This window comes from Cupriavidus sp. PET2-C1 (assembly GCF_054515855.1).
Map to the genome: position 1 here is coordinate 2,377,920 of NZ_CM137259.1, position 113,576 is coordinate 2,491,495.

The following is a 113,576-nucleotide window of genomic DNA, read 5'->3' on the forward strand; positions in this document are numbered from 1 at the left end:
TCGCCCTTAACCTTCTGCTGCGCTAGCCAGACCGGCCGGCCCCGCGCTTCTCCGCTCATCGTCTCCCTCATCGCCATGACTGTCCTGCTCTACGGCATTCCCAACTGCGATACCGTCAAGAAAGCCCGCACCTGGCTTGAATCCAACGGCGTGGAATACACCTTCCACGACTTCAAGAAGCAAGGCGTGGACGAAGCCATGCTGCGCGGCTGGCTCGCGCATGTGCCGCTCGCCACGCTGCTCAACCGCAAAGGCACCACCTGGCGCGCGCTGTCCGACGCGGACAAGGCGCTTGCAGAACAGGAAGCCGGCGCGATTGCGCTGATGCAGCAAAGCCCGTCGCTGATCAAGCGGCCGGTGCTGGCCCACAAGGGCAGCGTCAGCGTGGGGTTTTCACCGGATAATTACGCCAGCTTTTTCTAATAAGCCCGATGGCAGCGCCAGGACATGCGCGCTGCCAGGACGCAAGACTCGAACCATGCACCCGCCGGATTCCGGCGCCACATGCCTCCTCGCTGCCACCATGAACCCCACCCTCGCCCTCACCGAAGACCTGATCCGCCGCCGCTCCGTCACGCCCGCCGATGAAGGCTGCCAGGCCGTGCTGGAAACCCGCCTGAAGGCGCTGGGCTTCGCCTGCGAAGCCATCGTCAGCGGCCCGGACGACTTCCGCGTGACCAATCTGTGGGCCGTCAAGCGCGGCACGCGCGGCCAGGACGGCAAGCTGCTGGCCTTTGCCGGCCACACCGACGTGGTGCCCACCGGCCCGCTGGAGCAATGGGGCTCCGACCCCTTCCTGCCCAGCCACCGCGACGGCAAGCTGTACGGCCGCGGCGCCGCCGACATGAAGACCTCGATCGCCGGCTTCGTGGTGGCGGTCGAAGAATTCGTGCAGGCCCACCCGGACCACGCGGGCTCGATCGCCTTCCTGATCACCAGCGACGAAGAAGGCCCGGCGCATGACGGGACCGTGAAAGTGGTCGAAGCGCTCAAGGCGCGCGGCGAACGGCTCGACTACTGCGTGGTGGGCGAGCCCACCTCCGTCGACACGCTCGGCGACATGGTCAAGAACGGCCGTCGCGGCTCGCTCTCCGGCAAGCTCACCGTCAAGGGCGTGCAAGGCCATATCGCCTACCCGCATCTGGCCAGGAACCCCATCCACCTGGCCGCGCCCGCACTGACCGACCTGGTGAACGAGCGCTGGGACGAAGGCAACGAGTACTTCCCCGCCACCAGCTGGCAGATGTCGAATATCCACGGCGGCGCCGGCGCCACCAACGTGATCCCCGGCCATGTCACCGTCGATTTCAATTTCCGCTTCTCCACCGCCAGCACGCCCGACGGCCTGAAGGCACGCGTGCATGCCATCCTGGATCGCCACCAGCTCGACTACGACCTGGACTGGACCCTGGGCGGCGAGCCCTTCCTGACCGCGCGCGGCGATCTCTCCGAAGCGCTGGCCGGCGCCATCGCGGCGGAAACGGGCGTCAAAACCGAGCTGTCCACCACCGGCGGCACCTCGGATGGCCGCTTTATCGCCAGGATCTGCCCGCAGGTGATCGAGTTCGGGCCGCCCAATGCAAGCATCCACAAGATCGACGAGCACGTAGAAGTGCGATTTATCGAACCCCTCAAGAACATTTACCGTGGCGTGCTGGAACGCCTGATCGCCTGATCGCCGCGGACCAGAAAAAGACGTTATGGCAACCTCCTCCCCCCTGCTCACCGTGCGCGACCTGCTGCGCTTCGCGGTATCGCGCTTCACCCAGGCCAAGCTGTCCTTTGGCCACGGCAGCGCCAATGCCTACGACGAAGCCGCGTACCTGACGCTGCACACGCTGCACCTGCCGCTGGACACGCTCGACCCGTTCCTCGACGCGCGCCTGCTGCCCGAAGAAGTCGACGCCGTGCTGCAGGTCATCGAGCGCCGCGTGACCGAGCGCGTGCCCGCGGCCTATATCACCAACGAGGCCTTCATGCATGGCCTGCGCTTTTACGTGGACTCGCGCGTGATCGTGCCGCGCAGCTTCGTTGGCGAACTGCTGCATGAAGGGCTGGAACCGTGGGTAGGCGACAGCGCCGAAATCGGCCCGGTGCTGGAGCTGTGCACCGGCTCGGGCTGCCTGCCCATCATCGCCGCGCATGTCTGGCCGAAGGCCCGCATCGATGCGGTCGACATCTCGCCGGATGCGCTGGCCGTAGCCCGCCGCAATGTGGCGGACTACAAGATGGAAGACCGCATCAGCCTGTACGAGGGCGACCTCTACGCACCGCTGCCCGCGGGCGCCAAGTACGATGTGATCCTCACCAACCCGCCCTACGTCAACGAAACCTCCATGCAAGCGCTGCCGGCCGAATACCAGGCCGAGCCGCGCATCGCACTGGCTGGCGGCGACGACGGCATGGACGTGGTCCGCCGCATCATCGCCGGCGCCAAAGCGCACCTGAACCCGGGCGGCGCGCTGGTGGTGGAGATCGGCAACGAGCACGCCAATGTGGAAGCGGCGTTCCCCGAACTGGAGATCGTCTGGCTGCCGGTCAGCGCTGGCGAGGAACAGGTGTTCCTGCTGACTTATGAGGCGCTGCCGGATTGAGGGATTGAAGGATTGAAGGTATCCGGCGCTTCAGCGCCAAAGCGTGACGGTGTTACGCCTTGCATTGGGAAAAGCCCTTCTTCGCTAAGCCGAAGAAGGGTTTTTTCAACGGGCCGCCAAGCCCGGACTAAGCTACCACCCCACCACCCCCTTGACCACCGCCTCCCTCACCTGCTCCACCACCCCCTCCCGCCAGTCATCGGCATCGCCATAGAACGCATGCCACATCGCCTGCCGGATCAAATTGCGCTGGCCTTCATCCGCCTCGGGATGCAAATGCAGCCAGTGATCTCCCCGCAGCGCCTCAAGCACCTCGGTCACCGGCAACGTCCCGAACTCCAGCGCAATCCCGTTGTAATCCAGCGTGGGCAGCGTCTCCGGCACAGCTAGCCATGCCATGCCGTTCAGATTGGCCGAAGCCGATGAGCCGTCATAGATTGAGGTCACGGTATTGCCCCAGATGGCACGCACCTTGTCGATCTGCTCCGCGCTGTCCGGCCCCATGTAAATCGGCTCGCCATAACCCCACGGCCCCAGGCCGGTGTGCACGTCGATCCAGCGCACGGCCTCGCGCCCGGCGCCGAAGCGCGCCAGGATGCGGCGCAGCGTGTAATTGCTCCAGGTCGCCTTGTTGCCGCCGAAGAACAGCCCGTCCGGCGCCTGGTACTGGCCGCTGCTCACCGCCGCCTGGTACCAGGGCAGGCCTTTCTCGGCCACCGCCCTCATCAGCGCGGCCTGGTCGGCCTCGGAGGGCGGCCAGTGCTCGGGCAGCAGCATGGGCGCCACCTCGGCGTACGGCGCGTTGTCGGGCAGCGGCCGGGTGAAATCCATGAAATTGCGGTTGAGGTCGATGTTGTCCTCGTTGACCCGCCGCATATGCGAGAAGCCGTAGGGATTGACCGCGTGCACCAGCAGCAGCGCCACGCCGGCGCCGGCGCACGCCTGCAGCAGTTCCACGTCGGCCAGCATGGCGACCTGCGCCCCGGAGCCGCAGAAGCCTTCCACCCCGTGCATGCCTGAGGTCACCATGAGCATGCGCCTGGCCTCGGCGGCGCCCACCCAGGCGACATCCATGGCGAGTTCCTCGTCGGCGCAGCCGCGCTTGGTGGGATGGGGAAAATCGGTCAGGGTGCCGCCGGCAGCCTGGGCCGCGTCACGGAATTTCTGCCGGGCTTCGGCATAACTGCGGGAAAAGCTGGTGTGCAAGGACATGACAGCAGATTTCGCGCTTGGCGAGGAGTGGGGGGTGCCGCTATTAAACGCCAACTTGGCCGGCATTGCCATCCGAAGCCACCCGAAGCCAGGCAGCTAGCCTTTGCCGCCCTTGGCAGCGTTCTCGCCCTTGGCCGCCATATCGGCCTTACCGCCCTTACCGTCCTTACCGTCCTTCTTGCCCTTGGTGGCATCCGCCGGCACCGCCTCACGCAGCAACAGGGAGCGGAACGCATGCGGATGCATCTGGATGCCTGCCGCGGCAATCTGGGCGGCGGACAGCACCAGGTGGCGCGCCAGCCAGTCATGGATGCTGCGCAGGAACCGGCGCTGTTCGACGCGGTTGGATTCCTGGATCACGCGCTCCAGCTTGACGTGCGCGGTGTAGACATCGAGCAGGTTGATGGTCTTGAGCTTGGGCGGTGTGGTTGCGCTGCGCTCGATGGCCAGAATGCGCTTGACCTGGGCATCTGGCAGCTCGCCGGTTTCAAGGTAGGACTGATACACCCCTTCGAGGGCCGGAAAACGCACGGTGGGTTGCACGCGCGGCACGCTAGCCACCTTTTCCATGCGCAGCACGAGGTAACGGATGGCGGCCGTGCGCCGCAGCGCGGCGTCGCTGGCCTTGCTTTGGCGGCCGCCGCCCGCCGCGCCGCGGGCACGCGGGGTGGCCGGGCCGGTGGCCTCGAACTCGTCGTTGTCCGGCGCAGTCGCTTCGGGCACGGGCTGGCCGGCGTCCCGCTCGGTGTAGTCGGGCACCAGGTACAACAGGTCCGGCTCAGCAAGCACGGCCCGCGCGCAGGCCTCGCCAAAGGGGTACTCGTGGCCTTGCCCGTCGCGCAGGATGAAGGCCTGGCCGTTGCCGAAGCCGTGGTGCCGCCCACGGCCGGCCTGCTGCCGGCAGCGCGTGCCGGGTTCGACAAAATCCTTGCGTACGGGAGTCCAGCTCCCGTCGTTGACTGCGATCATGAATCTGCTTGTACCTGCCGTGATGAGTGCTGCAAAGTGGCTGATGGCTTGCGGAGCGCCACCGGCGCCCGCCACCCGCCATTGTCCACCATGCGGCCAGCAGCGGCACAAGCGGGCACGAACGCCTCAACCACCAGAACCACCACAACCGCCACAAGAGGCCAGGCCGCGCCCTACTTCAGCATGAACGACATCGCCGACAGGCAGTTCAGCATGCGCACGGCCGCCTGCACCGAAGCGGCGTCGAATACCAGCGTCACGCCGTCCACGCGCTCCAGCGCGGGCCACTGGCAGAACAGGTCGGCATAGGCCGGGCCCTGGGTTTGCAATCGGCAGCGGATCGGGCCGCTGATCTTCAGGGGCTGCCCGCCCCGCTCGCGTACGGCTTGCTCCGCTTGCGCGGCAATGGCATCGCGCGCTGCGGCAAGCGACAGCGTGGTACCGCTGCCTTGCCCGCCGGCTTGCTTGGTCTGCACATAGCGCACCCAGGGCATTAGCGGCCGGGTTTCATCCACGAAGACATCGTCGCCGCTGGCCATCAACACCGGCACGCCGAGTTCGCCCGCCAGGGCGCCGTAGATCCCGGCCTCGCCCAACTCCTGGCCGTTGAGCCAGATGCGGGCGAACGCGCTGCTGTTGATGGTGTGGGCGAGGATACCGCGGCTTTGCGCGCGGCCGTGGTAGCCGATCATGAAGACGCCGTCGCAGCCGAGCACCCCGGCCATCATGCCGAGGTAGCGCGGCTTGCCTAGCACCAGGCTCGCGCGCGGGTCGAGCTGGTCGGGCAGCAGGTTGCGAAAGCCGCCGTGGGAATCGTTGACCAGCACTTCGGCCGCGCCGCCCGCGAAGGCGCCCTGCACGGCGGCATTGGCTTCGGCCGTCATCCAGGCGCGGGCGCGTTCGTACTCGCCGTTGCCGGCGCGGGTCTGCTCGGGATGGAAAACCCCGGCAACGCCTTCGATGTCGGTGGAAATCAGGATCTTCATGGTTTGTGGAGATTCAGTTCGTCGGCGCCGCGCGCAGCAGCCATTGCGGCAGCTCGGGCATCAGTTCGCGCAGCGCGACACGCTGGTGCCCATCGCGGCCATGCACGGTTTCGGCCTGCCACAGCGCATGCAGGATGGCCTGCTCAACGCCGTCGGCGGCGGCATGAAACAGCGCATCGAGCCGGGTTTCATGCAGCATGGCCAGCGCCGGCATGGGCGCGCCAGCTTGCTGCGGCACGGTGTAGGCGGTGGAAAAAGCGAGCGCGATGTCGCCCGAGCCGTGGCCGAATACCGAGCCGGTACGCGCCAGGCCCGCCCCCGCGCGTCGCGATAGGCGGCGCAGCTGGCGGGCGTCGAGCGGCGCGTCGGTGGCGAGGATCATGATGATCGAGCCCTTCTCCGGCCCTGACTCCGCCGGCGCTTGCGTATGCGCCTGGAGCCGTTCAGCCAGCACGCCGCCAAGGCGCGCGCCGGCCACGGTGAAGCTGGGCAAGGTGCCGAAATTCGCCTGCACCAGCACGCCCACGTGGTATCCGCCCACTTGGCGGGAGGCCGAGCCGATGCCGCCTTTCAGCCCGAACGACGACATGCCGCGCCCTGCCCCGACCGCGCCCTGCGCGAAATCCACGCTGGCCGCGGCGCAGGCTCGCGCATAATGCGCCTCCTGCACGGCCATCGCCTGTATGTCGTTCAGGTAGCCGTCATTGCACTCGAACACCAGCGGGTTGACCGTTGGCCAGGCGCGGCCAATTTCCGGATTGGCCGCAATGGCCTGCCGGATCTGCGCCTGCGACAGCGCGCCCACGGCAAAGGTGTTGCTCAGCGCGATGGGCGTCTCCAGCACGCCGAGCTCTTCCACCTGCACCAGTCCCACGCTCTTGCCGAAGCCATTGAGCACGGTCGCGGCGGCCGGCACCTTGTCGGTGAACAGGTTGCCGCCGTGCGGCAGCACCACCGTCACACCGGTCTGGCAGGCGCCATCGGCCAGCGTGCATTGGCCAACCGCCACTCCCGGCACGTCGGTGATGCTGTTGCGCGCGCCAGCTGGCAACGCGCCGATATGCGGCATGGATCCGGACATCCGCGTGCGCTCCTTAGCGCCGGTCGATCTTCGGGTCCAGCGCGTCGCGCAGGCCGTCGCCCAGCAGGTTGAACGCCAGCACGGTCAGGAAGATGGCCAGGCTGGGGAAAATCGCCACGTGCGGCGCGGTCACCATGTCGGCGCGGGCTTCGTTGAGCATGGCGCCCCACTCCGGCGTGGGCGGCTGCGCGCCCAGGCCCAGGAAGGACAGGCTGGCGGCGGTGATGATCGAGGTGCCGATGCGCATCGAGAAATACACCACGATGGACGAGATGGTGCCCGGCAGGATGTGGCGCATCAGGATGGTGAAGTCCGACGCACCAATGCTGCGCGCGGCTTCCACATACGTCAGGCGCTTGAGCATCAGCGTATTGCCGCGCACCAGGCGGGCGAACGCCGGGATGCTGAACACAGCCACCGCGAAGATCACGTTGGTCATGCCATTGCCGAGGATGGCCACGATGCCGATCGCCAGCAGGATGCCGGGGAAGGCGAACAGCACATCCGAGATGCGCATCACGATGCGGTCCCACCAGCCTTCGTAGTAGCCGGCCAGCAGGCCGAGCACGGTGCCCACGATAGCGCCGATGATCACCGAGAAGAAGCCCGCCGCCAGCGAGATGCGGGCACCGGCCAGGATCCGGCTGAAAATGTCGCGCCCGAGCGAATCGACGCCGAACCAGTGCGCGGCGGAGGGCCCGGCATTGAGCGCGTCGTAGTCAAAGAAATTCTCCGGATCGTAAGGCACCAGGTGCGGGGCGAGGACCGCCACCGCCACCAGCAGCAGCACGAACACGCCGGCGCCCAGCGCCAGGTGCTGCTTGCGGAATTTGCGCCAGAACTCGGTCCAGGGCGTGCGCACGGCTTCTTGCGCGGCGGCGGCGGCCGGGACGGCGGGTTCGCCGTTGGCGGGCGTGGATAGCTGGGTCATGCCGGCCTCACTTACTTGTAACGAATGGCGGGGTTGATGACGGTGTACAGCACGTCGACCACCAGGTTGATCAGGATGAACTCGAGCGAGAACAGCAGCACTTCGGCCTGGATGACCGGGTAGTCGCGCATCTCGACCGCGTCCACCAGCAGGCGTCCGAGGCCAGGCCAGTTGAACACCTTTTCCACCACGATCGAGCCGCCCAGCAGGAAGCCGAACTGCAGGCCCATCATGGTCACCACAGGAATCATGGCGTTGCGCAGGCAGTGCTTGGCCACCACCAGGAACTCGCCCACGCCCTTGGCGCGCGCGGTGCGCACGAAATCTTCATTCAGCACCTCGACAAAGGAGGCGCGGGTAAAACGTGCCATCACGGCGGCCACCGCGGCGCCCAGCGTGATCGACGGCAGGATGTAATGCTTCCAGGTATCGGCGCCGATCGACGGCAGCCAGCCCAGCTGCACCGAGAACACCTCCATCAGCAGCATGCCCAGCGCGAAGGCGGGAAACGAGATGCCGGACACGGCGAGCGTCATGCCGAAGCGGTCGGGCCAGCGGTTGCGCCAGACGGCCGAGCTGATCCCGATCACCATGCCGAAGATCACCGCCCACACCATCGAGGCCAGCGTCAGGTACAGGGTCGGCATGAAGCGGTCGCCGATTTCCTCGCTGACCGGACGCTTGGTGCGCAGCGAATGGCCAAACTCCCAGCGCACGGCGTTCGAGAAGAATTGCACGAACTGCTCGGGCAGCGGCTTGTCCAGGCCGAGATCGCGGCGCACCAGTTCCACCGTGGCCTGGTCGGCCTCGGGGCCGGCCGCGAGCCGGGCGGGATCGCCGGGCAACAGGTGGACGAACAGGAACACCAGCACTGCCACGATCAGCAATGTGGGGATCACGCCCAGGAATCGTTTGAGAAAGTAATTCAGCATGATGCACCGGATGATTAAAGACCGCGGGCCGCCCGCCCTGCCCCCGCGACTGTGGGCAGGCGGCCGTGCGCGGCTTGCTGCGCTGTACCGCTAAGCGATGGCTTGACGCGTGGCATCGTGCGGATGGGACGCGCCACGCGTCAAGCCAAAGCGCTTACTCTTACTGCTTGATGTCGATCTCGTCGAAGCTGAACGAGCCGTCCGGCGTCACGTAGGCGCCCGTCAAACGCTTGCTGCGCGCATACAGCACCTTTTCGGTCACCAGGAACGCCCAGGGCGCATCCTTCCAGATGTGTTCCTGCGCGTCCTTGTACAGACGGGCCTTCTCGCCGCGTTCGGTGGTACGCAGGGCGCCGGCGATGTCGGCGTCGACCTGGTCGTTCTTGTAGTACGCGGTGTTCAGCAGCTTGGGCGGCATCGATTCGGAGGCCAGCAGCGGACGCAGCGCCCAGTCGGACTCGCCGGTCGACGACGACCAGCCCACGTAGTACATGCGCACGCCGGCGTCTTCCGGCTTCTGCACGCTCTCGACCTTCTCGACACGCTGGCCGGCCTCGAGCGCTTGCACACTCGCCTTGATGCCGACTTGCTGCAGTTGCTGCTGCACGAACTGGATCACCTTCTGCGCGGTGGTGTGGTTGTACGCGGACCACAGCGTGGTCTCGAAGCCGTTCGGGTAGCCGGCTTCCTTGAGCAGCGCGCGTGCCTTGGCCGGGTCATACGGCCACGGGCCCAGCTTCTCGGCGTAGTCCACGCCCGCGGGCACCACGCCGTCCATCGGCGTGGCGTAACCGGCAAAGGCTACCTTGGCCAGCGCGTCCTTGTTGATGGCGTAGTTGATGGCCTGGCGCACCTTGGGGTCGTTGAACGGCTTGACCATGGTGTTCATGCTCAGGTAGCGCTGGATGATCGAGGGCGAGGCGATCAGGTCCACCTTGGCACTGCCCTTGAGCACCGCCGCCTGTTCGAACGGAATGCTGAAGGCAAAGTCCGCTTCGCCGGTCTGCATGATGGCGGCGCGGGTATTGTTGTCCACCACCGGCTTCCAGGTGATGGTGTCGATCTTGGGATAGCCGGTCTTCCAGAAGCCGGCAAATTTCTTGCCCTTCAGGTGATCGGGCTGCTTCCACTCGACGAATTCGAACGGGCCGGTGCCGACCGGATGGAAGGCGATGTCCTTGCCGTACTTCTGCAGCGCGGCGGGCGAGATCATCACGGCGGACGGGTGGGCCAGCACGTTGATGAACGGCGAGAACGGCTCCTTGAGCGTGACCTTGACGGTGTTGGCGTCGACCACTTCGGTCTTGGCCACGCGGTTGAACAGCGTGTAGCGCTTGAGCTTGTTGGCCGGGTTGGTAACGCGGTCGAAGTTGGCCTTGACGGCGGCGGCATCGAAGGCGGTGCCGTCGTGGAACTTCACGTTCTTCTTCAGCTTGATGGTGTACGTCAGGCCATCCTTGCTGGCTTCATAGCTCTCGGCCAGCACGTTGATCAGCTTCATGTCCTTGTCGAAGCCGAACAGGCCCTGGTAGAAGGACTTGGCGGCGGCTTGCGACAGCGTGTCGTTGGCGTCGTACGGGTCGAGCGTGGTGAAGGTGGAGTACACCGCCATCACGGCATCCTTGGCGGCAAAGGCGGGACCTGCGCCGAACGCGGCCAGGGCCAGGCCACCGGCGATCAACTTGGAAGGGGCCAAACGGGTCATCATCGATTCTCCTTGGTTTCGTCAGTTCAGTAGGCGCCGCCGATGGCGTGCCGGGCTACAAAATGATGGGATGCGGCGTTGCCGCCGACGGCGACGAGCGGCTGCACCACCGGCTCGTCGCCGAGCGCGCGGATCGGGCTGGGCATTTCGTCCGAGAGCGGCTCGCGCTTGAGGTGGCGGCGCGCCGGATCGGCGATCGGCACCGCCGACATCAGCTTCCTGGTGTACGGGTGCTGCGGGTTTTCAAAGATGGCGCGGCGCGGGCCGATCTCGACGATCTGGCCCAGGTACATCACCGCCACGCGGTGGCTCACACGCTCCACCACGGCCATGTCGTGCGAAATGAAGAGGAACGCAATGCCCATCTCGCGCTGCAGGTCCAGCATCAGGTTGACGATCTGCGCCTGGATGGAAACGTCGAGCGCGGAGACCGATTCGTCAGCGACCACCACCTTCGGGTTCAAGGCGAGCGCACGCGCAATGCAGATGCGCTGGCGCTGGCCGCCCGAGAACTCGTGCGGGTAGCGCGAGGCGTGGGCGGCCGACAGGCCCACTTTTTCCAGCAGCCACGCCACGCGCTGCTCAGCCTCCTTGCCGCTGGCCACCTTGTGCACCAGCAGCGGCTCCATGATGGAGTAGCCCACCGGCACGCGCGGGTCGAGCGAAGCAAACGGGTCCTGGAAGATGAACTGGATATTGCGGCGCAGGGTCTGCAAGGCGCCGCCTCGCATCTGGCTGATGTCCTGCCCGTTGAATTCGATGGTGCCGCTCTGGCTGTCGACCAGGCGCAGCAGCGAGCGGCCGGTGGTGGACTTGCCGCAGCCGGACTCGCCCACCAGCGCCAGGGTCTCGCCGGGGTAAAGATCAAAGCTCACGCGCTCCACCGCATGCACGCGGCGCGCCACACGCCCCAGCAGGCCGCCCGGCACGTCGAAGCGGGTCACCAGGTCGCGCACGCGCAGGATCGGCGAGGCGTCCGCCGCCACCGTATCCTGCGGCACCGGCGCCACCGGCTCGCCCTGGTCCAGTTGCACCAGCGGGAACTTGGCCGGCCAGTCGGTGCCGCGCATGGCGCCCAGCTTGGGCACCGCGGACAGCAGCGCGCGGGTGTAGGGATGCGCGGGCTTGCCGAAGACTTGCTCGGAAGTGCCCTCCTCGACCTTCTCGCCGCGGTACATCACCAGCACGCGGTCGGCCACCTCGGCCACCACGCCCATGTCGTGGGTGATGAAGACCACGGCCATGTCCATCTCGGACTGCAGGTTGCGGATCAGTTGCAGGATCTCGGCCTGGATGGTGACGTCGAGCGCCGTGGTGGGCTCGTCGGCGATCAGCAGCGCCGGCTTGCACGACAGCGCCATGGCGATCATCACGCGCTGGCGCATGCCGCCGGAGAGCTGGTGCGGGAAGCGGTCCAGCACGCGGCGCGCCTCGGGTATGCGCACGATCTCCAGCATGCGCAGGGCTTCGGCGCGCGCCTCGGCGCGGCTCTTGCCCTGGTGCAGGCGGATCGACTCCGCAATCTGCTCGCCCACCGGAAATACGGGGTTGAGCGAGGTCATCGGCTCCTGGAAAATCATCGCCACGTCGCTGCCGCGCACGCGGCGCATGGCCGCGCCATCGGCGGTGGCGAGATCGAGCACCTGGCCATTGCGCCGCCGCAGCGCCATGCTGCCGGTGGCGATCTTGCCGCCGCCGTGTTCCACCAGGCGCATCAGCGCGAGCGAGGTCACCGACTTGCCCGAGCCCGACTCGCCCACCACGGCCAGCGTTTCGCCACGATCGACGTGGAAAGACAGGTTGCGCACGGCTTCCACCGTGCGCTCCGAGGTGGAGAAACGCACGGTGAGATCGTTGACGGCTACCACGCGTTGCGCTGGCAGGACGATGGTCGACTGGGAAGAGGATGCAGCCACTGGGCCCCCTTTAGTGCCTAGGTTGATGCTTTGCTTGATGCGTTGCTTGATACGTTGCTTGATACGTTGCTTGATGCTTTGCTTGCCATGCGGATGCCTCCGCCGTACTCGCGCACGCTCAGCCGTAGATCCACACATTGACCGGCTCGCCCACCCGGGCGAAACCGCGGTACATGCCTTCGGTATTGAACGGCAGCGTGACGTTGCCTGCACGGTCCACGGCGATGAGGCCGCCACGCCCTTCGATGGCAGGCAGCTTTTCCATCACCACGCGGCGTGCGGCGTCTTCCAGCGGCACGCCTGCGTAACGCATTTGCGCCGCCACGTCGTACGCGGCCACGGTGCGGATGAACATTTCGCCGGTGCCGGTGGCGGACACCGCCGCCACATCGTCGGCAAAGCAGCCGGCGCCGACGATGGGCGTATCGCCCACCCGCCCCACCTGCTTGTTGGTCACGCCGCCGGTGGAAGTCGCGGCGGCCAGGCGCCCCTGCGCATCGAACGCCACCGCGCCGACGGTGCCGAACTTGGTGTCCGGGTCAATGGGCTCCGCGGCCAGCGTGGCGGCGTCGTGGTCCAGCAGGGTCGTGCCGCTGGCGGCGCGGGCGCGTTCCCACTGATCGGTGCGCGCCTGCGTGAAGTAATAGTCCGGTGTCACCAGTTCCAGGCCCTGCGCTTGCGCGAAGGCCTCGGCGCCGTCACCGGCGAACAGCACGTGCTGGCTCTTCTCCATCACCGCGCGCGCGGCCAGCACCGGGTTGCGCAGGTGCTTGACGCAGGCCACCGCGCCGGCGCCCAGCGTGGCGCCGTCCATGATCGCGGCGTCCAGCTCATAGGTGCCGGCGTGGGTCAGCACCGAACCGCGGCCGGCATTGAACAAAGGGCAATCCTCCAGCAGGCGCACGGCCTCGGTGACGGCATCGAGCGCGCTGCCGCCATCGGCCAGCACGCGCTGGCCGGCTTCAAGCACGGCGCTCAGCGCGGCGGTGTATTCGGCTTCCTTGGCGGGGCTCATGGCGGCACGGGTGATGGTGCCGGCGCCGCCGTGGATAGCAATGACTGGGGTGTTCATGAGGTTCACGATGCGTTCTGGGAAGTCTTTTTGCTGCGTGCCGTGGCCGCCTTGGCGCGGCCTTCGGCCGCTTCGCCGTGGCGCTGTTCGCGTTGGTCACGTTGGTCACGTTGGTCACGTTGGTCACGTTGTTCGCGCCCATCCCGTCCTTGTCCCGGGGGCGCGCCGTGCAGCCACGGCAGCAGGAAGTCGGTCATCTCGGCGGCGGCCTTGACCGCATGCGCGGCGCGATACGCCACCGCGCCGCACAGCGCCTCGATAAAGGCCAGCACGGCTGCATCCGAATTGGCGGAAAGCTGGCGCCCGGTGTGGGCGTACAGCGCGATATCGGCCAGCGGCGCCAGCGGCGAAGTGGGCCCGTCGGTCAGCGCCAGGATGTGGGCGCCATGCGAGCGGGCACGCTTGGCGATGGTCACGGTGTCATACACATAGCGCGGGAAGCCGATCACGATCAGCAGGTCGCGCGGCTGCAGCTTGAACAACTGGCGCGCCGCGGTGGACGCACCGCCAGCACCCGAGACCGAGATCACGGTGCGGCAGGACATATCCAGCCCATGCTGCAGCAGGCCCGCCAGGAACCCGCTGGCGCCGAAGCCCACCACGAAGATGCGCTCCGCCGCCAGGATGGCCTCCACCGCGCGCTCGCAGGTCTCGGCATCGAGCGCGCGCCGCGAGGCTTCGAGGTTGCGCACATCCTCGTCCAGCGACGCGGCAAACACTTCGGCCACCGTGGCGGGACGCGCCAGTTCGGTGCGCAATTTCTCAACCGGTGCAAGCGTTGCCTCGAAACCGCGCACCAGTTCGGCGCGGAACTGCGGGAAGCCTTCGAAGCCCAGCGCACGCGCGAAACGGTTCGCGGTGGCCACCGACACCGCCACGGCATCGGCGAATTCGTCGATGCGCATGGTGGCGGCGCGGAACGGATTGCCCAGCACGTACTCCGCCATGCGCTGGTGCGCTGGCGTGAGCGTGGGCAAGGCGCGGGCGATGCGCTCCGCGATCGAAGCGGTGCCGCTGCTACCGTTACTGCCGTTACTGCCGTTTTTTCCGGCGGTGCCGTGGGTACCGTTACCGTTGGTCATGGCGCGTGCATTGGGTTGGTCGGAGATGCGCGCGGCGGGAAACATCGTTTTCATCCGGCGCGGATCCATGTAAATAAATTTACACGCAAACCCCATGCCATGAAAATAGAGTTTTACCAGTCCAAGGGTTTTCACCTAGGCATATCGAAAACGGAGACGGCCATACGCCATGCGCCGAGCGTTCCGGGGGCGCCGCCATGCGAAGCGGCTACAATGCCGGGTTGCCCCGTGCCATGCCGGGGCCGGTTAGATTTCGAGCTAAAAGGGCAACCGCCCCAGACCCGACCCGCAGCCTTCTTCAGCCTTTCCCCTCCCGTGATCCGAATCGACCAGCTAGTCCTCCAGCGCGGCACCAAGGTGCTGTTCGACCACACCAGCGTGACGCTGAACCCCGGCGAGCGCGTCGGCCTTGTCGGTGCCAACGGCAGCGGCAAGTCGACCCTGTTCGCCATGCTGCGCGGCGAATTGCAGGCGGATGGCGGCGACGTGGCCATCCCGCCGCAGTGGCGTACTGCCCACGTGGCGCAGGAAACCCCCGCGGTAATGCGCAGTGCGGTGGAGTACACGATCGACGGCGATACCCGGCTGCGCGACATCGAAGCGCGCATCGCCGCGGCCCAGGCCAGCGGCGATGGCAGCGCCGAGGGCGAAGCCCACGGCGCCTTTGCCGATGCCGACGGCTACACCGCGCCGGCACGCGCGGAGGCCCTGCTGCTGGGGCTGGGCTTTACGCTGGCGCAGGTATCGCAGCCGGTGGCCTCGTTCTCCGGCGGCTGGCGCATGCGGCTGAACCTGGCGCAGGCGCTGATGTGCCCGTCCGACCTGCTGCTGCTCGACGAGCCCACCAACCACCTGGACCTGGACGCCATCGTCTGGCTGGAAGACTGGCTGGCACGCTATCCGGGCACGCTGGTGATGATTTCCCACGATCGCGAATTCCTCGATGCGATCTGCAACGTCACCGTGCACATCGAGAACCAGCAGTTGCGCCGCTACGGCGGCAACTACAGCCAGTTCGAGACGCTGCGCCTGCAGCAGATGGCCTTGCAGCAGTCCGCCTACTCGCGCCAGCAAAAGGAAATCGCCCACCTCGAATCCTTCATCACCCGCTTCAAGGCCAAGGCCAGCAAGGCACGCCAGGCGCAGAGCCGGGTCAAGGCACTGGAGAAGATGGAGCGGCTGGCGCCGGTGCATATCGCCGCGGGCTTTGCGTTCGAGTTCCGCGAGCCGGATTCGGCGCCCAACCCGATGATGGTGCTCGAAGGCGTGGACTGCGGCTATCCCGCTCCCGCGCCGGACGCACCGCCCGTGACCATCCTGCACAACCTCACGCTGTCGATCCAGACCGGCCAGCGCATCGGCCTGCTGGGCGCCAACGGCCAGGGCAAGTCAACCCTGGTCAAGACGCTGGCCGCCTCGCAGGAAGCGCTGGCCGGCACGCTGCGCCAGGGCAAGGGCCTGCAGATCGGCTACTTTGCCCAGCACCAGCTGGAAACGCTGCGCGATCACGAGTCGCCGCTGCAGCACTTGGCCCGGCTCGCGCCGGACACCCGCGAGCAGGAACTGCGCGACTTCCTCGGCAGCTTCAACTTCCGCGGCGAAATGGCCACCGCGTCGATCGAGCCCTTCTCCGGCGGCGAGAAGGCGCGCCTGGCGCTGTCGCTGATCGTCTGGCAAAAGCCCAACCTGCTGCTGCTGGATGAGCCGACCAACCACCTGGACCTCGACACCCGCGAGGCCCTCACCATGGCGCTGGCGCAGTTCGAAGGCACGCTGATCGTGGTCTCCCACGACCGGCACCTGCTGCGCGCCACCACCGACCAGTTCCTGCTGGTGGCCGACGGCACCATCCAGCCCTTTGACGGCGACCTGGACGATTACCGGGACTGGCTGCTCAAGCAAGCCGCGGCCAAGCGCAACGCCGCCACCGCGGCGCACTCACAGGAAGACGGAGAAACGCCAGCCACCTCCATCGCCAACCGCCGCGACCAGCGCCGCGCCGAGGCCGACGAGCGCCAGCGCCTGACGCAATTGCGCAAACCGCTGGCCAAGGAGCTGGAAAAGGTGGAGAAGCGCATGGCCGTGTTGCAGCAGGCCAAAAGCGAGATCGACACGTTCATGGCCGACGAAGCCAGCTATGCGGAGGCCAACAAGGCAAAGCTGATGGAGATGCTCAAGCGCCAGGGCGAAGTCGGCGGCGAGCTGGACACGCTGGAAGAGCGCTGGCTGGAGCTGCAGGAGCAGATCGAGCTGATCGTTTGATGGTCTGATCGTTTGATCGTTTGATCGTGCGAGGGGTGCCGGGGGCGCCAGCCCCCGGGATGCGCGCGCCGGCCGGCGCCAGTGCGCGCCAGGCAGGTCAGCGGTAGTTCTTCTCGCGCCGGATCATGCCGACCGCCAGCGTGGCGGACAGGATGAACAGCCAGATCAGCGACCAGGCCGGGATCGACAGGCCGAAGATCGGGGGCAGCGGCGTGGTGCACATGCCATCCGAGTAGAACACCTGCGGCAGGATCTTGGCCGTGGGCAACTGGTTGACCCAGTTCTCCAGCGGGTCGATGCCGCAGCTGGCCTTGGGGTTGAGCAGCAGCGACACGTGATAGCCCGCCACCGCGATGCCGGCCACGCCGGACAACATGCCCAGGCCCTGCCACAGGCTGCGCGTGTTCTGCGCAATGGCGGCCAGCAGCGAGAACAGGCCGATGCCGACGAAGGCAAAGCGCTGCATTACGCAGAGCGGGCAAGGCTGGTAGCCCTCCACATGCTGCAGGTAGAGGGCATAGCCGACCAGGCCAAACGAAATCGCGGCGATCAGCAAAAAGAAACTACGGGAATTGGCTTGCATGGCTCACTAGCAGAAAAGGGCCGGGCGACATGCGCCGGCGCGCAATACGAGGCACATTATTACCGATTTTGCGGATCGCGCCCGCCCAATCCGTTGCGATGGGCAAGGCGCTGCTTGCGGCGGATTGACGCATGCCAGCGTGCCAGCGGCAAGCGGTAGAGCCAGTGCTTGCGCAGCGGGCTGTCCGGCGCGACCGCCGGGTGCTCGAAGGTGCCATCCGCCACCATGCCCAGGCGCTCCATCACGGCCCGCGAACGGGCATTTGGCAGCGCGGTGAACGAGACGATTTCCGCCAGCGCAAGCTGCTCGAAGCCGAAGCGCAGCGCAGCCTGTGCCGCCTCCGAGGCATAGCCCTGCCCCCAGTACGCGTGCGCCAGGCGCCAGCCGATTTCCACGCAGGGCGAAAACGGCAACGCGGCGGCAGGCTCGTGCAGGCCGACAAAGCCGATGAAAGCGCCATCGGCCTTGCGCTCCACCGCCCAAAAGCCCCAGCCCCGCTGCGCGATCAGCGCCTGGCAGCGCAGCGCCATCGCGTCGCTGGCCGCGCGCCCCAGCGGCGCGGGGAAACACGCCATCACCACAGGATCGGCATTGAGCGCGGCAAAAGGTGCGAAATCCGCCTCACGCCACTGGCGCAGGCGTAGCCGCGCGGTTTCCAGCACGGCCGGCGCATGGCCAGCCGTGCCTGGCGCCGAAGTGCGTTGATCGGGCATGGGGCGGTTTCTCCTGGGCCAGGGTCAGCGCGCGGCGGCGCCCTGCTCCGCCCGGCTGCGCTCGTAGGCTTTGAGCGCCCGCGCATCCGCGTGGGTGACGAGCTCGCAGACCAGCAGCGTCTTGCCCGGCAGCGCTGCGCTTTCGCGCGCCACGATGGAAACGGTGCCGAGATCGGGCAGGGGCTGCTGAGCGGCCGGCAGCGCGCGGGCAAAGCCCTTGGTGGCGGTGCCCAGCAACGTCGAAGGCTCCTGCTTGAGCTGGTAGCGCGCGGCCAGCGCTTCGGCCTGCAGGCCTTGCACCAGCACACCCGCCGACGTACCGGCGAATACCACTTCATCGCTTTGGAAACCGTCCCGCCCGATGGGCTGCGCAAGCTTGTAGATGGCCGCGCCCAGCCTGGACAGATCCGGCTTGGCGAGCTTCTCGGCGGCCTCGTAAAGCGCGGTGGCGGATTTCGTGGTGTAGGGCGGCTTGCACAGCGCTGCGTCAAAGAACGCCTTGCTGGCATCGGCCGCGGCGGCGGCGCCCGACACCAAGAGCAACGTGGCGCCGCAGCCGATCGCGGCTAGCATGCCGGCGTGACGGCGGATATTGAAAGTGCGCATGGATGAACTCCGATTAAAAAAAGTGCCTCGGAATATACCCAAAATTGCAGAAAAAAGGGCCAGGCATGGACCAGGATTAGACCAGGAACGGGCTGAACGCCTCACTCCATATGCCGAACCCGGTCGATGGCCTGCTCCAGCCGCTCCACCGCGATCACTTCCAGGCCCTCGATCTTCTGCTTGGGCGCATTGGCCTTGGGAATCACCGCGATCGAGAAGCCCAGCTTGGCCGCCTCGCGCAAGCGGTCCTGGCCGCGCGGGCTGGGCCGGATCTCGCCGGCCAGGCCGATTTCGCCAAACACCACCAGGCCGCGTGGCAGCGGCTTGTTGCGCATGGAGGAGTGAATGGCCAGCAGCACCGCCAGGTCGGCCGCCGGCTCGGTGATCTTGACCCCGCCCACGGCGTTGAGGAAGACGTCCTGGTCGAAGCAGGCAATGCCGGCATGCCGGTGCAGCACCGCCAGCAGCATGGCCAGCCGGTTCTGCTCCAGACCCACCGCCAAGCGCCGCGGGTTCGGCACGTTCGCGGTATCGACCAGCGCCTGCACCTCCACCAGCAGCGGCCGCGTGCCCTCCTGCGTCACCAGCACGCAGGAGCCGGGCACCACCTGCTCATGCTGCGACAGGAACAACGCGGACGGGTTGCTGACCCCGCGCAGGCCGCGCTCGGTCATGGCGAATACGCCCAGCTCGTTGACCGCGCCAAAACGGTTCTTGAAGGCGCGGATCAGGCGGTGCGAGGAATGCGTGTCGCCCTCGAAATACAGCACGGTATCGACGATGTGCTCCAGCACGCGCGGGCCGGCCAAGCTGCCGTCCTTGGTCACGTGGCCGACCAGGATGATGGTGGTGCCGGTGCTCTTGGCGATCCGGGTCAGCTGGGCCGCGCACTCGCGCACCTGGGCCACCGAGCCTGGCGCCGAGGTCAGCGCATCCGAGAACAAGGTCTGGATCGAGTCGATCACCGCGACCTCGGGCTTTTCCACCTCCAGCGTGGCCTGGATCTTCTCGAGCTGGATCTCGGCCAGCAGCGCCAGGTGCGGGCTGTCCACGCCCAGGCGCTGCGCCCGCAGTGCGATCTGCGCGCCGGACTCCTCGCCGCTGACGTACAGCACGCGGCGCTGCGCGGACAAGTTGGCCAGGGCTTGCAGCAGCAAGGTGGACTTGCCGATGCCGGGATCGCCGCCGATCAGCACCACCCCGCCCGACACCAGGCCGCCGCCGAGCACGCGGTCGAACTCCTCGATGCCGCTGGAAAAGCGTGGCACGTCGGCGGCGTCGATCTCGGACAGGCGCTGCACCATGGCCGAGGCCGCCAGCGGCTGGAAGCGCTTGGTCGACGGGGTTTCCGCCACGGTCTCCACCAGCGTGTTCCATTGCTGGCACTGGGGGCACTGGCCTTGCCAGCGCGGCGAGGTGCCGCCGCACTCGGTGCAGGTATAGACGTTCTTGGGCTTGGCCAACTGAGGTCCTAGGGGAGGCTGAAAACGATGCTGAAAGGGATGCTGAAGAGGATGCGCAAGGGAATGGCGGGAATGACGGGAATGACGGGGGATCGGGATCGATCGCCTGGGCCGAGACGAACGCCCCGGCCCCCTGCCCTGCATGGCCGCTCAGGTCACAGCGCGGGCTGCTCCGGCGCAGTGAGGGTCGCCACGGTGACGGGCACCCGGGGCGCCAGCGCGCACATCAGTTCGTAGCCCACGGTGCCGCTGGCCATGGCGACGTCGTCGATCGGCAAGCCCTGACCCCACAGGGTCACGGCGCTGCCCACCTTGGCCTTCGGGCAAGGCGTCAGGTCGACACAGATCATGTCCATGGAGACCCGTCCCACCAGACGGGTGCGCACGCCGTCGACCAGCACCGGCGCCGGCTTGTCGCCCCAGCCTGCCGCGTGGCGCGGATAGCCGTCGGCATAGCCGCAGGCCACCACGCCGATGCGCATCGGCCGCTCGGCCGTGAACAGCGAGCCATAGCCGACGGTATCGCCCGGCTGCAGGTCCTGCACCGAAATCAGCTCGCTGTGCAGCGACATGGCCGGCTGCAGCCCAAAGCTGGCGACATCGGCCGCGACGCCCGTGGGCGAGGCACCGTACAGCACCACCCCGGGACGGACCCAGGCGCGATGGGCCTGGGGATGCCACAGCGTGGCGGCCGAGTTGGACAAGCTGGCCTCGCCCGGCAGGTTGGCGGTTGTGGCGTCGAAGACTTCCACCTGATGCGCGACACCGCGCGCGCTGTCGGCGTCCGAGAAATGGGTCATATGCACAATGCTGCCCACACATGGCAGGGTTCGCGCACGCTCCCAGGCCGTGCGGTACTGGTCCGGGCGGAAGCCCAGCCGGTTCATGCCGGTGTTGAGCTTGAGCTGGATGCCCAGCGGCCCCTTGGGACGCGCCACTTCCAGCATGCGCAGTTGCTCCTCGCAATGCACCGCGGTGGTGAGGCGGTACTGCTCCAGCAAGGGCACGTCCTGCGGCTGGAAGAAACCCTCTAGCAGCAGGATCGGGCCTTGCCAGCCCAGATCGCGCAGCAGCACGGCTTCGTTCAGGTCGAGCAGGCCGAAGCCGTCGGCGGCGCGCAGGCCGGCGAATGCCCGGCGGATGCCGTGGCCGTAGGCGTTGGCCTTGATCACGGCCCAGACGCGCGACTGGGGTGCGCAACGGCGCACTACGTCCAGGTTGTTGGCCAGGGCCGGTTGATGAATGACGGCGTGAATGGGTCTTGGCATGGGATCGCTTCTAGTGCTTTCTAGTGCTTTCTACTGCTTCTAGTGGCTTGCGGCGCTGCGGATCGGCGGGGGTCCTGGCTGTCTGGCCGGACCACTCCCGCCGCCTGGATGCACCATATCCGGGAAGACCCGGTACGCGCAGCGCGTCGCACGGACGTTATTTGAACACATTAGGGCAAACATTTAGGGAATCGCTGCGCGCTTGCGCTGTCCAACCGGCGGCCCGTGGAAGCTCGGAATCGCCTTATTTTCGTGTTATAAAGCCGGACGTTCCGGCCATGTTTTAAAAGTGATGCAATATGTCGAACACGGTCAGGCAAGCTGCGCAGCAATCCCAAGACTGGCCCGGGCATCACTTTGACAACGACATGGGCCCAGGTTCCCCACAGGCAATCACAGCGCCCAGCGGCGCGCTGTTGCCTGACATGTACGGAGATAGCGATGGAGACAGAGTCCAAAGTATGAAGAAGGGTTTTTATACCATCATGGCCGCGCAGTTCTTCTCCTCGCTGGCCGACAATGCGTTACTCATCGCCGCTATCGCCCTTCTGACCGAGCTGCACTCCCCTCAGTGGATGACGCCGCTGCTCAAATTGTTCTTCGTGCTGTCCTATGTCGTGCTGGCTGCCTTCGTGGGCGCCTTCGCCGACTCGATGCCCAAGGGCAAGGTGATGTTCATCACCAACACCATCAAGATAGCGGGCTGCGCCATCATGATGTTCGGGTTGCACCCGCTGCTGGCCTACGGCATCGTCGGGTTCGGCGCAGCGGCATACTCGCCCGCCAAGTACGGCATCCTCACCGAACTGCTGCCGCCCGAGAAACTGGTCGCCGCCAATGGCTGGATTGAAGGCCTGACGGTGTGCTCGATCATCCTGGGCACGGTGGTGGGCGGAGCGCTGATCTCGGTGCACATCTCGCAACTTCTGCTCGGCATCGACGTTCCCTACGTCAACACCGGCATCAACACCCCGGCCGAGGCCGCCATGGTGGTGATCATGCTGTTCTATGTGATCGCAGCCGTGTTCAACCTGTTCATCCCCGAGACGGGCGCCCGCTACCCCCAGCAGGAAAAGAACCCGATCAAGCTGATCGCCGAGTTCGCGGATTGCTTTACCGCCCTGTGGCGCGACAAGCTCGGCCAGATTTCGCTGGCCGTGACCACGCTGTTCTGGGGCGCCGGCGCCACCTTGCAGTTCATCGTGCTGAAATGGGCGGAAAAATCGCTCGGCCTGAACCTGTCGCAAGGCGCCCTGCTGCAAGCGGTGGTGGCGGTGGGCGTGGCGGTAGGCGCGATCATGGCGGCCATGCGCATCCCCTTGCGCAAGTCGCTGTCGGTGCTGCCGTTTGGCGTGGCGATGGGTGTGGTGGTGATGCTGATGGCCTTCTACACCAAGAACAGCCTGCCCGAGATTTCGCTGAATGTGCTCGGCATGCACATGCCGCTGTACATGGCGATCGCCTACGTCTTCCTGATGCTGGTGGGAGGCATGTCTGGCTACTTCGTGGTGCCGATGAACGCGCTGCTGCAACACCGCGGGCACGTCCTGCTGTCGGCCGGCCATTCGATCGCCGTGCAGAACTTCAACGAGAACGTCTCGGTGCTGCTGATGCTGTGCCTGTACGCGCTGCTGATCAAGCTCAATGTGCCGATCGGCATTGTCATCGTGGCCTTCGGCATCTTCGTGTGCGCCACCATGCTGCTGGTGATGCGCCAGCACCGCTACAACGTGCGCAACTTCAATTCGCTCGCCATGATCGGCGAGGACAAGCACCACTAAAGAGGCTGTTTCAAAATGAAGCGAAGCGGTTCTGGCTAGGCGCGCGGCCGCAGACAGTACAAGTGGTACGGCAAGGTCGCGCAACGACGCCAGAATCTTTTTGAAACGGCCTCTAAGCGGCGCTTTCGCCACGGGCCGGTTCAACCCACCGGCCTGGCGATGCGCTCGCGCGCCCGCTCCTCCCAGCCCGGCGGCACCACAAACCCGCGGGTGCGCTCGCGCCACACGCCGGGCTGCCCCGCCGGCTCTACCTCGCACAGCATCACCGGCGCTTCCCGGCGCCAGTTCTTCTCGTGATGCGTCTCCGCAAAACGCAGTGCCAGTGCCTCATGAATCGCCTCGGCGGTTTCCGTGTGCGCTTGCGCCACCCTGGCCGGCGCCATCCACGCCGAGCGCGGCAGCCGGTACCAGCGCGAGCCTTCGCGCTTGCCAGCCCAAGCCAGCCAGTCCGGCAAGGTGGACCACCATCCGTGCAGGTGATCCGGCGCTATGCCCAGGCTGTCGATGGCGAGCGGCACCACGCCGTCCCGGTAGAACAGCCAGCCGAGCAGATAGACCTCGCTGCGGTCGACGGGACGGCCCAGCAGCGCCAGAGCCTCGGGGGTGCGCGACAGCGGCAGTTGCCTGCGCACGATATGTTCGAGCTTGTCGCCCAGGCGGTCCACCAGGTTGGGGCCGACGAAGCAATGGCGGTCCAGCACGGCAGCGCCGGGCCCGCCGCCGCCCGGCGCGCCGTCCGCCGCAGGCTCGACCAGCAGGTAGAACTTGGCCGCCATCTCCCAGTGCACGGTGGCGCCGCTGGCCACGTCGCGCCAGACAAAATCGAGCTCGCCCAGCGTCTGCACGCCATGCGCGCCGGCACGGCGCACCGGCAGGTTCGCCGCAAGCAGCTCCAGCCCCTCGGCGTGTTCTAGCGTGAATTGCAGCAGGCGCTCCGCATGCCGGCCCAGCCTCAGGCTGGGCGCGGGCGACGGGCCACGCACGCGTTGCTGCTCCAGGCCCGCGGCAAGTTCGGCAATGGTGGGGGGCAGCGCGGCGGGGTCGGCGGCGGGCAGCCAACGCTGCCAGGCGGCCAGCGCGCCTTCCGGCCAGCGCGCCAGCGCCGCTTGCGAATGCCCGGGGGCGTTGCCGTTGATGATGGCGTTGCCTGCGTCGTCCGTCGGCAGGAAGGCCAGCAGCGGAGGCGACAGCGAGCACCAGGCGAGCTCGCGCAGGCGCTGCGAGACGGCATGGCGCCAGAGCGGCGCCATCTCGATGGCGCCGCCGGGGCTCAGCGTGAACTCAGGCCTTGGCTCCCGCACGGGCATGTACCTCGCGGGCCAGGCACAGGTCTTCCCAGGCACGCGCCTTGTCGGACAAGGTGCGCAACAGGTAGGCCGGGTGGTAGGTCACCACCACCGGAATGCCTTCGTAGCTGTGGACGGTGCCACGCAACTTGCCGATCGGCGTGGTGGTGCGCAGCAGGGACTGGGCGGCAAAGCGCCCCAGCACCACGATCAGCTTGGGCTGGATCAGCGCGATCTGCCGGCGCAGGTAAGGCTCGCACTGGGCGACCTCCTCCGGCTCGGGATTGCGGTTGCCGGGCGGGCGGCACTTCAGCACGTTGGCGATAAACACGTTGCGCCCGCGTGCCAGGCCGACGGCCGCCAGCATGTTGTCGAGCAGCTTGCCGGCCTGGCCCACGAAGGGCTCGCCTTGCAAGTCCTCGTTTTCGCCCGGGGCTTCGCCGACCAGCATCCATTCGGCCTGGCGGTCGCCCACGCCGAACACGGTCTGGGTGCGGCCATCGCACAACTGGCAATCGGTGCAGCCGGAGACCCGCTGCGCGAGCGCGGCCCAGTCCAGGCGCGCAATCACGGCTTCGCGCGTGGCGGTATCCGCCACCGCCACCGCCACAGCAGACTCTGGCGGCATGCGCGCGACAGCAGCTTCAGCCGGGGCTTCGTCCACGTCGGCTTCGTCCACGCCGGCGTCGGCCACGGCGGCAAGCGTCACGGCGGCCTGGGCCGCTTCGCGCGCGGCCGTGTCGTCGTTGACGGCGGGATCTTCGGCGCTCGGGGCGGCGAGCCCCGTCATGGCGGCTGGCTCGCCCGCCTCCGGCAAGACCGGCGCGCGGCGCAGCACCCATTCATCGGCAATGCCGAGCACTTCGAGGAACCTGGCGCGGCGGCTCATGGCATGGCCTCCGTGGGTGCCCACGCGCGGCGCAGCACAAGCGCATCCTCGCGCGTCTGGCCGGCTGCGGGGTAATAGCCCTTGCGCCGGCCGATCTCGGCAAAACCTGCCTGACGGTACAGCTCGATGGCGCCCACATTGGAGGGCCGCACTTCGAGCAGCATGGTGTGCAGATGATGCACGTGCGCGGTCGCCATGGCAGCGGCCAGCAGCAGCCGGCCAAGGCCGCTGCGCTGGCGCGCCGGGTCCACGGTGATATTGAGCAGGTGCATCTCGTCGACAACCGGCATCAGCACCGTGTAGGCGGCCAGTACGCCCCCGTTATCCCGCAAGGTCAGGCCGATGTGCCCGGCCTTGACGGAATTCTCGAAATTGGCACGGGTCCACGGGTGGGTGTAGGCCCGGGCTTCGATCTGTGCCACGGCTTCCACATCCAGCGCCGTCATGCGGCCAATGCTCCAGCCAGCCGGCACGGTTGGCATCACCGGCACCTCGGGCCATGCGTACCCGCTGCCGCACGCTGCATGCGCGCCCTGGCCGGGATTGGCCGAGCCGGTTTCCGGTGGCGGGTTCCGCTCCACGCTCACGGCTGGTCTCCCGCCGCCAGCGCTGCGCGCTGCGCCGCCACGGCCTGGCGCTCGGCGATGGTCTGGGCCACCTTGTCGCGCAGATAGATCGGCATGGCATCAGACGGCGCCACGGTTTCATGGCGGGCCAGCGCGCGCAAGGCAATCGATACCAGGGCCGGCGCGGCGGGCAACGCCTCGGGCACGCTGTGCAGCGCCAGCGCCGTGGCCTTGAGGCGTTCGCCAAACACGGCCGCGGCACTGCCCGCGAGCCAGAACGGCCCGGTGGGCAGGTTGACGGCCTCCGGCGGGCACACCTGCATGCCGGTCGCCGCTTGCCACTCCTGCGCGGCGCCGTCCCAGCGGAACGCGCCTGCGTAGGCTTCGTCCATGCGGGCGTCCAGCGCTACCAGCACGGATACGTCGGGCGGCAACGCCGGCATCCCTTCCCCGCCCAGGCGCACGCGTTCGGCGCAAGCCATCAGCGAATTGACGGGAATCACAGGCAGATCGGCGCCAAAGGCCAGGCCCTGGGCCACGCCGCAGGCGGTGCGCAGGCCCGTGAAGGAGCCCGGCCCGGCGCCAAAGGCGATGGCGGCACAGTCCGACAGGGCAATGCCGGCTTCGGCCAGCAACTCGCCAGCGGCCGGCAGCACGCGGGAAGACGAGCGCGGACCGGTGTGTTCATGACGAACCAGGCACTCCAGGGCGCCGCCATCGGCAATGCGCCCGAGCGCGACGGAACACCACTCGGTGGAGGTTTCAACTGCAAGAATCCAGGACATGGCGAGATTGTATCCGGAGCGACCTCAAAAGCCGAACTAGCGCGGTGCCAATGCCTCGCCCCCGGCGCGCCGGACCGAAGCGTTCTTCGGTTTCTTTCAGCTCAAACGCGCGATGGCGGGCGCTATCATCGCGGCTACCGGGTTTTTCCCGAACACCAAACCCAGAACGCATCCCCACATCCAGCCAGGAGAGCCCCATGAGTGACCTGCAGGCACGCTTCGCCCAAGCCCAGATCGACGTCAAGCAACTGACCGAGCGCCCCAGCAACATGACCCTGCTGCGCCTCTACGCGCTGTTCAAGCAAGGCAGCGAGGGCGACGCCCATGGCGACAAGCCGGGCATCACCGATTTCGTCGGCCGCTACAAGTTCGAAGCCTGGGAAACGCTCAAGGGCACCGCCCAGGAAGACGCGCAGGAGAAATACATCGCGCTGGTGGAAGAACTGCGCAGTGGCGCCACCGCCTGAAGCCATTTGGATTGGCCGGCGTTCAGCCGGCCAATCCTTCAAGCCTGGGCAAGCGGTCTTGGCCGTATCCGCCAGGCTGCCAGGATGGCAGTGGCAATGACGAGGCCAACCGCCAGGAAGGTCTCGTCGAAGGCGCGAATGCGCGCGGCCGGGTCGCCGTCGGTACCGAGCACCGCACCTTGGGCCGCCAGCCGCCATTGCAGGCCGACGCCGGCCAGGCTTACCCCGATCGCACCGCCCAGTTGCCGGATGAAGTTGATGCAGCTGGAACCCTGCGCAATCAGCGAATAATCCACGCCCCGCATCGAGCCCAGCGTCAGCGACGGCAGGATGCAGCCAAGCCCGACCCGCCCCAGCACCGCAAACCCCACCAGCAGCAGGTAAGGCGTGGCCTGGGACCCCATCGCCATCAGCAGGAACGAGGCCGACAGCAGCGCGAGCCCGAACGACACCTGCAAGTGTGGCGAGACGCGATTGGTCAGCCGCCCCGCCGCGGCAATGGTCAGGGCCAGCGCGATGCCGGCCGGCAGCAGCACCAGCCCGGCGCGCGACGGCGTATAAGCCAGCGCCATCTGCATGTAGACGGGCAGCAGGTAGGTCGATCCGAACAGCCCCGCGCCGTAGATGAAGGCCACCACCGCCCCGGCCGAAAACTGCCGGTAGCTGTACAGGCGCATGTTCATCAGCGGGTTCGCCGCACGCAATTGCCACAGCACGAACACCACCAGCATCAGCACGCCAAAGCCAGCCAGCGCCATGCCGGCAAGCACGCTCTCGCGCATCTGCACCAGCCCGTTGAGCAGGCTCACGGTGGCAATGCCGGCCAGGCCCAGGCCCTGCCAGTCGAGCGGCTTGCGCTCGCCCATCATGGCCGAGTCCACCGCCATGAAGCGGCGCGCCATCCACAGCCCGATCAGCGTCAGCGGCACCACCACGAAGAAGATCGAGCGCCAGCCGAAAGCCTCCACCAGGAAGCCACCCACGCTGGGGCCGAGCGCCGGCGCCAGCACCACCCCAAAGCCGAACATGCTGATCGCCTTGCCCTGCTCGCGCTCCTCGAACACCCGCAGGATCAGGATATTGGGCAAGGGCTGCAGGATCCCTGCCGCAATGCCCTCGGCCACCCGCATGGCGATCATCACGCCATAGGTGGGCGAGAATCCGCCGACCAGCCCGCCCATGCCCAGCAGCAGCAAGCTGCCAATGAACGTGCGGCGCAAGCCGTAGCGGTTAAGCAGCCACGGCGTGAGCAGCATTGACAGCGTCATGGCAATCATGAAGCTGGCCGCCACCCATTGCGCGCTGTCCTGCCCCAGCACGAAATGCCGGCTCAGGTCGGGAATGGCCACGTTGACGATGGTCGACGACACGATCGAGGAGACCGTGCCCAGCATCAGCGTCAGCAGCACCAGCCAGCGCAGCTGGCTGCCATAGCGTGCCCGCAGCGATTCCCGGGTCGGGCCGCCCGGCTGCCTGCCGGAGGCAGGCGACGAGGGCTGCCCGCTCACCCCAGCCGTCCGAGGGCGGCCAGTTCGCGGATCTTGCGCACGGTGTCGAGGTCGGCCTCGTGATAGGCCGACTTGACGATTTCGGCGAAACGGTCATCGCCGCTATCGTCCACCGCGGGCATGGTGGTTTCGTAGACAAAGCGCAGCAGCAAGGCGCCCGGGCCCGGCGTCTCGATCGCCATGGTCAGGGTGCCGCCGGCGTGCTCGTCGGTGGGGGCGGTTTCATAGCGCACGACGCGGCGCGGCTCGAAGACGACGCGGTCGCGAATCGTGGCCTTGCCGAAATGCAGCTTGCGCTCGACCCAGTTGTCGCCACGCTCCACGATCTCCGCGCGGTCCAGCCCCATGACAAACAGCTCGGGCTCGGCACTGCGCAGCACCAGCCCTTGCCAGAGCTGCTCCGGCGTGAGCGTGTCCAACTGGATATTTTGTGGATCGTTGATCTCCACCAGGTGCTCGAAACGCAACTTAATTCTCCCGATCTATGTTTAGCCGATATTATGAAGGTCTGTGCCAAGGTCCGCAGCAAAACTTCCCGGAGCCCACCCATGAGCGCCCTGCCGTCTCCCGACACCCGAAGCGATAGCCTTTGCGCCGTCGATCCGCTGCAGGTACTGGTCTACGCCGACTCGCTATCCTGGGGCATCGTGCCGGGCACGCGGCAGCGCCTGCCCTGGCCGGTGCGCTGGCCCGGCCGGCTGGAACTCGCCCTGAACGGCGGGATTGGCGGCGGGATTGGCGGCGGGAGCGGCAGCGGGCAGCGCCCCGTGCGGATACTGGAAGACTGCCTCAACGGCCGCCGCACGGTCTGGGACGATCCCTTCAAGCCGGGCCGCAATGGCATCCAGGGCCTGGCGCAGCGCATGGAGATGCACGCGCCGCTGGCGCTGGTGATCCTGATGCTCGGCAGCAACGATTTCCAGTCCATGCACCCGCATAACGCCTGGCACGCCGCGCAAGGCATCGGCGCCCTGCTCGACACCATCCGCGGCGCGCCCATCGAGCCCGGCATGCCCGTGCCGCCGGTGCTGGTGCTGGTGCCCCCGCCCATCACCACGCCGCGCGGGCCGCTGGCGCCGAAGTTTGCCGGCGGCGAGCACAAATGCGTGGGGCTGGCGCAAGCCTTCCAGGAAGTCTGCCGCGCGCGCGGCTGCGACTGCTTCGATACCGGCACGGTTATCCATAGCAGCGAAGTCGACGGCGTGCACCTGGACGCCGCCGACCACATCGCGCTGGGCGATGCGCTGGCACCCGTGGTCAATGCGCTGCTGGCGCCAATGCGCGCCTGAGGCCCTTCGAGGACGCTCCCGGGGCCGCTTTCAGCCTTGCGCATCACAGGCGCCGAGTAGAACACTCCTGACAGTACGTGTCAGGAGTGCCGGCGCACAATCCTGGTCTTCGGGCGGAGTGCTTCCATGCGGGCCCCGCCCCCCATTCCATGCAGGAGATTGCGATGCAATTGCTGATCAATATCGACGTCGACGACCTCGCGCACGGCATCGGCTTCTACCAGCACGGCCTTGGCCTGCGCCTGGCGCGCAAGCTGTTCGACGGCTCCGTGGCGGAAATGCTGGGCGGCGGCGCGCCAATCTACCTGCTGGCCAAGGCCCCGGGCACCAAGCCAAGCACGCGCGCCGACGGCCGGCGCGACTATCGCCGGCACTGGACGCCGGTGCATCTCGATTTTGTGGTGGCGAACCTGGAAAGCGCGGTGGAGCGTGCGCTGGAAGCCGGCGCCGAGCTGGAGGACTGGCCGCAGGATTTCGCCTGGGGGCGGCAGGCGATGCTGTCCGACCCTTTTGGCCACGGGCTCTGCTTGATCGAGTGGAAGGGTGACGGTTATAGCGCCACCGAAGCGGGAAAGGAAACCAGGGAGCCGGCGTTGCAGGATCGATAGCGCCAGAGCATCCACAAAAGTGGATATGCAAGCGCGGTTTGCTTCGTTGGTGGCGCGCAAACCTTGCTCTATCGTGTCTCGGGTGCAACTTCGAGAAGACAACGCGGCATGTCCAACTTCGGCCCGGATCTGAACGATCCCTTCGTCGCCCGCGCGGTGGTGCTGCGCGAGACCTTCCATACCGACGCCGTCGCCCGCGACAAGGCTGGCGGCCGGCCTACCGAACAAATCCGCCTGCTCAAGGAAAGCGGCCTGCTTTCAGCGGGCATTCCCACCGCGTACGGCGGGGGCGGTGCTTCGTGGCTTTCGCTGCTGCGCGTGGTGCGGGAATTCGCGCGTACCGATGGCTCGCTGGCCCACCTCTTCGGCTACCACCATCTGCCCGTGCACGCCGTGCAGGCACGCGGCACGCCGGCACAGCAGGAGCGCTGGCTGCGCGCCGCCGCCAAGGCGCAATGGCTGTGGAGCAACTCGGGCAATGCGCTGTCGAAGACGTCCAGTGCACAGCGCGCCCCCGGCAACGATGGCTGGGTGGTCACCGGATTCCGGCCCTTCTCCAGCGGCAGCCATGTGGCGGACGTGATCCAGCTGGCATGGGAGAACGCGCTGGGCCAACGCCTGATGGGCGTGGTGCCCGCCGATCGCGCGGGCATCGTGATCGAAGATGACTGGGATGGCATCGGCCAGCGCCAGACCGGCAGCGGCACCGTGACGTTCAACGGCGTGCTGGTGCGCGACGATGAACTGCTTGGCAAGCCCGACGATCCGCTCACCCCTTTCGCATCGCTGACCACGCTGCTGCAGCAAAGCGTGCTGCTCAACGTGTTTGTCGGCACGGCACAGGGCGCGCTCGACGAAGGCCGCGCCTATACCGCCACGCAATCGCGCCCATGGATCCACTCGGGCGTGGAGCGCCATGTCGATGATCCCTGGGTCCAGCGCAAATACGGCGATCTCGCCATCCGCACCTTGGCGGCAACCGAGCTGGCCGACCAGGCGGCGCGCAGCCTGGATGCCATTTATGGCCATGGACAGGCGCTGACGCTGGAGCAGCGCGGGCCGGTAGCCATTGCGCTGGCTACCGCCAACCTGTACGCCGGGGAAACCGGCCTGGCCGTATCGAACGAGATCTTCGAGGTGATGGGCGCGCGTTCTGCCACCAACGCCAATGGCTTCGACCGCTTCTGGCGCAACGTGCGCACCCACACGCTGCACAACCCGGCCGAGTACAAGAAACGCACAGTGGGCACGTGGTTGCTCACGGGCGAGTTCCCCTCGCCTGCCCTCTATCGCTGACCCCGCTGAACTCGCTGACCCCGCCAAACATCATGAGCCGCGACCGACTGTTCCATGGCTTTGCCAAGGTGCATTGAGCCTTCGCTGACGGCTACCGACCGAGACCCCATCATGACCGCCAACGTCGCCTATCTCCATGCGCAGGCCGAACCAGCGCCCGCGCTGTTCGAGCCGGACACCAGCAACCCCTTCATCGCCCGTGCCGTCTCGCTGCGCGAGCGCTTCGCCGAAGACGCCATCGCCCGCGACCAGGCCGGCGGGAAACCCGCGGAGCAGATTCGCTTGCTCAAGGCGCACGGCCTGCTTACGCTGCTGCTGCCGCGCGAAGTCGGCGGCCAGGGCGAAACCTGGTCGACCGTGCTGCGCATCACGCGCCTGTTCGCGCAGGTGGACGGCTCGCTCGGCCATCTGTTCGGCTATCACTACAGCAGCCTGCTTAGCCCGCGCTTGCGCAACGCGCCGGAGAAGGCCGCCAGCCTGTGGCGCCGCTCGGCCGAAGGCAACTGGTTCTGGGGCAACACGGCGAACAGCTTTTCCAGGAGCCTGTTTGGACGGCGCGATGGCGAGTGGTTCGTGCTGGACGGCTATCGCCCCTTTACCTCCGGCTCGCACGTGGCCGACTTCCTGGCGATTGCCTGGGAAGACGCCGACAGCGGCGAACGCCGCTTTGCCGCGATTCCCGCGGACCGCGCAGGCATCGTGATCGAGGACGACTGGGACGGCATCGGCCAGCGCCAGACCGGCAGCGGCCGCGTTACCTACCGGGGCGTGCGCGTGCACGAGAGCGAAGTGCTCGGGCAGCCGGTGCCCTTGAACCCCACCGGCGCGCCGGCCGAGCCCTACCGCACGGTCACGCCGCTGCAGCAGCAAAGCGTGCTGCTCAATGTGTTTATCGGCACGGCGCAAGGCGCGCTGCGCGCCGGCCGTGAATACACGGTGCATCAGTCGCGCCCGTGGATTCACTCTGGCGTGGAGCGCCATGTCGATGACCCGTGGGTGCGCCGGCAATACGGCGAGCTCTGGGTCAAGACCCAGGCCGCCACCGCGCTGGCCGACCGCGCGCTGCTCGCGCTCGACGGCGTGATCGCACGCGGCGAAGCGCTCAGCGCCGAGGAGCGCGGTGAAGCCGCCGTGGCCATTGCGGCGGCCAACGTGCTGGCCGGCGAGGTCGCGCTGCAGGTGTCCAGCGAGATCTTCGAGGTCACGGGCGCGCGCTCGGCGGTGCGCAAGACCGGCCTGGACCGTTTCTGGCGCAACGTGCGCATCCATACCCTGCACAACCCGTCCGAGTACAAGACCCGCAATGTCGGCCGCTGGGTGCTGGGCGAAGGCCATCCGGAACCGGGGACCTACCAATGAGTGCATCGAACGGGGCGCGCCAGCGCCAGCTCCACCTCAATATCAACATCCTGCACTCGGGCTTCGTGCCCTCGGCCTGGCGGCTGCCCGACAGCGATCCTGCCGCCTTTACCGACGTGCGGCACTACATCCGCGTGGCGCAGATCGCCGAAGCCGGCAAGCTCGACGCGGTGTTCCTGGCGGACAACGCCGCTATCGTCGACCAGATTCATTTCCGCCCGATCCCGGCGCTGGAACCCACGGTGCTGCTGGCCAGCATCGCGGCGGCGACCACGCATATCGGGCTGATCGGCACGGCATCCACCAGCTACAACGAGCCCTACAACATCGCGCGGCGCTTCGCCACGCTAGACCATGTGAGCGCGGGGCGCGCCGGCTGGAACGTGGTCACCACGGCCGATGTGCCGTCGGCGCGCAATTTCGGGCGCGATGCGACGCCGGACCATGCCCAGCGCTATGCGCGGGCGGCCGAATTCACGTCCGTGGTCAAGGCCCTGTGGGACAGCTGGGAGGACGACGCCTTTATCGGCGACAAGGCATCGGGCCGCTTCGTCGACACCGCCAAAGTGCAGCCGATTGCGCACCAAGGCGAGCATTTCAGCGTGCAGGGGCCGCTCAACCTGCCGCGCTCGCCGCAAGGCCATCCGGTGGTGGTGCAGGCCGGCGGCTCCGCCGACGGGCGCGAGCTCGCCGCACGCCATGCCGAGGCCGTGTTCTCGGCGTCGCAATCGTTCGAGGAATCGCTGGCCTACGGGCGCGAGCTCAAAGCGCGCGCACAGGCGCTCGGGCGCGGGCCCGATGCCGTGCAGGTGCTGGCCGGCCTGACCACCATCATCGGCGCCACCGAAGCCCAGGCCCGCCGGCGGCGCGACGATCTGATCGACCTGATCCCCTGGGACTACAGCCTGGCGCGGCTGGCCGGCACGCTCGGCATCACGCCGGACCGCCTGAAGCTGGACGAGCGGCTGCCGGACAACCTCGCCCTGCCCGCCAACGGCAACGGCAACCACACCTTCTTCAACGCCACGCTCGCGCTGGCGCGGCGCCATGGCTACACCGTGCGCGAACTGATCCGCGAGCTGGCGGGCGGCGGCGGCCATCGCGTGCTTGTGGGTACGCCCGAGCAGATTGCCGACGACATCGAGCACTGGTTCCGCCACGGCGCGGCCGATGGCTTCAACCTGATGCCGGACGCGCTGCCCGACGGGCTGCAGGACTTTGTCGACGGCGTGGTGCCGATCCTGCAGCGGCGCGGCATTTTCCGCACGCAATACGAAGGCAGCACGCTGCGCGAGCACCTGGGGCTGGCACGGCCGCCAGGCCGGCAAAGCACACGCAAGGCCGCCTGACATCCCTCAACAACCAACAAGCAATCATGGCTCAACGTAGCGGTTTCCTCAGCCTGGGCGCCTTCCTTTACCCCAGCGGCCACCATATCGCCGCCTGGCGCCATCCCGATGCCAAGGCCGACGCGGGCATCGACTTCAAGCACTACATAGCGCTCGCCCAGGCCGCCGAGGCGGCAAAGTTCGACCTGGTCTTCCTGGCCGACGGCGTAGGCACGCGCGGCGACGATGTCGAGTTTCTCAGCCGTACCGCGCACAGCTACCAGGCGCAGTTCGAGCCCATCACGCTGCTGTCTGCGCTGGCCGCGGTGACGCAGCGCATCGGCCTGGTCGGCACCGCCTCGACGAGCTTCAACGAGCCGTATCACGTGGCGCGCAAGTTCGCCTCGCTGGACCATATCTCGGGCGGGCGCGCCGGCTGGAACCTGGTCACCTCGTCCAACGAGCACGAAGCGCGCAACTTCAACCGCGACCACCATTTCGCCCACGCCGAGCGCTACGAGCGCGCGGCGGAATTCGCCGATGTGGTCACCGGGCTGTGGAACAGCTGGGAGGACGATGCCTTCCTGCGAGACAAGGCCAGCGGCCGCTACTACGAGCCCGCCAGGCGCCATGTGCTGGGCCATAAGGGGAAGCATTTCTCGGTGCAGGGGCCGCTCAACGTGTCGCGCACGCCGCAGGGCCATCCGGTCGTGGTGCAGGCCGGCTCCTCCGAAGCCGGCAAGGAACTGGCCGCACGCACGGGCGAAGCCGTGTTCACTGCGCAGCAGACGGTGGAGGATGCCGTGGCGTTCTACGCCGACGTCAAAGGCCGGCTCGCCCGCTATGGGCGCGAGCCCGATGACCTGAAGATCCTGCCCGGCGTATTCCCGGTGGTGGGCCAGAGCGAAAGCGAAGCCAAAGAGAAATTCGAGCAATTGCAAGCGCTGATCGACCCGGTGGTCGGCCTGGCGCTGGTATCTGGCCTGACGGGCGGCTTCGACCTGTCGGGCTATCCGCTCGACGGCCCGATTCCCGAGTTGCCCGAGACCAATGCCAGCAAGAGCCGGCAGCGCCTGGTGATCGACCTTGCGCGGCGCGAGAACCTGACCATCCGCCAGCTTTACCAGCGCGTTGCGGGTGCGCGCGGCCACTGGCAGGTGATCGGCACGCCAGCGCAGATCGTCGACCAGCTCGAAGAGCGCTTCCGCAAATATGGCGCCGACGGCTACAACGTCATGTCGCCGGTGCTGCCGGGCGGGCTCACCGATTTCATCGCGCTGGTGCTGCCTGAGCTGCGCCGCCGCGGCCTGTTCCGCGCGGAATACGACGGCAGCACGCTGCGCGAGCACCTTGGGCTCAAGCGCCCCGCGCATCCCGCCACGTCCTCCAGGCCCGCCGCCTCAACCCTTGCCGCTGCAGCATGACGACAACCTCTTCCCTCCCCGGCTCCGATCCCGATTTCCTCGCGCGCGAAACCCTGCGCCTGCTCGGCCCCGCGCCCGACAACTGGGTGCCGGACCACGCCGGCATCGACCACAACGTGGCCATCGTCGGTGGCGGCCAGAGCGGCAGCGCCTATGCCTTCGCGCTGCGCCGCGCGGGCATCGGCCGCGTGACGGTGCTCGACGCCGCGCCAGACGGTGCGCTGGCCGGCGTCTGGCGCACGCGCGCCCGCATGCAGAAGCTGCGCACGCCCAAGAACCTGGTCGGCCCAGAGCTTGGCGTGCCGACGCTGGGCTTCCAGGCCTGGTATGAAGCGCGGCACGGCGCCGAGGCCTATGCCGCCATCGACCGCATTGCGCGCCTGGACTGGGCCGACTACCTGGACTGGTACCGCAGCTTCCTCGGCGTGCGGGTGCGCTACGCCACGCGTGTGGTACGCATTGAGCCGGTAGCCGGCGCCGCGCTGCCGCACTTCCGGCTGCATCTTGAGGTGAACGGGCAGCCGCGCATCGAGACGGCGCGCAAGGTCATCCTGGCCAATGGCGTGGCCGGCAATGGCGCTCCGTTCGTGCCCGCTGTGTTGTCGCAGGCCATGGCCGCCGGGCTGGCCGCGCATACGGCCGATGCCATCGACTTCGACGCGCTGCGCGGCAAGACGGTAGCCGTGCTGGGCGCAGCGGCCTCCGCCTTCGACGCCGCCGCCGTGGCGCTGGAATCCGGCGCGGCCGCCGTGCACCTGTTCGCGCGCCGCGACCATATCGCCGCCACGCCGGTATCGCGCGTGCGCGCCTACCCCGGCCTTTACGACAATTACCACGCCCTGCCCGATGCCACGCGCTGGGAGCAAGCCATCCGCTATCGGCGCTCCGGATCCACGCCGCCGGCCGACTCGGTGGAGCGGGTGCTCAAGTTCCCGCAGTTCCATTTGCACCTGAGCACCTCGCTGTCCGCCGCCGAGGTGGAGTCCGGCCGCATCGTCACCGAGGTGCAAGGGCAGACCCTGCGTTTCGACTTCGCGATTGCCGGCACGGGCTACCTGGTGGATCCGTCGGCGCGCCCGGAACTGGCCGACATTGCGCCGCATATCCTGCGCTGGCGCGACCGCTACCAGCCCCCGGCCGACGCGCGTGACGACGAGCTTGCCGCGTCGCCCTATCTGGGCAGCGGCCTTGAGTATCTTGAGAAAACACCAGGCGCCGCGCCGTGGCTGCGCGATCTGCACGTGCATAACCCTGCCGGCTTCGCCAGCGTTGGCGTGCCGCTGGGCGATGTGCCCAGCATGCGGCGCGATATTCCGGGCTCGGTCGCCCGCATCAGCCGGGATCTGCTGCTGGCCGACCTGGCGCTGCATGAGCAGCGGATTCGCGGGGACGTGCCGGCGGATTTTGGGGCGGCGTTTTATGCTGGCGCGGTCTGGAAGCCCACGGGCGCAGCGCTCGCGGCGGCCTGAAGTGGCTTGAGGCGGCGGCAGGGCCTCTTGCGCTGCCTGACCCTCAATCCCCCGACGCCTCATGCTCCAGCCATCGCGCGACGGCAATGGTGGTGCGGTCGCCCAGCAGCGGCCCGATGATCTGCACACCGAGCGGCAACCCGGATGCGGTCGTCGCCACGGGCGCCACGGTTGCCGGCAGCCCCGCGACGGTGGCCAGGCCCGACCAGGCGAGTTGCTCGCGATACAGGGAAGGCTCGCCATCGATGCTCAGCGTCGTGTGCTCCCAATCGAGGGCGGGGATATGCTCGAACGCCGCCGTGCCAAACGGCGGCGCGATCACCACATCGAACGAGGCGAAGAGGCGGCTCCAATCGCTGCGCAGATGCATGCGCCGGTCCAGCAGGAATAGCCACTCGTGGGCAGACATGCACGGCGGCGCATCCGGCGCGCCGCGTGTCACGATCGTCATCAGGAGCTTCGCATACTCTTCCTGAAGGACCGCAAGATCGGGCAACAGCGCGCTGGCATATTCCACATGCGCACCGGCACGCGCAAGCCGGTTAGCCACGTCACCGAGCGCGCGCCGAACGTCAGCGCCCGTGCGGGCCGAAGGATGCTCGCTGAGTGCCAGCACGCGCAAGTCCCGGATATCCGAGAAGCGCGCGGGCGGCAACGCCAGGCGGTAGGCCTGGGCCTCATCCGTATCGGGGCCGGCGAGCACGTCGAGCGCTAGCTCGAGGTCGGCCGCGCTGCGTGCCAGCGGCCCGATGGCCGACAGCACATCGGGGGCGGCCTGGTAGCCAGGGAACTGATGTCCCCGCACCGGCAGCAGGCCATGGGTCGGCTTGTGTCCATGGACGCCGCAGAAGTGCGCAGGCACGCGAATCGAGCCGCCAATATCCGAACCCAGCTCCAGCGGCACCATCCCTGCCGCCAGCGCCGCCGCCGCGCCGCCGGACGACCCGCCAGGGGTGCGTGCCGCGTCAAGCGGATGCCGCGTGCGCCCATATACCGGGTTGTTGCTTTCGTAGTCTCCAAGCGCGAAGGCAACATTGGTCTTGCCCAGGATCACGGCGCCCGCTGCCTTTAGCCGGGCGACAGCGACCGCGTCTTCGGTGACCGGCAACGCACTGGCAAACGCAAAGCCCCATGTGGTTGGCAGGCCTGCGACATTGAACGATTCCTTCACCGTCATCGGCACCCCGAGCAACGGGCGGCGCTCTCCCCGTTGCAAAGCGGCATCGGCAGCGCGCGCCTGGTCCCGTGCCCGCTCGAAATCGCGCACGACGACCGCATTGATGTTGCCGTCACGCTGCTCGATGCGAGCGATGGCAGCATTGCAAAGCTCCAGCGCGCCCACCTGGCGCGCTGCCAGTGCCTGGACAAGCTGGGTAGCGCTGGCGGTATCAAGATCGGGGATGGAAGCGGTCATATCGGGTGTGTGCAAGTTGCAATATTCGAGGTGGCGGCCAGATCCTTGAACCGCCGCCCGCGACAAGGCCTTTTAACTTGAAGAGATCAAGCCAGAAATATCATCAAGATCCAATGTACTTGTAGTACAGATCCAGTTTTTCGTTATTTTCTGAAACTTCAATATGAAGAATGGCCTCACCGGGCCTGCCATTTTCAAAGAGCACACACTCCATTCCCAATGCTTTTCCGTTGGTTTCATAGACATCTATGCACGGCCTTTTCCGCGTACGCGAATCAAAGGCCGCCTCCGGTGGCGCAATGGATAGGATTACCCCCTCATCGAAGTATTCATCAATGCACGCGAATATCTCTTCGGCCACAGCGCTGGAAATGCCAAATTTGTGCTGTAGCGCCAGTGCGTCCCGCAGGGCAATGGTTTCGATAAATCGCTTCGCCTCGTCATAGGCTTGCTGCCTTGTCGGCGTTCGCATGGGTCGACTCCGTGATGGCAAGACATCGAGGCGCCAATCTAGCACGACAAGGACTTGGCGTAAATTCTGTAGGGCGTCCCGTGGTGTACAGCACAAGTTCCGGTTCGAGACGGACGGCTCTGCCGTTGGCTGGCATCGTCCGGGCCCTTCCGAAATGCCGGGATATGCTCCGCGGCTATTGAGCAATTGTCGGATCTGGTGTACACATCGAGTTGCCCCACTTTCAGTGACACGTCCAGTGACACTTATGTATTGCTCGGGGCAGAGCAGGCCATTCTCCGTCCTTTGGCGTGTGCGCAATGCCGGCCACACCGGGCCGCAGCGTGGCACCGCCGTAGAGGTTTCCAATGTTCCCCGGGGCCCCATCGTAGACACGATGCCTTTCACTACCTGCCGCGCTAATGGAAAGCAGTCCGATCCGCCGCCTTGCCCGCACGCAGAGGCAACTGAGTCTCGTGCTGTTCGCCGTCGTTCCGCTGGCGCTGATGTTGGCCGGCACGCTTGGCTGGGGCATGTTCCGCATTGTGGAGGATCAGGAAGAACGGATCGCCACCCATTTTTCCGAACTCACTGGCCATATCCGAGAGCAGGAGGCCTTCCTGATACGCCTGCGCACGCGAGTCCAGAGCTTGCATCCCGATGATTACACGGGCGATATCAACCTGCGGCGCATCGATTCGAGCATCCATGGCGGCGTGATGCTGTTCGAGGCGCGGGTTCCGCGCACGTCGGTCATGTTCAGCATTGCCTGCAGGGGCACGGCAGACTGTCCTCCGCAAGACAGATCCGTGCTCCGGTTTGGCTTCTTTTTTTTCGATTACTACAGCGCGTACTGGGCAGCATCCCAGCATCCTCCGGCAGATGTCTTCCTGATCGCGGCGCACGCCGATGCCAGTGTCGCCATGCAGGCATTCCGCTCCGATTCGGACAGCAGGTCCGAGGAGTACGGCATGGTGTTCTCGACGGTCTCGCAGCCTGCCGGCACGCACCTAGGCGAGCGCGACGTTGCATCGGGGGCTGTCAGCTGGCTCCGCGCAGATCCGGCGGCCGGGGGGGCAGGCAAGATGCTCGCGGTCCTGTCTCTCGATGCCGCGGCGGCCATACCGCGAGAGACGCATTCCGGGAACGATACGCTCTACGCTGCCGCGCTACTGAGTCTGGACAGCATTGGCAGTGTTCGGGGTTCTCTGGAAACACCCAGCTACGACGATTTCTGGCTGGAAGACAAGGCCCGCACCCCCTTGGCGGGCAAGTCGCCGATGCCCGCATCGAAGGCGGATGGCGTCACCTATGCCGCCGACGGACTGTACTTTCGGCTAAAGGACCCGAGCGGGTCGTGGCACGGGCTATACCGCATCGGTTACCCGACCCTCTTGCGCCATAACAAGGGCCTGCCAGTCAGCCTCGCACTGCTGGCGCTATTCGGGCTGGGTGGTAGTTTGTGCTTCGTCCGCTGGTACCACCGGCGCGTGGTATTGCCAGCGCGCCAGGCGCACGAGCGGCTGGCGGAAACCAACGCATTTTGCCGCGCGCTGATCGAGACCGCGCCTGTGGCGCTGTGCATTTACAGCCGGGCGGACGGAACGGCGCTGTTCGGCAACCATCTGGCAAAGCAATGGCTGAACCTGGACCCGGGGCTGGACACGCACCAGGACCTGCAGTGCGTTCTCGACAATGCCTCTCAGGCCACGCAAGTGCTTGCCGCTACCCTGCCCGGCGTTATCGAGGAAATCCGGGGCGACGGCAACCGGCCGCTCTCCCTGGCTTTCTCGCCGACCCGCTACGGTGGCCAAGCCGTGCTGCTGTGCGCGTTCGCCGATATCAGCGCACGCAAGGAAATCGAACGCGCCCTGGCCAAGGGAAAGCAGGACGCCGACAACGCGAGCGAGGCCAAGACCACCTTCCTGGCCTCGATGAGCCACGAAATCCGCACGCCGCTGTATGGCGTCATGGGCGCGCTGGAACTCCTGGATTTCACCGGCCTTGGCAACGCGCAAAGGCAGTATGTCCAGACTATCCGTAACTCGTCGGAACTACTGATGCAAATCATCAGCGACGTCCTGGATATCGCCAAGATCGAGGCGCGGCAGCTGTCCGTCGAGGCCGACGACTTCAGCCTGCTATCGCTGGTGGAGACGACCGTCAGCCGCTATGCCGCCAGCGCCGGGAAAAAGGGCCTGCTCATGTACGCCTGCGTAGCGCCCGACCTGCCTGAACACCTGCGTGGCGACACCATGCGAATTCAGCAAATACTGAATCATCTCCTGAGCAACGCCGTTAAATTCACCGAATCCGGTCACGTGATTCTCCGCGTACGGCAAGTTTCGAAAGATCGCGTTGGCGTGACGCTGCAGTTCCAGGTGGTGGACACAGGGGTCGGGATACCGCGGGAACGTCAAGCGGAACTCTTCACCCCGTTCTACCGGACCGACAGCAATATGCATACGGTCGGCGGCGCCGGACTAGGCTTGTCCATCTGCATGCGCCTGGCAAAGCTGATGCATGGGGACATCCGGGTGGTCAGCGACCCGGGCCTGGGAAGCAGCTTTTCGCTGATGCTCCCCTTGTCGCATGCTGCGGTGCAGGTACCCTCGCAAGCGCCGGTGCTGACGGGGGAATCCGTCTACGTGCGATCCCCGAGCAAGGAGTTGACCGACAATGTGTGCGCATGGCTGAAGCGCTGGGGGGCCACCACCCACGCGGCAGACGATATCCCTGTCGATGCCGCGCGGCACGCGCATCTGCTGGACCTTCTCGTCTCCTCCCCCGTTCCCGAGGGCTGGACCGGGCATTATCTGTTTGCCGGCAGCCAGCCTGCCGCGGCGGACGCTGCGTTGTCAGCGAGGCGTGGCTACCTGAGCGCGCACAGCGTGCAAGCGCTCGCCAGCGCCATCGCCCTGGCGGGGCCGGGCATATCCGAGTCACTTGCCGCGCCGGCGGAACCGCACTCCGCCGGCGCACAGCTTCGGGTTCTCGTGGCCGAGGATAACGCCATAAATGGAATGATCCTGAAGGAGCAACTCGAACAGATCGGCTGCCTGGTTGCCCTGGCCTGCGATGGGGTGGATGCGCTGGCCCGATGGCATCCCGATCTGTTCGATGTCGTGATCACGGACATCAACATGCCAAGGGCAAACGGCTACGAGTTGACCGAAGCGCTGAGGCAACAAGGCTACGAGGGCCCGATTATCGGAATCACCGCCAATGCGATGCGCGAAGAGGCGCAGCGCTGCATGGACGCGGGCATGACGTCCTGGCTGGTCAAGCCATTTGACCTGGGGGTGCTACGGTCTCATCTTCAGTCCATCCGCTCGCCTGCTGTCATGCGGCACGTGGCGCAAGCCGTGCCGGAGTCCCCGGCCAGTCACGATGAAGTCGGGTTCGTGCCACTCAGGTTCCGCAACATATTCGCCGAGACCATGCGAAGCGATATCGCGGCGCTCAATCGAGCCATCGCGAATTCGTCCGCCAGCAGCGCCCTGGATACGTTGCATCGTATCCGCGGAGCGCTGGCTACCGTAGAATTGTTCAGACTCGTGAAATCCTGCGAAGCCCTGGAGGAAGACATTCGCAGCGAAGGCCTCCAGCAAAAGCAGAAGGCCGGCATAGCGCTGGTTGCCTCGCAGATCGAGGCCATTCTTGCTGAGTTTTGACAATCTTTTGACAATCAAACAGGCGGTGGCTTCTCTTTATCCGATTTTTGAACTCCATGAAAAAAACCAAAATCATCTTAGCGGACGATCATCCCCTGGTGCTCATGGGAATACGCGAAGTCATTGAGCAGGACCTGCGTTTCGTGGTAGTTGATTCCGCCTCGGGTCCCTCGGACCTGATCGCCAAGATTCCCCTTGCCCGTCCGGATATTATCGTCACCGACTATGCCATGCCCGGTGATTCGGTCTTCGGGGATGGCCTGAAGCTCATCGCATACCTGACCAGGACGTTTCCCGGCGTCAAGCTGCTGGTGCTGACAATGCTCACCAACCCGATCATCATATCGGCCCTGTACGATGCCGGCGTGCACGGTGTGGTGTTCAAGGGCGACTCGCTCAACGACATCCTCGCCGCCCTGTTCGCGATCCGGAGCGGCCGCAGGTACATTCCAGCCTCCCTCCAGGCATCTCTTCGCGCGAGTCCGGGGGCGGAGTCCATTGGCGAGCGAATCAAGACGCTGTCGCCGCGGGAATATGAAGTGCTTCGCCATTTCGTTGGCGGGGAGTCGGTTCAGGATATCGCCAAGCACTTCAACCGCAGTATCAAGACAGTGAGTGGCCACAAGGTGTCAGCAATGCAAAAGCTCGGTGTGACAACCGATCAGCAGCTCATTACCTTCTGCATTGCTACCGAGCTGTTTCAGTAGCGGGACGCGCCCTGCCGGGCGCAAAAAAAACCCAAGCTGCCCGCGAGGGTCGCTTGGGTGGGTAGAAATCCGGGCCGAGGGAGGGAATCCTCGCCGGAATCGGGATTCGGCATCACCAGGGAATGTTGATGCCGACGACGTCCAGAATACTGAAGTCATCGCGCTTCTTCTACCAGAATAATCTGGTTCTGCAGCAGCATGTCGGCGCTGTCCGATGGCGCGTGAACCTGGAGAGCCGAACTCCGGCGCATTTCCATCGGATGATGAGGCTCGGCGCAATAAGCGCCAGTTCGGCATTGACAGCCGCTGGGCGGCTGGCTAGCGGGGATCGTTGCTCATCATCAGCTAGAACGCAGCAAGCATCCGCGCCACTGAGCAGTAGCGAGCAGGCGTGCGCCGGAGAACTGCCCTGGCTTCATCCGCGCCGTAGAGTCCTATTTCCTTTAATCACCCAACCAACAATACGACGCCTGTTAATTAATCATTATTTCATTTTTTTGTATACTTTATTACAGTCATATTCACGAAAACGAATTGTAATTCCACGATAGACGAAGCATCGATATCTCCTGGCGCGCCCAAAGAACAGCGCACGTTCCAGATCAGGTTATGGTTTTTGTGCACGCCAGAGGCTAAACTCGGGATGGGCTGGGCAAACTGCTCCGGACCTGACCTTGATGAGAGGCTGACCTTCCCCGACGGGGCGCCCTTAGCACACACTCGTTGTTAAGTTTGGCGATAATCTCAATTTATTTATTTTTAACGAAAACAAGAACTGTCCTATGTCGCCACAGGGGAATTCTGGCGAATATCTGCTGATGCACGCGAGCCAAACCGGGGCTTTGGCGGCCAATATAACTTTCATGGAACCAAGCCATCGGAAGGTATTTCCCGCCCCCCAATTGATCTGGGCCATTCTTTGCCACTACCCGCAGGAGGATCGGCTTGCTGCCAGGCCCTGTCGCCTTGAAGCAGGGGCGAGATATTGCTACGCCATTCCGGTCATCGCTGCCGCACCGGGCACCGTCCGCCGGGCGCCGGATCGGCTTTACACAGATTCGTTGATCGGAGGGCCTAGTTGTGCCAATCAGAGTGCTTCTTGCGGATGACCACTCCACATCGCAGAAAAAGTTGCGCCAGGTGTTAGCGCTGATGGATGAGGTCGAGATCGTTGGAGAACCCGTGGATTCCGCCGAACTGATGCGATGGCTGGGCAGAGCCAGGGCCGATGTCCTGCTCTGCGCCTTTCATCGTCCGGGCGGGCGACATGACGACAATATCGCATTGCTGGATCTTCTGCATGGCACCTGTCCTCGCTTGAAGGTCGTGATCATCACCAAGGTATCCAGCCCGTTGGTCCTGCGAGCCATGATCGTCTCGGGTGCCCATGGTCTGCTGCTGAGGAGCGATCCGGCCAGGGAGATCGCGAGTGCCATCCGGGCCGTCGCGCGAGGGCGAATGTACATCGCGCAATCGGTGCGCAGGCTGATCGCCCATTCGCGGATGGCGGAGGAGCCGATCGACGTCTTTGCCAACGACTGCATTTCAGCACGGGAGACCGAAGTGCTGCGCCGCTATACGCGAGGCATGAGCGTCGGTGAGATCGCCACGGCGCTGGGCCGCAGCGTCAAGACCGTGAGCACGCAGCGCATCACGGGCATGAAAAAGCTGGGACTTGCAAACGACCGCGAGCTGTACGAGTACGCATTCGCCTTTCGGTTTGCCCCTGCCAACGAGGAGACCGCCGCATTGGAGACGGTCAATTCCCTGCGCGGATAACGACACTTCGGGGTCTTGTCAGCGGAATGGCGCGGGGTCTATGGAAAATCGCTGCTGAAATCGAAGATTGAGAATTGTCCGATAGGAAAGCATTCCGATCGGCGGCACTATTCGATCATGCATTTCCATCGACTTCGTGCTGGGCGCCGTCGCGTCAAGATATCTCCGCCGCGCGTAGCCGTTGTGATGCTATATCTTCTAGCCGCGGCGTTGCTGCTGTGCGCGGGCTTGGCTGCGGTGTTGTACCTGGAGTCTCAATTCGAGAGAAGTATTTCCGCATATCGGCGCCAGATGAATGCCGCGGCGTATAACGCGCAGGTTTTCCTGGGGCGACGTAGTTCGCTGCTGAGATCCTTGATCGACTCCATCTCCGAAGGCAGCGGCGAGGCCGTCGCGTTGCCGACAAGCGAGGCACATCACATCGAAGGGATTTCGCTCGCCATCGATCGGCAGGCCGGGAAGAGCTGGACCTTGTATGTGACTGAACGGGACAGGGCTGCCATTGCGCGCTCAGGCGCCCATCTGGTCTACTGGACCGCCGACCGGTCCACGCAGATAGGGCTGGAGAGCGATCGCCGTGGAATTCGGGAGGCTCTCTCGCCAGAGGTGACGAACATCCTGGCTGCGCGGCACGCGCAACCGGCTGACGCCAGGTCGATCATCTGGGCCAGCGATCGTATTCATCATCGTCTTTATATGTTTGGCCGGGTCGATCCTGGCGAGAAGACAGCCGGCTGGCTTGGATTGGCGTTGGACAATGTCGAGCCGGGTCTCCTGCTGTCCAAGCCTGGCCTGAGCTATATGCTGCTGGACCGCCATGACAACGTTGTTCTCGAACGCGCGGAAGATGCCGAATTTAGGCATGATCTGGCAAGAATGACGCGCGAGGATGCGTTCATTCGATACGGAAAAGGCCCGATACCCAAGTACCTCACGCTCAGCAAGGCGGTAGGCGACGACGGCTGGCGTGTGGTTTATTTCATTCGTGCGAGCGCGCTGCTGAAGGTGTGCATGCCGGCCATCCGGCTGGCACTGGGGGGCTTCCTTCTGCTGATCATCGGCATGGGCATCGGCATCGTGTATATCCATCGGCACCAGATGCGGCCGGCGCTGCGGCAATTCGACAGCCTGATTGAAAGCGAAGCGTTTAGCCGATCCATCATCGAGGCGGCACCGGTGGCCCTGTGCGTGCTTCGCCGCCGCGACGGCAACGTGCCACTTGCCAACGGATTGGCGCGAAGCTGGTTTGATCCCGACGTCTCGTGGCGCGAAGCCGCGCTGTCCAGGGACCGCCATCCGAGCACCGGGAGGGAGCTGGTGCTGCATGACGGCCGCAGCGTCTATGTGTCTTTCGCGTCGGCACGCTACCAGGGCGAAGACGTGGTGATCTGCGCGTTCAACGACATCACGGCCCGCAAGGAAATGGAAGCAGCAACGCAGTTGGCTATGCAACGGGCGGAAGCCGCCAATGAGGCCAAGACCGTTTTCCTGACCACCATGAGTCATGAGATTCGCACGCCGCTTTATGGCATTCTGGGAACCCTTGAGCTCCTGGCCTTGAGCGGCATGTCGGGGCAGCAGCGAGAGTACATCAAGGCCATCGAACGGTCCTCGGATGCGCTATTGCAGGTAGTGGATAACACGCTGGACATCTCGCGGATCGAAGCCGGGAGCCTGATGCTCGAACCAGCAGCCTTCTCGCCGCTCGACCTGACGGAGGACGTGCTGTCCTCGTACGCTGCACGCGCGCAGCGCAAGGGCCTGCTCATCTACGCCTGTATCGATGCGGACATGCCCGGGAACTTGCTTGGCGATGCAGCTCGCGTGCGCCAGATCCTGAACAACCTTCTGAGCAACGCCATCAAGTTCACGCAGATGGGCCGGGTGGTGCTGCGCGCGCGGATGGTGGCAACCCGGCCGGAAGGCGTCGAACTGATGTGGCAGGTGGCGGACACCGGCGTCGGCATTGCCGCGCAAAGCCAGGAGCGCATCTTCGAGTCGTATTATCAGGCAAGCGGTAGCCCGCAGGCGACCGCCAGCTCCGGACTCGGACTTTCGATCTGCCATCGGCTTGCCCAGTTGATGGGCGGCGCTATCCAGGTGGTCAGCGAGCCCGGGCTCGGAAGCCTCTTCTCGGCTACGCTGCCCTTCTCGTTGCCCATCGATGCACCGGATATCGTGATGCCTCAACTACGGCCCGGCGTGGTGTACGTGCGCTCGGACGTAAAGGAGGTCGCCACGCACCTGTGTGCCTGGCTACGCCGTTGGGGTGCCGTCGGACAGCCTTACTCCGAAACGCAGGGTGGCTTGCATCGGGACGACATATTGATCGACGTGCGGCCATCGGCGCGCAGTGAAATCCCCTGGGCGGGGCTTAGGGTGCAGGCGATACCGTTTGGCCCCGATCATCCGCAGAGGACCGGGGGTGGCTGGCAGGTGAACGGATATAGCCTACGGGCGATCGGCCTTGCAGTCCAGTTTGCGCAGAACGATGCTGGAGAAAGCGGCTGATCACGCCCAGGCACATTTGAGCGCCTCGATCGGCTCCGGGTTCCGGACTTCACCTGCGTCTCCGCTTGGCAGGCTACCCATTATCCATCGCCACCCTCCCCCTCATCGTCCTGCGCGGCCAACTCGCTCAACACCAGCGTTTCATGAGCGAGCACGGCCGCCAGCGAAAGCAGATGGCTCTGCGTCTCTTCGGTGATGTTGCACAAGGAGCCGCCGGCAGCATTCTCGACAGCCACCGATAGCAGCGCGTTGAGTTGCGCGGTTTTTTCGGCGGCGAGGCTCAGCGGGCTTTCGGAAGGCGCGTGGGCCGTGAGGAAGGTGTCACGCCCGGCGCGCTGGGCGGTGATGTTGTAGTGCGGATACCTATGCATCGGGCGCCCTCCGTTGGAAGGCGCGCAGGCGCTGGCAGGGAATGGCTGGCTTGGAAGATACGATTTGCCCGGGATGGGCGAGCGAAGACTGGGGCATGGGTGTGCCTCCTTCTTAAGGGATTTCGACATGTCCGCGTTCTTAGCAGGCTGTCAAACCCGGTCGCTGTGGTTGCAACGACCTGCGCAGTATAAAGGCACAAAGTACGCTCCAAACCTCCCGCTACAAAAAGTCACACTGCTACGCCAATGGTGGGCAAAAAAAACCGCCCACCAGCCGGTTGAAGCTGTCCCGGATGAAGCGCGCGCCCGTGCCGTTGGTCACGCGAGGTCACGCGATTGGTCAGGTTGCCGCGCTCGTCCCAGCTGTAGTGGGTGCCGGCATATGCCTTGAGCAGGTTGTCCAGCGACTGCAGAATCTACGCTATGCGGGGCGTCCTGGCATCGTCAGGAATGATGCAAAGCTGTCGGAATCTTGAACCGTCTCACCGGTCTCGTGTGACCATCGAACGACGACGGGCTCCCCAGCACCGCCTAGCTTCGCATAGTCGAAGCAATAGTAATCCCCTGTTCCGAACTCCGCGAAAGGCAGCAATTGAGAGAAGTCAATTGATGTATCTCCAAAATTGTCCAGCCATTCCTTCCATCCCTCGTTGAAATGACGGACTATGGATTCCCATGTCTTTCTCGGATCGCGGGAATCGAAGACGGGAAACACGGTCAATGCACCCAAGGATCTCCCATTGTTTACTAAAAGCCAATCCGAGAAAGACTTAGGTAGCGTACGTCCCAATTCTGTCTCAGCAGCACGAATAGCATCTATAGATGTTCCAATTACACGAGCCTTAGACATCGTTCCTCACTTTACGGAAGTACGCCCGGTTTCGGCAGACTAGGCTTGCCCCTCCCAGGAGAACCGGCCGGGTCGTTTATTTCCTCGCCCAAAGGGACGTAGTACCTGACGTTATCTCGGCCAGTTGACCTTCACTGTCGTAGCGATAGAACCATTCATCTTCGCCGGGCCACCCTTTGGCAATGGCTCGGCCGGACAGGACCTTCCCGATGGAAGCGTACTTGTAAAGAAATACGGAAAAAGTGTCGCCGACACCGACCCCAACGTAGACTATGTCGCCGTCATCAAGTTGAAGTAGCCTTCCCAAGCCGATCAACCTGGACTCGCGTTTACCTGGACGATCCATCCCTTTAAAACCAACTGTACGAATCTCCGAGAAGCCGTCACCGTGGTCGTATAGCGTCGCCTGGATCGCCTGGATCCCTCTTTGCCCAGGAAAAACGGTAATAATATGGCTGCCGCCATAAAAACCAGAGCAATATTTCCCCAGCACACGTGCCTCTTCTACGCTTGCGTATTTTTTCTTCATCAATCGAGGCGATGAAAACCCCATACGCTCCGTTTCATGTGGCAGGTGCTCAAAATAATCGCCGTCGGAGAATTTCCATTCGCCCACCATATCGCAACGCGCCAAAAAGGAATTGTACAATCCGGTTACATCGAACCCCTGAAATTCTTTTCTTAGATCATCAAGAGTCGAACGCACGTTGGAAATATCAAGCAACATCATCATCCCCATCATCAACAGCAACACTTATACGTTGCTTTCCATTGGCCACCTTCCATCCTATACCCACCACCACGTTTCTCGACACCCTTAATCGGAACACAGACCCGCGACACTGGCGAAATCGTCCACGTTCATGCCGAATTTGGCATCGAAACCGGGTGAGGCAGCTCCTCGATTTCATCTGATGGCTCGCATATGGTCAGATCGGCGTTGCCACCCCGCTTCTGGACACCATCCTCAGGGGAAAGTGAAGGTGAACTCGGCTGAGCCTCCCGCATAGCCGGCCTTCACCTCGGCGTCGCCACCGGTGCGGATGTACTGCGCCGACAGCGGAAGCTTCGCGGTCCTGCCCGGTTTGTCGAGCGTCATCTCGTACTTCTTGGCAACGCCCGGATCGCCATAGGCGATGCGCTCCCGGCTGCCATCCTCGCGCGTCATGATGATGCCAAACCCCTGGGCCAGGCTTTGCCCGCCCGGCGCGCTGAGCCGCAATACCGTCTTGTCCGCATTGGGAGGCGTGGCCTTGTCCCTGAAGCTGATCGTGGGCTTGGCGTTGGCCGCGCAATTGCTCAGGGCAATCTCGAAGTACTTCGGCGGGGAGGTGTCGTTGAGCCTCTTGAACCGATCAATGGGAATACTCCCCAGATTGACTGGAATGATCTGATTGGCCACCACATCGCATTTGTTCGGAATCGGGGGCGGAGGGCCGCCGCCGATGCTGACGAGACCCGTACTGTCATAGGTAATGGACTGATGGCATCCCGGGCCCAAGGTGGGCACCTGGAACGTGCTGCCCAGGCTCACCCCCACCGACTTCAGAAAATCCGCTGCGTAGATCTTCACCTGGAGACCACCCGCCACATTGGTCACCTTGATCTCGCCCGAGGGGAGCGCATTCGGGTCCTTGGTCAGCACCAGGTACTGTTTGTAGCTGGCGATGGTGGACCCGGTCCTTATCCCCAGATTGGGCTGAAACAAGACGTTGATCTTCTCGACGGCAAGCGGGTCGGCCTCTTTGCGCAGGATTCTCGCGACGCCGTCCGACGATAGGGCTTCCCACTTGAAGCCGATGCCGTCAATATTCGTTGGCACAATGCCATCCGCACCGATGGGCGGCCCGAACCCCGTTGCCCAGTGCGCGCCCGTGACCAGCTCGTGAGCATCCACTGCCGGCGTCGAACCAAAGGTGAAGGACGTCGACAATGCGAACCGCCGCTCCATCAGGATCGTGCCGACGGCCGTGCTGCTGGTCAGGGGATTGGTGACCGTCCACGGCTGGATCTCCTGCGGATTGGGGTTCGTGCAGTTGGTGGCCAAGCGGTTTTCAAATTGTGCCTGGGCGCTGCCGCTCGCCAGCCCCAGCATCAGCACGGCAAAGAACAGGCGTGCCGATCGGCGCGCCCCGTGCAATTTCCGGCTACCCGGCCGCCCGGCGATAGGCAGTACATTCGTATTCATGCAGCTCTCCATCTCCCCGCCCCTGCTCCCCAGCCTTTCGAGGCGGCGTCAAAATCCATGGTGCTCGCGGCCAGCAGGACCCGCCACCTGTGCCGCCAGCAACGCATATCCGTCCTTGTGTTCCATGGCGCGGTATTGAAATGCCCTTGCATGCCATGCCGAAACACGGCATGCAAGGTGCAAGGGGCCTGCTAGGCAGGCAGGCCCGTGGACGGCTTCAGCACCTTATTGAATGATGGTGCCGTAGTTGATGCCGGCCTGCGGCAGCAGGGCGGCATTGCCGGAAACCCGGTTGCCCTGCATACGACCGAAGTTCACACCGACCAGGCCACCATAGTTCTGGGTGTAGTTCGGCGTGAAGCTGACCTTGCCGCTCGCGGTCGAGTAATTGACTTCGCCCTGATTCAGGCCGATCAGGCCGCCCATCGTCACATAGCCGCCACCGCTCACCGTGCCGGTAGCCGACGAAGCACTGACCGCGCCGTAGTTCTGGCCAACCAGCCCACCCACCACGCTGCGAGTGTCACCCTTGACGTTGCCGCTGGCCACGCCCGACACGATCGCGGTTCCATTGGTGGCGACGTTGGTGCCGACCAGGCCGCCGACAAAGCTGTTGTCGCGGGCATAGACTTCGCCGCTCGCTTCCACCGCCAGCAGGTCGCCGCCGTTGTAGCCGACCAGGCCGCCGGTGTGGCTGTTGCTGCCGCCCGTGGTCTTGCCTCGCGCCACCGAACTCTGGATGCTACCGCTGTAGTTGCTGCCGACCAGGCCGCCCACGCGGTTGTTGGCGCCGCCGATCACGGCGCCGGTGGCTTCTGCGCCGAAGATGGTGCCGCCCTCGTTGCTGCCGGCCAGGCCACCCACATCGATGCCCGAATTATCCGCGACGACACCGCTGGTCTTGACATTGGTCAGGCTACCGTTCCGGTTCTGCCCCACCAGGCCGCCGATGGCCGCGGCACCGCGGCCGTCGACGTTGCCGATGGTGTAGGAATCGGAAATCCGGCCGCCGCTGTCGTTGAGGCCGACCAGGCCACCGATCACGGCGTTGCCGGAAGCGCCTGTCTTACCGGCGGAGAAGACGCGCTCGATGACGCCACCGCTGTTGTAGCCCACCAGGCCGCCCACGTTCACGCCGCCATTGGATGCGCCGACGGTGCCCCGGCTGGACGAATCGGCAACATAGGCGTTAGGCCCGACGTTCAGCCCGACCAGGCCGCCCACGCCGCCCATGGCCGTGCGCTGCATGCCCCCCGAGATGGTGGCATCCGACGTGCTGCGTGTCACCCTGCCCGCGTTTTCGCCGACCAGGCCGCCGATCGACTGGGTCAGGCCGCTGCCAGCCAGACAGGAAGCGCTCACCGAAGCGCGGTCGATGGAGCCGTCGATGAGGTTCTTCCCTACCAGGCCACCCATGGAATGGGCCCGCCCGGTGTTGCTACTGAGGCGTACGCCGGTGGCGCTGACGTTGGAGATGGTGCCGGAGTTCTGACCGACCAGCGCGCCCAGCGCAGCGGCGCCGGCATTGGCAGACGTCGCGTTGACCGACAACGTTGTCAGGCCGAGGTTGCTGATGCTGCCGGACGATGCCGAAAACAGGCCGGACAAAGGCCCGGTGCTGGTCACCGAGAGATTGTTCAAGGTATTGCCCAGGCCGTCGAAGGCGCCGTAGAACGTGCCGTAGTCGCCGCCAATCGACTTCAGGCTGCCGCCGTTGATCCTGTTGCCCAGCACGTAGTAGCCGCCCAGATTGTCGTTGATGCCCTGCAGCTGCGCGAGATTCTGGATCACGTTATAGGAAAAGCCGTTCGACCTGAACGACGCCCCCGTCCCCGACAACGTGACCACCGCGCCGTTGTTCAGGTTCTGCGAACGGCCATAGTTCAACTCCAGGCCGTTGCCGGCCCCGCTGAGCGTGACCTTGTTGTTCAGGTTGATATCCTTGCCGCCGCCCGCGGTCATGGCCAAGCCGGCGTTGACGCCGGTGGCGCTCAGCGCTCCGTTCACATTGACATCGCCCGCCGAGGCCAGCGTCAGCTTGTTGCCGCTGTTCCAGCTGATCGGCGCGTTGACCGAGATATTGCCAACGGTGCTGGCCAGCTCGATATTGGTGGTGCCGAGGTTGCGCGAAAGCGTGTCGCTAAACGCGGTAATCTCGCCATTGCCGGCGGTCTGGCCGACGTTGACATCCATCGCGCTGAGCTTCCAGGTGCCCGTCTGCCCGTTATTGGCCTGGGTGTTGACCTGGGTGGCCAACTGCACCTGCACATCGGCGCCGCGGGTCTCGATGGTGCCGCCGTTGCCCGGGCCGGCCATCGCGCTGGCGTTCAGGCTGCCGGCCACGCGCACGACGCCGGCGCTGCCGCCGTCCAGCGTGATCTTGCCGGTATTGCCCCGCAAGGTCTTGGCCTCGATCATGCCCGTATTGTTCACCACCGCCTGCTGCAGGCTGCCGGCGGCGCGGGCCGTCATCAACACCTGGCCGCCGTCGGCCTTGAGCAGGCCGCCGTTTTCCACCAGCGAGCCCACCAGGCCGTCATTCACCTTCAGGTTGAGCAGGTTGCCGGCGTCGAAGCTCACGGTGAAGTCATTGCCGGCGCCTAGCGCCACCCGGCCCATCTGCGCCTGGATCATGCCAGTGTTGCGCACGGTGCTGCCCAGCAGCGCCACGCTGCCGCCCGGGGCGGCGGTGATCCGGCCGGCATTGATGATCGATGCACCCGCGCTTCCGGTAAAGCGGTAGTTCCCGCTAGTGAAATCCGCGTTGCTGATGTCCTGCGTCGAGGCCACCAGGCCGCCCACGTTGACCTGAGCGGTCTGCCCGAACACCATCCCGTTGGGGTTGACCAGGAAGACGCGGCCATTGGCATCGATCTGGCCCTGGATATTGCTGGCGTTCGCGGTGATCACGCGGTTGAGCGCGATCGAGTTGCTGTCGGGCTGGTTGAAGGAGACCTTCTCCCCCGCACCAATGCTGAACCCGTTCCAGTTGATGATCAGCTTGTCGCTCGACTGGTTGATCGACATGTCCCGGCCATTGTTGTAGGACGCGACATTGCCGGTGCCCGACACGATCGCATTGCCGGTCGGCAAGGCATGCGCCGGCGCAAGCGCGCCCAGCCCCAACAGAGCAACAGCCGCGGCAATCACGCGCCTGGCACCGCCAGACTTGCCGCGGCGGCGAGCTCCTTCGCTGGCAACGTTCCAGCATCCCTGGGCCTGATTCCAGACCAGTGCATAGCTTTTGTTCATATTGACCTCATTCCTTGTTATTGAAAAAGCTGCAAACATCCCGGCAGCACGGGTACTGCACCGACACGGTCCACGGCGCGCTCAGAAGTACTGCGCGCCCTGAACCCAAAACCTGGGGCTGCGCACCGGCCCCCCGCTTGCATCGCGCTGGCCCACCGGCCAGGCCAGCGCCAGGCTGACCTGATGTCCCTGCCCGGCCCAGGCGCCACCGATGCCCGCCCCCGTCAAGCGGCGCGTATTGCGCTCCTTGGTCCAGGGCTGCTTGTTGACGTCCACCACGCTCTTGTCCACGAAGGCGCTCAGCTGCCAGCCAGGGGCCACCGCGTAGCGCAACTCCAGGCTGGCCTGCCAGCCCTGGTCGCCGCTGCCGGCGCCGAGCGCGTAGGCGCGCACGCCATAGGGCCCGCCCATGCCGAACTTCTCCGAGCCGTCCAGGTTGCCGGACGCCCATTGCGCATTGGCCTGGGCATAGAGCTGGAAGCGATTGCCCAGCCGCTGCAGGCGCGCCGCGCTCAGGTTCATCTTGCTGAAGCTGCCGCCGGCTCTCGCGCTGATCTGGTCGATGAACTCGGTGAGTGGATCGTCGATGCGAAGCCGTCCCGTGCTGTAGCTCGCCGAGAACATGGTCTGGCCGCCGCCGAATACGTTGTCCTGGCCGTTGCCGCTCACGCCAGCGGTCCACAGCCCCACGCGCTTGCCGACATTGGTTTCGAACAGATCCATCTCGTCGCGCAGCCGCTTGTCGTCGTACTGCAGCTGGGCGCTCAGGTTGAAGGCGCGGCCGCGCAGCAGCGGCTGCGAGACGAAGACGCTGCGGATGCTGGCGCGGCCGTGCGCTTCGAGCACCGCGAAGTCCTTGCCGAGGTGATAGCCCATGTCCGAGTACGACACGCCCACGCGCGTGGACCAGGGCCCGGCCGGCAACTGGTAACCGGCGCGGTAGTAGCGCTGCCGCTTGTCGCTGCCAAGCACGCGCAGGCTCAGCTGGTCCCCCAGCCGCAACGGGTTGTTCAGGTAGAAGCTGCCGCCCAGGCGGTATTCGCCGGTGTAGTAGCCGCCATAGTTGTCCGCCTCCAGGCTGCCGCCGGCCAGCGGCCCGGGCTCCGCCTCGACCAGCAGGTCGGTGGTACCGGGCTCCGTGCCGGACTGCAAGGTGCCCTTGGCCTCGGCGCCGGGGATATCGTTGAGCAGCAGCAGGCTGCTTTCCAGTTCCGCGCTATGCACCGCCTCGCCGCTCCTGAGCCTCGACAGCGGCTGGCGCAGCACGCCGTCAAATGCGCGCGACTTGTTCTGCAGCACGATCCGCCCGTACCTGCCCTCCATCACCTGGAGCCGGATCATGCCGTCCTCGATATCCTGCGGCGGCAGGAAGGCGCGCGCCAGCAGGTAGCCGCGTTCGTGGTAATACGCGGTGATGCGGTCCGCCGCCGCGCGCAGGCCTGCCAGGTCCTGCTCGCTGCCGTTCAGGTCGTCCAGCAAGGGCAGCAGTTGCGCCGAGTCGAACACCTTGTTCCCGTCGATGCGAAAACCCTGCACCTTCAGGCGCATCCCCGGGTCGGCGGGCGCGGCGGGCGCGGTGCGATCTCCCGCCTTGGGCAGGTCCAGCTCCACACTGGACGGCGCAGGCAGTTCCGGACGCACGGTTTCGAGATCGCGCATGGTCTGCCCGGCCCTGGGTATGTTGGGTACATTCACCGCATTCGCCGCAGTGGGCGCATTGGACGCGTTGGGCCCACCGGGCACCTGCGCATGCCCCGCGACCGGCAGCAGCAACATCAGGCCGACACCGCAGGCACGCAGCCCGAAGGTGCGGCGCGCAGCCCGGCCACCGACCGCCCGGCAGGCTTGCGCATCGGCATCGACAAAGGTTTCACGGCCAGCAGTCACTTGATTTCTTCCCATGGCAATTCATTCATTTCACGAGCGGCCCAATCGATGTGCATGCGCCGCTCCCAGCCCGATGGCGTTGGACTTCCTCATCGGGCCACCCCTCGACCTGCATCGAAACTACCTTTTGACGTTTGCGTTCCCGACGATCAGTTCGCCGCTATCCCTGACGGCTTCGTAATGCACCACCGCCTCGTCCGCGGTGGCGCCCTGCCAGCCGGGCAGCGTGAACCGCGTGACGCCAAGCGGCGCGATGGTCTGGCCGTCCAGTTCCACCGATGCGCCGCCGCGCCCGACCTCCATCCGCGCCAGCGACACGTGGTATGGCGTAGGGTTGGTTGCTTCCAGGACGGCGCCGCCCGCCTTGCCTGCCCTGCCGAACGCCCATGTCACCTGCCCGATGGCCTCGTCCGCAGTGCCGGGCAATCCCGCCGGCCGGAACAGCAGCTTCATGCGCGTGCGGTAAGACAGGCGAAGCAGACTGGCGCTGTCCTCGGCCAGCGGCGGCACCTCCAGAAAATTGATCCAGAACACCGACTCGCGGTCTCCCGGCAACGGCTCACCGGTGTAGCGCAGCCGGAGCACCGTCTTGCGCTCCGGGTCCAGCCTGAGCAACGGCGGCGACAAGATGAAGGGCACGCTCAGCCTGGCCGGATCGGCATTGACCTCTCCCTGGTCCAGCCAGGCCTGGACCAGGATCGGGCTGTCGCCCGCATTGCGCAGCCTCACGCTCAGCGCCGACAGATCGGCGGGGTAGACAAAGCGGGTGCCGATGATCGACAACGCCGCCAGCGCACCGGCCGGCGCCAGGCACAGCAGCAAGGTCAGCATGGCCCCGGCACGGCGCCACGGCCGCTCGCAACGCGGCCTGCGATCGCTTCTGCCCGGGATGATCGGATTGGTCATGCGGCTCGCCCTTCCCTGGTTCTGCATGCCGGCCGGATTGCCTGGCGCTGCCGTCCTGGTACTGCACAGTTGCCCGGCTCCGGGTTGCTTCGGCTTCACGGACGCGCGGCCAGCTCTTTGCTGCCCACGCCACCGGCCGGCAATGGAAGGCACGGCAGGTCCAGCATTTCGTAGCCGCTGCGTTTGCCCTGCACGCGCGCGGGCAGGGTGTAGTCGATCACGCAGCGCTCTTCGGGCTTCTTGCCCCATTCGACGCGGATCGAGCCGCGGTCCGTCTCGGTGCGCACCACCAGGCGGCTGCCCTGGCCCACGGCGCCGATCGCCATGCCGCCTTCGGCGTCGATGGCGGTGGCGGCGAAGGGCAGCAGTTCGCCATTGGGCATGCGGCTATTGATGAGCACGGCGCGCGCCCTGCGGGTTTCGTAGGTGAGCATCACCACCGAGCCAGCGCGCGGCGCGACGCTGCGCGAGGTCACCTTCAGTTCGACGTCGTCGGGGATGCCCTTGGGATCGACATCGATGCTGTTCAACTGATAAGGGATCAGGCTGGGCACGACCGCGTAGCCGCGCCGGTCCACGCTGGCGCCGCCGTAGCCGACCCGGGCGCCCCGCGCATCCGCCGCATGGACCACGCCGATGGTCTCGCCAAGGGTCTGTGCCATAGAGATGCCGCCCGGATGAACGACCAGGCCGCCCTGCGCGTTGGCCGATGCCTGCCGATAGCCTTGGCCCTGGCCAATGCTGGCACCCAGCGTGACGTCGGACAGGCGCCAGTTGATGCTGGCGTTGCCCGAGGCGGCATGGCGCCGGTCGTCATAAGTGCCGGAGAGCGAGTACGAGCCCTTGCCCTGCTGGTCGATGAGCCCCGAAACGCCGGAAGAAACCTGCGTGCCGGCGCTGTCGTCGTGCGTGACGAAGGTGTTCAGGACGGGAGCGCCGCGGGCGGACTTTCCCAGTGGAATCGACAGGTTGAGGCTGACCAGCGTGCTGTTGCCACTGCCGGCTCCCCCATACAAGGCCCCACCGCCCCCCGCGTTCTGCACGCGCTGCACGGACACGGAATAGGTGTTGCCGCGCCACTGGTTGCTATAGCCCAGCGTGAAACTGAGCGCCTGGCCACGCTGGTTCCAGTACTGGAGCGAGGAGCCGTTGAGGTAGACATTGCCGCCATTCGCGCCGAGCTGCTGGCTGATGTTGGCATCCACTCTGCTGCGCGTGCGCGCGAAGGAATCGACCGCCGCGCCGCGCTCGACGGCATCGTGCAGCATCAGCGCATCGCGCAGGCCAAGATAGCCGCGCGTGGAATAGCGGTACGCCAGCAGCGAGAAGCTGGTACCGCTGTTCGGCAAATTCTTGCTGTAAGAAACACGGAAGCTGGAGCCGCGCAGGCTATCGCCGTTTGGCACGGTGGCCCTGGCCCACGTGACGTCGGCGCCAAAGCCACCGAAGCGCGTGTTGAGCGCCCCGCCCAGCAGCCCGGACACATAATTGCTGGCGAAGGCCACGCCACCGTAGCCGGTGACCATATTGTTGATGCCGTGTTGCAGTGTGCCCTGCACGACGTACTGTCCGCTGCCTTGCAGAGAGGGGTCGCTAGCCCTGCCCGCGGTCACGCTGTAGCGCGTGACGCCCGGCCGCAGCAATTGCACGGTGGTGGCAAAGGGCACCAGGAAGGTACGCGCCTGCCCGTTGGCCTCTGTCACGGTCACCTGCAGGTCGCCGCCGTAGCTGGCAACCTGCAGGTCGTTGATCTCGAACGGCCCCGGCGCCACGGTGGTCTCGTAGACCAGGAAGCCGCGCTGGTGGACCGAGACCCGGGCGTTCGAGCCGGCGGTACCGCGCACCACAGGTGCGTAGTAGCGCTGCGTCTCGGGCAGCATGCGGTCGTCGCTGAAGATCTGCGCGCCGCGGAACGACACCGAATCGAACAGCTCGCCGCTGGTCGAGCTCTCGCCGACCAGCACTTGCGAGCGCAGCGCGGGCAGATCGGTCTGGCCATAGATATAGCCACGCTGATAGCGCGTGCCGGTCAGCGGCGACCAGGTAACCGAGCCGTTGTGGCGCAATCGCAGCGGCCCGAGGTTTGCCCCCAGGTTCAGGCCCGCGTAGGCCTGGGTGGTGTTGCGTCCCTGGCTCTGGGTGGTGAAGATATTGGTGTTGTAGTTGAGCAGCAGCGCCGGAACGCCACTGTCCCAACGCTGCGGATCGACATAGTTTTTCGATGTGGTCAGCCGCAGATAGTATTGCGGCACGGAAAGATAGATCGCCTGCTCCGCCTGGTCGAACTTGAGTTCGGCGCCGGGAACATAGTTGCCGATGTCGGCACAGACCGGGCCTTCCGGCATCGGGTTGGGCGGCCGTGCGGGATCCTGGCCGCGCGCGCTCTTGTTCAGATCGACACCTGCGCGGGTGAGCAGATCGCGGTCGTAGCATGCCTGTGCGCTTTCCCGGCCCACAACCTGCTGGAACTCGATATCCTCGGTGCCGCGCCATTGGCCATTGACATGCAGTTCGACGCGGTACTTGCCCGGCGCGACGATATCCAGCCGCTCGAAACGGCTGGTATCGATCGTGATGCCCTCGGCGCCCTGCGCCAGCATGTAGGTGTCGAATATCACCCGTTTGCCGTCCAGGGCGGACAGCAGCCGCGGCTCGGGCGCGGGCCCGCCTCCATCGCTGCCGGCACTTCGCGCGCGCTCCGGGTCCCCGCCCTGTGCCTCTTTACTTTCCTGCGCCAAGGTCTCGCCAATCTGCGCGCCGAGATCCATGGACTGGCGCGTCCCCGCGCCCTGCCCACCCACAACGGTCGCCGCCGCCCAGGCGGTCGGCGACATCACGATCGCCGCTACGGCGCCGATCAGGCGAGGCGCAAGGCGCCCCGGCCTGGAGGTCGGCAGCGCAGCCACACTGCCGACGCGAGCCGGGCAAGCGGGTTGAACAAGGCGAACGGAGGATTGCATAGAGCGACGAATTTGTCCTATCTGCGGAAGCTGGAGGCCGCTGTACAACCGATACGGCGAAAGGAATCGGGACGGGAATGATTAGAGGCCGTTTCCAAAAGATGCTGGCGTCGTTGCGCGGCCTTGGACGTGCCACTCGTACTGTCTGCGGCTGCGCGCCTGGCCAGAACCGCTTCACTTCATGTTGAAACGGCCTCTTAGTGGCTAATTTGCCAATGCCTTTTCTTCCGTGTACCGGCCACCGTAGTCATTGATGACTTCGTATCGGACCAGGGCGCCGGGATGATTGCCGGGCTTTGCTTCGGGCAGTACAAAGGTCTCCTTGCCGAGCGGAGCCACCATGCCACCACCCGCGGAGACAAACTTGCCGTCCAGCCTGGCGTCGACCCGGCCGAAGGAAACGTAGTAAGGCGTGGGGTTGCTGACCTCCACGGCAAGCTGCTTCGCCGTCTTTCCACCCGGCCCCTTGCCATCGACATTGGCCAGCTTCCAGGCAAGCTTGCCGGGAGCGGCATCGACGTCCGTCAGTTGCACGGGCCGGAAGAAGACCTTGATACGGCTGCGGAAGGCGAACAGGAGCGCATTCTCGGCGCCCTCTTTCGTCGAGGGCACCTCCAGCACATTGAGCCAGAACACCGTCTCGCGATCGGCCGGCAGTGGTTCCTGCGTATAGGCGATGCGCAGCACCGCGCCCTTGCTCGGCTCTACCCGGCCGACCGCCGGCGAGACCATGAAGGGAACCCGGACTTTCTCGGGCGGCATGTCCGCCTGGCCATCGTCCAGCCAGTTCTGCACGAGAACGGGCTCGCTGCCGATGTTGTTCAGCCTGACGGTAACCTCGCGGGCATCGGACGGGAAGACCAGTCGCGTACCCTGTATGACAATGGAAGCCTGCGCCACGCTGGCGCAGGCGGCGAGCGCCACGACACCGGCGGCAAGAAGTGAAGAGATGCGAGCGACCGACGTCATGGCATTCCTGGCAATTAAACCCGGCTCGATTTAGTAGTAGGCCATCGTGTAGCGGATGAACGAGTTACCCGCACCCGCCGTGACGGCGGCAGCGGTCTGGACATAGGCCGCGCTGTAGGTCAGCGTTGCGGTGTTGTCCGTGATCGTGGCCACCTGCGGGTTCGTCTGAGCCAGGTGCAGCGGGATCTTGCCAGTGGCCTTGTTGCCGTTGTCGCTAACCTCGATCTGCACGCCCTTCGCCGCAGCGGTGCCCTGCAGGATCAGGTTGCCGGTGACGGGATCGATGTTGGCGGAGCCCGTATCAAAGGAAATGGAGGCCTTCGTTTTATCCTTGCAGGCCGTCCCGCCGCCCAGTACCAGGCTGAACGGTACGGCGGGGGATTTCACGCCAATGCCCGTGAAGATGACGGGGTCCACGCGGCCCAGATCCACGGTGGTGCGATTGTTGGGCCCGGCCGGCTTGCCGTTGATGGTGCAGGTGACGTCCGTGATGGAGCCGGTGAAGTCCAGCTGACCATCGAACGCATGCGACAGCGAGGGAGCCATGGCGGCCATGACCACACAGCCGGCTGTGAGAGAGCCGAGAATAGTACGCTTCATGTGATTTCCTTCTTCCGTTGGTAATTGGGGCAATGAATCAATCTATTAGATGCACCCCGGTTTAAATGCAGGTCCATATGGGACCGATGCACCGGCTTCCGAATCGAACCGCATCCTGCCTGACGCATTCCACGCCAGATGCAGTCACGGTAAGAAACGCAATGGCACTGAGGCCACTTGACGGTGACCAAATCATAGATCTCATGAAATAAAATAAGCCCAAGAAAATTCTTGTTTTACGGAAAAGAATTAAATCAATACCTGGATACTTACAGCCCTATCGTCATGCGAAAGTCGAAGCCCCGCCTCAACGACATGCAGCCGGCAACTAGCGGAATGTGGGCACAGCGGGCTGTAAACATGCGCGGACGCGCCTTCACTCTCGTATTCTTTGGCGCGGATGGCCAAGGCGTCGGGGCGCGCGGGTGGACGAAGAATTCGAGGGGCTGGATCCGAGCGCTCCGAGGCGGGATCGGCGTGCAAAGGCGCTGCGCAAACAGCTTGCGGCCAGGCCGACGGCGAGCGTTCCGGGCGCGTGCGATGGATGCTCGGAGAGCATCCATCGCCGCCTATCGATTTCCCGGCGGCGAGGAGATCGAGTGAGTGCGCCCTGCCGGGCGCACCAAAAAAAAAAACCGCAGCACCAGGCTGCGGTTTTTTTCGCCGAGGCAAAAGCCCCGGCCAGGCAAGTGCTACCGCCCGATCAGATCTCTTCGTACAGCGGCAGCGTCAGGAACTCGGCAAAGTCCTCCGACGTGGACATCTGCTCGAAGATCTCGCCGGCGCGGTCATACGTCGTGGTCTCGCCACCGACGAAAGCCTTGACCTTGGCCAGTTCTTCCGGGATCAGCGCGCGCACCATCTCGGCGGTCACCTTGCGGCCGTCTTCCAGCTTGCCCTTGGGCGAGCGGATCCACTGCCACACCTGCGAGCGCGAGATCTCGGCGGTGGCGGCGTCTTCCATCAGGTTGTGGATGGGCACGCAGCCGTTGCCAGCCAGCCAGGAGCCGAGGTAGTGGATGCCGACGTTGATGTTCATGCGCAGGCCGGCTTCCGTGATCGGGGTTTCCGGCTGGAAGTCCAGCAGGTCCTTGGCCGCCACGTTGACGTCGTCGCGCTGCTTGTCGAACTGGTTGGGCTTGTCGCCCAGCACTGCCACGAATTCCTTCATGGCCGGCTCGACCAGGCCCGGGTGAGCCACCCAGCCGCCGTCGTAGCCGTCGGTGGCGTCGCGCTTCTTGTCGTTGATGATGCCTTGCATGGCGATGGCGTTCTTCTCCGGATCGTTCTTGATCGGGATCAGTGCGCTCATGCCGCCGATGGCGGGCGCGCCGCGCTTGTGGCAGGTCTTGAGCAGCAGCAGCGCGTACGAGCGCATGAACGGCGCGGTCATGGTGACCTTGGCGCGGTCGGCCAGGCAGAAGTTCTTGTCGACCTTGAACTTCTTGATGCACGAGAAGATGTAGTCCCAGCGGCCAGCGTTCAGGCCGGCGCTGTGCTCGCGCAGCTCGTACAGGATTTCTTCCATCTCGAAGGCGGCCAGGATCGTTTCGATCAGCACGGTTGCCTTGACGGTGCCTTGCGGCAGGCCGATTTCGTTCTGGGCCATGATGAAGACGTCGTTCCACAGACGCGCTTCGAGGTGGCTTTCCATCTTCGGCAGGTAGAAGAAGGGGCCGGCGCCGCGTGCGATCTGTTCCTTGGCGTTATGGAACAGGAACAGCGCGAAGTCGAAAATGCCGCCGGAGACGCGCTGGCCGTCGATGGTGACGTGCTTCTCGTCCAGGTGCCAGCCACGCGGGCGCACTTGCAGCGTGGCGATCTTGTCGTTCAGCTTGTAGTGCTTGCCGTTGGAATCCAGCGTGAGGGTGCGGCGCACGGCGGCCTTGAGGTTGACCTGGCCCTGCAACTGGTTATGCCAGTTGGGGGTGTTGGAGTCCTCGAAGTCGGTCATGTAGCTGTCCGCGCCGGAGTTGAACGCGTTGATGACCATCTTGGCTTCGACCGGGCCGGTGATTTCCACGCGGCGGCAATGCAGTGCCGGCGGCACCGGCGCGACCTTCCAGTCGCCTTCGCGCACGCTCTTGGTCTGCGCAAGGAAGTCGGGCAGCTCGCCGGCGTCCAGGCGCTTGGTGCGCTCGACACGGGCGGCCAGCAGTTCCTGGCGGCGCGGCTCGAAGGCGCGATGCAGTTTGTCCACCAGGGCCAGGGCCGCCGGCGTGAGGATGTCTTCGTAAGCCGGCAGGATTTCGCCGGTAATCTTCATGCCCGCAGGCAGCGTGATGGCCATCAGTGTTCTCCTGTGATCGATGGTTGATTAAAGGTGCCCGCCGTCAAACCGCCGCACCTTGGGCGCGGACGAATTCGAGCAGGTCATTCATGTCGTGCCCGGTGCCGGAAGGGCTCACATCGAGCCGCTCCGCCGGATGACCGGCACGATTGATCCAGAACGTGGTGTAGCCGTACCAGGTGGCGCCGCAAGCGTCCCAGCCATTGGACGAGACGAAGAGGATCTCCCCTGCCGGCACGCCAAACGCCTTGGGGCCCAGCGCGTAGGCCTCGGGCGCGGTCTTGTACATGCGCACCGCGTCGACCGACAGCACGTGGTCGAACAGCCCGTGCATGCCGGCACTCTTGACCGAGATATCCAGCATCTGCGGATTGCCGTTGGAAAGAATGCCCAGCGGCAGCCCGGCTGCCCGCAGGCGCTTGAGCGCGCCGAGGTTTTCCGGGAAGGCCGACAAGCACGCGTACTCCTTGAGCAGTTGCGCCTCCAGGGCAGGATCCAGCACCAGTTGCAGGCGCTCGGCCGCATAGCGCAGCGCATCCACAGTCAGCGCCCAGAACGGCTTGTAGTATGCGCCGTCGGGCGCGGCCATCGAGCGGATGCGGGTGTAGTCGATCTGACGCTCGCGCCACAGCAGCGCCAGCGCCTCGCCCTTGCCCGGAAACAATTGCTCCGCGCGCGCGGTGACGGAATACACGTCGAACAGCGTGCCATAGGCATCGAAGACGACTGCGCGGATCTTTTGCATGAGCTGGAGCGGTTCCCTTGGACAAACCCGAAAAACCCGGCATACCCGGCAGGCCAGCGCCACTGCGTGGGCCTGTACACCAATGAATGCATAGCATTGTAGGGAGACGTTGCAGTGCGGCAAAGTCGGTCAGGGTCACTTGATCTTTTACTTTTACCCCACTAATCTTCGCTAACGGTATAAAGATAAGGCACCAAATCCACCCCATTGCCTCTGCCGCCCCCTGCTTTGGGCGGCATGAGGCACAAAACCGGCGAGCTTCGTGGATCATTTCAAACAATTGGAGACGTTCGTCTCGGTAGCCGCACGGGGCAGCCTTTCGGCGGCCGCGGCGGCTGAAGGCGTGGCGCCGGCCATCATCGGCCGGCGCATCGATGCGCTGGAAGAGCGCCTGGGCGTCAAGCTGCTGCTGCGCACCACGCGCAAGATCAGCCTGACCTTCGAAGGCTCGGCCTTCCTGGAAGACTGCCAGCGCATCCTCAACGACCTGCACAACGCCGAGGCCAGCGTCTCGGCGGGCGGCGTCAAGGCCAGCGGCCACCTGCGCGTGACCGCGCCGGCGGGCTACGGGCGCAAGCACGTGGCGCCGCTGGTGCCGCTGTTCATCGAATCGCACCCGGATGTGACCATCACGCTGGACCTGTCGGACCGCGTGGTGGATCTCGTCAACGAGGGCTTCGACTGCGCCATCCGCCTGGGCGACCTGCCCGACTCCAGCCTGGTGTCGATCCGCCTGGCAGAGAACCGGCGCGTGGTGGTGGCGTCCCCCGATTACCTGGCGCGCCATGGCGTGCCCGCCCTGCCCGAGGATCTCACCCGTCACAACTGCCTGGCCTTCGGCGCCAGCGCCAACGTGCAGCGCGGCTGGGCCTTCCAGCAGGAAGGCCGCGCGGTCACGGTCAAGGTGGGCGGCACCATGGAATGCACCGATGGCGCGGTGCTGCACGCGTGGTGCCTGCATGGCCACGGGCTGGCATGGCGCTCCTGGTGGGAAGTCGGGCAGGAAATCGCCAGCGGCCGGCTGGTCACGGTGCTCGACGAGTTCCAGGCGCCGCCGATCGGCATCCACGCTGTCTTTCCGCAGCGCAAGCACCTGCCGCTGCGGGTGCGGCTGTTCATCGACCACCTGAAGAACACCTATGGGAACCCGGCCTACTGGCGCCGCGCGGAACAGGCATCCGCCGCCGGCAGGCCGCAACTGGCGGTCAATTCCTAGTTCGATTTGATTTAAGGCAATGCCGCATGCGCCACCCCTGCCTACAATGAATGCTGACAGGTGCCGTGCGGCCTGCCTCCGTCCAAAGGTAAATCCGGTCCATTCGCCCCAAAGGAGCCCAGCATGTTCAAGCACATCCTGCTACCCACCGACGGTTCGGAACTGTCCAAAAAGGCCATCGACGGCGCGCTGGAGCTGGCCAAGACAATCAACGCGCGGGTCACCGCCTATGTCTGCCTGGAGGAGTATCCCTACACGCCGTTCAGCGAGATCGTGGTGGAGGCGCCACAGGCCTTCAGGGACCGCATCGAAAGCCAGGCCAAGCTATACCTGAAGGAAGTGGAAACCGCCGCCCGGGCCGACGGCATCAGCTTTGACGCCGACATGTCCACCTTCGCGGTGCCCTACCTGGGCATCATCGACGCGGCCGAGCGCCATGGCTGCGACGTGATCTTCATGGCCTCGCACGGCAGGCGTGGCTTGTCGGGCTTGCTGCTGGGCAGCGAAACCCAGAAGGTGCTGACGCACACCGATATCCCGGTGATCGTGTATCGCTGAGCGCGCCCTGGCGCCAAACGACAAACGACAAACGACAAACGACAAAAAGGCTGGCCGCCCGGAACCGGGTAGCCAGCCTTTTTGCTTGACCGGCCCGCCTATGCGGCAGGGCCGGCCAGGATCAGTTGCCCTTCGTGATGCGGTCTTCGATGTGCTTGGCGCGATCGTCCGAGCCCGGATGCGACGAGAACATGCTGGATTTGCCGCCATCGAGCTTGGCCAGCTTCTGGAACGCCGTGACCAGGCCACGGGTATTGGCCTTGTTCTTGGTCAGCACATCGAACGAGTAATCGTCGGCGGCGCTTTCCTGCGTTTGCGAGAATTGCGCGTTGATCAGTTGCTCGCCCATTTCGCCCAGCTGCGAGGCCGACAGCGCGGCCGCGGTGCCACCGGCGGCGGCCAGCGCGCCGCGCGCCGCCATGGCGGTGTACGCCACCTGCATCTTGTTCTTGGTGTGGCCCAGCGCCACGTGGCCCAGCTCATGCCCCACCACGCCGCGCACTTCGTCGTCGTTCATCATGTCCATCAGCCCGCTGTACACGCGCACGCAGCCGTTAGCCATGGCCCAGGCGTTGACGTCCTTGGTCAGGTAGACCTTGGCGTTGACGTTGGGCAGGCCGCTCGACTGCAGGCCCGCCATGATCTTGGTCAGGCGCTTGTTGTAAGTGCTGCCGGGGGCTGCGATCTTGTTGGCCTTGTCGAGCTCGGCGCAAGACTGGTCGGACATGGCCTTGACATCGCCGTCGCTCAGCGAGGCCGCCTTGAGCAGCGAGGTGCCGGCACCCATCATGCCGTCGACATTGGTGCCGGCGCAGCCGGCCAAGGCAGCGCAGAGCGCGACGATAGCGGCCAGGGAAAGTTTGTGCTTCATGTTTGTTGCCTTCTTGGGATCGACACCGGCCGGGTTGCTCGCCAGTGACTTGAATAGAGATGTGCCGGCGGCTGGCCGGCGACCTGCGGTGTGGCTCTGCTTACACACGGGCAGCATCATATCGCCAAAAAACATCTCAATTTACCCATAAATGGCCAAATTGCAAAAATTCACAATTTTTGACATTTTTCACGGACCGCCCCCCAAAAAGCAAAAAACCGCGCCGTCCCTGAGAGGGAGACGGCGCGGCGCCTAATTGAAGGGCGTGATGGTCGCACGCCCCTCAAGATGACCGGCTATTGGGCCAGTCAGCCATTCTGCTTTTCGATCTCGCGATCTGAAGCTTCAGGCTACCTTCTTGTCGAAGAATTGTTCGTCTTCGGTCGAACCCTTGAGGGCGGTCGTGGACGACTGGCCGCCTTCGATGGTCTGGGTCACGGCGTCGAAGTAGCCGGTGCCGACTTCGCGCTGGTGCTTGACGGCGGTGAAGCCCTTCTCGGCGGCCTTGAACTCGTCTTCCTGCAGTTCGACGAATGCGCTCATCTGGTTGCGGGCATAGCCGTAGGCCAGGTTGAACATCGAGTAGTTCAGCGAGTGGAAGCCGGCCAGCGTGATGAACTGGAACTTGTAGCCCATGGCGCCCAGTTCCCTCTGGAACTTGGCAATGGTGGCGTCGTCGAGGTTCTTCTTCCAGTTGAACGACGGCGAGCAGTTGTAGGCCAGCATCTTGCCCGGGAACTTGGCGTGAACAGCCTCGGCAAACTTCTTGGCGAATTCCAGGTCAGGCTTGCCGGTCTCGCACCACACCAGGTCGGCCACTTCGGCGTAGGCCAGGGCACGGGAGATCGATTGCTCGATGCCCGGCTTGACGCGGTAGAAACCTTCCACCGTGCGCTCGCCGGTGCAGAACGGGCGATCGCGCTCATCCACGTCGGAGGTCAGCAGATCGGCGGCTTCTGCATCGGTACGAGCGATCACCAGGGTCGGCACGCCGGACACGTCGGCAGCCAGCCGCGCGGCGGTCAGCTTGGCAACGGCTTCACGCGTCGGCACCAGCACCTTGCCACCCATGTGGCCGCACTTCTTGACCGAAGCCAGCTGGTCTTCGAAGTGAACGCCGGCAGCGCCTGCGTCGATCATCGACTTCATCAGTTCGAAGGCATTGAGCACGCCGCCGAAACCAGCTTCGGCGTCAGCCACGATCGGCGCGAAGAAATCGGTATCGCCCTTGCCTTCGCTCCACTGGATCTGGTCGGCGCGCTGGAAGGTGTTGTTGATGCGGCGCACCACTTGCGGCACCGAGTTGGCCGGGTACAGCGACTGGTCGGGGTACATTTCGCCGGCCAGGTTGGCGTCGCCTGCGACTTGCCAGCCCGACAGGTAGATGGCCTTGAGGCCAGCCTTGACCTGTTGCATGGCCTGGTTGCCGGTCAGCGCGCCCAGCGTGTTGACGAACGGCTCGGTGTTCAGCAGGTGCCACAGCTTCTCGGCGCCGCGGCGGGCCAAGGTGTGCTCGATCTGCACGGAGCCGCGCAGGCGCACGACGTCATCGGCGGTGTAGTGACGCGCGACGCCCTTCCAGCGGGGATTGGTATCCCACTCATTTTGCAGGTTCTTTGCTTCGGTTTCGCGGGACATTTCACTCTCCTAGAGTTCAAAGCGGGGATGGCATTGGAAACTTGCGACAGGCTGGGCGGACCGTGGTGCCGACTTGCCGACCGGGGCACCTTCGGGGTGTTTCGGCGCGTTGATCTGCTGGCCTCGTCACCCCTTTTTTTTGCCGCTTAGGTCATGTGTCTTATATAAGAGTGTAGAAAAACACCTCGCGTCGCAACAGCTCGGAATGCAGTCCTTGCTTCGTTTTTTTATCTTTTACAATCAATTGGTTACAAGATATTTTTCACAATGCGGCAAGCAATCTTCCATCATGAGAAATGCCCGTTGTGCTGCGCATCACCATTTTTTGCCGCACAAAACAGCTTTCCGCATTATGAAATTTCAGGATTTGGCGCCATCCGTGCCTGGTGCAATGCCAGCGGCTCCGGATCGCCGTCGATATGCCCGGCCAGGTCGCGCACCATCGCCGCCATGCCGGCGGGGTCCGCCAGCGGCAGCCAGTGCCGCGCGCTGACCTCCCGGCGCCACCAGCGCTCCACCCAGCGCGACAGATCCTCGGACAGCGCCGGCCTGACATAGCGATCCAGCAGCGGCACGATCACCTGCACCGGCGCGTGCGCGTGACGCTCGCCCGGTGAAAGCAGGCGCGGCAGCATATTGGCGCGATACAGCGCCAGCCCGTGGCGGCCGTCCTCCGCCCGGGTGGGATTGGGATCCGCCTCGATGCCCTCGGTCCGCCTCAGGTAAAGCGGCCAGGCGCGGCCCATCCAGAGCCGCCAGCTTAGCTCGGGCAGCCACGGCAGATGGAAGATATAGATGTACCAGGACGAGACCATCTGCCGCAGCGAGCGCGAGAGCGCCGTGAACGACAGGCGCCGGTTTCCTCGCATCCAGTGGCCGACATGGTCCAGGCAAGGCCCGGAGCACGACGTGAACGAAGCGATGCGGCCGCGCAGGCGTGGCTCGGTGACAAACTCCCAGCATTGGATCGAACCCCAGTCATGGCCGACCAGGTGGACGGGCGCATCGGGAGACATCGCGTCGATCACCGCGCTGAAGTCGTCCGCCAGGCGCGCCAGGCGATAGGCGGCCACGCCCTTGGGCGCCGAAGAGCCGCCGGCGCCGCGCACATCGTAGGCCACTACGTAATAGTCATTGGCCAGCAGAGGCGCCACGCCATGCCAGACCGCGCTGTTGTCCGGATAGCCGTGCACCAGCACCATGGCCGGGTGCGCGGGATCGCCCCAGGTCTTGACGGCAAGCCGCACGCCGCCGGACTGGACGAATCGCTGGTTGGGAAGGGAATGGGGAGCGTGCATGCTTAACCATGACATCGGACGATGGAATGGTTGCCGATGCTACGCCAAGACCGGCCGCGCGGCGAGCCCGCGGCGTGGCGTTTCAAACGCAAGCGGGCTAACGGACTAACGGACTAACGGACTAACGGGCGCGCCGATAGGCCACCCAGTCGCCGGATGCAATGCGCGGCAGGCCCGCGACTGCCTCCTCGCCTACCGGGTAAAGCAGGCAGCTGACGGCTTGATCGCCAACCGCCACCACGCGCTCCTCGCGCACGAACAACGAGGCCTGGCCCGGATAGACCTCCTCGATCTCGTCGAGCACCGGCACCAGCGCGGCATCGACCTCGTACAAATCGCCAGCCACGCCGGGCGCATCGGCGTCCAGCACCAGCCCGGGATACGTGCCGAAGTCATAGAGCCGCCCCGCCACGGTCGCGCTGCCGATCAGGCGCGGCGCGGCAATGCCGTGCCTGCGTGCGGCCGCGTTGAGGTCGTTGACTTCGCCAGCACGCAGCGTGCCATAGACAAAGACCACCGGCATGCTCAGCCCTCCAGCTTGGTGTCCGACACCAGCACGCCATCGGCGTCGGCATAGATCCAGTTGCCGGGCCGCACCACGGCGCCGGGCATTTGCACGGTGACCTCGCGCTCGCCCACATTGCGCTTCTGGCTCTTCTGCGGATGCAGGGCCAGGGCGCGCAGGCCGATATCGCACACCGCGAGCTCCCCGCTGTCACGCACGCAGCCATTGACGAGGATCCCGACCCAGCCGTTCTTCTCAGCCAGCACGCCAAGGTTGCCGCCCACCAGCGCGCAGCGCAGCGAGCCACCGCCATCGACCACCAGCACGCGGCCGTTGCCCGGCGATTCGACCGCCTCGCGCACCAGCGAGTTGTCCTCGAACACCTTGAGCGTGGCCGCTGGGCCAGAGAACGCGGCACGCTTGCCGAAGTGCCGGAATACCGGCGACAGCACGCGCAGCGAGCCGTCGGCCAGGCGAGCCTCATTGGCGTCGCACAGGTCAGTGGTAGCAAAGCTCATGAAGGGCTCCCGAATCAGAAAAATGGAAAGTGGAAAGCGGAATGTGGATGAGGTACTGGTGCCTGCGTGTGCCTGTGTCAGCCGGCGGCCGCCCGCTTGCCCGCCACCTCGCGGCGGGAGCGGTTGCCATTGCCAACCGTGACGGCAGTGAAGATCGCCAGCATCTGGAAGGCGCCGATCATGAAGAACACCCAGCTTGGCCAGTGCCCATCCATCAGCATGCCGAAGAACAGCGGCCCGCTGGCCAGGCCGATATCCAGGCCAGAGTAGACCACGCCATAAACCCGGCCGGTGGCGCCGGCAGGCGCTGCCGCACGCACCAGCAGGTCGCGCGAAGGCCCGGCCGTGCCCGCGCCGAAGCCGATCACGCCCATCAGCACCGGCACCATCACGGCCGGCAGCACGCCCAGCCCCACCACGATCGCGACCAAGCCCGACAACGTGAAGCTCATTGCGATCAGGCGGTCGTGGTTGCTGGTGCGTCCCGCGGCAAAGCCACCCACGATCATGCCGCCCGCGCTGCACAGCATATAGATGGTGTACGACGCCGTGGCGAGGGTCAGCGGCATGCCATAGAGCTGGGTCAGCGCGGTCGGCGCGAAGCTCTGGATGCCGGAGAACGAAAAGGTGGTGACGAGAAAGAAGGCCCAGCAGATCCACACTTGCGGCAGCTTCAGGAACGCCAGCATGCTGCCGCCCGCCTTGGTCGCCGCGGCGGCCGTCCTGGGCGCGGCACCGGCGGCGGCGCGGGGATCCAGCACATGCCGAAAGGCCAGCAGCACGGCCAGCACGCCAAAGGCCACCGCCGAGGCGCTGGCGAGCGCGGTGCGCCAGCTGACGAGCTCGGCAATGGTCACCAGGAAGATCGGCGCGGCGGCCCAGCCGAGGTTGCCCGAGATGCCATGCACCGAGAACGCATGCCCCAGCCGCGGCTGGGAAACATGCTTGTTGAGCAAGGTGAAATCGGCGGGATGGAACACGCCGTTGCCGATCCCGGCCACGCCCGCGCCAAGCAGCAGCATCGCGTAGCTCGGGCTGATCGACAGCAGCAAGGCCGCCGCGCCCAGCAGCCCGAGGCCGCCGAACAGCACCGGCGTCGCGCCAAAGCGGTCCACCACGAAGCCCGACGCGGTCTGCACCACGGCCGACACGGCAAAGAACACCGTCATCAGCAAGCCCAGCTCGGCATAGCTCAGGCCGAACTCGGCCTTGATCCACGGGAACAGGGGTGCCAGCAACAGGTGAAAGAAGTGGGAAACGCCGTGGGCCAGGCCGACCAGGCCGATGACCTGGGCGTCGTGGCGCAGCGGATTGCGAACGGGATCGAGGGTGGCGGCAGTCATCGGGCGGCTATCTGGCTAGGCTTGGCATGGCGCGTTGGCCATGCTGCCAGGCTCAAGAGGCGCGCTGCGAATACCGCATCATAGAGTAAAACCCCACGTGGCAGGGGTGCCCTGCGCGTTACATCTGTTTAAACAGATAGGCGTACTGACGCGCCACCGGCAAGGTTTCAGAGCGATTGCGCAGCTTGAGCGAGAGCCGCCCCAGCGACTGGTTCACGGCACTGGCCACGCAGTCGATATTGACCACCGTGCCGCGATGGATCTGCCAGAAGCGCTCGGGGTCGAGCTGCTGCGACAGTTCGCGCAGGCTGGTGCGGATCAACGCCTCGCCGCTGGCGGACACCACGTTGACGTACTTGTCCGTCGCCTCCAGGTAGATCACTTCATCCACCGGAATGATGCGGATCTCCTGGCCGACCAGCGCCTTGATAAAGCGCAGGTAGCCATGTTGCGGCGCGCCCGCTGGCGCTTGCTGCCCGGGCCCGCCTGACTCCAGGGTCTCCAGGCGCGCCAGCAATTGCGCCAGGCGATCGGTATCGAGGGCGGCGCCGCCCTCCTCGCTGGCCTGCGCCTGGGCCGCCAGCCTCGCCTTGAGGCGGTGCACCGTGGCCTCCAGCCGCTCGGGCTGCACCGGCTTGAGCACGTAATCGACCGCCTCGCGCTCGAAGGCTTCCAGCGCGAACTGATCGTATGCCGTGACGAACACCACTAGCGGCGGCAGATCGAACTCCATCAGCTCGCGCGCCACGTCCATGCCGCTCATGCCTGGCATGCGGATATCGAGAAACGCGACCTGCGGCTGGTGCTGGCGGGCCGCCTCCAGCGCGGACACGCCGTCATGGACCACGCAGACGATCTGCGCCTCGGGCCAGAGGCTGGACAATTCGGCATGCAAGGCACGCGCGAGCAGCGGCTCGTCGTCGGCGATCAACAGGGTCGGGGCCATGGAAACGGAAGTAAGGGGCGGATGGGTCGAGGCAAGTCCAATCAGTCTAATCAGTCCAAGCAGTCGAAGCGGCTAAGCGGCAAAGCGGCGAGGTGCATCAAGAATGGGAAATGCCTTGCGTGGCTGCGCTCACGGGGGGGATGGCGCGCGCGCCGGCGGCCTTGCACGCGGGCACCGGCATGGGTGCGTGGGCGGCGGCAGCCGCCGCCGTGCGCACAACGGGCAACGTCAGCCGGACGATCACGCCGCGTGGCGTGTTTTCTTCCATCTGCATGCTGGCCGCCGCGCCGAAAATCCGCGCCAGCCGCTCGCGCACATGGGTCAGCCCGAGGCCGGAGCCCTTGGTCACGGCATGCCCGAAACCTACCCCGGTATCGGTGATGACCACCTGCACGGCGTTGTCGCCCTGCGCCCTGGCCGACAGCACGATCCTGCCGCCACGCATGCACGGCTCGATGCCGTGGCTGACCGCGTTCTCCACCAGCGGCTGGATCAGCATGGGCGGGATCTCGACCTCCGCCAGCTCGGGCGGAAGCTCGATTTCATAGGCCAGGCGCGTGCCGAAACGCAGGGCCTGGATGTCCAGGTAGCTGCGCAGCAACTCGAACTCCTGGCGCAGCGTGCATTGCTCGGCGCGCGTGTGGGACAGCGACATGCGCAGGAAGCCGATCAGCCGCTGCAGCAGGCGCCTTGCGGCCTGCTGGTCGGTGGCAATCAGGCAATCCAGGTTGGCCAGGGAGTTGAACAGGAAATGCGGCTCGATCTGCGCCTGCAGGGCCATCAGCTGCGCGCGCACCAGTTGCTTTTCGGCCTCTTCGCGCTGCAGCGCGTCGAGCGCGGCCTGCCGCTCGAGATGGGCGAGCTTCTCGCGCGACCAGTAGAAGTAAATCATGCTGGCCGATGCAAGCATGCCCACTACCAGGCACATGCGCAGCATATCGGTAGCTTCCTCGAAGGACTTCGCCGGCTCGTTCAGTACCACGCGCGTGGTCCAGCTGCCCATGATCACGCCCAGCGGCACGGCAACGGCGGTCAGGCACAGGAAGGGCCAGCGCGTGGGACGATCATTCCACCAGATCACTACGCGGGCGATATCGATCAGCAGCCAGATCGACAGGCCGATAAGCTGACTGTAGACGAAGTTGTGCCACAGCGAGCCGCCCGTGCGGAAACCGTAGTTCAGGCTGACGGCGATGATGGTGTTCGCGCACAGCACGAACACCAGGTCGCGCGCGAGGATCGAGATCCTGGAGGGGATGGCGGCGGGACAGCGATCCAGCGCTTTCATAGGGGCAAGGTCGAGGATGACTGAGCGTTATTGGTTATTGTAAAGGCCGATCACAGGTGCTGACAGCCGTCGCCCGGCTCGCAGGCACGCGGCGCCACGTTGGCGTCATCCATCGCGGGATTGGCACCGTGGCCGTGCAACGCGGCCCACCACTGCCCCGACAGCACATAGCGCGGAAACGTGATCCATTGCTCGGCCAGGATCCGCCGGGCGATGTCGAGCGGGCCGGCAAACGGCTCGGGCCTGACCGCCTCAAGCCGGTGCCCGCGCCCTTGCAGCATCATCGACAAGGCCATGCACAGCACGCCAAGCCCTACCGCGGGCACGGATAGCGACAGCACGCCATAGGCCAGCAGCACATTGCCGGCCATGAACATCGGCACCGCGACAATGTGCAGCAGCAGGCTGCGAGGGTGATTGTGGTTGCGGGCGTAGCCGCGCCATTGCCAGCTCAGCAGCCCTTCAGGGCGCGCGCTCATGGCTTCGGGCCGCGCTGGTCGACGCGCCGCCAGGCCAGGCGGCGCACAAGCACGATGGCGCCCAGGGCGATCAGCAGCACGGGCCAGCCATCCCGCACCAGGTAGGCCGGCAGCAGGCCGCCGTTTTGCGCGAGGAACACCGCGCCCAATGCAATCAGGATGATCGGGGCGATCAGCCCCTTGCCGCCACGGCCTTGCTTCATCGCGCTCTCCTCTCGTGCGGACCCGCGCACCGTCGATATTGCGGTGCATCAAGCCATGTGACGGTATCAACGTATTCCGCCACGGACAGTAGCGACTTTACGCGGACACCGGTCGCGACGAAAGTAGCGTGCGACGAATGGAGTGCGGATGGCGCGAATCGCGAGGATGCGGCGCGATCGGCACCGGGCCTGCCCAGGTGCCGCTAGCCCAGGCTGTCAGGCCTCGACCACCTGCCCGCCCGCCGGCTCGGACAGCGCGCTGCTGACGGTGTCGCGCGAGAGGTGCGGCGCGAACATGTTGATGAAGGCATGCGCGTAGCCGCGCAGGTAGGCGCCGCGGCGCACGGCCACGCTGGTGGTGTTGGGCTCGAACAGATGGTCGGCCGCGATCCGCACCAGCCCGGCGTCCTTGCGCTCGTCGTAGGCCATCGAGGCGATGATGCCCACGCCCAGCTCCAGCTCCGCGTAGGTCTTGATGACGTCCGCGTCCATGGCGGTCAGCACGATCTCCGGCTGCAGGCCGGCGGCGGCAAAGGCGCCGTCGATCTTGCGGCGCCCGGTGAAGCCGGCATCGTAGGTAATGATCGGGAAGCCGGCGATGTCTTCCAGCGTCGGCTCCGGCAGGTGCGTCAGCGGGTGATCCGGCGACACCACCAGCACGTGGCGCCAGGTATAGGCCTCGAACGAGGTCAGCCCGGCCTCGCTGGCCACCGCCTCGGTGGCGATGCCGATATCGGCCTGGCCGCTCAGCACCAGCTCCACGATGTGCGCGGGCGAGGCTTCCTGCAGCGCCAGCGTCACATGGGGGTAGGCGCGGCGGAAACTCTGCACCACCTTGGGCAAGGCATAACGCGCCTGGGTGTGGGTGGTGGCCACCGTCAGGCGGCCGGTATGGCGCCCGGCGAATTCGTCGCCCGCCTGGCGCAGGTTCTCGGCCTCGAGCAGCAGGCGCTCGACGATGCGCACGATTTCGCGCCCGGGCTCGGTCAGGCCGGTCAGGCGCTTGCCGTAGCGCTCGAAGATCTCGACGCCGAGCTCTTCCTCCAGCTCGCGGATCTGGCGCGAGACGCCGGGCTGCGAGGTATAGAGCGCATTGGCCACCTCGGTCAGGTTGAATTGGCGGCGCACCGCCTCGCGGATGGAACGCAGTTGCTGGAAGTTCATTGTGCGGCTCCTGCCGGCGTGCCCCTGGCGCTAGCCGGGGCGGATGAATGGGGTTGGACGAAGACACGCAGCCGGCGCGGCCGCACGGCGAGCAGCTCGCCCTCGCGGAAGCCCTGGTGGCGGAAGCGCTCGAGCGGCAGCGCCACTTCGATGACTTCCTGGGTGTCTTCACGCTCCAGCTCGAGCTGGGCCACGGGGCCCAGGGTAAGCGCGCGGCGCAGCGTCACGGCAATGCCGTCGGTGCCGGGCGAATAGCGCTCGAGGTCGAGATCGTGCGGGCGGACATAGGCCACGGCGTCGCCGGCGGTCTCATGGCCGCTGCCGATCACCGGCAGGATCGAGTCGCCGGTATGCAGCAGGCCGCCCCGCTCCCCGACCTCAAGCCGGCCGTGGAACAGGTTGACGTTGCCGAGAAAGCCGAACACGAACGGCGTGGCCGGATGGTTGTAGACCGCCTCCGGCGTGCCCGCCTGCTCCACATGGCCGCGGTTCATCAGCACCACCTGGTCGGCCACTTCGAGCGCCTCTTCCTGGTCGTGGGTGACAAACACGCTGGTGACATGGAGCTCGTCGTGCAGGCGGCGCAGCCAGCGGCGCAGTTCCTTGCGCACCTTGGCGTCGAGCGCGCCGAAGGGCTCGTCGAGCAGCAGCACGCGCGGCTCCACCGCCAGCGCGCGGGCCAGCGCAATACGCTGGCGCTGCCCGCCGGACAACTGCGGCGGATAGCGGTCGGCCAGCCAGTCGAGCTGCACCAGTTCCAGCAGTGCGCGCACCTTGTCGCGGATCTGCGCCTCGCCGGGGCGCTCGGCGCGCGGCTTGACGCGCAGGCCGAAGGCCACGTTCTCGAACACCGTCATGTGCTTGAACAGCGCGTAATGCTGAAACACAAATCCGACCTGGCGCTGGCGCACGTGCTGGTGCGAGGCATCGCGCCCTTCCAGCAGGATCTGGCCGGCGTCCGCGCGTTCCAGCCCGGCGATGATCCGCAGCAGCGTGGTCTTGCCGCAGCCCGAGGGCCCCAGCAACGCCGTCAGCTGGCCTTCGTCGAAATCGAGGGTGACGTCGTCGAGCGCAACGAAATTGCCGAAGCGCTTCTGCACATTCTTGACCTGGATGCTCATGATGCCTGTCCTTGCAATTTGCCAGCGCTCGGGTTCTCCGGCGCAAAGTTCTCGTCTTCCCTGTGCTCGCGGCTGGCCCGGTACTCCACCAGCGTCTTGATGCCAAGCGTGACCAGGGCCAGCAGTGTGAGCAGCGACGCCACCGCAAAGGCGGCCGCGAAGTTGTATTCGTTGTAGAGAATCTCCACGTGCAGCGGCATGGTGTTGGTCAGGCCGCGGATATGGCCCGACACCACCGAGACCGCGCCGAACTCGCCCATCGCCCGCGCATTGCACAGGATCACGCCATACAGCAGGCCCCAGCGGATGTTGGGCAGCGTGATGCGGCGGAAGGTCTGCCAGCCCGAGGCGCCCAGCACGATGGCGGCCTCTTCCTCCTCGCTGCCTTGCGCCTGCATCAGCGGGATCAACTCGCGCGCCACAAACGGAAAGGTGACGAAGATGGTGGCCAGCACGATGCCCGGCACCGCGAACATGATCTTGATGTCGTGCGCCTCCAGCCACGGCCCGAGCCAGCCCTGCGCGCCGAACAGCAGCACGTAGACCAGGCCGGAGATCACCGGAGACACCGAGAACGGCAGGTCGATCAGCGTGGTCAGCAGGCTCTTGCCGCGGAATTCGAACTTGGCGATGGCCCAGGACGCCGCCACGCCAAACACCACATTGAGCGGCACCGCGATGGCGGCCACCAGCAAGGTGAGCTGGATCGCGGCCACGGCATCGGGCTCCACCAGCGAGTCGAAATAAGTCTGCGCGCCTTTGCGCAGCGCTTCATAAAATACCGAAGCCAGCGGAATGAACAGGAACAGCGCGAGGAACAGCACCGCAATCGCGATCAGGGTGTAGCGCACCCACGGCGCTTCACCCGTGGCATCCCGGAAACGCGTGGCGGCGGGGGCAGCACGGCCGCCCAGGCCCTTGGTAACGACGCCAGCCATTTCAGTTCTCCTTGTCCGGTGAGACGGACGCACGCACGGCCTGGTGGTGACGGCGCGTCCACGCCTGCAGCAGGTTGATCAGCAGCAGCAGCGCGAAGGAGATCACCAGCATCACCACCGCCACCGCGGTAGCGCCTGCGTAGTCGTATTGCTCCAGCTTGGAATAGATCATCAGCGGCGCGATCTCGGAGACCATCGGCATGTTGCCGGAGATGAAGACCACCGAGCCGTACTCGCCGGTGCCCCGCGCGAACGACAGCGCAAACCCGGTCAGCAGCGCCGGCAGGATGGTCGGCAGGATCACGCGGACAAAGGTCTGCAGGCGCGTGGCGCCCAGGCTGGCCGCGGCTTCTTCCAGCTCCTGCTCCGCGTCTTCGAGCACCGGCTGCACCGTGCGCACCACGAACGGCAGCCCGATAAAGGTCAGCGCCACCACCACGCCCAGCGGGGTGAAGGCCACCTTGATGCCCAGCGGCTCCAGGTAGCGGCCGATCCAGCCGTTGCCGGCGAACAGCGCGGTCAGCGCAATGCCGGCCACCGCGGTGGGCAGGGCAAAGGGCAGATCGACCAGCGCATCGACCAGACGCTTGCCGGGAAAGCGGTAGCGCACCAGCACCCAGGCCACGACCAGCCCGAACACCGTATTGACGATGGCGGCGATCAGCGAGGCGCCGAAGCTCAGTTGCAGGGAGGCGACCACCCGGGGCGAGCTCACCGCGGCCCAGAAGGCCTCCCAGGTCATGGTGAAGGTCTTGAGGAAGGTGGCCGACAGCGGGATCAGGACGATCAGCGTCAGGTAGAACAGCGTGAAGCCCAGGGAGAGGCCAAAGCCCGGCAGCACGGTAAAGCGCGGCTTGCCTGGCTTGGGCGGCGCGCTCTTGCGCGCTTGGGGGGCATCCGGCCTCGCCGGGGGCGGATTGTCCGCCAGGGAAATCGAGGGTGGCATGTTGTCTCGTCTGTGCCGTCACGGTCGTATCCGCCTCCGGAGAATGGCTTCCGGGCGGAATTCGCGGGAAACCGAAGCAGCGGGGGCGGCTTCTTTATGACGCCGGCGCATAACGCACCGGCCTACGAGACAAATTCTGCAGATACCGCCTTATAAACAGAACGAATCTTTGCGTATGTTCTTAGGCGTTTTAGATATAAGGGAACGTGGACGACACTTCCAGCCCGCCTTCCCAAGGCCCGGCGCAGTCTCCGGACGGGCCGGCGCTGCCGTCCGCCTCGATCCGCTGGATCAAGGCATCGAGCAAGGCAAGCCCCTCGGGCCACTGGTCAAGGCCGGATTCGGCGTTAATGTGACCCAGCATGCCCGCGTCATGGAGTTCGCTGCCCCACAGCGTGCCCCAGCTGAAGGCGGTGCGCTGCTGCATCCAGGGATCATTGCGGCTGGCCACCAGGATGGTGGGAAACGGCAGCCGGTACGCGGGCAGCAGCCCGGCCACGCCAAACTTGTCGGGATCGGCCGGCGCCACCAGCACCGCGCCCGCGATGCCCTCGGGGTCGAGCGCTGCCTGGCGCAAGGTGGCCAGGCAGCCGAAGCTGTGCGCCACCAGGATGGCCCCGCGCGGGGCCACGCGCTGCGCCCGCATGACGCTCTCCGACACGCGCTCGGCCCACAGCGGCAAGCTCGGGCGCGACCAGTCGTGCTGCTCCACGCGCTGCCAGTCCGGAAAGCGCTGCTCCCAACGGCTCTGCCAGTGGCCCGGGCCACTGCCATGCAACCCGGGCACCGTCAGGATCTGCAAGCCCTTGGGCACCTTCAACCGTACGTCGGCGGGTCGCGCGCTTGCGCCCGCCTGGCCGCCGCGCTGCTCCCGCACGGCCGGCCTCTTCGTCTGCGTCATATCGGCTCCTTGGTCAACGCCATCGGGATGCCGCCGGATCCGCTCCGTGGCGCCCCGCCCTCGAACTCCTGAATGCCGGCCTCGCCGGCCACTTCACGCAGGTGGCGCGCGCTCACCGCCGCGCCGGTGAAGCTGCCCTGCCCCAGTACGATGCCGGCCGCCTGCAGCCGCTCGGCGTTTTCGGCGTTCTCCAGCCGGCGACCGATCAGCGTCACGCCGGCGCTGTCGGCGCTGGCCTGCAGCCCCGCCAGCTGGCGGTCGGTCCAATTGCGGCGCATGTCCAGCTTGAGCCAGTCGGGCAACGCGTGCGCCATCAGCGCGCCGGCCTCCGCGGGGTCCGACGCCTGCAGGCTCACCGCAAAGCCGTTGCGGCGGTAGTTGCCCACCACATGCAGCAGCAGCGGCAGGTCGTCGTTGGCGCTGGCCGGCACCTGGATCACGAACCGGTCCAGCGGCAGGCCGAGCGACTGCAGCGCGCGCCGGAAGGCCGCGCCGTGATCGTCGGCCACGGCGGCCAGCAGCCGGTTGTGCACGTTGAGCACCAGCTTGCGATCGCCATCGGCCGCGAAATAATTGATGGCATGCACCAGGCGCGAGAGCCGGTCGAGCGAGACCAGCGAGGCATCGTCCGCCGCCATCGCAAACAGCTTCCAAGCGGTCAGGCCGACGCCATCGCCAGCGTATGTGCGCAGCGTGCCTTCGTGCGCCACCACGCCGCGGCTGGACAGGGTGATGAGCGGCTCGAACGCGCTGGTCAGCGAGCAGTTATAGAACTGGCCCTGCACCTGCCCACGCTCGTCGCGCCACAGCTGGCGATCGCGCTCGGGGCGGCGCGGCAGCCCATCCAGGTAGTGGGTAAGCGCCGTCGGTGCCGCGCCTGCTTCGTTCGCGCTTGCCATTGCGATTTCCTTTGCGTTGCGCTTGCGCCTCGGGCGAGGCTTCAAAGCTTGGCCAGGGATACCTCGGTAGCCTTGACCAGGGCAACGACTTCGCTGCCGATGGCAAGGCCGAGATCCTTGACCGAGCGGGTGGTGATGACCGAGGTGACGATGCCGGCCGGCGTCTCGACGTCGACCTCCGAGACCACAGGGCCTTCGATGATGGCGGCAACCTTGCCGCGGAACTGGTTACGTACGTTGATTGCCTGAATGCTCATGATAGAAGTTCCTTTGCGTGAGTGAAAATGACAATTGCGTAAAACTCTGGTTTAACGGATGGCCCCCGCGCGGGTGAGTGACGTTGCCCGCTCACCCAGGGCTGCCAGCGCTTGCGCGGGTTGCGCCGGCTTCGCTCAAGGCTGGCCGCGCGTCCTTTGCTTCATTCTTGTTTGCTGCTTCCTTGGCGGGCTTGCCTGCGCCGCTGCTTGCGTCGCTGCTTGCATCCCTGCTTGCGTCCCTAGATTGCCCAGCGCACTGAATCGAACGTGCGCGCCACCGACCAGTCCACTGCGGGCAACAATGCTTGCCCTTGCTGGCGCTCATCGGCAGCCGGCGCGCCGTCACGCCGCATCACCCGGCGCAGCACCGCGTCCTCCAGTTGCGCGAACGCCGCCGAGCCGCGCTGGCGCGGACGCGGCAGCGCCACCCTCTGGTCCAGCGCGATGCGGCCGTCTTCGATCAGCACCACGCGGTCGGCCAGCGCTACCGCTTCCGATACATCGTGGGTGACCAGCAGCGCCGTGAAGCCAAGGCGCTGCCACAAGGATTCGATCAAGCCCTGCATCTCGATGCGGGTCAACGCATCCAGCGCGCCCAGTGGCTCGTCCAGCAGCAGCAAGCGCGGGTGATGCACCAGCGCGCGCGCCAGTGCCACGCGCTGGCGCTGCCCGCCCGACAGGCGGGCCGGCCACTCCCCCGCGCGCTCGGCCAGGCCGACCTGGCCCAGCACCCTGGCTGCATCGGCCAGCTGCGCGCGCGCCAGCCCCAGCGCCACGTTGTCCAGCACCGTCTTCCACGGCAGCAGGCGAGCATCCTGGAACATCACCCGGACCGCCTCGCGCTGCTTGTTGCCAGGCGCGCCGTCCAGCGTCACGCCGCCGCCGTCGCTGTCTTCCAGGCCGGCCACCAGCCGCAGCAAGGTGCTCTTGCCGCAACCGCTGCGGCCCACGATGGCGAGAAACTCGCCGGGCGCGGCCTGCAGGTCGATGCCGTGCAGCACCTCGCGCCCGCCGTAGCGCTTCACCACCTGTTGCACGCGCAGCGCGAGGCCCTTGCCATCCTGGCTGGCGGGCACATCGGCCAGCGCGGCTTGCTCGATCGGGTTGCTTTGCATATCGGGTTCTCCTTGGCCGGCCACGCTCAGTGCGCCTGGTAGCCGGGGTGCCAGCGCAGCCAGAACCGCTCCAGCCCGCGTGACAGCAAATCCGCCAGCTTGCCCAGCAGCGCGTAGAGCAGGATGCCCACCAGCACTACGTCGGTCTGCAGGAACTCGCGCGCATTCATGGTCATGTAGCCGATGCCCGACTGCGCCGAAATGGTCTCGGCCACGATCAGGATCACCCACATCAGGCCGAGCGAGAAACGCACGCCGACCAGGATATTGGGCAAGGCGCCCGGCAGGATCACCTCGCGGTAAAGGCGCCAGCCCGACAGGCCGTAGCTCTTCGCCATCTCGATCAGCCCGGGGTCGACCGCGCGGATGCCGTGGTACGTGTTCAGGTAGATCGGGAAAAACACGCCCAGCGAAACCAGGAACAGCTTGGCGGTCTCGTCGATGCCGAACCACAGGATCACCAGCGGGATCAGCGCCAGCGGCGGAATGTTGCGCACCATCTGCAAGGTGCTGTCGAGCAGCGTCGCGGCCGGCCGGAAGGTGCCCGTCAGCAGGCCCAGCGCCAGCCCGAAGCCGCCGCCGATGGTGAAGCCGAGCACGGCGCGCCAGGTACTGACCCACACGTGGCGCCACAGCTCGCCGGTCACGGACAGGCCCCAGGCGGCCTTCACCACGTCGAGCGGCGCCGGCAGGATGCGGTTGGACAGCCAGCCCAGCTGCGAGGCCAGTTGCCACGCCGCCACCAGCAGCACCGGCACGATCCAGGGCGCGGCCGAGCGAGCGGCATGGCGCAGCCAGTCAGGGTTGCGCGCGGGCAAGGTCAAGGGAGCAGACATGATTGCCTCCTACCCGCGCGCCGCGCGCGGCACGATGCCGGTTGCCATGACTTCGCCGAAGGGGCCGGACAGCGCCTTGCCCTGCAGCTTGTCGCGCACCGAGCGCGGCAGCAGCGGAAAGACCAGTTCGGCGAAGCGATAGGCTTCTTCCAGATGCGGGTAGCCGGACAGCACCAAGGTATCGATGCCCAGCGCCGCGTACTCCTTGATGCGCGCCGCCACGATGTGCGGGTCGCCCACCAGTGCCGTGCCCGCGCCGCTGCGCACCAGGCCCACGCCGGCCCACAGGTTGGGGCTGATCTCCAGCTCCGCGCGGCTGCGTGCGCCGCCACCGGCATGCAGCGCGGCCATGCGGCGCTGCCCTTCGGAATCCATCTTGCCGATCACCGCCTGCGCGCGCGCCACCGTCGCATCGTCGAGCTTGCTGATCAACTGGTCGGCCGCGGCCCATGCCTCGTCCTCGGTCTCGCGCACGATCACGTGCAGGCGGATGCCGAACTTCACGCTACGCCCATGGCGCGCCGCGCGCTGGCGCACGTCGGCGAGTTTCCTGGCTACCTCCGCCGGCGGTTCGCCCCAGGTCAGGTAGGTATCCACCTGCTCGGCCGCGAGCTCATGCGCGGCGGCCGAGGAGCCGCCGAAGTACACCGGCGGATGCGGGCGCTGCAGCGGCGGGAACAACACCTTCGCGCCCTTGACCTTGAGATGCTTGCCCTCATAGTCGAGCTCGGCGCTTTCATGGCTGGCGGCCAGCACTTCACGCCAGATACGGATGAACTCGGCCGAGGCTTCGTAGCGCTCGGCATGGTCCAGGAACAGGCCATCGCCCTCCAGCTCCGCTACATCGCCGCCCGTCACCAGGTTCACCAGCAGGCGGCCGCCCGACAGGCGGTCGAAGGTCGCCGCCATGCGCGCGGCCAGCGTGGGCGCCATCAGTCCGGGGCGCACCGCCACCAGGAAGCGCAGCCGGGTGGTGACCGCGGCCAGCGTGGAGGCCACCACCCACGGATCCTCGCAGGAGCGGCCGGTGGGAATCAGCACGCCTTCGTAGCCAAGCGTATCGGCCGCGGTGGCGATCTGCTTCAGGTAATCGATATTGACCTCGCGCGCCCCTTCCGAGGTGCCGAGGTAGCGGCTGTCGCCGTGCGTGGGGATAAACCAGAAGACCTGCATGTCCGTGCCTCTTCAGCGCTGTTTGTGGATCGTGACCGTGCGGCCCTCGCCCGCCGCAACCAGGCCGATCGCCAGCAAGGCAGCGCCCAGTGCGCCGGTGACTAGCGCCACCAGCAGTACATGGGTAGCGGGGCGCAGCGGAGCGCCGGCTCGGATCGGCATCGGCATCGGCATCGGCATTGGCATCGGAACAGGAAGCGGGATAAGGCACGGAAGATGCGCGGCGGGCGCCCGCCCGCCGCCGGCTACGTCTTACTTCTTGCCAGGCTGGTAGACCTGGTCGAACGAGCCACCGTCGGCGAAGTGCGCCTTCTGCGCTTTCTGCCAGCCGCCAAAGGCCTCATCGATGGTGAACAGCTTGACCTTGGGGAAGTTGCTCGCATACTTGGCGGCAATCTTCTCCGAGATCGGGCGGTAGTAATTCTTGGCCGCGATTTCCTGGCCCTCGTCGGTGTACAGGAACTGCAGGTAAGCTTCGGCCACCTTGCGCGTGCCCTTCTTGTCCACCACCTTGTCCACCACCGCCACCGGCGGCTCGGCCAGGATGGAGATCGACGGCGCGACGATGTCGAACTTGTCCGGGCCTAGTTCCTTGATCGCCAGGATGGCCTCGTTTTCCCAGGCAATCAGCACGTCGCCCAGGCCGCGCTCGACGAAGGTAGTGGTGGCGCCGCGGGCGCCGGAATCCAGCACCGGCACGTTCTTCAGCAACTGGCCGACGAACTCCTTGGCCTTTTGCTCGTTACCGCCCGGCTGGCGCAGCGCGTAGCCCCAGGCCGCCAGGTAATTCCAGCGCGCGCCGCCCGAGGTCTTCGGGTTAGGCGTGATCACCTGCACGCCCGGCTTGACCAGGTCGTTCCAGTCCTTGATACCCTTGGGGTTGCCCTTGCGCACCAGGAACACGATGGTCGAGGTATAGGGCGACGCGTTGTGCGGCAGGCGCTTTTGCCAGTCCGGCTTGAGCAAGCCCTTCTCGGCGATGGCGTCGATGTCATAGCCCAGCGCCAGCGTGACCACATCCGCATCCAGCCCATCGATCACCGAACGCGCCTGCTTGCCCGAGCCGCCGTGCGACTGGCGGATGGTCAGCGCGTCGCCGCCCTTGGCCTTCCACGCCTTGGCGAAGGCGGCATTCACGTCCACGTACAGCTCCCGCGTGGGATCGTACGAAACGTTCAAGAGGGCGGTGTTGGCCCAGGCGGTCTGGGTGGAACCGATGACGGCCAGTGCCGCGAGTCCGATGGCCAGCTTGCGAATCATGTGTCTTGCTCCCGTATTCTCGTCGTGAAATGGCGCGTGCGCGCCGCGTTTCATGGCCCTCCTTGTGTGGGAAGGCTTGCGTCAGGGATGAAGACTACCGAGGGGCCTATCTGAAAGGAACGAATGGTTTCGCCGATCCTTGCACGTTTTCCGCATAAGATTCGACGGAAATATGAACATGCCGGAGGGGGTGGGAGAGGGGCTAGCCGAGGCGAAGACCTTGCGCGCCCCGCCCTTCAATGCGCCTCAACGTACGTCAACGTGCCCCAACGTGCCAAAAACGGCATATTCAGCAAGTTCGAAATTCAACTGCCGGCGTGTCCGGTATTCAGCGACGTGCAGCCGCCCTGCCCGCGCTGTTGACGCGGGCCGGCCACTGCCCACCGGCGATCAGCGCGCGAACCGTTTCCATCAGCAGATCCAGCACCGCCGAGACCGCGATCGACAGCGGCATGGTGGCGGAGCGGCACAGATAGACCGGGCGCGACATGCTCGGATGGGTGATCCGCGCCGCGGACAGCGAGCCACTGTGCAACTCCTCGCAGACCGATGCGTAGGAGAGGATCGTGCACCCCACGCCTGCCGCGGCGAGATTGATGAGTTGCGGTATGGCATTGACCTCCGCCAGCACCGGGAGCACGACCTGATGAGCGCGCAGGTATCCATCGATCAACGCGCGCAGGCCATGCTCGCCGGCGGGCAGGATCATGGGGAAGCGATGCAGGTCCTTGAACCGGACCGTCTTCGTCAGCTCGGCTCCGCTCCTGCGGGCATCGGCGAACTGCCCCGGGGGCGCCAGCAAGACCAGATCCTCGTCGACCACGTGTTCGAACAGCAGGCCGGAGCCAGCGTCCGCCTGGAAGGTCAGGCCGATATCGATGCGCCCGCTCAGCAGTTGGTCGGGGATGTACCCGGTGCTGAGCTCGACCACCTGCAACTGGACCTTAGGCCAGCGCCGGATGGCTTCGCGCACCAGCGGCACGGTCAGTATCTTCGCCATGGATTGCGGCAGGCCGATCGCAACCCTGCCCGCGGGATCGGTTACCAGGTCGCGCACGTCCTCGCAGGCAACGTCGAGCCGCTTGAGGATATCCCTGGCGTGGCTCTCGAATCTCTGCCCGGCGGCAGTCAGGACGACGCCCTTGTGACTGCGCATGAAGAGGGCCACGCCAAGATCCTGCTCGATGTGCTTGATCTGGAGGCTCAGCGCCGGTTGCGCGAGATGCATGTTCTCCGCGGCCCGGGAGATCGATCCCGCCGACACCACCGCCAGAAAGCACCTGAGTCCACGTACATCGATCGACATAAGCAAGTCTCCGCATGTGACACCACGGGGCCGGCCGGGCGGCGGCACGATGGCGGCAAGTTCCAGCTGGGTATAGCATAAAAATATACTCAATATCAAAAATCTATCTTAGACATATAGCGGTACCGAAGCCCATAGTGACGCCAGCTTCCACGCAACGCACGCGGAATGCCAAGACACATCATCCACGGAGACTCAATGGGACTCAGCCGCCGTACTTTCCTGACGGGCGCAGCCGCATCGTTGCTCGCCCCGTCGCTCCATGCCGGGCAATGGCCGTCGCGGCCGATCAAGCTTGTTGTCCCGTTCGCGGCGGGTGGCCCCGGTGACTTCGTGGCACGCCTGATTGCCATACCGCTGGGCAACCGGCTCGGCCAGCCCGTGGTGATCGAGAACAAGCCCGGCGCCGGCGGCAATCTCGGCACGCAGAATGTGCTCGACGCCAACGCCGATGGCTATACGCTGCTGCTGAACACGGTCGGCATGCATGCCGTCAACCCGCTGCTGTATCCCGACTTGCGGTTTCGCCCGCAACGCGACCTGGTAGCCATCGGCGTGGTTGCGACGGTGCCAAACGTGCTGGTGGTGCATCCAACCAAGCTGGGGGTCAGCTCCCTGGCGGAGCTGGTCCGCGCCGGTAAACAGCGGCCGGACAATCTCACCTACGCCACCTTCGGCGCGGGAAGCTCCCCGCATATCTATGGCGCGCTGCTGCAGAAGGCCGCGGGCTTCACCGCGGTGGCCGTGCCCTACAAGGGCAGCGCGCCGGCAAGCACTGACGTCATGGCCGGGAATGTGGATTTCCTCTTCGACAGCATGACCACCTCCATCGGCCAGATACAGGGCGGCAAGCTCAAGGCCTTGGCGATCACTTCGGCTGCGCGTTCGCCCCTGCTGCCGGATGTGCCGACGCTGCAGGAAGCCGGCTATCCGGCGCTGGACCTGAAGTTCTGGCTGTCGTTGCAAGCTTCCGCGAAGACGCCGCCCGCCATCGTCGAGACGCTGCGCCAGGCCGTGGCGCAAAGCGCTGGCGATCCAGGCTATGGCCATGCGCTGATTGCGCGGGGAGCCGAGCCGTTCCACATGGCGCCCGCCGATGTGCAGGCCTATGTGAATCGCGACACCGCGCGATGGACGGCCCTGGCCCGCTCCATCGATATCAAGCCCGAGTAGCCGCCCCGACTCACCCGGCATCCCATTGCCACAACACGACGCCGGACCTGCGCCCCCAATCCCGGGCGGCGTCCGCCGCCGATCCCGCCGTTGATCCGTTTTGGAGACACATCCATGATTGCATTGCAGGGCATTCGCGTCCTCGACTTGAGCAAGGTGCTTGCCGGCCCCTTGTGCGGGCAGTATCTGGGCGAACTTGGCGCCGAAGTCATCAAGGTCGAGCCGGTCGGCAGCGGCGACGATACGCGCGCCTGGCTGCCGCAGGAGCGCGGGCAGTCCGCCACCTTTCTCGCCGTCAATCACAACAAGCGCAGTCTCGCCGTTGACCTCAAGACCGGCGAGGGCAGGCAGATCGTCCAGAGGCTGGCGGCCAAGGCGGACGTTGTGCTGCAAGGCTTCGGCAGTGGCGCCGCCGCCAGGCTCGGTGTGGACTACGACACGCTGTGCGCGTTGAACCCGGCGCTGATCTACTGCGAGATCTCCGGCTACGGACGCACGGGGCCCCTGGGCCAGGAGCCCGGCTACGACGTCATGCTGCAGGCCTTCAGCGGCATGATCAGCACGATGGGCCAGGCCGGCGGCCAGCATGCGCGCGCCAGTTTTTCACCGGTGGACCTGGGCACCGGCATGCATGCATTCAGTGGCATCCTGGCGGCACTGATCGAGCGGCAGCAGACAGGCCGCGGCATGCACCTGGAGGTGTCCCTGCTGGATACCGCGATGGGCTTCATGGGCTATCTCGCCCAGAACTATTGGCTCAGCGGCAAGGTGCCGCGGGCCATGGGCACCGCGCATCCGGCCATGGCACCCTACCAGGTGTTCGACGCAGCCGACGGGCCGGTGATGATCGGCGTCGGCAACGACGCGCAGTGGCGGCGCTTCTGCCCGGTCGCCGGGTTGCAGGATGTGGCCGACGCGCCGCGGTTTGCCACCAATGCGGCCCGTGTCGCGCACTTCACCGAAACCGTCGAGATGGTCCAGGCGCGTATTCGGACCCAGCCGGTTGCCTACTGGCTCGACGCGCTGCGCAAGGCTGGCGTGGCCTGCTCCCCGATCCACACGCTGGACCAGGCGCTGGCGCACCCGCAAGTGGCCGAGCGCGCGCTGATCGCCGAGTCTGAGCATCCGGTGCTGGGCAAGGTGAAGAACATGGGCTTGCCCGTGCGCTTTCGCGGCGGCAGCCGGCGAGCGCGCCGCGCGCCGCCTTTGCTGGGCCAGCACACCGACGAAATCCTGTTGCAGACAGGCTATACGCCCGAGTCCATTGAACGATTCAAGGCGCGCGGCGTGATTGCCAGCGCCGATGCCAGCAAACCCGGTGGCCTTTGCACGGCCGCTTGAGATCAGGAGTCACCATGCCCTCAGTCAGATACGAAGTGCGCGACAAGGTCGCGGAAATCCTCCTGGATAGCGCGCCGGTCAATGCCTTGAGCGAGGCGATGATCGACGAAATGCTGGCGGCGCTGCGGCGCGCGGCACAGGACGATTCGGTCAGGGCCGTCATCCTGGGCAGCGCCCTGCCCCGGCGCTTTTGCGCCGGGTTGCGGCTGGATGCGCTGCACGGGGCGCCACAGGCCCGGATCCATAGCCTGGTCGACAAGCTGTACAACGAACTGTGCGACGCGCAATTCAACCTGGGCAAGCCATCCATTGCCGCCGTGAACGGCACCGCCCGCGGCGGCGGCATGACGCTCGCGATCTCCTGCGACATGATCGTCGCCGCCGACACGGCCACCTTTGGCTATCCGGAAATCGACGTCGGGCTGACGCCCGCCATCCACTACACGCACCTGCCGCGCGTGATTGGCCGTCACCGGGCCTTCGACCTGCTTTTCACCGGACGCGCGTTCGACGCCGCCGAAGCCATGTCCCTCGGACTGGTCAGCCGCGTGGTGCCCGAGCAGGACGTCATGCGCGAGGCCAGAGCGCTTGCCCAGACTTTGTGCGCGAAATCTCCGGTCGTCGTCAAGATGGGACGCAAGGCCTTCATGCGCGCCAATGACAACGACTACCGGCGCGGCGTTGCCGCGGCGGTGGAGAGCTTCGGCAATGTGGTGGCGACGGACGATGCGAAGGAAGGCATCGCCGCGTTCGTGGAAAAGCGCAAGCCATCCTGGCAAGCCTGATCGTGCCGGCTTCAACAATCATTCGACAATCGCCCTCAACGGAAGCGGAGTGAACGCATGCGATTACTGAACACCCTGCGCCGGAGCACCCCCCTCATCCTGGCGCTGCTCGCGGCGCAGCCGGGCGGCGCCAGCGCGAAGGAGGCATGGCCCGCCCAGGCCGTGAGGCTCGTGGTGCCGTATGCGGCCGGCGGACCGACCGATGCCTTTGCGCGCGTGCTGGCTGAGCAATGGGGCAAGCAGCTGGGCGAGCCGATGATCGTGGAGAACCGCACGGGCGCCGGCACGGTGGTTGGCACCGACTATGTGGCCAAGGCCAAGCCGGATGGCTATGTGGTCCTGTTGACGACCGTGGCACACGCGGTCAACGAGAGTATCGTGCCTCGTCTGCCCTACCGCACCACGCAGGACTTCGCGCCTGTCGGACTGGCGGCCAAGGCGCCCCTGGTCCTGCTGGTGAACAAGAACTTCCCAGCCAGGAATCTCCCCGAATTCCTGGCGTACGTCAAAGCGCATCCTGGGCAGATCAACTATGGGTCCGCCGGCAATGGCAGCGCACCTCATGTCGCGACCGAGCTGCTGAACCTCAAAGCCGCGCTGAAAACCACGCACATCCCGTATCGCGGCACCGGGCCCGCCATGACCGACCTGATCGGCGGGCAGATCGGCTTCATGATCGACAGCGCGCCGACGGGACTCGCGCAGGTCCGCGCGGGAACAGTGCGGCTGATTGCCACGTCGATGCAAGCGCGCCTTGCACAGACACCGGACACGCCGGCCATCGCCGAAGCGGTACCCGGCTACGAAGCCTATACGTGGAATGGCGCCTTCGTCCCCGCGGGAACGCCGGCGGCGGTGATCACCACACTGAACGGCGCGTTGCGCCGTGCGCTTGCCGACCCCGGCCTGAAGAAGCGAGCCTTCGAGATGGGCCTGGTCATCGAGGCCGACCCAACGCCGCAGGCACTCGCCGCGCACGTGGACAGCGAGATTGCCAAATGGCGGACCGTTGCGCAGGCGGCCGATATCAAGGAGCAGTGAAGCATGACCCGACCCGACTTTGCGAGCGCGTTCGACCCCAGCCAGCACCGCATGTGCGCACAGCGGTATTTCGAGGATTTCTCCGTTGGGGAGCGCTTCGTACTGCCATCCCGCACCATGACCGATGCCATGTTTGCCGCGTTTCAACTCGCCAGCGGCGATAACCATCCCGTGCACTACGACGTGGAATACTGCCGCGCGCACGGCATGCCGCAACTGCTCGCCCATGGCTTCCAGGTCGTGATCCAGACGGCCGCCGGCGCCGGACTCTTTCCGCACATGGTCGAGGCATCGCTCAAGGGGTTCATCGACCAGAGCAGCCGCTTCCTGCATCCCGTCTTTGCCGGCGATACCCTCTACAGCACGCTGGAAGTCAGCGAACTCGCGCCGAACCGGAGCACCGGCGTGCTGACCATGCGTTCCACGGTGCATAACCAGTCCGCGGTGCTCGTGATGGAAGGCACACAGCGCTACCTGCTGAAGAAGCGCCAGCCGGACTAGGTTCCTGCCGCAACCTGGAGTCCAGGGCCAGCGGTGCTCTCCTTGCGGCACCAGGGGAGGCAGTCACACCTGAAGCGAAAAAAACTAGTCCGCATGAAATGCCGGCAGGACGTCGGCGGCCAACTCTTCCATCACCTCTCGCGGCGCGCGTTTGGACACCTGCAGGTTGAGCGAAACATGATGCGTGCCGCTGCCGCGCATGTCCCGCAGCAACTCCCTCAGCCCATTTCGCCCGGTGCGATAGCCAAGCGGGATTGCGGTAGGCGGCTCGCCGGCATCGGCGCTCAGGTCCAGTTGCATCGCCACGCCAAAGGCGCGGAACTGCCCGGGCGCGGCACGCTCAACCGCCGCGCGCCACATGCGATAGCGCTCCCGCTGCACCGCAGGCTCGCGGTGATAGGTCATCCAGCCGATGGCATGGCGCGCGATCCAGTCAACGCTCTGCCCGCCAGAGCCCACGGCCAGCAAGGGAATGGGCGCGGGAAGCCTGGGGAGCACGAAAAACTCGGGCGTGTCGTCATGGAACTGATCCGGGATCACCCGGGAAGGCGCTCCCACCGCCGCCGCCACCGTCTCCCAGTGACGCAGGTACAGATCGCGCCGTGCGGCCGTAGCCTGCCCAAACGCAGCGTACTCGGCCGGACGGTCGCCAGAGCCCAGGCCGAGCACGAAGCGGCCCTGCGACAAAGCGCTGACTGAAATCGCCCCTTTGGCGACATGCAGCGGATGCCGCAGCGTCGCACGATGGCACCGCTCACCAGCGCGATGCGCTCGGTCTGGCTGGCCAGCGCGCCAAGGAACACCCAGGGATCGAGATGCCCGACCGGGTCCGGGTAGTCGGCGCTGTTCAGCGGCACGTCGCGCACCCACAGCGCGCGGAATCCGAGCGCGTCGGCAAGCTTGGCCAGCGCCACCTGCTCGCGGAAGTCCGCGACGACCTGGCCGGATTGCAGCATCGGCAAAGTCAGGCCAAGCGAGAGGCGGCCTTCCTGGAACACGCGGTCTTGCACGGCGGCGTCATGCGGCGAAGGGGCGTCTGTCTGAGGCATTCGAGTCCTCCGGATGTACTTGCGGGTCGCTGGCCCGTCTGCGGGGACCGTCTGCGGGGACCGTCTGCGGGGACCGTCTGGCATATTAGCAGTTGCCACGCGCTGGCCGCTGCGCACAACCGGGGGAGCCGGGCCGATAGGATCCGATAGGAACCAATAGCGCCGGGCAGACGAGCGACAAGAAGAGCGACAAGAAAAAAGCCCGCCCCACTTGCGTGGCGCGGGCCAAGTTTCCGTATTCTGGAAACGGGTAGACAAGTCATGAAGAGCGCCCCCGCATCTCCATGACGGAAATCATATTAGCGGGCGGCACCATTTTGGTTCTTGACCCATGTCAAATGGGCGTCCGGTTTGTGCGAAGGTAGTGCAAAGGTGGGCGGCCGATGTATGGCGCTTGTAGGGATTTGCCAGCGTCAAGCCAGCCTCAAGCCAGGTCATCCAGCTTGACCGCAAAGCCGCGCTGCACGCCGGGACGCGCGAACAGGGCGTCGTACCAGCGCCTGACATTCGGAAACTGCTCCAGCGAGACCTGATGGCGCTCGTGGCGCCAGGCCCAGCCCAGGATCGCGAAATCCGCCACGGACAGCTCGCCGGCCACGTATTCCACCTCCGCCAGGCGCCGGTCCAGCACGCCGTAAAGGCGCCGCGTTTCTTCCGAATAGCGCTTGAGCCCATAGTGCCGGTCGGCCTCCGCCTCGACCGTGCGGAAGTGATGCACCTGGCCCGGCATGGGCCCGAAGCCACCCATCTGCCACATCAGCCACTCCAGCACCGGCACGCGGTCACGCAGGCTGGCGGGCAGGAACTTGCCGGTCTTCTCGGCCAGGTAAAGCAGGATCGCGCCGGATTCGAAGACGCTGATCGGCTGTCCATCGGGGCCATCCGCATCGACGATGGCCGGAATCCGGTTGTTGGGGCTGATGCGCAGGAAATCCGGCTGGTGCTGCTCGCCCTTGGTGATATTGACCGTCTTGACAGCATAAGGCAGCGCCATTTCCTCGAGCGCGACGCTGATCTTGCGCCCGTTCGGCGTGTTCCAGGTGTGCAGGGTGATAGTCATGGCTCAGCTCAAGGGCGCTGCAACGTATTGGCGGAAACCGGCGCGCTCGCCCACACGCGCATACCAGCGTTCGAGATTGGGCAGCGCGGGGCGATCGATCTGGGCGTCCAGGCCGAACCAGCGGCGTGCGTAGGCGCCCAGCACCAGGTCGGCCAGCGTGAAGACGCCGCCTTCCATATAGTCGCGGCCTTCCAGGTGCTGGTCGAGCAAACGCCACAGCCCTGCCACCACGCCGGCGTCAGCGCTCAGGCGAGCCACATCGCGTTCGGCAGCGGGCGTGCGCACAAAGCCCCAGAAGACCGGCCGTTCCGCCGGCTGCAAGGTCGACAGCACCCAGTCCAGCCAGCGGTCGACGCTGGCGCGCGCCTTAGGCCCGGCCGGGTACAGCGCGCCTGCCTTGCCGTACTCCATGGCGAGGTAGCGCAGGATGGAATTCGACTCCCACAGCACAAAATCGCCATCGATGATCGTCGGGATGCGCCCGTTGGGATTCATGGCGAGATAGTCGGGCTCGTTGTTGCCGCCGAACTGCATGCCGGCGTCGATCCGCCGGAACGGCACGCCAAGTTCTTCGCAACCCCACAGTACCTTTTGCACATTGACCGAATTCGCACGGCCCCAGATCGTCAGCATTCGATGTATTCCCGTTGAAGATTCCCGCGTTTCGCGCAATCTTCAACGATACACCAAGGTGCGGATCGGGGCCCCGGCGTGGCACCCGCTCAAGCCCTGGCCGTTCGCATGGCCCGCGCGGTACCCGGCAGGAGGTTCGATGCATTCGCCTGCGCGCTGGACACCGAGGTGCTGGCGCTACGCCGCAATCCAATCCTACCGGCGAAGCGTCAAAACGACCTCGGCATGCCAAGGATATGCTCCCCGACATAGGACAGGATCAGGTTGGTCGAGATCGGCGCAACCTGGTACAGGCGGGTCTCGCGGAACTTGCGCTCCACGTCGTATTCCGCGGCGAAGCCAAACCCGCCGTGATACTGCAGGCAGGCGTTGGCGGCCTCCCAGGAGGCATCCGCGGCCAGCAGCTTCGCCATGTTGGCTTCGGCGCCGCAGGGCTGGTGCTCGTCGAACAGCTTGGCAGCCTTGAAGCGCATCAGGCTCGCGGCCTCCACGTTGACGAACGCCCTTGCGATGGGGAACTGCACGCCCTGGTTCTGGCCGATGGGCCGGCCGAACACAATGCGCTCGTTGACGTACCTGGTCACCTTGTCGATAAACCAGTAGCCGTCGCCGACGCACTCCGCTGCAATCAGCGTGCGCTCGGCGTTCAGGCCATCCAGGATGTACTTGAAGCCCTTGCCCTCCTCGCCGATCAGGTTCTCCGCCGGGATCTCCAGGTTGTCGAAGAAAAGCTCGTTGGTCTCGTGATTGACCATGTTGATGATCGGCTGCACCGTCAGGCCCTTGCCGATCGCTTCGTGCAGGTCGACGAGGAAGATGGACATGCCTTCCGACTTTTTCCTGCACTCCGCCAGCGGCGTGGTCCGCGCCAGCAGGATCATCAGATCCGAGTGCTGGACGCGCGAGATCCAGACCTTCTGTCCGTTGACGACATACTTGTCGCCCTTGCGCACCGCGGTGGTCTTGATCTTGGTGGTATCCGTCCCGGTGCTCGGCTCGGTGACCGCCATGGATTGCAGGCGCAGCGCGCCGCTCGCGATCTTCGGCAGGTACTCGCGCTTCTGCTCTGCCGAGCCATGGCGCAGCAGCGTGCCCATGTTGTACATCTGGCCGTGGCAGGCGCCCGAGTTGCCGCCGGCGCGGTTGATCTCTTCCATGATGACCGAGGCTTGCGTGAGGCTCAGCCCCGAGCCGCCGTATTCCTCGGGGATCAGGGCCGCCAGCCATCCGGCGGCGGTCAGCGCATTGACGAATGCCTCGGGATAGCCCCGGGCCTCGTCGATCTTGCGGAAATACTCCGACGAGAACTGCCCGCACAGGTCGCGGATGGCTTCGCGGATTTCCTGGTGTTCATCGACTTTGTTCAGCACGACATGTCTCCGTGAGTGTGCTTCGTTGCCTGGTTCGGCTAGATGTGGATTAGCCCTGTGGATGAGCCCGGCTTAGCCAAGCTCGGCGGTGGCGGTCATGGCGAGGGCGCCGCCCGCCTGGCGAATCCACAGCGAGACCGTCTTGCCGTCCTCGCTCAGTTTCCCGCAGGCCTGGAAACGCTGGGGCACGTGGGTCGGCCGCACGCCCTTGAAGGAAAAACTGCTGACGGTGGCATCCGGGAGGTTCCTGCGTACCAGGTCAAGGAGCAGCACGGCCAGCAACGGGCCGTGGACGATCAGGCCTGGGTAGTGCTCGACCGTGGTCACGTAGTCGTGGTCGTAGTGGATCCGGTGGCCATTGAAGGTCAGCGCGGAAAAACGGAACAGCAGCACCGGGTCGGGCACGATTTCGCGGGACCAGTCTTCGTCCGTGCGCGCGGCAATCGGGTCCGGCGCGGCCGCGCCCGGGATGGCTTCGTCGCGGTAGACGATGTCGTGCTCTTCCGTCACCGCAAGGCCCTGTGGCCCCGAGTACCGATGCTCCACGGTCACAAAGGCCAGCGAGCCTGTGCGGCCGGCCTTGGCGCTCACGTCCAGGATGGTGGAAGTTTTCGACACGGCATCGCCCAGGCGCAGCGGCTGGTGAAAGCGCAGGCGCCCGCCGGCCCACATGCGGCGCGGCAGTGGCACGGGCGGCAGGAACCCGCCTCGATTGGCGTGGCCGTCGATGCCCAGCTCGGACTGCCGGTGCAGCGGCAGGAAGTAAAGCCAGTGCCAGAGCGGGGGCAAGGCATCGCCGTGCACGGGCGGCGCGTCTTCGCGGTCAAGAGTCGCGCTAAGCGCCTTGACGGGAAACGCGGTGATGTCGTCCTGGGACTCGGTTGACTTACCGGTCCACGCCTTCAGTTTGGCAATGTCCATCATTCTCTCTGTGAAGCTCTCTGTGGTTATGTTCTCGTCAGTGGTTGATGCCGATCACGCGGGCGCCCTGCCCGCGCGCTCGAGCAGGCTCACGGCGCGCGCAATGACGGGTGCATCGATCATCTCGCCGTCGAGCTGGAACGCGCCCGGGCCTGACCTTGCCTGCTCGGCCACTCTCGCGGCCCAGGCAAGCTGCGCTTCGGTCGGCCGGTAGGCGGCGTTGACTTCGCCCACCTGAGCGGGGTGAATGCAGAGCTTTGCCCCGAAGCCCAGGCGCCGCCCGCGTTCGGCAGCGTTGCGCAGTGCCTCGACATCGGAGATAGCAACCGTCACCCCGTCCACCGGCGGCGCAATGCCCGCGACCCGGGACGCGAGGACGAGCATGGAGCGGAAAAACAGCAACTCCTGGTCGTCGCCCTCGATGCCCAGTTCGGTGCGAAAATCCACGGTCCCGAATATCAGGCGATCGACGCCCGGCGCGCCGGCCACCTCCTTGACGCTGGCCATGCCCCTGGCCGTCTCGATGAGCGGGAGCACCTGCACGCCGGGCCGAAGGTGCCTGGCCACCAGCGCGACGTCCGCCGCGCTTTCCGCCTTGGGCAGCACGATGCCCGTCACGCCTGTCTCGCGGCAAAGGCGCACGTCATCGTCAAACCATTCGGTCTGCGTGGCGTTGATCCGCACCATGCCGCGGCCGCCGTCGGCCAGGTACGCCTCCAGCAGCCCCCTTGCCCGGCACTTGTCCTCGTCGGACACCGCGTCCTCGAGATCGAAAATGACCGCGTCCGCGCCTGATGCGTTGGCCTTGGCGAAACGCTCGGGACGATTGGCGGGCACGAAGAGATAGGAACGGGCAATAGCGGCGGCGGCGGCCATGCGGTCTTTATCGGGGATGGCGGGCATAGGTTCAGATCGCGCCTTCGGCACTGAGCCGAACCACGTCGTCCGCGGTGTAGCCAAGTTCGAGCAGGATGCTCTCACTGTGCTGGCCTAGTGCGGGAATCGCGTCCATCCGCGGCGCGAACGACTGTGGCGTACCGGGCGGCAGCAGCGCGGGAATGATGCCCACGGGCGACTGCACGGAAGTCCAGCGCTCGCGCGCCTTGAGCTGAGGATGGTTCCAGACGTCGAGCATGTCGTTCATGCGGGCATTGGCGATCTGGGCGCGCTCAAGCCGCTCGATCACCGCCTCGATGCTCAGGGCGGAGAACACCGACGTGATGATGTCGGTGAGCGCCGCGCGGCTCTGGGTGCGCAGCGAGTTGGAGACAAAGCGTTCGTCGGTCGTCAGTTCCGGCCGCTCCAGCACGACGCGGCAAAAGGCGTCCCACTCGCGCTCGTTCTGCAGGCCCAGGATGATGGTCTTGCCGTCGCCGGCGGTAAACGGGCCATACGGGAAGATGGTGGCATGCGAGGCGCCGGCCCGAGGCGGTGGCGTGGCGCCATCGAACGCGTAGTAAAGCGGATAGCCCATCCACTCGACCATGCTCTCCAGCATCGATACGTCGATATGCGCGCCCTTTCCGCTCCTGCCGCGCTGCAGCAGCGCCGCCAGGATGTTGGAGTAGGCATACATGCCAGCCGCGATATCGGCGATGGAGCAGCCAGCCTTGGCCGGGCTATCTGGGGTGCCCGTGATCGAGACAAAGCCGGATTCCGCCTGGATCAGCAAGTCGTAGGCCTTCTTGTCCCGGTAGGGACCATCGCTGCCATAGCCTGAAATATCGCAGACGACCATGGCGGGATAGCGCTGCGACAGCGCCGCATAGGAAAGGCCGAGCCGGTCCGCCGCGCCCGGCGCCAGGTTCTGCACCAGCACATCGGCCTGGCCGAGGAGCTTGCCCAGGATGGCCGGGGCCTCGCTGTGCTTGAGGTCCAGCGCAAGGCTTTCCTTGGAACGGTTGGTCCAGGCGAAATGCGAGGACAGGCCATCCACCCGCTCATCGTAGCCGCGCGCGAAATCGCCCACCTTGGGCCGCTCGACCTTGATGACCCGGGCGCCGAGGTCCGCCAGTTGCCGGGTACAGAACGGCGCGGCAATGGCGTGCTCGAGGGAAACGACGGTGATGCCATCCAGGGGGCGCATAGCAGCCTTGTTCAGTCAGGGCCCGCCTGCCCTGCGCAGCGCAGCAGCAAACGGGAAACGGGAAACGGGAAACGGGAAAAGTGGGTCCACGGCGCCCCGGCCCGGCCGGAAGTCGCCACGCATGGGCAGCACGCCTGGTGCAGTGCGCACCGAAGCTAGTCTCCCAGAGTGGAGGGAATCGGACCATCTCGTTTTCTCGAACCAGCCATTCGCGTCAATGGAAACCATCCCTTTGCCGGCGGCCCGCCGCATGAATTGCGGCACCAGCGACCCCTTGGTACAGTGGCGGCGAAGGAGTATCCATGCACTTTGACTTTGCCGACCTCAGGCTCTTTGCCCGCATCGCCGAGGAAGAAAACCTCTCTCGCGGTGCGAAAAAGGCATTTCTTTCCCCCGCCGCGGCCAGCGCGCGCCTCAAGTCCCTGGAGGAGCAGCTGGGCACCCGGCTGTTCTACCGGGAGAGCAGAGGGCTGGCGCTGACGCCCGCCGGAGAACGGCTGCTGCGCCATGCGCGGGTCATCGAGCGGCAGTTCGAACACGTGCGCAGCGATTTCGAAGAGTTCTCGAAGGATTCCGTCGGTCACATCCGCATCTTCGCGAACACCACCGCAGTCACGGAGTTCATGCCGGAAGTGCTCTCGCGCTTCATGGCGGAGCGCCCCGCCGTGACCGTCGACCTGCAGGAGCGCCTGACGCGGGACATCATCCGGGGCGTGCTCGACGGCAGCGCCGACCTCGGCATCATTTCCGGGCCCGTGAACCCGGAAGGGCTTGAAGTGGTGCACTTCAGCACCGACAAGCTCGTGCTTGCCACGCCCGTAGGCCATCCCCTCACGCAAAAGAGCAAGGTCTCGCTCGCCGACACCCTCGAGTACGAGCACGTCAGCCTGCACGAGGGCAGCACCCTGCATGCTTTCCTCACCGATCTGCTCCACGAGCAACGGCGCAAGCTGCAGATCCGCATCCAGATTCGCAGCTTCGAAGCCATGTGCCGCATGATCGAAGCGGGCGTGGGCATTGGCGTGGTGCCGCTGTCCGCGGCGCTGCGGCACCGCCAGACCATGAAGCTCGCCATCGTCGAGCTGGACGACCCGTGGGTGATCCGCGAGCGCGCGGTCATCGTGCGCGAACTGCAGGGGCTGCCCGGCTGCGCGCGCGCCCTCATCGACGAGCTGATCAGCGTGGCGCAAGCTGCCGGCGGGAGCCCGGCAAAGCTGATCGCGTCGTCATAGCGGGCACCTGGCCAGGTGTATCGGCGTTAGTCCGCTTCCACCTTCATCGTTCTCAGCAGCGGTTGCCATTTGTCGCTTTCCGTCTTGAGCCAGCTATGCAGCCCTTCCGGCGTCTGCTTGTCGACGGGCACGATCTCGGCGCCGAGGTCATCGAGGCGCTTCGCTACCATCGGGTCCTGCAAGCCCTTCTGCAGTGCCTTGGTCAGACGCGCGGTGACGGCTGGCGGCGTGCCCTTGGGTGCGTAGACCCCATGCCAGACCTTCATCTCGAAGCCCTTCAGGCCGCCCTCCTGCAGCGTCGGCGCATTGGGCAGCGCCTTGATGCGCTTGGGCGTGGTCACGCCGTAGAACCTGAGCCGGTTGGCGTTGATATGCGGCAGTGTCGATGTGGTCTGGTCACATAGCAGGTCGACCTGCCCGCCGAGCAGCGCCGTGAGCGCCGGCCCGGTGCCCTGATAGGGAATCGCGTTCAGTTTCACGTGCGCCGCCTCCTCGAACAGCAGCCCGCACAGCTGGGATACCGCCCCCAGCCCGGCGTTGGCCAGGGATACCTTGTCCTTGTTCTGGGCGACGTACTTCATCAGGTCTTGCGTGGTGGCCGGGGGCAGGTCCTTGCGCCCGAGCAGCGTCATCGGGACATCCGCGACTTGCCCGACGTACTCGAAATCCTTCAGCGGGCTATATGACAGCTTCTTGTACAGCGCGGGCGCCGTTGCCATCCCGTTGTGGTGGATCAGGATCGTGTAGCCATCCGGCTGGGCCCGCGCGACGTAGGCCGCCGCGACCGTGCCGCCGGCACCGAGGCGGTTCTCCACGATCACGCTTTGCCCGAGATCCCTGGACATCGCCTGCGCAAGTGCCCGCGCTACGACGTCCGTCGGGCCGCCAGCCGAAAAGGGAACCACCAGCGTGAGCGGCTTGGATGGGAACGCTTCCGCGGCCATTGCGCCCGAGGCAAGCCCCGCCGCAAGCGGTCCGAAAACCATCCACTTCAAGCCAGTGCCTACGTGCTTCATCACGGTCATGCCAATCATCGTTGTCTCCGAAACTCAGGCCGGCAAGCTGGGGCGCTTGCCTGTTCTAGGGTGCTAGGGTGCTGGCCGAAGGTTGCCGGATAAGCCGGCGCGAGAGAATCACGATTATCTGAACGGACCATACGCCGTGGCCGAACGCGGGCCGGCCGCCCGCTATACTCTAGCCCCCCAAAAGCCTCAAGCAACCGGAAGCCGTCATGCCCACCATCCCCACCATCCCCGCCTGCCCCCAATGCGCCCTGGAGAACACCTACCCCGACGGCGACAACTACGTCTGCGCCGACTGCGGCCACGAGTGGGCCATGGTGGCCGCCGCGCAGGACGATGACAGCGCCCAGGCCGTGGTGAAGGATGCCAACGGCGCCGTGCTGAACGACGGCGACGCCGTGGTGCTGATCAAGGACCTGAAGGTCAAGGGCTCGTCCATCACGCTGAAGATGGGCACCAAGGTCAAGAGCATCCGGCTGGTGGGCGGCGACCACGAGGTCGACTGCAAGATGGACGCCGGCAGCTTCATGCTCAAGGCCTGCTATCTGCGCAAGGCCTGAGCCTGGCCGGATCAGCGCGCGTCGCGCGCTGCAAAGCGAGTCTCCAGCAGCGCGGCGAATTCCTCGGTAATTGCAGAGCTGGCCGACTGGCTGGACAGCGCCATGCGCACTTCCACCGGGCAAGCCGGCAGCAGCGGCAGCACGCGCAGCCCATGCGCGAATACCTCGGCCACATACGGGTTCACGATGCCGATGCCGGCCCCCTCCGCCGCCATGCTGCAGATCGTGCCGGAGTAAGTGGTCTCGATGGTGGCCGATGGCTCCACCTGCCATTGCCGCATGCCGCGCAGGAACGCCACATGCAGTTCGTCATCGGCGTTCAGGGTGAGCAGGAACTGGTTCTGCAGGTCACGCACGTGAATCGTGCCGTGCCCGGCCAGCGCGTGACCGGGATGCATGACGCAAACGGCATTGGTGCGGTGCATGACCCGCACATCGAAGTGGGGATCGTCGAGATGGCTGGTGGACAGCACCAGGTCATACTGGCCATTGAGCAGGCCCTCGCGCAGATGGTGCCCGCCTACGGTCTGCAGGTTGACATGCACATCGGCGTGGCGCCGCGAGAACTCGCCGACCACTTGCGGCATCACGCCCAGCCCGAGAGACGGCGTACAGCCGATGCGCAGCACGCCGGTGCCCGACTTACGCAGCACCGCCACGTCCTGCTCGATCCTTGCCAGCCCCATGAAGTGATGCTGCACCGTCTCGAACAAGCGGCGCGCTTCCTGCGTGGGGCGTAGCCGCCCCTTCTGTATATCAAACAGCTTGAGCTCCGCCGCGGTCTGCATCTGGGCCAGCAGCCGGCTCACCGACGGCTGGGTCGTGTGCAGCATCACGGCGGCGGCGGTGGTGGTGCCGGTGAGCATCACCGCCCGGAAGGCTTCGATTTCACGGAAATTCAGGGGTCTGGGCATGGGAAACGTCACGATCGATCAGATCGGGAGGATATATCACGGCTGCATAGCCCCCTCCCGATAAAGCATTATTCAGAATAAGGTCGCCCCCCTACACTCGCCGCACGATCAAGACGAACGCCGCCGCCGATAGCCGGGCCAGGCGGTCAAAAACGAGGGAGAACACACCGATGAAGCGGAATTTGCGGAAGTTGCTGTTCAAGCATGGCTGGAAATCCTGCGTGGCCACAGCCGTCCTAGGCGCCACCTTCGCGGGCAGCGCGTTCGCCCAGCAGGGATACCCCGACAGGACCATTCGCATCATCGTGCCATTCAGCGCTGGCGGCAGCTCCGACATGCAGGGCCGCATGCTGGCAGACCGCCTGGGCCGGCTCTACAAGCAATCCGTGGTGGTGGAAAACCGCCCGGGCGCGGGAGGCCATATCGGCGGCAAGGCGGTGGTCGATGCACCTGCCGACGGCTACACCCTGCTGCTTGGCTCTATCGGCCTGCACGCCACCTACAACACCTACAAGAAGCTCAACTACAACCCGGCCACGGACCTGAAGATCGTCACCGTGCTGGCCGAGATGCCGCACGTGGTCGTGGTGAACCCGAAGGTGCCCGCCAGCAACCTGCAGCAGCTGGCAGCGGCCGCGCGCCAGCGCCCGGACACGATGACATTCGGCTCGGCCGGTGTCGGGTCCTCGGTCCATATGATGGGCGAACTCTTCAAGCTCAACGCCGGCGCGCCGCTGGTCCATGTGCCTTACAAAGGCAGCGCGGCGGCCATGACCGACCTGCTGGGCGGCCAGATCGACATGATGTTCGAGAATCCGCCGACCACGCTGTCCTACATCCGCTCGGGCAAGCTCAAGGCGCTGGCCGTGACCGGCAAGGTGCGCTCGCCCGCGCTGCCCGACGTGCCGACGGCAGCGGAGTCCGGCTATCCCGGCTTCGTGGCAACGTCCTGGACCACGGTGGCCGTCAGCGCCAAGGTGCCGGACGCGATCGCCGACAAGCTCAACGCCGATATCCGGCAGATCGTCGCCACGCCCGAGTTCCGCCAGGGTCTGCAGGAGCAAGGCATGACCCCGGTGGCCAACACCCGCGACGCCGCGCAGCGCTTTATCGCGACGGAAAAAGCGCGCTGGGACCTGGTCATCGCCAAGGGCAAGATCAGCGCGGAATAACACGGACTAACACGGAGCAAGGCGGCGCAATGCCAAGGCGGCAAACCCGCCTTGCACCAGCACACCCAGTCTCAACGGAAACCCAGCCTCATGCATTCCTCACGCATCATTGCCAGCCCGCAGCCCTACCGGCGGCTGGGCGCGGACGGCCTCCACCATTTCTTCGGCTACTACAACAAGAGCACCTGGGACCGCAGCCAGCGCTACGTGCTGGCACAGCGCGTGCCGATGGCCGACGCCGAACTGACGCCGGACCTGGTGGCCGAGATCGGCTTCTTCGACCTGCAGGACGGCGACCGCTTCCACCGCGTAGGCCAGACCACCGCCTGGAACTGGCAGATGGGGGCGCAACTGCAGTGGCTGGATGGCGCGCCCGGAAGGCAGCTCATCTACAACTGCCGGACGGACGACGCGTCGGCCATTTATCCGCACCTAGGCGCAACGGTGCACAACGTGGAGACGGGCGAAGACAAGACGCTGCCCATGCCCGTGTATGTGGTCGCGCCGAGCAGCGAATACGGCCTTTGCGTGAATTACCGCCGCCTGTACATGACGCACCAGACCATCGGCTACAGCGACGCGACGCCTCAACCGCCTCTGCCCAACGCGCCGGCGAACGACGGCATCCACTACATGGACCTGCGTACCGGCAAGACGCGCCTGGTGCTGAGCTACCAGGACCTGCGCAACTTCCACCCGAAGGCCTCGATGGACAAGGCCATCCACTGGGTCAGCCATATCGAGATCAACCCGCGCTCGTCGCGCGTGCTGCTGCTGCACCGCTGGACCGAGCGCGTCAAGGACGAGACGTGCTTCCTGCACCGGCTCATCACGGTCAATCCGGACGGCTCCGACCTGCGCCTGCTGGAGTGCTCCGACCATCCGCTGCCGCAGCTCGCTGAGGATTTCGATCCCAACGCGGTCGGCACATTCGACTACGAGAAGTCCGAATACCAGATCTCGCATCCGCTGTGGCAGGATGACGAGCACATCATCGTGTGGGGGCCGCACGCCGGCAGCATCCATTACCACCTTTATCACGACAGCGTGGGCGGCGAGGTGCAGGTCGTCGGTAAGGGCGTGCTGACCGAAAACGGCCACATGACGTTCTCGCCGGTGGCGCGCAACTGGTTGCTCAGCGACACCTATCCAGACAGTGCCACCAACGAGCGGATCCTCTTTCTCTACGACGTGGCCACCGGCCTGCGCCACGACCTGGGCAGCTTCTACACGGACCCGGGTCTCAAGAAAGAGAACCGCTGCGACCTGCATCCGCGCTGGAGCCGCGACGGCCGCCACGCCTGCATCGACTCGATCCATGACGGCGAACGGCAGATGTACGTGATGGACGTCAGCGCGCTCACAGCCAGCGCCTGAAACAAGCCCCGGCCCCGCCCTTAGCGTGTGGCCACGATGAAGAACCGCGGGAACGGCAGCAGCACCGTGCCGTCCGCCATCGGCGGATAGGCGCGCGCCACTTCCGCGGTGTAGCGCTCCAGGTAAGCCGCGCGCTCGGCTTCATCCAGCGGGTCCAGGAAGGGGCGCAGGCCGGTGCCCTTGAACCACTCGACAATCGCCGCCGGGCCGCCGGCCAGCGCGTGGTGGTAGGTGGTGTGCCAAACATCGACCGCTGCGCAATGCGCGCGCAGCAGTTCGTAGTACCAGCCGGCGCCCTGCAGCCCGGTACGCGCCTGCGAAGCGGCGGCCAGCTTGCCGGCCCACGGGCCGTCGGCGGCGACTTCGCGCATCAGGCGGTGCGCTGGCGTGTCCAGCGTGTCGGGCACCTGGATTGCGAGGCTGCCGCCGGGCGCCAGCTTCGCGGCAAGCGCGGGCAGCAGGCGGCCGTGGTCGGGCAGCCATTGCAGCACGGCATTGGCGAGGATCACGTCATAGGGGCCCGGGTCGTACCAGGTTTCGATGCGGCTTACCTCGAACTGCAATTTCGGCAACCGCTTGCGCGCGGCTTCGACCATGTCGGCCGAGCTGTCCAGCCCGGTCACGCTCGCGCCGGGAAAGCAGGCGGCCAGCACTTCGGTCGAGTTGCCCGGGCCGCAGCCGATGTCCACCGCGACGCGCGGCTCGCGCCCCGGTACCGCGGCCAGCAGGTCGCGCACCGGGCGGGTACGTTCGTTCTCGAATTTCACGTATTGCTTGGCTGACCAAGTCATTGCTGCTCCTTTGCGGGTTCGGTTCTAGTGATTTGGAAGATCTGGCTTGTTCGGATTCTTCGGCATCGCGGGCTGCCTGGCCTGCTGCAACGCGGCCCTGCCCTTGGCGGTCAGCGCGACGATGGCCTGCGCGCGCGGCACGCCGGGCCGGGACGCCATGCCCACCAGGCCGGCCGTCGTCGCATCCTCCCACGCGGACAGCCGTGGGCAGGACGTGCGCCATGCCTCCATGGTGTCGGCGAAGGTGCGCGGCGTGGCGTCTAACTCAAGCAGGTTGCCCGGATGCGACGACGCGGGAAGATTGGCGTCCTTGTCGTTGTCCCTGTCGTTGTTCCCGTCGTTGTCCTTTGCCAGATCTTGTTCTTGCATGGCCGTGCTCCGTGGATGCCCGATGCATGCCGTCAGGATAGGGCCGAACTGCTATGATTTCCAATGCATATTGAGCACGTTTTCAATACTTTGAGAGTATGGCAATGATTGATCTACGCCGGCTGCGCGCCTTCGTCGTCCTGGCCGAGGAAAGCCACGTCACCCGCGCCGCCGAGCGCCTGGGCATGCAGCAGCCGCCGCTCACGCGCCTGTTGCGCGGGCTGGAAGAGGAGCTGGGTGTTTTGCTGATGCGCCGCCTGCCGCGCGGCGTGCGCCCGACAGAGGCCGGCCTGGCGCTGCTGGAAGAGGCCCGCGCCGTGCTGGCCCGGGCCGAAGGCGTGGCCGATGTGGTGCGCCGCGCCGCGGCCGGCGAGCAAGGGCGGCTGGCGGTGGGCTTTACCAGCTCCGCCGCCCTGCACCCCTTCGTGCCCGCCGTGCTGCGCCGGTTTCGCGAGAGCGTGCCGGGCGTTGCCGTGACGCTGGAGGAAGCCGGCACCAGCGAACTGGTGGACGCGATCCTGCACGAGCGGCTGGACGCCGCGTTCGTCCGCTCGCCGGTGGGCAGCACCGCCGGGCTGGTGCTCGATGCCGTGCTTGACGAGCCGATGCTAGCGGCGTTGCCGGCCGGGCACCCGCTGGCGGCGCAGGCCGGCGCGCTGCCGCTGTCAGCGCTGGCGCGCGAGCCGTTCATCCTCTATCGCCGCCCCGCCGGGCCCGGCTTGTATGACGCGATCCTGACCGCCTGCCGCGCCGCGGGCTTCAGCCCGCTGGTGGCGCAGGAAGCGCCGCGCCTGCCGGCCACGCTAAGCCTGGTGGCAGCAGGCCTTGGCGTGTCCGTGGTGCCCGCGTCCATGCACCGCCTGGGTGGCGAGGACATCGTCTATCGCCCGCTGGGCGATAGCCCGCCGCTGAGCGCGCCCCTGCACCTCGCGATGCGCCAGGGCGCGCTGCCGGCAGCCGTGATGCGCTTTCGCGCCATGGTGCGCGAAATGGTGGCGGCTGCGCCCATCGCGCCAGCGCGCACCATGCGCAATTGAAGGCATGTGTCGTTTCCAGTGCGTTCTTGCTCCGGCTTTGCAGCACGTTCCGGGCGAGCAGCCGCGAGGCCTTCATTGTCCAGGCAGCGGGAATCTCTGTTCGCCCTGGTAGACAAGTTTGCCCTACAGCTTCACCCGCCTGCCTGCCCGGGGGCTACCCACCACGCGCGCGCCCGATTTGCTCCGCGCGTTCGTGCTTGTAGCAAACAGCCAGCGCGTCGAGGCCTTGCTTCAACTTCAAATGGCGTCGCCGTAAACGAGCATTGAGATCCCTCTCAATCCATGGATTAAACAATGCTCCCCAACTTAACCATCAAGGCACGGCTCGCCATTGCGATGCTCGTGCTTTCCGTCTTGCTGCTTGTCGTCGGTGCACTGGGCTTGCTCGGCATGTCGCGCAGCAACGCGGCGAACCATGCCACGTATGCCAACCAGATGCCGAGCGCCATGGCGATCGCGGAGGCCGATATCTGGCTGGGCCGGGTCCGCACGGCGCTGTTCAGTGCTGGCATGGAGCCGGAATCTCCCCACGCTGCCGAACTGCTGACCCGCACGGAGAAATTCCTGGCGCAGTCAGAGTCCGCCTGGCAGCGTTACCTGTCCTTGCCGCGCGACGCGGAAGAAGAGCGGCTGGCCCAGGATGTCATCGCCAAGCGCAAGGCGCTGTACGTTGCGCTCGATGCCTTCGCCGCCGCCGTCAAGTCGGCCGACCACCAGAAGATCGTCGAGGCGGGGGTCGCGCAAACGCCGTACTACGCCGCGCTGCAAGCCAGCGGCGAAACGCTCAGCCAGTTCCAGTCGGCGCTGGCCAAGCGCAGCTATGAGGCCGCCGAGGCGTCTTATGCCACCTTCAGAGCGATCACCATTGCCGCGTTGCTGGCGGGGCTGGCGCTGGCCATCTATAGCTGGGTAGCCCTGCGCCGCGCCATTGCGCGCCCGCTCGACGCGGCGCTCGCGCACTTCGGCCACATCACCGCGGGCGACCTGAGCCGCCCCGTTGAAATCCACTCGCAGGATGAAATGGGCCAGTTGCTGTCAGGCATCGCGAAGATGCAGGACGGCCTGGCGCAAACCGTCTTGTCCGTGCGCACGGGCAGCGAAACGATCGCGGCGGCCACCAAGCAGATTGCCGCCGGCAACATCGACCTGTCGTCGCGTACCGAACAGCAAGCCGCGTCGCTCGAAGAAACCGCGGCCAGCATGGAAGAGCTCACCACCACCGTCAAGCAGAACGCGGACAACGCGCGCCAGGCTGCGGTGCTGTCGGCCACGGCATCGGAAACCGCCAATCACGGCGGCGAGGTGATCCGCGACGTGGTCGCGACCATGAGCGAGATCAACGAGAGCTCAACCCGCATTGCCGACATCATCAGCATCATCGAGGGCATCGCCTTCCAGACCAACATCCTGGCGCTGAATGCGGCCGTGGAAGCGGCGCGCGCCGGTGAGCAAGGCCGGGGCTTCGCGGTCGTCGCCGGCGAGGTGCGCTCGCTCGCGCAGCGCTCCTCCAGCGCCGCCAAGGAGATCAAGGACCTCATCGACAAATCCTCGGCGCGCGTGACGACCGGCACCGCGCTGGTGGACCAGGCGGGCTCGACCATGACCGAGATCATCCGCGACATCCAGCGCGTCTCCGACATCATGGGCGAGATCTCCGCCGCGTCCGTCGAGCAGACCGCCGGCATCGACCAGGTCGCGCACGCGGTGAGCCAGATGGATGAAGTGACGCAGCAGAACGCATCGCTGGTGGAGGAAGCGGCGGCGGCGGCGCAATCGCTGGAAGAGCAAGCCGCCAAGCTGAAAGACACGGTGGCGGTGTTCCGGCTGGGCAACCAGGGCGTAGCCGGCACGGCGAGTGCGGCGAGTGCAGCTGTGCCCCATGCCGTGCGAGCCGCAGGCCGGCCTGCGGCATCGTCGCCGCGCCGCGCCGCACCGGTGGCACAGGTGGCACCGCGTGCTGTTGCGGCTTCGGCGCCGGCCTCGGCATCCGACTGGTCGTCCTTCTAAGCGGAACGCCGCGCGGCCGCGTAGAGCCGCGCCAGCTGCGCGGCGGCGGCTTCCAGCAGCGCCCCGCCCTGCGCGATCGACCAGGCCAGCGACGCAGGGCCGGCCTGCACCGAGAAGCAGCCATCGAATGCCTCGCGCAGCAGCGCGCCATCGGCAATCGCTCCCGATAGCAAGGTCACGGGCACGCCGTGCCGGCGTCCCAGCGCCGCGATCAGCGCCGGGCCCTTGCCAAGCAAGGTCTGGCGATCAGAGCGGCCTTCGCCGGTCAGGATCCAGTCGTACCCGGCCACCGTCGCCAGCCCGGCGGTATCGAGAATAAAGCTGCCTCCCGGCAGCAATGGCGCGCCAAGCAGCCGCAAGGCAAAACCCAGCCCGCCCGCGGCGCCCGCGCCCTGCGCTAGCGCTGCGTGGCAACCGAGCGCCAGCTCGCAACGGCCCGCGAACTCGCCGATCACCTCGTCCGCTTGCGCGAGGTCCGCCACGCCTTTTTGCCCGCCAAACATCATGCTGGCGCCATGCGGCCCGCACAACGGGCTGGTGACATCGGTGAGCGCCACCAGGCGCAGCCCTTGCAGCAGATCCGCATCGACGCGAGGGCGCAGGCTGCGGATCGACGCAAGATTGTCGGGCACCGGGTCGATGCGCTCGCCCGCGGCATCGAGGAAGTCCAACGCCAGCGCCGAGAGCATGCCGGCGCCGGCATCGTTGGTCGAGGAGCCGCCCAGGCCAATGACGATGGTGGCGAAACCCCGCGCGGCAATCCCGCGTATGGCCTGCCCCACCCCGCGCGTGGTGCGCGCGCCGGGCGCCGCCACCGCGTCGGGGAGGCCGGCCACCGCCGCCACATCGAAAATCGCGAAGGCGCCAAGCGCCGTGCTCTCGCAGGCGGCAAACGGCATGCGCACCGGCTGGCCGTTGGCATCCGTCACGTCCACCGCATGCCAGCGGCCGCCGCATGCCGCGGCCACCACGGCGGCCGTGCCTTCGCCGCCATCGGCAATCGGTACCTGCGTGACCACGGCGTGCGGCAGCGCATGGCGGATGCCCTCGGCCATATGCCGGGCCACCGCCGGCGCGTCCAGGCTGCCCTTGAACGAATCGGGCGCGAGCAGCACGCGCAGCGCTCGCGCCGGCACGTTATTCAACGCCATCGCGCTGGTCACGGCGCCGCCAGCTCGGAGATCTCGATCAGGTTCAGGTCCGGATCGCGCACGTAGACGGAGCGGATCTTCTGCGTGGCGCCGGTCCGCGCGACCGGGCCCGCAACGATGGGCCAGCCGGCGGCGCGCAGCCGCTCGATCACCGCATCGAGCGGGATCGACGCAATGAAGCACAGATCCAGCGCGCCGGGCACCGGCAGGTGCGCCTTCGGCTCGAACTCCGCGCCGCGCACGTGCAGGTTGATCTTCTGGTTGCCGAAGCGGAACGCCACGCGGTTCTCACCAAAGGTCTCCATCTGCATGCCGAGCACGCGCGTATAAAAATCGATGGTGGCGCCGGCATCGGTGCTGGTCAGCACCAGGTGGTCGAGGTGGTCAATCATGTCGCGCTTGCTCTCTTTGCGGTTTAGCCGAAAGCCATCATGGCAGTCGCGCAAGCAGATGAACATGTCGGAATGCGCCAGCACCCTTTCCGAAAGCGCAAGGCTGAAGCGGCCGCCTCAGTGCGGCGCCAGCAGGTGATCGAACAGCTTGCGCGCCTCGGGCTGCAGCGCTGCGGCCGATTTCACGCCAAGCCACAGCGTGCGCGAGGCCCACGGATCAGCAAGGCGGATGGCGCGCAACCCGGCGCCAAGGATCTCGGCGCGCACGGCGCCCTCCGGCAAGACCCCGATGCCAAGGCCCGCCTCGATCATGCGGCAGATCGCATCGAAGCTGCTGACCTGCACGCGCAGCTTGAGCACGCGCTCCAGCGCGGCCGAGGCGTCGGCCAGCCGCTGCAGCAGCGAGCTGCCCGGGTTGAGGCCGACGAAATCGTATTCGAGCGCGTCGGCGAAGGCCACCTCGGCGCGCGCCGCCAACGGATGATCCGGCGGCACCAGCACCACCAGGCGGTCGCGGCGGTACTCGAACTTTTCCAGTGCGCCGGCTGCGACGTTGTCGGCAAACACACCGATATCCGCCTGCCCGCCCGCCACCGCCGCGATCACCTCGCCGCTCATGCGCTCCTCCAGGCTGACGCGGATCAGCGGCTGCGCATGCAGGAACACGCCCAGGTCCCGCGGCATGAACTGGATGATGGCCGAGGTGTTGGCCCACACGCGCACATGCCCCCGCACGCCGATGGCGAAATCGCTCATGTCGCCCGCCAGGCGATTCACGGTATCCAGCACGGCCCGCGCATGGCCGACCAGCCCATGGCCGGCCGGGGTGAGCTCAAGCCCGCGCGGCAGCCGCACGAACAAGGCGCAATCGGTGGTCTTTTCCAGGTCGGCAACGCGGCGGCTGAGCGCCGACAGCGTCATGTGGGTGCGCTCGGCGGCCTTGGTAAAGCTGCCGCTCTGCGCCACCACCAGGAACAGGCGCAGGGACTGCAGGTCGAGATGGGCGGGATTGATCACGCGAAAGCGTCCGGTGGGCGGCGGCATCGATGGCGGCTGGATGGCCAAGGCCATCCAGCCATGCCCCGAGGTTTGAGAATCGGGAAAGGCTAGTGGACGAGAACGGCATTGTCAATTTGGGCGCCCGGGGCCACCATGGCCGGTCCGCGCGCGCCGCCCGATGGCCGGCGGCATGGCGCATTCACCACCCGGGCTGACCGACAGGCTTACCGACAGGCAAACACCATGAACCCATCCCAGACCACGCCGGAAGTCGTTTTCCTGGACCGCGGCACGCTGGCCCCCGAGACCGTGCTGCGCGCGTTGCCGTTCGCGCACCGGCTGACGGTCTTTGACGCCACCGCGCCGCATGAAGTGGCCGCGCGCATCGCCAGCGCACAGATCGTGATCACCAACAAGGTCAAGCTGCCGGCCGAGGTGCTGCGCCAGGCCACCAGCCTGCGCCTGGTGGCGATCGCGGCCACCGGCACCGACCACGTCGACCTGCACGCCTGCGCCGCCCGGGGCATCTGCGTGTCGAACGTGCGCAACTATGCCGTGCATACCGTGCCCGAACACACCTTCGCGCTGATCTTCGCGCTGCGCCGCAGCCTGCATGCCTATTGCGACGCAGTGCGCGCGGGCCGCTGGCAGGCCTCGGGGCAGTTCTGCTTTCACGACTACCCGATCCACGACCTGGCCGGCTCGACCATCGGCATCGTCGGCGGCGGCACCCTGGGCCGCGCGGTGGGCGAGATCGCCCGGCTGCTGGGGCTCAAGGTGCTGTACGCCGCCCGCAAGGGCCAGCACAGCGCCGACGCGCAACACACGCC

103 protein-coding genes and 1 pseudogene (2 of these 104 cut by a window edge) are annotated in these 113,576 nt (G+C 65.9%); 32 read left to right on the top strand and 72 right to left on the bottom strand.

The window, feature by feature from the left end:
* The 4 genes from ACX12D_RS10755 to prmB all read left to right on the top strand — a co-directional run.
* Nucleotides 1-26, top strand: the 3' end of a protein-coding gene (locus ACX12D_RS10755; protein WP_459371121.1) for a hypothetical protein. It extends 337 nt beyond the left edge of the window; only the last 26 of its 363 coding nucleotides appear in the window; the start codon falls outside the window, past its left edge; the stop codon is at nt 24-26.
* 49 nt (nt 27-75) lie between these two features.
* Nucleotides 76-423 (top strand): ArsC family reductase, encoded by a 348-nt coding sequence (locus ACX12D_RS10760; RefSeq protein ID WP_459371122.1) that lies wholly within the window; start codon nt 76-78, stop codon nt 421-423.
* A 100-nt stretch (nt 424-523) separates the two neighbouring features.
* Nucleotides 524-1,675, top strand: a complete 1,152-nt coding sequence (gene dapE, locus ACX12D_RS10765; RefSeq protein WP_459371123.1) for a succinyl-diaminopimelate desuccinylase — start codon at nt 524-526, stop codon at nt 1,673-1,675.
* Between the two features lie 25 nt (nt 1,676-1,700).
* A complete protein-coding gene (gene prmB, locus ACX12D_RS10770; protein WP_459371124.1) occupies nt 1,701-2,594 on the top strand; it encodes a 50S ribosomal protein L3 N(5)-glutamine methyltransferase in 894 nt (297 codons plus the stop codon).
* 132 nt (nt 2,595-2,726) lie between these two features.
* Here the strand turns inward: prmB and ACX12D_RS10775 are convergent, their stop codons facing one another.
* From ACX12D_RS10775 to ACX12D_RS10820, 10 genes are all read right to left on the bottom strand, one after another.
* Nucleotides 2,727-3,806: a M14 family metallopeptidase gene (locus tag ACX12D_RS10775; RefSeq protein ID WP_459371125.1), complete on the bottom strand. Its 1,080-nt coding sequence runs from the start codon at nt 3,804-3,806 to the stop codon at nt 2,727-2,729.
* 96 nt (nt 3,807-3,902) lie between these two features.
* Nucleotides 3,903-4,775: a hypothetical protein gene (locus tag ACX12D_RS10780; RefSeq protein ID WP_459371126.1), complete on the bottom strand. Its 873-nt coding sequence runs from the start codon at nt 4,773-4,775 to the stop codon at nt 3,903-3,905.
* 173 nt (nt 4,776-4,948) lie between these two features.
* Entirely contained in the window at nt 4,949-5,761 is an 813-nt protein-coding gene (locus tag ACX12D_RS10785) for a M55 family metallopeptidase (RefSeq protein WP_459371127.1), read from the bottom strand.
* Nucleotides 5,762-5,774: 13 nt separating this feature from the next.
* Entirely contained in the window at nt 5,775-6,842 is a 1,068-nt protein-coding gene (locus ACX12D_RS10790; protein ID WP_459371128.1) for a DmpA family aminopeptidase, read from the bottom strand.
* A 13-nt stretch (nt 6,843-6,855) separates the two neighbouring features.
* Entirely contained in the window at nt 6,856-7,773 is a 918-nt protein-coding gene (gsiD, locus tag ACX12D_RS10795; RefSeq protein ID WP_459371129.1) for a glutathione ABC transporter permease GsiD, read from the bottom strand.
* Nucleotides 7,774-7,784: 11 nt separating this feature from the next.
* The gene (gsiC, locus tag ACX12D_RS10800; RefSeq protein WP_441630298.1) at nt 7,785-8,705 is read right to left on the bottom strand and encodes a glutathione ABC transporter permease GsiC; all 921 of its coding nucleotides are present in this window, start codon (nt 8,703-8,705) and stop codon (nt 7,785-7,787) included.
* 160 nt (nt 8,706-8,865) lie between these two features.
* Nucleotides 8,866-10,413, bottom strand: coding sequence for a glutathione ABC transporter substrate-binding protein GsiB (gene gsiB, locus ACX12D_RS10805; protein ID WP_459371130.1), 1,548 nt, complete (start codon nt 10,411-10,413; stop codon nt 8,866-8,868).
* Nucleotides 10,414-10,436: 23 nt separating this feature from the next.
* The gene (locus ACX12D_RS10810) at nt 10,437-12,326 is read right to left on the bottom strand and encodes a dipeptide ABC transporter ATP-binding protein (protein ID WP_459371131.1); all 1,890 of its coding nucleotides are present in this window, start codon (nt 12,324-12,326) and stop codon (nt 10,437-10,439) included.
* A gap of 118 nt (nt 12,327-12,444) precedes the next feature.
* The gene (locus ACX12D_RS10815) at nt 12,445-13,398 is read right to left on the bottom strand and encodes an isoaspartyl peptidase/L-asparaginase family protein (protein WP_459371132.1); all 954 of its coding nucleotides are present in this window, start codon (nt 13,396-13,398) and stop codon (nt 12,445-12,447) included.
* A 5-nt stretch (nt 13,399-13,403) separates the two neighbouring features.
* Complete coding sequence (locus ACX12D_RS10820) at nt 13,404-14,534, bottom strand: MurR/RpiR family transcriptional regulator (protein ID WP_459371133.1); 1,131 nt, start codon at nt 14,532-14,534, stop codon at nt 13,404-13,406.
* A 261-nt stretch (nt 14,535-14,795) separates the two neighbouring features.
* On the opposite strand from ACX12D_RS10820, the gene ACX12D_RS10825 reads away from it, so the two are divergent.
* Nucleotides 14,796-16,742: an ATP-binding cassette domain-containing protein gene (locus tag ACX12D_RS10825; protein ID WP_459371134.1), complete on the top strand. Its 1,947-nt coding sequence runs from the start codon at nt 14,796-14,798 to the stop codon at nt 16,740-16,742.
* A gap of 97 nt (nt 16,743-16,839) precedes the next feature.
* Here the strand turns inward: ACX12D_RS10825 and ACX12D_RS10830 are convergent, their stop codons facing one another.
* The 5 genes from ACX12D_RS10830 to alr form a co-directional block, all read right to left on the bottom strand.
* Entirely contained in the window at nt 16,840-17,325 is a 486-nt protein-coding gene (locus tag ACX12D_RS10830) for a disulfide bond formation protein B (RefSeq protein WP_006161979.1), read from the bottom strand.
* Nucleotides 17,326-17,384: 59 nt separating this feature from the next.
* Complete coding sequence (locus tag ACX12D_RS10835) at nt 17,385-18,038, bottom strand: GNAT family N-acetyltransferase (RefSeq protein WP_459371135.1); 654 nt, start codon at nt 18,036-18,038, stop codon at nt 17,385-17,387.
* Nucleotides 18,039-18,062: 24 nt separating this feature from the next.
* Nucleotides 18,063-18,644, bottom strand: coding sequence for a hypothetical protein (locus ACX12D_RS10840; protein ID WP_459371136.1), 582 nt, complete (start codon nt 18,642-18,644; stop codon nt 18,063-18,065).
* Nucleotides 18,645-18,745: 101 nt separating this feature from the next.
* Nucleotides 18,746-20,107, bottom strand: a complete 1,362-nt coding sequence (gene radA / locus ACX12D_RS10845; RefSeq protein WP_441630282.1) for a DNA repair protein RadA — start codon at nt 20,105-20,107, stop codon at nt 18,746-18,748.
* A gap of 155 nt (nt 20,108-20,262) precedes the next feature.
* Nucleotides 20,263-21,375, bottom strand: a complete 1,113-nt coding sequence (gene alr, locus ACX12D_RS10850) for an alanine racemase (protein WP_459371137.1) — start codon at nt 21,373-21,375, stop codon at nt 20,263-20,265.
* A 461-nt stretch (nt 21,376-21,836) separates the two neighbouring features.
* Between alr and lplT the strand changes: the two genes are divergently transcribed.
* Nucleotides 21,837-23,156, top strand: coding sequence for a lysophospholipid transporter LplT (lplT, locus tag ACX12D_RS10855; RefSeq protein ID WP_459371138.1), 1,320 nt, complete (start codon nt 21,837-21,839; stop codon nt 23,154-23,156).
* 140 nt (nt 23,157-23,296) lie between these two features.
* Here the strand turns inward: lplT and ACX12D_RS10860 are convergent, their stop codons facing one another.
* The 4 genes from ACX12D_RS10860 to tsaB all read right to left on the bottom strand — a co-directional run bounded on the left by ACX12D_RS10860 (nt 23,297) and on the right by tsaB (nt 26,682).
* Complete coding sequence (locus ACX12D_RS10860; protein WP_459371139.1) at nt 23,297-24,463, bottom strand: DUF1853 family protein; 1,167 nt, start codon at nt 24,461-24,463, stop codon at nt 23,297-23,299.
* A complete protein-coding gene (locus ACX12D_RS10865; protein WP_459371140.1) occupies nt 24,438-25,331 on the bottom strand; it encodes a uracil-DNA glycosylase in 894 nt (297 codons plus the stop codon). Before ACX12D_RS10865 ends, ACX12D_RS10860 begins: the two co-directional genes overlap by 26 nt.
* Complete coding sequence (gene rimI / locus ACX12D_RS10870; protein ID WP_459373996.1) at nt 25,328-25,813, bottom strand: ribosomal protein S18-alanine N-acetyltransferase; 486 nt, start codon at nt 25,811-25,813, stop codon at nt 25,328-25,330. The genes ACX12D_RS10865 and rimI overlap by 4 nt, the downstream gene beginning before the upstream one ends.
* A 101-nt stretch (nt 25,814-25,914) precedes the next feature.
* Complete coding sequence (tsaB, locus tag ACX12D_RS10875) at nt 25,915-26,682, bottom strand: tRNA (adenosine(37)-N6)-threonylcarbamoyltransferase complex dimerization subunit type 1 TsaB (protein ID WP_459371141.1); 768 nt, start codon at nt 26,680-26,682, stop codon at nt 25,915-25,917.
* Nucleotides 26,683-26,879: 197 nt separating this feature from the next.
* On the opposite strand from tsaB, the gene ACX12D_RS10880 reads away from it, so the two are divergent.
* On the top strand, nt 26,880-27,149 hold the full coding sequence (locus ACX12D_RS10880; protein WP_441630272.1) for an acyl-CoA-binding protein: 270 nt from the start codon (nt 26,880-26,882) through the stop codon (nt 27,147-27,149).
* Between the two features lie 38 nt (nt 27,150-27,187).
* Here ACX12D_RS10880 and ACX12D_RS10885 read toward each other — a convergent pair whose 3' ends face one another.
* Nucleotides 27,188-28,657 carry a DHA2 family efflux MFS transporter permease subunit gene (locus tag ACX12D_RS10885; RefSeq protein ID WP_459371142.1) on the bottom strand — a complete coding sequence of 490 codons (1,470 nt, stop codon included), beginning with the start codon at nt 28,655-28,657 and terminating at the stop codon, nt 27,188-27,190.
* Entirely contained in the window at nt 28,654-29,124 is a 471-nt protein-coding gene (locus ACX12D_RS10890; RefSeq protein WP_150983551.1) for an SRPBCC family protein, read from the bottom strand. Before ACX12D_RS10890 ends, ACX12D_RS10885 begins: the two co-directional genes overlap by 4 nt.
* Before the next feature lie 81 nt (nt 29,125-29,205).
* On the opposite strand from ACX12D_RS10890, the gene ACX12D_RS10895 reads away from it, so the two are divergent.
* The 7 genes from ACX12D_RS10895 (at nt 29,206) to ACX12D_RS10925 (ending at nt 37,430) form a co-directional block, all read left to right on the top strand.
* Entirely contained in the window at nt 29,206-29,946 is a 741-nt protein-coding gene (locus ACX12D_RS10895) for an SGNH/GDSL hydrolase family protein (protein WP_459371143.1), read from the top strand.
* Between the two features lie 164 nt (nt 29,947-30,110).
* The gene (locus ACX12D_RS10900) at nt 30,111-30,554 is read left to right on the top strand and encodes a VOC family protein (RefSeq protein ID WP_459371144.1); all 444 of its coding nucleotides are present in this window, start codon (nt 30,111-30,113) and stop codon (nt 30,552-30,554) included.
* 108 nt (nt 30,555-30,662) lie between these two features.
* Nucleotides 30,663-31,850, top strand: coding sequence for an acyl-CoA dehydrogenase family protein (locus ACX12D_RS10905; RefSeq protein ID WP_459371145.1), 1,188 nt, complete (start codon nt 30,663-30,665; stop codon nt 31,848-31,850).
* A gap of 111 nt (nt 31,851-31,961) precedes the next feature.
* Nucleotides 31,962-33,209, top strand: coding sequence for an acyl-CoA dehydrogenase family protein (locus ACX12D_RS10910; RefSeq protein ID WP_459371147.1), 1,248 nt, complete (start codon nt 31,962-31,964; stop codon nt 33,207-33,209).
* Entirely contained in the window at nt 33,206-34,558 is a 1,353-nt protein-coding gene (locus ACX12D_RS10915) for an LLM class flavin-dependent oxidoreductase (RefSeq protein WP_459371148.1), read from the top strand. The genes ACX12D_RS10910 and ACX12D_RS10915 overlap by 4 nt, the downstream gene beginning before the upstream one ends.
* 26 nt (nt 34,559-34,584) lie before the next feature.
* Entirely contained in the window at nt 34,585-35,961 is a 1,377-nt protein-coding gene (locus ACX12D_RS10920) for an LLM class flavin-dependent oxidoreductase (protein ID WP_459371149.1), read from the top strand.
* On the top strand, nt 35,958-37,430 hold the full coding sequence (locus ACX12D_RS10925; RefSeq protein WP_459371150.1) for a SidA/IucD/PvdA family monooxygenase: 1,473 nt from the start codon (nt 35,958-35,960) through the stop codon (nt 37,428-37,430). Before ACX12D_RS10920 ends, ACX12D_RS10925 begins: the two co-directional genes overlap by 4 nt.
* 43 nt (nt 37,431-37,473) lie before the next feature.
* On the opposite strand, the gene ACX12D_RS10930 is transcribed toward ACX12D_RS10925, so the two are convergent.
* Nucleotides 37,474-38,844: an amidase family protein gene (locus ACX12D_RS10930; RefSeq protein ID WP_459371151.1), complete on the bottom strand. Its 1,371-nt coding sequence runs from the start codon at nt 38,842-38,844 to the stop codon at nt 37,474-37,476.
* 103 nt (nt 38,845-38,947) lie between these two features.
* Nucleotides 38,948-39,316 carry a hypothetical protein gene (locus ACX12D_RS10935; protein WP_459371152.1) on the bottom strand — a complete coding sequence of 123 codons (369 nt, stop codon included), beginning with the start codon at nt 39,314-39,316 and terminating at the stop codon, nt 38,948-38,950.
* A 401-nt stretch (nt 39,317-39,717) separates the two neighbouring features.
* Here ACX12D_RS10935 and ACX12D_RS10940 point away from each other — a divergent pair, with 401 nt between their 5' ends.
* From ACX12D_RS10940 to ACX12D_RS10955, 4 genes are all read left to right on the top strand, one after another.
* Entirely contained in the window at nt 39,718-42,969 is a 3,252-nt protein-coding gene (locus ACX12D_RS10940) for a hybrid sensor histidine kinase/response regulator (protein WP_459371153.1), read from the top strand.
* A gap of 56 nt (nt 42,970-43,025) precedes the next feature.
* On the top strand, nt 43,026-43,676 hold the full coding sequence (locus ACX12D_RS10945) for a response regulator (RefSeq protein WP_459371154.1): 651 nt from the start codon (nt 43,026-43,028) through the stop codon (nt 43,674-43,676).
* A 1,152-nt stretch (nt 43,677-44,828) separates the two neighbouring features.
* Nucleotides 44,829-45,455, top strand: coding sequence for a LuxR C-terminal-related transcriptional regulator (locus tag ACX12D_RS10950; RefSeq protein WP_459371155.1), 627 nt, complete (start codon nt 44,829-44,831; stop codon nt 45,453-45,455).
* Between the two features lie 354 nt (nt 45,456-45,809).
* Complete coding sequence (locus ACX12D_RS10955) at nt 45,810-47,966, top strand: ATP-binding protein (RefSeq protein WP_459371156.1); 2,157 nt, start codon at nt 45,810-45,812, stop codon at nt 47,964-47,966.
* 80 nt (nt 47,967-48,046) lie between these two features.
* Here the strand turns inward: ACX12D_RS10955 and ACX12D_RS10960 are convergent, their stop codons facing one another.
* The 12 genes from ACX12D_RS10960 to ACX12D_RS11015 form a co-directional block, all read right to left on the bottom strand.
* Nucleotides 48,047-48,337: a hypothetical protein gene (locus tag ACX12D_RS10960; protein WP_459371157.1), complete on the bottom strand. Its 291-nt coding sequence runs from the start codon at nt 48,335-48,337 to the stop codon at nt 48,047-48,049.
* Between the two features lie 421 nt (nt 48,338-48,758).
* The gene (locus tag ACX12D_RS10965; RefSeq protein ID WP_459371158.1) at nt 48,759-49,187 is read right to left on the bottom strand and encodes an SMI1/KNR4 family protein; all 429 of its coding nucleotides are present in this window, start codon (nt 49,185-49,187) and stop codon (nt 48,759-48,761) included.
* A 76-nt stretch (nt 49,188-49,263) separates the two neighbouring features.
* On the bottom strand, nt 49,264-49,941 hold the full coding sequence (locus ACX12D_RS10970) for a hypothetical protein (RefSeq protein WP_459371159.1): 678 nt from the start codon (nt 49,939-49,941) through the stop codon (nt 49,264-49,266).
* 213 nt (nt 49,942-50,154) lie between these two features.
* Nucleotides 50,155-51,375, bottom strand: a complete 1,221-nt coding sequence (locus ACX12D_RS10975) for a fimbrial protein (RefSeq protein ID WP_459371160.1) — start codon at nt 51,373-51,375, stop codon at nt 50,155-50,157.
* 225 nt (nt 51,376-51,600) lie between these two features.
* Nucleotides 51,601-54,627 (bottom strand): two-partner secretion domain-containing protein, encoded by a 3,027-nt coding sequence (locus ACX12D_RS10980; RefSeq protein WP_459371161.1) that lies wholly within the window; start codon nt 54,625-54,627, stop codon nt 51,601-51,603.
* Nucleotides 54,628-54,708: 81 nt separating this feature from the next.
* Entirely contained in the window at nt 54,709-56,529 is a 1,821-nt protein-coding gene (locus tag ACX12D_RS10985) for a ShlB/FhaC/HecB family hemolysin secretion/activation protein (RefSeq protein ID WP_459371162.1), read from the bottom strand.
* Between the two features lie 105 nt (nt 56,530-56,634).
* Nucleotides 56,635-57,420 carry a fimbria/pilus periplasmic chaperone gene (locus tag ACX12D_RS10990; protein WP_459371164.1) on the bottom strand — a complete coding sequence of 262 codons (786 nt, stop codon included), beginning with the start codon at nt 57,418-57,420 and terminating at the stop codon, nt 56,635-56,637.
* A 95-nt stretch (nt 57,421-57,515) separates the two neighbouring features.
* Entirely contained in the window at nt 57,516-60,254 is a 2,739-nt protein-coding gene (locus ACX12D_RS10995) for a fimbria/pilus outer membrane usher protein (protein WP_459371165.1), read from the bottom strand.
* 330 nt (nt 60,255-60,584) lie between these two features.
* Nucleotides 60,585-61,349: a fimbrial biogenesis chaperone gene (locus ACX12D_RS11000; RefSeq protein ID WP_459371166.1), complete on the bottom strand. Its 765-nt coding sequence runs from the start codon at nt 61,347-61,349 to the stop codon at nt 60,585-60,587.
* Between the two features lie 30 nt (nt 61,350-61,379).
* The gene (locus ACX12D_RS11005; RefSeq protein ID WP_459371168.1) at nt 61,380-61,949 is read right to left on the bottom strand and encodes a fimbrial protein; all 570 of its coding nucleotides are present in this window, start codon (nt 61,947-61,949) and stop codon (nt 61,380-61,382) included.
* A gap of 703 nt (nt 61,950-62,652) precedes the next feature.
* Complete coding sequence (gene aceB, locus ACX12D_RS11010) at nt 62,653-64,239, bottom strand: malate synthase A (RefSeq protein WP_459371169.1); 1,587 nt, start codon at nt 64,237-64,239, stop codon at nt 62,653-62,655.
* Between the two features lie 43 nt (nt 64,240-64,282).
* Entirely contained in the window at nt 64,283-64,984 is a 702-nt protein-coding gene (locus tag ACX12D_RS11015) for a haloacid dehalogenase type II (protein WP_441630222.1), read from the bottom strand.
* Nucleotides 64,985-65,246: 262 nt separating this feature from the next.
* Between ACX12D_RS11015 and ACX12D_RS11020 the strand changes: the two genes are divergently transcribed.
* On the top strand, nt 65,247-66,200 hold the full coding sequence (locus ACX12D_RS11020; protein ID WP_459371170.1) for a LysR family transcriptional regulator: 954 nt from the start codon (nt 65,247-65,249) through the stop codon (nt 66,198-66,200).
* A gap of 123 nt (nt 66,201-66,323) precedes the next feature.
* Nucleotides 66,324-66,758, top strand: coding sequence for a universal stress protein (locus ACX12D_RS11025; protein WP_006161942.1), 435 nt, complete (start codon nt 66,324-66,326; stop codon nt 66,756-66,758).
* A gap of 121 nt (nt 66,759-66,879) precedes the next feature.
* On the opposite strand, the gene loiP is transcribed toward ACX12D_RS11025, so the two are convergent.
* From loiP to ACX12D_RS11140, 23 genes are all read right to left on the bottom strand, one after another.
* A complete protein-coding gene (gene loiP, locus ACX12D_RS11030; protein WP_459371171.1) occupies nt 66,880-67,629 on the bottom strand; it encodes a metalloprotease LoiP in 750 nt (249 codons plus the stop codon).
* A gap of 345 nt (nt 67,630-67,974) precedes the next feature.
* Nucleotides 67,975-69,267, bottom strand: a complete 1,293-nt coding sequence (aceA, locus tag ACX12D_RS11035; RefSeq protein WP_459371172.1) for an isocitrate lyase — start codon at nt 69,265-69,267, stop codon at nt 67,975-67,977.
* A gap of 350 nt (nt 69,268-69,617) precedes the next feature.
* Nucleotides 69,618-70,565: an alpha/beta fold hydrolase gene (locus tag ACX12D_RS11040; protein ID WP_459371173.1), complete on the bottom strand. Its 948-nt coding sequence runs from the start codon at nt 70,563-70,565 to the stop codon at nt 69,618-69,620.
* 121 nt (nt 70,566-70,686) lie between these two features.
* Nucleotides 70,687-71,088: a gamma-glutamylcyclotransferase family protein gene (locus ACX12D_RS11045; RefSeq protein ID WP_459371174.1), complete on the bottom strand. Its 402-nt coding sequence runs from the start codon at nt 71,086-71,088 to the stop codon at nt 70,687-70,689.
* Between the two features lie 2 nt (nt 71,089-71,090).
* The gene (gene rraA, locus ACX12D_RS11050; protein ID WP_459371175.1) at nt 71,091-71,588 is read right to left on the bottom strand and encodes a ribonuclease E activity regulator RraA; all 498 of its coding nucleotides are present in this window, start codon (nt 71,586-71,588) and stop codon (nt 71,091-71,093) included.
* 77 nt (nt 71,589-71,665) lie between these two features.
* A complete protein-coding gene (locus tag ACX12D_RS11055; RefSeq protein ID WP_459371176.1) occupies nt 71,666-72,931 on the bottom strand; it encodes an MFS transporter in 1,266 nt (421 codons plus the stop codon).
* Between the two features lie 118 nt (nt 72,932-73,049).
* The gene (locus tag ACX12D_RS11060) at nt 73,050-73,877 is read right to left on the bottom strand and encodes a LytR/AlgR family response regulator transcription factor (protein WP_459371177.1); all 828 of its coding nucleotides are present in this window, start codon (nt 73,875-73,877) and stop codon (nt 73,050-73,052) included.
* A gap of 97 nt (nt 73,878-73,974) precedes the next feature.
* The gene (locus tag ACX12D_RS11065; protein WP_459371178.1) at nt 73,975-75,165 is read right to left on the bottom strand and encodes a sensor histidine kinase; all 1,191 of its coding nucleotides are present in this window, start codon (nt 75,163-75,165) and stop codon (nt 73,975-73,977) included.
* A 50-nt stretch (nt 75,166-75,215) separates the two neighbouring features.
* Complete coding sequence (locus tag ACX12D_RS11070; RefSeq protein WP_459371179.1) at nt 75,216-75,644, bottom strand: terminase; 429 nt, start codon at nt 75,642-75,644, stop codon at nt 75,216-75,218.
* On the bottom strand, nt 75,641-75,847 hold the full coding sequence (locus ACX12D_RS11075) for a LiaI-LiaF-like domain-containing protein (protein ID WP_150983578.1): 207 nt from the start codon (nt 75,845-75,847) through the stop codon (nt 75,641-75,643). Before ACX12D_RS11075 ends, ACX12D_RS11070 begins: the two co-directional genes overlap by 4 nt.
* A gap of 216 nt (nt 75,848-76,063) precedes the next feature.
* Nucleotides 76,064-77,011, bottom strand: coding sequence for a CysB family HTH-type transcriptional regulator (locus ACX12D_RS11080; RefSeq protein WP_441630199.1), 948 nt, complete (start codon nt 77,009-77,011; stop codon nt 76,064-76,066).
* A complete protein-coding gene (locus ACX12D_RS11085; protein ID WP_441630197.1) occupies nt 77,008-78,132 on the bottom strand; it encodes a sulfate/molybdate ABC transporter ATP-binding protein in 1,125 nt (374 codons plus the stop codon). The genes ACX12D_RS11080 and ACX12D_RS11085 overlap by 4 nt, the downstream gene beginning before the upstream one ends.
* Nucleotides 78,129-79,070: a sulfate ABC transporter permease subunit CysW gene (gene cysW, locus ACX12D_RS11090; RefSeq protein WP_459371181.1), complete on the bottom strand. Its 942-nt coding sequence runs from the start codon at nt 79,068-79,070 to the stop codon at nt 78,129-78,131. The genes ACX12D_RS11085 and cysW overlap by 4 nt, the downstream gene beginning before the upstream one ends.
* Nucleotide 79,071: 1 nt before the next feature.
* Nucleotides 79,072-80,016, bottom strand: a complete 945-nt coding sequence (cysT, locus tag ACX12D_RS11095) for a sulfate ABC transporter permease subunit CysT (protein WP_459371182.1) — start codon at nt 80,014-80,016, stop codon at nt 79,072-79,074.
* A 190-nt stretch (nt 80,017-80,206) separates the two neighbouring features.
* Nucleotides 80,207-80,917 carry an RBBP9/YdeN family alpha/beta hydrolase gene (locus ACX12D_RS11100; RefSeq protein WP_459371184.1) on the bottom strand — a complete coding sequence of 237 codons (711 nt, stop codon included), beginning with the start codon at nt 80,915-80,917 and terminating at the stop codon, nt 80,207-80,209.
* Nucleotides 80,914-81,816 carry an EAL domain-containing protein gene (locus ACX12D_RS11105; protein ID WP_459371185.1) on the bottom strand — a complete coding sequence of 301 codons (903 nt, stop codon included), beginning with the start codon at nt 81,814-81,816 and terminating at the stop codon, nt 80,914-80,916. The genes ACX12D_RS11100 and ACX12D_RS11105 overlap by 4 nt, the downstream gene beginning before the upstream one ends.
* A 41-nt stretch (nt 81,817-81,857) precedes the next feature.
* Nucleotides 81,858-82,073 carry a TOBE domain-containing protein gene (locus ACX12D_RS11110; RefSeq protein ID WP_017224957.1) on the bottom strand — a complete coding sequence of 72 codons (216 nt, stop codon included), beginning with the start codon at nt 82,071-82,073 and terminating at the stop codon, nt 81,858-81,860.
* A gap of 239 nt (nt 82,074-82,312) precedes the next feature.
* The gene (locus ACX12D_RS11115; RefSeq protein ID WP_459371186.1) at nt 82,313-83,188 is read right to left on the bottom strand and encodes an ATP-binding cassette domain-containing protein; all 876 of its coding nucleotides are present in this window, start codon (nt 83,186-83,188) and stop codon (nt 82,313-82,315) included.
* Between the two features lie 26 nt (nt 83,189-83,214).
* The gene (gene ssuC, locus ACX12D_RS11120; protein WP_043347110.1) at nt 83,215-84,024 is read right to left on the bottom strand and encodes an aliphatic sulfonate ABC transporter permease SsuC; all 810 of its coding nucleotides are present in this window, start codon (nt 84,022-84,024) and stop codon (nt 83,215-83,217) included.
* Nucleotides 84,025-84,033: 9 nt separating this feature from the next.
* Nucleotides 84,034-85,197 carry an FMNH2-dependent alkanesulfonate monooxygenase gene (gene ssuD, locus ACX12D_RS11125; protein WP_459371188.1) on the bottom strand — a complete coding sequence of 388 codons (1,164 nt, stop codon included), beginning with the start codon at nt 85,195-85,197 and terminating at the stop codon, nt 84,034-84,036.
* 12 nt (nt 85,198-85,209) lie between these two features.
* The gene (locus ACX12D_RS11130; RefSeq protein WP_459371189.1) at nt 85,210-85,359 is read right to left on the bottom strand and encodes a hypothetical protein; all 150 of its coding nucleotides are present in this window, start codon (nt 85,357-85,359) and stop codon (nt 85,210-85,212) included.
* 90 nt (nt 85,360-85,449) lie between these two features.
* Nucleotides 85,450-86,457 carry a sulfate ABC transporter substrate-binding protein gene (locus tag ACX12D_RS11135; RefSeq protein ID WP_043347114.1) on the bottom strand — a complete coding sequence of 336 codons (1,008 nt, stop codon included), beginning with the start codon at nt 86,455-86,457 and terminating at the stop codon, nt 85,450-85,452.
* Nucleotides 86,458-86,785: 328 nt separating this feature from the next.
* Nucleotides 86,786-87,763 (bottom strand): LysR family transcriptional regulator, encoded by a 978-nt coding sequence (locus ACX12D_RS11140; protein ID WP_459371190.1) that lies wholly within the window; start codon nt 87,761-87,763, stop codon nt 86,786-86,788.
* 198 nt (nt 87,764-87,961) lie between these two features.
* On the opposite strand from ACX12D_RS11140, the gene ACX12D_RS11145 reads away from it, so the two are divergent.
* The 5 genes from ACX12D_RS11145 to ACX12D_RS11165 all read left to right on the top strand — a co-directional run bounded on the left by ACX12D_RS11145 (nt 87,962) and on the right by ACX12D_RS11165 (nt 92,604).
* Complete coding sequence (locus ACX12D_RS11145; protein WP_459371192.1) at nt 87,962-88,936, top strand: Bug family tripartite tricarboxylate transporter substrate binding protein; 975 nt, start codon at nt 87,962-87,964, stop codon at nt 88,934-88,936.
* 114 nt (nt 88,937-89,050) lie between these two features.
* The gene (locus ACX12D_RS11150; RefSeq protein WP_459371193.1) at nt 89,051-90,277 is read left to right on the top strand and encodes a CaiB/BaiF CoA transferase family protein; all 1,227 of its coding nucleotides are present in this window, start codon (nt 89,051-89,053) and stop codon (nt 90,275-90,277) included.
* 14 nt (nt 90,278-90,291) lie between these two features.
* Complete coding sequence (locus ACX12D_RS11155; RefSeq protein ID WP_459371194.1) at nt 90,292-91,062, top strand: enoyl-CoA hydratase/isomerase family protein; 771 nt, start codon at nt 90,292-90,294, stop codon at nt 91,060-91,062.
* 57 nt (nt 91,063-91,119) lie between these two features.
* Nucleotides 91,120-92,103 carry a tripartite tricarboxylate transporter substrate binding protein gene (locus ACX12D_RS11160; protein ID WP_459371195.1) on the top strand — a complete coding sequence of 328 codons (984 nt, stop codon included), beginning with the start codon at nt 91,120-91,122 and terminating at the stop codon, nt 92,101-92,103.
* 3 nt (nt 92,104-92,106) lie between these two features.
* A complete protein-coding gene (locus ACX12D_RS11165; RefSeq protein ID WP_459371196.1) occupies nt 92,107-92,604 on the top strand; it encodes a MaoC family dehydratase in 498 nt (165 codons plus the stop codon).
* Between the two features lie 84 nt (nt 92,605-92,688).
* Here ACX12D_RS11165 and ACX12D_RS11170 read toward each other — a convergent pair.
* The 7 genes and pseudogenes from ACX12D_RS11170 to ACX12D_RS11200 all read right to left on the bottom strand — a co-directional run bounded on the left by ACX12D_RS11170 (nt 92,689) and on the right by ACX12D_RS11200 (nt 99,723).
* Nucleotides 92,689-93,653 (bottom strand): annotated as a pseudogene (locus tag ACX12D_RS11170) (LLM class oxidoreductase).
* Nucleotides 93,654-94,077: 424 nt separating this feature from the next.
* Nucleotides 94,078-94,713, bottom strand: a complete 636-nt coding sequence (locus ACX12D_RS11175; RefSeq protein WP_441630164.1) for a glutathione S-transferase family protein — start codon at nt 94,711-94,713, stop codon at nt 94,078-94,080.
* A 3-nt stretch (nt 94,714-94,716) separates the two neighbouring features.
* Entirely contained in the window at nt 94,717-95,346 is a 630-nt protein-coding gene (locus ACX12D_RS11180) for a glutathione S-transferase family protein (RefSeq protein ID WP_459371197.1), read from the bottom strand.
* 209 nt (nt 95,347-95,555) lie between these two features.
* Nucleotides 95,556-96,716, bottom strand: coding sequence for an acyl-CoA dehydrogenase family protein (locus tag ACX12D_RS11185; protein WP_459371198.1), 1,161 nt, complete (start codon nt 96,714-96,716; stop codon nt 95,556-95,558).
* A 72-nt stretch (nt 96,717-96,788) separates the two neighbouring features.
* Nucleotides 96,789-97,637 carry an HTD2 family dehydratase gene (locus ACX12D_RS11190; RefSeq protein WP_459373997.1) on the bottom strand — a complete coding sequence of 283 codons (849 nt, stop codon included), beginning with the start codon at nt 97,635-97,637 and terminating at the stop codon, nt 96,789-96,791.
* 54 nt (nt 97,638-97,691) lie between these two features.
* Nucleotides 97,692-98,540: an HpcH/HpaI aldolase/citrate lyase family protein gene (locus ACX12D_RS11195; protein WP_459371199.1), complete on the bottom strand. Its 849-nt coding sequence runs from the start codon at nt 98,538-98,540 to the stop codon at nt 97,692-97,694.
* Between the two features lie 4 nt (nt 98,541-98,544).
* Nucleotides 98,545-99,723: a CaiB/BaiF CoA transferase family protein gene (locus ACX12D_RS11200; RefSeq protein WP_459371200.1), complete on the bottom strand. Its 1,179-nt coding sequence runs from the start codon at nt 99,721-99,723 to the stop codon at nt 98,545-98,547.
* Between the two features lie 302 nt (nt 99,724-100,025).
* Between ACX12D_RS11200 and ACX12D_RS11205 the strand changes: the two genes are divergently transcribed.
* The gene (locus tag ACX12D_RS11205; protein WP_309403768.1) at nt 100,026-100,955 is read left to right on the top strand and encodes a LysR family transcriptional regulator; all 930 of its coding nucleotides are present in this window, start codon (nt 100,026-100,028) and stop codon (nt 100,953-100,955) included.
* A gap of 26 nt (nt 100,956-100,981) precedes the next feature.
* Here the strand turns inward: ACX12D_RS11205 and ACX12D_RS11210 are convergent, their stop codons facing one another.
* A complete protein-coding gene (locus ACX12D_RS11210) occupies nt 100,982-101,980 on the bottom strand; it encodes a tripartite tricarboxylate transporter substrate-binding protein (RefSeq protein WP_459373998.1) in 999 nt (332 codons plus the stop codon).
* Between the two features lie 215 nt (nt 101,981-102,195).
* On the opposite strand from ACX12D_RS11210, the gene ACX12D_RS11215 reads away from it, so the two are divergent.
* A complete protein-coding gene (locus ACX12D_RS11215) occupies nt 102,196-102,537 on the top strand; it encodes a zinc ribbon domain-containing protein YjdM (RefSeq protein WP_043347137.1) in 342 nt (113 codons plus the stop codon).
* 11 nt (nt 102,538-102,548) lie between these two features.
* Here ACX12D_RS11215 and ACX12D_RS11220 read toward each other — a convergent pair whose 3' ends face one another.
* Nucleotides 102,549-103,451: a LysR substrate-binding domain-containing protein gene (locus tag ACX12D_RS11220; RefSeq protein ID WP_459371202.1), complete on the bottom strand. Its 903-nt coding sequence runs from the start codon at nt 103,449-103,451 to the stop codon at nt 102,549-102,551.
* Nucleotides 103,452-103,621: 170 nt separating this feature from the next.
* Here ACX12D_RS11220 and ACX12D_RS11225 point away from each other — a divergent pair, with 170 nt between their 5' ends.
* Entirely contained in the window at nt 103,622-104,623 is a 1,002-nt protein-coding gene (locus ACX12D_RS11225) for a Bug family tripartite tricarboxylate transporter substrate binding protein (protein WP_459371203.1), read from the top strand.
* Between the two features lie 90 nt (nt 104,624-104,713).
* On the top strand, nt 104,714-106,000 hold the full coding sequence (locus ACX12D_RS11230) for a hypothetical protein (RefSeq protein ID WP_459371204.1): 1,287 nt from the start codon (nt 104,714-104,716) through the stop codon (nt 105,998-106,000).
* 20 nt (nt 106,001-106,020) lie between these two features.
* Here the strand turns inward: ACX12D_RS11230 and tam are convergent, their stop codons facing one another.
* Together tam and ACX12D_RS11240 are read right to left on the bottom strand one after the other, a co-directional pair.
* Nucleotides 106,021-106,791 (bottom strand): trans-aconitate 2-methyltransferase, encoded by a 771-nt coding sequence (gene tam / locus ACX12D_RS11235; RefSeq protein WP_459371205.1) that lies wholly within the window; start codon nt 106,789-106,791, stop codon nt 106,021-106,023.
* Between the two features lie 24 nt (nt 106,792-106,815).
* The gene (locus ACX12D_RS11240; RefSeq protein ID WP_459371206.1) at nt 106,816-107,160 is read right to left on the bottom strand and encodes a hypothetical protein; all 345 of its coding nucleotides are present in this window, start codon (nt 107,158-107,160) and stop codon (nt 106,816-106,818) included.
* Between the two features lie 104 nt (nt 107,161-107,264).
* On the opposite strand from ACX12D_RS11240, the gene ACX12D_RS11245 reads away from it, so the two are divergent.
* Together ACX12D_RS11245 and ACX12D_RS11250 are read left to right on the top strand one after the other, a co-directional pair.
* Complete coding sequence (locus ACX12D_RS11245; RefSeq protein WP_459371207.1) at nt 107,265-108,197, top strand: LysR family transcriptional regulator; 933 nt, start codon at nt 107,265-107,267, stop codon at nt 108,195-108,197.
* Nucleotides 108,198-108,491: 294 nt separating this feature from the next.
* Nucleotides 108,492-110,204, top strand: a complete 1,713-nt coding sequence (locus ACX12D_RS11250) for a methyl-accepting chemotaxis protein (protein WP_459371208.1) — start codon at nt 108,492-108,494, stop codon at nt 110,202-110,204.
* Here the strand turns inward: ACX12D_RS11250 and ACX12D_RS11255 are convergent.
* The 3 genes from ACX12D_RS11255 to ACX12D_RS11265 all read right to left on the bottom strand — a co-directional run bounded on the left by ACX12D_RS11255 (nt 110,201) and on the right by ACX12D_RS11265 (nt 112,764).
* The gene (locus ACX12D_RS11255) at nt 110,201-111,367 is read right to left on the bottom strand and encodes a glycerate kinase (RefSeq protein ID WP_459371209.1); all 1,167 of its coding nucleotides are present in this window, start codon (nt 111,365-111,367) and stop codon (nt 110,201-110,203) included. The genes ACX12D_RS11250 and ACX12D_RS11255 overlap by 4 nt on opposite strands.
* Nucleotides 111,364-111,747 (bottom strand): VOC family protein, encoded by a 384-nt coding sequence (locus tag ACX12D_RS11260; protein WP_459371210.1) that lies wholly within the window; start codon nt 111,745-111,747, stop codon nt 111,364-111,366. The genes ACX12D_RS11255 and ACX12D_RS11260 overlap by 4 nt, the downstream gene beginning before the upstream one ends.
* 117 nt (nt 111,748-111,864) lie before the next feature.
* The gene (locus tag ACX12D_RS11265) at nt 111,865-112,764 is read right to left on the bottom strand and encodes a LysR family transcriptional regulator (RefSeq protein ID WP_459373999.1); all 900 of its coding nucleotides are present in this window, start codon (nt 112,762-112,764) and stop codon (nt 111,865-111,867) included.
* 225 nt (nt 112,765-112,989) lie between these two features.
* On the opposite strand from ACX12D_RS11265, the gene ACX12D_RS11270 reads away from it, so the two are divergent.
* A protein-coding gene (locus tag ACX12D_RS11270) for a D-2-hydroxyacid dehydrogenase (RefSeq protein ID WP_459371211.1) crosses the window boundary here: on the top strand, nt 112,990-113,576 show its 5' portion. It continues 391 nt past the right edge of the window; 587 of the gene's 978 nt are visible here — the first part of the coding sequence; the start codon lies at nt 112,990-112,992; the stop codon falls past the right edge of the window.

Excerpts from the sequence above, each read along its gene's own strand:
- ACX12D_RS10905 (WP_459371145.1), top strand. The coding sequence starts at position 30,663 with ATGTCCAACTTCGGCCCGGATCTGAACGATCCCTTCGTCGCCCGCGCG.
- ACX12D_RS11060 (WP_459371177.1), bottom strand. The coding sequence starts at position 73,877 with ATGGCCCCGACCCTGTTGATCGCCGACGACGAGCCGCTGCTCGCGCGT.
- ACX12D_RS10900 (WP_459371144.1), top strand. The coding sequence starts at position 30,111 with ATGCAATTGCTGATCAATATCGACGTCGACGACCTCGCGCACGGCATC.
- ACX12D_RS11205 (WP_309403768.1), top strand. The coding sequence starts at position 100,026 with ATGCACTTTGACTTTGCCGACCTCAGGCTCTTTGCCCGCATCGCCGAG.
- ACX12D_RS11080 (WP_441630199.1), bottom strand. The coding sequence starts at position 77,011 with ATGAACTTCCAGCAACTGCGTTCCATCCGCGAGGCGGTGCGCCGCCAA.
- prmB (WP_459371124.1), top strand. The coding sequence starts at position 1,701 with ATGGCAACCTCCTCCCCCCTGCTCACCGTGCGCGACCTGCTGCGCTTC.
- ACX12D_RS10990 (WP_459371164.1), bottom strand. The coding sequence starts at position 57,420 with ATGACCAATCCGATCATCCCGGGCAGAAGCGATCGCAGGCCGCGTTGC.
- ACX12D_RS10995 (WP_459371165.1), bottom strand. The coding sequence starts at position 60,254 with ATGTCGCCGACCGCCTGGGCGGCGGCGACCGTTGTGGGTGGGCAGGGC.
- ACX12D_RS11110 (WP_017224957.1), bottom strand. The coding sequence starts at position 82,073 with ATGAGCATTCAGGCAATCAACGTACGTAACCAGTTCCGCGGCAAGGTT.
- ACX12D_RS10950 (WP_459371155.1), top strand. The coding sequence starts at position 44,829 with ATGGATGAGGTCGAGATCGTTGGAGAACCCGTGGATTCCGCCGAACTG.
- rraA (WP_459371175.1), bottom strand. The coding sequence starts at position 71,588 with ATGAGCTTTGCTACCACTGACCTGTGCGACGCCAATGAGGCTCGCCTG.
- ACX12D_RS10985 (WP_459371162.1), bottom strand. The coding sequence starts at position 56,529 with ATGGGAAGAAATCAAGTGACTGCTGGCCGTGAAACCTTTGTCGATGCC.
- ACX12D_RS10880 (WP_441630272.1), top strand. The coding sequence starts at position 26,880 with ATGAGTGACCTGCAGGCACGCTTCGCCCAAGCCCAGATCGACGTCAAG.
- ACX12D_RS11150 (WP_459371193.1), top strand. The coding sequence starts at position 89,051 with ATGATTGCATTGCAGGGCATTCGCGTCCTCGACTTGAGCAAGGTGCTT.
- ACX12D_RS10920 (WP_459371149.1), top strand. The coding sequence starts at position 34,585 with ATGGCTCAACGTAGCGGTTTCCTCAGCCTGGGCGCCTTCCTTTACCCC.
- ACX12D_RS10980 (WP_459371161.1), bottom strand. The coding sequence starts at position 54,627 with ATGAACAAAAGCTATGCACTGGTCTGGAATCAGGCCCAGGGATGCTGG.
- ACX12D_RS11000 (WP_459371166.1), bottom strand. The coding sequence starts at position 61,349 with ATGACGTCGGTCGCTCGCATCTCTTCACTTCTTGCCGCCGGTGTCGTG.
- ACX12D_RS11085 (WP_441630197.1), bottom strand. The coding sequence starts at position 78,132 with ATGAGCATCCAGGTCAAGAATGTGCAGAAGCGCTTCGGCAATTTCGTT.
- ACX12D_RS11200 (WP_459371200.1), bottom strand. The coding sequence starts at position 99,723 with ATGCGCCCCCTGGATGGCATCACCGTCGTTTCCCTCGAGCACGCCATT.
- rimI (WP_459373996.1), bottom strand. The coding sequence starts at position 25,813 with ATGCCAACCGTGCCGGCTGGCTGGAGCATTGGCCGCATGACGGCGCTG.
- ACX12D_RS11180 (WP_459371197.1), bottom strand. The coding sequence starts at position 95,346 with ATGCTGACGATCTGGGGCCGTGCGAATTCGGTCAATGTGCAAAAGGTA.
- tsaB (WP_459371141.1), bottom strand. The coding sequence starts at position 26,682 with ATGTCCTGGATTCTTGCAGTTGAAACCTCCACCGAGTGGTGTTCCGTC.
- ACX12D_RS10790 (WP_459371128.1), bottom strand. The coding sequence starts at position 6,842 with ATGTCCGGATCCATGCCGCATATCGGCGCGTTGCCAGCTGGCGCGCGC.
- ACX12D_RS10945 (WP_459371154.1), top strand. The coding sequence starts at position 43,026 with ATGAAAAAAACCAAAATCATCTTAGCGGACGATCATCCCCTGGTGCTC.
- tam (WP_459371205.1), bottom strand. The coding sequence starts at position 106,791 with ATGACTTGGTCAGCCAAGCAATACGTGAAATTCGAGAACGAACGTACC.
- ACX12D_RS11240 (WP_459371206.1), bottom strand. The coding sequence starts at position 107,160 with ATGCAAGAACAAGATCTGGCAAAGGACAACGACGGGAACAACGACAGG.
- gsiC (WP_441630298.1), bottom strand. The coding sequence starts at position 8,705 with ATGCTGAATTACTTTCTCAAACGATTCCTGGGCGTGATCCCCACATTG.
- ACX12D_RS11040 (WP_459371173.1), bottom strand. The coding sequence starts at position 70,565 with ATGCACGCTCCCCATTCCCTTCCCAACCAGCGATTCGTCCAGTCCGGC.
- ACX12D_RS10930 (WP_459371151.1), bottom strand. The coding sequence starts at position 38,844 with ATGACCGCTTCCATCCCCGATCTTGATACCGCCAGCGCTACCCAGCTT.
- ACX12D_RS11070 (WP_459371179.1), bottom strand. The coding sequence starts at position 75,644 with ATGAGCGCGCGCCCTGAAGGGCTGCTGAGCTGGCAATGGCGCGGCTAC.
- ACX12D_RS11065 (WP_459371178.1), bottom strand. The coding sequence starts at position 75,165 with ATGAAAGCGCTGGATCGCTGTCCCGCCGCCATCCCCTCCAGGATCTCG.
- gsiB (WP_459371130.1), bottom strand. The coding sequence starts at position 10,413 with ATGATGACCCGTTTGGCCCCTTCCAAGTTGATCGCCGGTGGCCTGGCC.
- dapE (WP_459371123.1), top strand. The coding sequence starts at position 524 with ATGAACCCCACCCTCGCCCTCACCGAAGACCTGATCCGCCGCCGCTCC.
- loiP (WP_459371171.1), bottom strand. The coding sequence starts at position 67,629 with ATGAAGCACAAACTTTCCCTGGCCGCTATCGTCGCGCTCTGCGCTGCC.
- cysW (WP_459371181.1), bottom strand. The coding sequence starts at position 79,070 with ATGGCTGGCGTCGTTACCAAGGGCCTGGGCGGCCGTGCTGCCCCCGCC.
- cysT (WP_459371182.1), bottom strand. The coding sequence starts at position 80,016 with ATGCCACCCTCGATTTCCCTGGCGGACAATCCGCCCCCGGCGAGGCCG.
- ACX12D_RS10915 (WP_459371148.1), top strand. The coding sequence starts at position 33,206 with ATGAGTGCATCGAACGGGGCGCGCCAGCGCCAGCTCCACCTCAATATC.
- ACX12D_RS11160 (WP_459371195.1), top strand. The coding sequence starts at position 91,120 with ATGCGATTACTGAACACCCTGCGCCGGAGCACCCCCCTCATCCTGGCG.
- ACX12D_RS10840 (WP_459371136.1), bottom strand. The coding sequence starts at position 18,644 with ATGCGCACTTTCAATATCCGCCGTCACGCCGGCATGCTAGCCGCGATC.
- ACX12D_RS10775 (WP_459371125.1), bottom strand. The coding sequence starts at position 3,806 with ATGTCCTTGCACACCAGCTTTTCCCGCAGTTATGCCGAAGCCCGGCAG.
- ACX12D_RS11130 (WP_459371189.1), bottom strand. The coding sequence starts at position 85,359 with ATGCCGATCCGAGCCGGCGCTCCGCTGCGCCCCGCTACCCATGTACTG.
- ACX12D_RS11015 (WP_441630222.1), bottom strand. The coding sequence starts at position 64,984 with ATGCAAAAGATCCGCGCAGTCGTCTTCGATGCCTATGGCACGCTGTTC.
- ACX12D_RS11220 (WP_459371202.1), bottom strand. The coding sequence starts at position 103,451 with ATGCCCAGACCCCTGAATTTCCGTGAAATCGAAGCCTTCCGGGCGGTG.
- ACX12D_RS11195 (WP_459371199.1), bottom strand. The coding sequence starts at position 98,540 with ATGCCCGCCATCCCCGATAAAGACCGCATGGCCGCCGCCGCCGCTATT.
- ACX12D_RS11245 (WP_459371207.1), top strand. The coding sequence starts at position 107,265 with ATGATTGATCTACGCCGGCTGCGCGCCTTCGTCGTCCTGGCCGAGGAA.
- ACX12D_RS10785 (WP_459371127.1), bottom strand. The coding sequence starts at position 5,761 with ATGAAGATCCTGATTTCCACCGACATCGAAGGCGTTGCCGGGGTTTTC.
- ACX12D_RS11100 (WP_459371184.1), bottom strand. The coding sequence starts at position 80,917 with ATGACGCAGACGAAGAGGCCGGCCGTGCGGGAGCAGCGCGGCGGCCAG.
- ACX12D_RS11230 (WP_459371204.1), top strand. The coding sequence starts at position 104,714 with ATGCATTCCTCACGCATCATTGCCAGCCCGCAGCCCTACCGGCGGCTG.
- ACX12D_RS10820 (WP_459371133.1), bottom strand. The coding sequence starts at position 14,534 with ATGAAAACGATGTTTCCCGCCGCGCGCATCTCCGACCAACCCAATGCA.
- ACX12D_RS10895 (WP_459371143.1), top strand. The coding sequence starts at position 29,206 with ATGAGCGCCCTGCCGTCTCCCGACACCCGAAGCGATAGCCTTTGCGCC.
- ACX12D_RS11105 (WP_459371185.1), bottom strand. The coding sequence starts at position 81,816 with ATGGCAAGCGCGAACGAAGCAGGCGCGGCACCGACGGCGCTTACCCAC.
- ACX12D_RS10860 (WP_459371139.1), bottom strand. The coding sequence starts at position 24,463 with ATGCCCGTGCGGGAGCCAAGGCCTGAGTTCACGCTGAGCCCCGGCGGC.
- ACX12D_RS10960 (WP_459371157.1), bottom strand. The coding sequence starts at position 48,337 with ATGCATAGGTATCCGCACTACAACATCACCGCCCAGCGCGCCGGGCGT.
- ACX12D_RS10830 (WP_006161979.1), bottom strand. The coding sequence starts at position 17,325 with ATGCAAGCCAATTCCCGTAGTTTCTTTTTGCTGATCGCCGCGATTTCG.
- ACX12D_RS11260 (WP_459371210.1), bottom strand. The coding sequence starts at position 111,747 with ATGATTGACCACCTCGACCACCTGGTGCTGACCAGCACCGATGCCGGC.
- ssuC (WP_043347110.1), bottom strand. The coding sequence starts at position 84,024 with ATGTCTGCTCCCTTGACCTTGCCCGCGCGCAACCCTGACTGGCTGCGC.
- ACX12D_RS10925 (WP_459371150.1), top strand. The coding sequence starts at position 35,958 with ATGACGACAACCTCTTCCCTCCCCGGCTCCGATCCCGATTTCCTCGCG.
- ACX12D_RS10965 (WP_459371158.1), bottom strand. The coding sequence starts at position 49,187 with ATGTCTAAGGCTCGTGTAATTGGAACATCTATAGATGCTATTCGTGCT.
- gsiD (WP_459371129.1), bottom strand. The coding sequence starts at position 7,773 with ATGACCCAGCTATCCACGCCCGCCAACGGCGAACCCGCCGTCCCGGCC.
- ACX12D_RS11025 (WP_006161942.1), top strand. The coding sequence starts at position 66,324 with ATGTTCAAGCACATCCTGCTACCCACCGACGGTTCGGAACTGTCCAAA.
- ACX12D_RS11075 (WP_150983578.1), bottom strand. The coding sequence starts at position 75,847 with ATGAAGCAAGGCCGTGGCGGCAAGGGGCTGATCGCCCCGATCATCCTG.
- ACX12D_RS11155 (WP_459371194.1), top strand. The coding sequence starts at position 90,292 with ATGCCCTCAGTCAGATACGAAGTGCGCGACAAGGTCGCGGAAATCCTC.
- aceA (WP_459371172.1), bottom strand. The coding sequence starts at position 69,267 with ATGTCCCGCGAAACCGAAGCAAAGAACCTGCAAAATGAGTGGGATACC.
- ACX12D_RS11165 (WP_459371196.1), top strand. The coding sequence starts at position 92,107 with ATGACCCGACCCGACTTTGCGAGCGCGTTCGACCCCAGCCAGCACCGC.
- ACX12D_RS11190 (WP_459373997.1), bottom strand. The coding sequence starts at position 97,637 with ATGGACATTGCCAAACTGAAGGCGTGGACCGGTAAGTCAACCGAGTCC.
- ACX12D_RS11045 (WP_459371174.1), bottom strand. The coding sequence starts at position 71,088 with ATGCCGGTGGTCTTTGTCTATGGCACGCTGCGTGCTGGCGAAGTCAAC.
- alr (WP_459371137.1), bottom strand. The coding sequence starts at position 21,375 with ATGCCAAGACCCATTCACGCCGTCATTCATCAACCGGCCCTGGCCAAC.
- ACX12D_RS11210 (WP_459373998.1), bottom strand. The coding sequence starts at position 101,980 with ATGACCGTGATGAAGCACGTAGGCACTGGCTTGAAGTGGATGGTTTTC.
- ACX12D_RS11055 (WP_459371176.1), bottom strand. The coding sequence starts at position 72,931 with ATGACTGCCGCCACCCTCGATCCCGTTCGCAATCCGCTGCGCCACGAC.
- ACX12D_RS11005 (WP_459371168.1), bottom strand. The coding sequence starts at position 61,949 with ATGAAGCGTACTATTCTCGGCTCTCTCACAGCCGGCTGTGTGGTCATG.
- ACX12D_RS10975 (WP_459371160.1), bottom strand. The coding sequence starts at position 51,375 with ATGAATACGAATGTACTGCCTATCGCCGGGCGGCCGGGTAGCCGGAAA.
- ACX12D_RS11225 (WP_459371203.1), top strand. The coding sequence starts at position 103,622 with ATGAAGCGGAATTTGCGGAAGTTGCTGTTCAAGCATGGCTGGAAATCC.
- ACX12D_RS11175 (WP_441630164.1), bottom strand. The coding sequence starts at position 94,713 with ATGACTATCACCCTGCACACCTGGAACACGCCGAACGGGCGCAAGATC.
- aceB (WP_459371169.1), bottom strand. The coding sequence starts at position 64,239 with ATGGCCATCACGCTGCCTGCGGGCATGAAGATTACCGGCGAAATCCTG.
- ACX12D_RS10835 (WP_459371135.1), bottom strand. The coding sequence starts at position 18,038 with ATGCCCGATCAACGCACTTCGGCGCCAGGCACGGCTGGCCATGCGCCG.
- ACX12D_RS10935 (WP_459371152.1), bottom strand. The coding sequence starts at position 39,316 with ATGCGAACGCCGACAAGGCAGCAAGCCTATGACGAGGCGAAGCGATTT.
- ACX12D_RS11135 (WP_043347114.1), bottom strand. The coding sequence starts at position 86,457 with ATGATTCGCAAGCTGGCCATCGGACTCGCGGCACTGGCCGTCATCGGT.
- ACX12D_RS10780 (WP_459371126.1), bottom strand. The coding sequence starts at position 4,775 with ATGATCGCAGTCAACGACGGGAGCTGGACTCCCGTACGCAAGGATTTT.
- ACX12D_RS11115 (WP_459371186.1), bottom strand. The coding sequence starts at position 83,188 with ATGCAAAGCAACCCGATCGAGCAAGCCGCGCTGGCCGATGTGCCCGCC.
- ACX12D_RS10760 (WP_459371122.1), top strand. The coding sequence starts at position 76 with ATGACTGTCCTGCTCTACGGCATTCCCAACTGCGATACCGTCAAGAAA.
- ACX12D_RS11140 (WP_459371190.1), bottom strand. The coding sequence starts at position 87,763 with ATGTCGATCGATGTACGTGGACTCAGGTGCTTTCTGGCGGTGGTGTCG.
- ACX12D_RS10940 (WP_459371153.1), top strand. The coding sequence starts at position 39,718 with ATGGAAAGCAGTCCGATCCGCCGCCTTGCCCGCACGCAGAGGCAACTG.
- lplT (WP_459371138.1), top strand. The coding sequence starts at position 21,837 with ATGAAGAAGGGTTTTTATACCATCATGGCCGCGCAGTTCTTCTCCTCG.
- ACX12D_RS11250 (WP_459371208.1), top strand. The coding sequence starts at position 108,492 with ATGCTCCCCAACTTAACCATCAAGGCACGGCTCGCCATTGCGATGCTC.
- ACX12D_RS10910 (WP_459371147.1), top strand. The coding sequence starts at position 31,962 with ATGACCGCCAACGTCGCCTATCTCCATGCGCAGGCCGAACCAGCGCCC.
- ssuD (WP_459371188.1), bottom strand. The coding sequence starts at position 85,197 with ATGCAGGTCTTCTGGTTTATCCCCACGCACGGCGACAGCCGCTACCTC.
- ACX12D_RS10815 (WP_459371132.1), bottom strand. The coding sequence starts at position 13,398 with ATGAACACCCCAGTCATTGCTATCCACGGCGGCGCCGGCACCATCACC.
- ACX12D_RS10865 (WP_459371140.1), bottom strand. The coding sequence starts at position 25,331 with ATGAGCCGCCGCGCCAGGTTCCTCGAAGTGCTCGGCATTGCCGATGAA.
- ACX12D_RS11145 (WP_459371192.1), top strand. The coding sequence starts at position 87,962 with ATGGGACTCAGCCGCCGTACTTTCCTGACGGGCGCAGCCGCATCGTTG.